General features: G+C 61.8%; 93 protein-coding genes and 1 pseudogene (2 of these 94 only partly in view). 54 read left to right on the top strand and 40 right to left on the bottom strand.

The window, feature by feature from the left end:
- From J3P85_RS02955 to J3P85_RS02900, 12 genes are all read left to right on the top strand, one after another.
- Positions 1-285, top strand: partial view of a GGDEF domain-containing response regulator gene (locus J3P85_RS02955; RefSeq protein WP_434704843.1) — the final stretch only. 1,386 nt of this gene lie to the left of the window's left edge; the window shows 285 of its 1,671 coding nt (coding positions 1,387-1,671); the start codon falls outside the window, past its left edge; the stop codon is at positions 283-285.
- A gap of 52 nt (positions 286-337) precedes the next feature.
- Positions 338-2,284, top strand: a complete 1,947-nt coding sequence (locus J3P85_RS02950) for a methyl-accepting chemotaxis protein (RefSeq protein WP_434704842.1) — start codon at positions 338-340, stop codon at positions 2,282-2,284.
- Positions 2,285-2,743: 459 nt separating this feature from the next.
- Complete coding sequence (aroQ, locus tag J3P85_RS02945; protein WP_434704841.1) at positions 2,744-3,196, top strand: type II 3-dehydroquinate dehydratase; 453 nt, start codon at positions 2,744-2,746, stop codon at positions 3,194-3,196.
- Positions 3,197-3,244: 48 nt separating this feature from the next.
- On the top strand, positions 3,245-3,706 hold the full coding sequence (gene accB, locus J3P85_RS02940) for an acetyl-CoA carboxylase biotin carboxyl carrier protein (RefSeq protein WP_434704840.1): 462 nt from the start codon (positions 3,245-3,247) through the stop codon (positions 3,704-3,706).
- 17 nt (positions 3,707-3,723) lie between these two features.
- Positions 3,724-5,082 (top strand): acetyl-CoA carboxylase biotin carboxylase subunit, encoded by a 1,359-nt coding sequence (gene accC / locus J3P85_RS02935; protein ID WP_434704839.1) that lies wholly within the window; start codon positions 3,724-3,726, stop codon positions 5,080-5,082.
- Positions 5,083-5,314: 232 nt separating this feature from the next.
- The gene (prmA, locus tag J3P85_RS02930) at positions 5,315-6,193 is read left to right on the top strand and encodes a 50S ribosomal protein L11 methyltransferase (RefSeq protein WP_123415133.1); all 879 of its coding nucleotides are present in this window, start codon (positions 5,315-5,317) and stop codon (positions 6,191-6,193) included.
- Between the two features lie 30 nt (positions 6,194-6,223).
- On the top strand, positions 6,224-7,450 hold the full coding sequence (locus J3P85_RS02925) for a DUF3426 domain-containing protein (RefSeq protein ID WP_186707885.1): 1,227 nt from the start codon (positions 6,224-6,226) through the stop codon (positions 7,448-7,450).
- 185 nt (positions 7,451-7,635) lie between these two features.
- Positions 7,636-8,643 (top strand): tRNA dihydrouridine synthase DusB, encoded by a 1,008-nt coding sequence (gene dusB / locus J3P85_RS02920; protein ID WP_434704837.1) that lies wholly within the window; start codon positions 7,636-7,638, stop codon positions 8,641-8,643.
- Positions 8,640-8,960 (top strand): DNA-binding transcriptional regulator Fis, encoded by a 321-nt coding sequence (gene fis, locus J3P85_RS02915; protein ID WP_003186237.1) that lies wholly within the window; start codon positions 8,640-8,642, stop codon positions 8,958-8,960. The genes dusB and fis overlap by 4 nt, the downstream gene beginning before the upstream one ends.
- A gap of 83 nt (positions 8,961-9,043) precedes the next feature.
- A complete protein-coding gene (purH, locus tag J3P85_RS02910) occupies positions 9,044-10,651 on the top strand; it encodes a bifunctional phosphoribosylaminoimidazolecarboxamide formyltransferase/IMP cyclohydrolase (RefSeq protein ID WP_434704836.1) in 1,608 nt (535 codons plus the stop codon).
- A 156-nt stretch (positions 10,652-10,807) separates the two neighbouring features.
- Complete coding sequence (purD, locus tag J3P85_RS02905) at positions 10,808-12,103, top strand: phosphoribosylamine--glycine ligase (RefSeq protein ID WP_186707878.1); 1,296 nt, start codon at positions 10,808-10,810, stop codon at positions 12,101-12,103.
- 99 nt (positions 12,104-12,202) lie between these two features.
- Positions 12,203-14,980 carry a response regulator gene (locus tag J3P85_RS02900; protein ID WP_434704835.1) on the top strand — a complete coding sequence of 926 codons (2,778 nt, stop codon included), beginning with the start codon at positions 12,203-12,205 and terminating at the stop codon, positions 14,978-14,980.
- A gap of 37 nt (positions 14,981-15,017) precedes the next feature.
- Here the strand turns inward: J3P85_RS02900 and J3P85_RS02895 are convergent, their stop codons facing one another.
- From J3P85_RS02895 to J3P85_RS02885, 3 genes are all read right to left on the bottom strand, one after another.
- Positions 15,018-15,698: a hypothetical protein gene (locus J3P85_RS02895; protein ID WP_434704834.1), complete on the bottom strand. Its 681-nt coding sequence runs from the start codon at positions 15,696-15,698 to the stop codon at positions 15,018-15,020.
- A complete protein-coding gene (locus tag J3P85_RS02890; protein WP_434704833.1) occupies positions 15,691-16,422 on the bottom strand; it encodes a hypothetical protein in 732 nt (243 codons plus the stop codon). The genes J3P85_RS02895 and J3P85_RS02890 overlap by 8 nt, the downstream gene beginning before the upstream one ends.
- 61 nt (positions 16,423-16,483) lie before the next feature.
- A complete protein-coding gene (locus tag J3P85_RS02885) occupies positions 16,484-17,293 on the bottom strand; it encodes a hypothetical protein (protein ID WP_434704832.1) in 810 nt (269 codons plus the stop codon).
- A 268-nt stretch (positions 17,294-17,561) separates the two neighbouring features.
- Here J3P85_RS02885 and J3P85_RS02880 point away from each other — a divergent pair, with 268 nt between their 5' ends.
- Positions 17,562-18,158 carry a MarC family protein gene (locus J3P85_RS02880; protein WP_014336378.1) on the top strand — a complete coding sequence of 199 codons (597 nt, stop codon included), beginning with the start codon at positions 17,562-17,564 and terminating at the stop codon, positions 18,156-18,158.
- A gap of 11 nt (positions 18,159-18,169) precedes the next feature.
- Here the strand turns inward: J3P85_RS02880 and J3P85_RS02875 are convergent, their stop codons facing one another.
- From J3P85_RS02875 to cobG, 5 genes are all read right to left on the bottom strand, one after another.
- On the bottom strand, positions 18,170-25,222 hold the full coding sequence (locus tag J3P85_RS02875) for a TcdA/TcdB pore-forming domain-containing protein (RefSeq protein ID WP_434704831.1): 7,053 nt from the start codon (positions 25,220-25,222) through the stop codon (positions 18,170-18,172).
- Between the two features lie 374 nt (positions 25,223-25,596).
- Positions 25,597-27,294, bottom strand: coding sequence for a precorrin-3B C(17)-methyltransferase (gene cobJ, locus J3P85_RS02870; protein WP_434704830.1), 1,698 nt, complete (start codon positions 27,292-27,294; stop codon positions 25,597-25,599).
- Entirely contained in the window at positions 27,294-28,025 is a 732-nt protein-coding gene (locus J3P85_RS02865) for a precorrin-2 C(20)-methyltransferase (RefSeq protein ID WP_411387459.1), read from the bottom strand. The genes cobJ and J3P85_RS02865 overlap by 1 nt, the downstream gene beginning before the upstream one ends.
- Positions 28,025-28,651 carry a precorrin-8X methylmutase gene (locus tag J3P85_RS02860; protein ID WP_186731096.1) on the bottom strand — a complete coding sequence of 209 codons (627 nt, stop codon included), beginning with the start codon at positions 28,649-28,651 and terminating at the stop codon, positions 28,025-28,027. The genes J3P85_RS02865 and J3P85_RS02860 overlap by 1 nt, the downstream gene beginning before the upstream one ends.
- Positions 28,644-29,963, bottom strand: coding sequence for a precorrin-3B synthase (gene cobG, locus J3P85_RS02855; protein ID WP_434704829.1), 1,320 nt, complete (start codon positions 29,961-29,963; stop codon positions 28,644-28,646). The genes J3P85_RS02860 and cobG overlap by 8 nt, the downstream gene beginning before the upstream one ends.
- Positions 29,964-30,608: 645 nt before the next feature.
- Here cobG and cbiE point away from each other — a divergent pair.
- The 13 genes and pseudogenes from cbiE (at position 30,609) to J3P85_RS02790 (ending at position 43,010) form a co-directional block, all read left to right on the top strand.
- Positions 30,609-31,820 (top strand): precorrin-6y C5,15-methyltransferase (decarboxylating) subunit CbiE, encoded by a 1,212-nt coding sequence (gene cbiE, locus J3P85_RS02850; protein WP_434704828.1) that lies wholly within the window; start codon positions 30,609-30,611, stop codon positions 31,818-31,820.
- Entirely contained in the window at positions 31,813-32,910 is a 1,098-nt protein-coding gene (locus J3P85_RS02845; RefSeq protein ID WP_434704827.1) for a cobalt-precorrin-5B (C(1))-methyltransferase, read from the top strand. The genes cbiE and J3P85_RS02845 overlap by 8 nt, the downstream gene beginning before the upstream one ends.
- A complete protein-coding gene (locus J3P85_RS02840) occupies positions 32,907-33,629 on the top strand; it encodes a cobalt-precorrin-6A reductase (RefSeq protein WP_434704826.1) in 723 nt (240 codons plus the stop codon). The genes J3P85_RS02845 and J3P85_RS02840 overlap by 4 nt, the downstream gene beginning before the upstream one ends.
- A 498-nt stretch (positions 33,630-34,127) precedes the next feature.
- Positions 34,128-34,256: pseudogene (locus J3P85_RS02835) on the top strand (DUF6124 family protein); the annotation flags it as partial.
- Positions 34,257-34,344: 88 nt separating this feature from the next.
- The gene (locus J3P85_RS02830) at positions 34,345-34,620 is read left to right on the top strand and encodes a DNA-binding protein (protein ID WP_434704825.1); all 276 of its coding nucleotides are present in this window, start codon (positions 34,345-34,347) and stop codon (positions 34,618-34,620) included.
- Between the two features lie 294 nt (positions 34,621-34,914).
- A complete protein-coding gene (locus tag J3P85_RS02825) occupies positions 34,915-35,313 on the top strand; it encodes a DUF2946 domain-containing protein (protein ID WP_434704824.1) in 399 nt (132 codons plus the stop codon).
- A 46-nt stretch (positions 35,314-35,359) separates the two neighbouring features.
- Complete coding sequence (locus J3P85_RS02820; RefSeq protein WP_434704823.1) at positions 35,360-35,839, top strand: copper chaperone PCu(A)C; 480 nt, start codon at positions 35,360-35,362, stop codon at positions 35,837-35,839.
- Positions 35,840-35,897: 58 nt separating this feature from the next.
- The gene (locus J3P85_RS02815) at positions 35,898-36,287 is read left to right on the top strand and encodes a DUF2946 domain-containing protein (protein ID WP_434706316.1); all 390 of its coding nucleotides are present in this window, start codon (positions 35,898-35,900) and stop codon (positions 36,285-36,287) included.
- Between the two features lie 83 nt (positions 36,288-36,370).
- The gene (locus J3P85_RS02810) at positions 36,371-38,497 is read left to right on the top strand and encodes a TonB-dependent copper receptor (protein WP_434704822.1); all 2,127 of its coding nucleotides are present in this window, start codon (positions 36,371-36,373) and stop codon (positions 38,495-38,497) included.
- A 191-nt stretch (positions 38,498-38,688) separates the two neighbouring features.
- Entirely contained in the window at positions 38,689-40,068 is a 1,380-nt protein-coding gene (locus J3P85_RS02805) for a PepSY-associated TM helix domain-containing protein (protein ID WP_434704821.1), read from the top strand.
- A gap of 202 nt (positions 40,069-40,270) precedes the next feature.
- Positions 40,271-41,059 (top strand): ABC transporter ATP-binding protein, encoded by a 789-nt coding sequence (locus J3P85_RS02800; RefSeq protein ID WP_434704819.1) that lies wholly within the window; start codon positions 40,271-40,273, stop codon positions 41,057-41,059.
- A complete protein-coding gene (locus J3P85_RS02795) occupies positions 41,056-42,003 on the top strand; it encodes an ABC transporter substrate-binding protein (protein ID WP_434704818.1) in 948 nt (315 codons plus the stop codon). Before J3P85_RS02800 ends, J3P85_RS02795 begins: the two co-directional genes overlap by 4 nt.
- Positions 42,000-43,010 (top strand): FecCD family ABC transporter permease, encoded by a 1,011-nt coding sequence (locus tag J3P85_RS02790; protein WP_434704817.1) that lies wholly within the window; start codon positions 42,000-42,002, stop codon positions 43,008-43,010. The genes J3P85_RS02795 and J3P85_RS02790 overlap by 4 nt, the downstream gene beginning before the upstream one ends.
- Here J3P85_RS02790 and J3P85_RS02785 read toward each other — a convergent pair.
- On the bottom strand, positions 42,985-44,520 hold the full coding sequence (locus J3P85_RS02785; protein WP_434704816.1) for a class I SAM-dependent methyltransferase: 1,536 nt from the start codon (positions 44,518-44,520) through the stop codon (positions 42,985-42,987). The two genes, J3P85_RS02790 and J3P85_RS02785, sit on opposite strands and share 26 nt — an antisense overlap.
- A 273-nt stretch (positions 44,521-44,793) precedes the next feature.
- Here J3P85_RS02785 and urtA point away from each other — a divergent pair, with 273 nt between their 5' ends.
- The 11 genes from urtA to ureC all read left to right on the top strand — a co-directional run bounded on the left by urtA (position 44,794) and on the right by ureC (position 55,062).
- Complete coding sequence (gene urtA / locus J3P85_RS02780) at positions 44,794-46,059, top strand: urea ABC transporter substrate-binding protein (RefSeq protein ID WP_186730036.1); 1,266 nt, start codon at positions 44,794-44,796, stop codon at positions 46,057-46,059.
- 158 nt (positions 46,060-46,217) lie between these two features.
- On the top strand, positions 46,218-47,720 hold the full coding sequence (urtB, locus tag J3P85_RS02775; RefSeq protein WP_434704815.1) for an urea ABC transporter permease subunit UrtB: 1,503 nt from the start codon (positions 46,218-46,220) through the stop codon (positions 47,718-47,720).
- Positions 47,720-48,796: an urea ABC transporter permease subunit UrtC gene (gene urtC / locus J3P85_RS02770; RefSeq protein WP_434704813.1), complete on the top strand. Its 1,077-nt coding sequence runs from the start codon at positions 47,720-47,722 to the stop codon at positions 48,794-48,796. Before urtB ends, urtC begins: the two co-directional genes overlap by 1 nt.
- Entirely contained in the window at positions 48,796-49,656 is an 861-nt protein-coding gene (gene urtD / locus J3P85_RS02765; protein WP_434706315.1) for an urea ABC transporter ATP-binding protein UrtD, read from the top strand. The genes urtC and urtD overlap by 1 nt, the downstream gene beginning before the upstream one ends.
- Positions 49,657-49,791: 135 nt before the next feature.
- Positions 49,792-50,490, top strand: coding sequence for an urea ABC transporter ATP-binding subunit UrtE (gene urtE, locus J3P85_RS02760; protein ID WP_063323142.1), 699 nt, complete (start codon positions 49,792-49,794; stop codon positions 50,488-50,490).
- Between the two features lie 30 nt (positions 50,491-50,520).
- Positions 50,521-51,363 (top strand): urease accessory protein UreD, encoded by an 843-nt coding sequence (locus J3P85_RS02755; protein ID WP_434704812.1) that lies wholly within the window; start codon positions 50,521-50,523, stop codon positions 51,361-51,363.
- A 166-nt stretch (positions 51,364-51,529) separates the two neighbouring features.
- The gene (gene ureA / locus J3P85_RS02750) at positions 51,530-51,832 is read left to right on the top strand and encodes an urease subunit gamma (protein ID WP_003186301.1); all 303 of its coding nucleotides are present in this window, start codon (positions 51,530-51,532) and stop codon (positions 51,830-51,832) included.
- A 9-nt stretch (positions 51,833-51,841) separates the two neighbouring features.
- Complete coding sequence (locus tag J3P85_RS02745) at positions 51,842-52,384, top strand: GNAT family N-acetyltransferase (protein ID WP_434704811.1); 543 nt, start codon at positions 51,842-51,844, stop codon at positions 52,382-52,384.
- Positions 52,381-52,914, top strand: coding sequence for a GNAT family N-acetyltransferase (locus tag J3P85_RS02740; RefSeq protein WP_434704810.1), 534 nt, complete (start codon positions 52,381-52,383; stop codon positions 52,912-52,914). Before J3P85_RS02745 ends, J3P85_RS02740 begins: the two co-directional genes overlap by 4 nt.
- Positions 52,911-53,219, top strand: a complete 309-nt coding sequence (locus J3P85_RS02735) for an urease subunit beta (protein ID WP_434704808.1) — start codon at positions 52,911-52,913, stop codon at positions 53,217-53,219. Before J3P85_RS02740 ends, J3P85_RS02735 begins: the two co-directional genes overlap by 4 nt.
- 142 nt (positions 53,220-53,361) lie before the next feature.
- On the top strand, positions 53,362-55,062 hold the full coding sequence (ureC, locus tag J3P85_RS02730) for an urease subunit alpha (protein ID WP_434704807.1): 1,701 nt from the start codon (positions 53,362-53,364) through the stop codon (positions 55,060-55,062).
- 46 nt (positions 55,063-55,108) lie between these two features.
- On the opposite strand, the gene J3P85_RS02725 is transcribed toward ureC, so the two are convergent.
- From J3P85_RS02725 to J3P85_RS02710, 4 genes are all read right to left on the bottom strand, one after another.
- Complete coding sequence (locus J3P85_RS02725) at positions 55,109-60,055, bottom strand: NEL-type E3 ubiquitin ligase domain-containing protein (protein WP_434704806.1); 4,947 nt, start codon at positions 60,053-60,055, stop codon at positions 55,109-55,111.
- A gap of 256 nt (positions 60,056-60,311) precedes the next feature.
- A complete protein-coding gene (locus J3P85_RS02720) occupies positions 60,312-65,363 on the bottom strand; it encodes an NEL-type E3 ubiquitin ligase domain-containing protein (protein ID WP_434704805.1) in 5,052 nt (1,683 codons plus the stop codon).
- A 111-nt stretch (positions 65,364-65,474) separates the two neighbouring features.
- Positions 65,475-65,774, bottom strand: coding sequence for a chaperone modulator CbpM (locus J3P85_RS02715; RefSeq protein WP_250965635.1), 300 nt, complete (start codon positions 65,772-65,774; stop codon positions 65,475-65,477).
- Positions 65,775-65,998: 224 nt separating this feature from the next.
- Positions 65,999-66,937: a DnaJ C-terminal domain-containing protein gene (locus J3P85_RS02710; RefSeq protein WP_434704804.1), complete on the bottom strand. Its 939-nt coding sequence runs from the start codon at positions 66,935-66,937 to the stop codon at positions 65,999-66,001.
- A gap of 293 nt (positions 66,938-67,230) precedes the next feature.
- On the opposite strand from J3P85_RS02710, the gene J3P85_RS02705 reads away from it, so the two are divergent.
- Entirely contained in the window at positions 67,231-68,505 is a 1,275-nt protein-coding gene (locus J3P85_RS02705; RefSeq protein ID WP_434704803.1) for an Hsp70 family protein, read from the top strand.
- A gap of 121 nt (positions 68,506-68,626) precedes the next feature.
- Here J3P85_RS02705 and J3P85_RS02700 read toward each other — a convergent pair whose 3' ends face one another.
- The 4 genes from J3P85_RS02700 to J3P85_RS02685 form a co-directional block, all read right to left on the bottom strand.
- Positions 68,627-69,640, bottom strand: coding sequence for an AI-2E family transporter (locus J3P85_RS02700; protein WP_186707795.1), 1,014 nt, complete (start codon positions 69,638-69,640; stop codon positions 68,627-68,629).
- 215 nt (positions 69,641-69,855) lie between these two features.
- Positions 69,856-70,128 carry a PsiF family protein gene (locus tag J3P85_RS02695; protein ID WP_434704802.1) on the bottom strand — a complete coding sequence of 91 codons (273 nt, stop codon included), beginning with the start codon at positions 70,126-70,128 and terminating at the stop codon, positions 69,856-69,858.
- Positions 70,129-70,338: 210 nt separating this feature from the next.
- Complete coding sequence (locus tag J3P85_RS02690; RefSeq protein WP_434704801.1) at positions 70,339-71,229, bottom strand: alpha/beta fold hydrolase; 891 nt, start codon at positions 71,227-71,229, stop codon at positions 70,339-70,341.
- A 117-nt stretch (positions 71,230-71,346) separates the two neighbouring features.
- Positions 71,347-71,985 (bottom strand): FMN-dependent NADH-azoreductase, encoded by a 639-nt coding sequence (locus J3P85_RS02685; RefSeq protein WP_434704800.1) that lies wholly within the window; start codon positions 71,983-71,985, stop codon positions 71,347-71,349.
- A gap of 138 nt (positions 71,986-72,123) precedes the next feature.
- Here J3P85_RS02685 and J3P85_RS02680 point away from each other — a divergent pair, with 138 nt between their 5' ends.
- Both J3P85_RS02680 and J3P85_RS02675 read left to right on the top strand, forming a co-directional pair.
- Complete coding sequence (locus J3P85_RS02680; RefSeq protein WP_434704799.1) at positions 72,124-73,065, top strand: LysR substrate-binding domain-containing protein; 942 nt, start codon at positions 72,124-72,126, stop codon at positions 73,063-73,065.
- A gap of 57 nt (positions 73,066-73,122) precedes the next feature.
- Positions 73,123-73,653 carry a ferritin-like domain-containing protein gene (locus tag J3P85_RS02675; RefSeq protein WP_186707806.1) on the top strand — a complete coding sequence of 177 codons (531 nt, stop codon included), beginning with the start codon at positions 73,123-73,125 and terminating at the stop codon, positions 73,651-73,653.
- Between the two features lie 130 nt (positions 73,654-73,783).
- Here J3P85_RS02675 and J3P85_RS02670 read toward each other — a convergent pair whose 3' ends face one another.
- Positions 73,784-75,859: an AsmA family protein gene (locus J3P85_RS02670; RefSeq protein WP_434704798.1), complete on the bottom strand. Its 2,076-nt coding sequence runs from the start codon at positions 75,857-75,859 to the stop codon at positions 73,784-73,786.
- 377 nt (positions 75,860-76,236) lie between these two features.
- On the opposite strand from J3P85_RS02670, the gene J3P85_RS02665 reads away from it, so the two are divergent.
- The 9 genes from J3P85_RS02665 to J3P85_RS02625 all read left to right on the top strand — a co-directional run bounded on the left by J3P85_RS02665 (position 76,237) and on the right by J3P85_RS02625 (position 83,844).
- The gene (locus J3P85_RS02665; RefSeq protein ID WP_434704797.1) at positions 76,237-76,770 is read left to right on the top strand and encodes a hypothetical protein; all 534 of its coding nucleotides are present in this window, start codon (positions 76,237-76,239) and stop codon (positions 76,768-76,770) included.
- 157 nt (positions 76,771-76,927) lie between these two features.
- Positions 76,928-77,560, top strand: a complete 633-nt coding sequence (locus J3P85_RS02660) for a TetR family transcriptional regulator (RefSeq protein ID WP_434704796.1) — start codon at positions 76,928-76,930, stop codon at positions 77,558-77,560.
- A 437-nt stretch (positions 77,561-77,997) separates the two neighbouring features.
- Entirely contained in the window at positions 77,998-78,381 is a 384-nt protein-coding gene (locus J3P85_RS02655; protein WP_411386360.1) for a DUF6124 family protein, read from the top strand.
- A 629-nt stretch (positions 78,382-79,010) separates the two neighbouring features.
- The gene (locus tag J3P85_RS02650; RefSeq protein ID WP_411386359.1) at positions 79,011-79,394 is read left to right on the top strand and encodes a DUF6124 family protein; all 384 of its coding nucleotides are present in this window, start codon (positions 79,011-79,013) and stop codon (positions 79,392-79,394) included.
- A gap of 359 nt (positions 79,395-79,753) precedes the next feature.
- Positions 79,754-80,254, top strand: a complete 501-nt coding sequence (gene ureE / locus J3P85_RS02645) for an urease accessory protein UreE (RefSeq protein ID WP_057448286.1) — start codon at positions 79,754-79,756, stop codon at positions 80,252-80,254.
- A complete protein-coding gene (locus J3P85_RS02640) occupies positions 80,251-80,940 on the top strand; it encodes an urease accessory protein UreF (RefSeq protein ID WP_411386358.1) in 690 nt (229 codons plus the stop codon). Before ureE ends, J3P85_RS02640 begins: the two co-directional genes overlap by 4 nt.
- 9 nt (positions 80,941-80,949) lie before the next feature.
- A complete protein-coding gene (gene ureG / locus J3P85_RS02635) occupies positions 80,950-81,564 on the top strand; it encodes an urease accessory protein UreG (RefSeq protein ID WP_060739393.1) in 615 nt (204 codons plus the stop codon).
- A gap of 30 nt (positions 81,565-81,594) precedes the next feature.
- Positions 81,595-82,167 (top strand): HupE/UreJ family protein, encoded by a 573-nt coding sequence (locus tag J3P85_RS02630; protein ID WP_434704795.1) that lies wholly within the window; start codon positions 81,595-81,597, stop codon positions 82,165-82,167.
- A 543-nt stretch (positions 82,168-82,710) separates the two neighbouring features.
- Positions 82,711-83,844, top strand: coding sequence for an AGE family epimerase/isomerase (locus J3P85_RS02625; protein ID WP_434704794.1), 1,134 nt, complete (start codon positions 82,711-82,713; stop codon positions 83,842-83,844).
- A 136-nt stretch (positions 83,845-83,980) separates the two neighbouring features.
- Here the strand turns inward: J3P85_RS02625 and J3P85_RS02620 are convergent, their stop codons facing one another.
- The 8 genes from J3P85_RS02620 to amaB all read right to left on the bottom strand — a co-directional run bounded on the left by J3P85_RS02620 (position 83,981) and on the right by amaB (position 94,077).
- A complete protein-coding gene (locus tag J3P85_RS02620) occupies positions 83,981-84,745 on the bottom strand; it encodes an SDR family oxidoreductase (protein ID WP_186730053.1) in 765 nt (254 codons plus the stop codon).
- Positions 84,746-85,597: 852 nt separating this feature from the next.
- Positions 85,598-86,314, bottom strand: coding sequence for an ABC transporter ATP-binding protein (locus tag J3P85_RS02615; protein WP_018606262.1), 717 nt, complete (start codon positions 86,312-86,314; stop codon positions 85,598-85,600).
- Positions 86,311-87,183 (bottom strand): ABC transporter ATP-binding protein, encoded by an 873-nt coding sequence (locus J3P85_RS02610; protein ID WP_057448281.1) that lies wholly within the window; start codon positions 87,181-87,183, stop codon positions 86,311-86,313. The genes J3P85_RS02615 and J3P85_RS02610 overlap by 4 nt, the downstream gene beginning before the upstream one ends.
- Complete coding sequence (gene livM, locus J3P85_RS02605; RefSeq protein WP_186707824.1) at positions 87,180-88,460, bottom strand: high-affinity branched-chain amino acid ABC transporter permease LivM; 1,281 nt, start codon at positions 88,458-88,460, stop codon at positions 87,180-87,182. The genes J3P85_RS02610 and livM overlap by 4 nt, the downstream gene beginning before the upstream one ends.
- A 2-nt stretch (positions 88,461-88,462) precedes the next feature.
- Complete coding sequence (locus J3P85_RS02600; protein ID WP_053117953.1) at positions 88,463-89,377, bottom strand: ABC transporter permease subunit; 915 nt, start codon at positions 89,375-89,377, stop codon at positions 88,463-88,465.
- Positions 89,378-89,630: 253 nt separating this feature from the next.
- A complete protein-coding gene (locus J3P85_RS02595) occupies positions 89,631-90,767 on the bottom strand; it encodes a branched-chain amino acid ABC transporter substrate-binding protein (protein WP_434704792.1) in 1,137 nt (378 codons plus the stop codon).
- Between the two features lie 370 nt (positions 90,768-91,137).
- Positions 91,138-92,421 carry an L-pipecolate oxidase gene (amaA, locus tag J3P85_RS02590; protein WP_434704791.1) on the bottom strand — a complete coding sequence of 428 codons (1,284 nt, stop codon included), beginning with the start codon at positions 92,419-92,421 and terminating at the stop codon, positions 91,138-91,140.
- Between the two features lie 165 nt (positions 92,422-92,586).
- Positions 92,587-94,077, bottom strand: coding sequence for an L-piperidine-6-carboxylate dehydrogenase (gene amaB, locus J3P85_RS02585; protein WP_186707830.1), 1,491 nt, complete (start codon positions 94,075-94,077; stop codon positions 92,587-92,589).
- 180 nt (positions 94,078-94,257) lie between these two features.
- Here amaB and J3P85_RS02580 point away from each other — a divergent pair, with 180 nt between their 5' ends.
- The 3 genes from J3P85_RS02580 (at position 94,258) to nadE (ending at position 97,475) form a co-directional block, all read left to right on the top strand.
- Complete coding sequence (locus J3P85_RS02580) at positions 94,258-95,166, top strand: LysR family transcriptional regulator (protein ID WP_434704790.1); 909 nt, start codon at positions 94,258-94,260, stop codon at positions 95,164-95,166.
- Between the two features lie 250 nt (positions 95,167-95,416).
- Positions 95,417-96,643 carry a nicotinate phosphoribosyltransferase gene (pncB, locus tag J3P85_RS02575; RefSeq protein WP_186707835.1) on the top strand — a complete coding sequence of 409 codons (1,227 nt, stop codon included), beginning with the start codon at positions 95,417-95,419 and terminating at the stop codon, positions 96,641-96,643.
- Between the two features lie 4 nt (positions 96,644-96,647).
- Positions 96,648-97,475, top strand: coding sequence for an ammonia-dependent NAD(+) synthetase (gene nadE, locus J3P85_RS02570; RefSeq protein WP_434704789.1), 828 nt, complete (start codon positions 96,648-96,650; stop codon positions 97,473-97,475).
- A 126-nt stretch (positions 97,476-97,601) separates the two neighbouring features.
- Here nadE and azu read toward each other — a convergent pair whose 3' ends face one another.
- Entirely contained in the window at positions 97,602-98,048 is a 447-nt protein-coding gene (azu, locus tag J3P85_RS02565) for an azurin (RefSeq protein ID WP_434704788.1), read from the bottom strand.
- A 341-nt stretch (positions 98,049-98,389) separates the two neighbouring features.
- On the opposite strand from azu, the gene J3P85_RS02560 reads away from it, so the two are divergent.
- Together J3P85_RS02560 and J3P85_RS02555 are read left to right on the top strand one after the other, a co-directional pair.
- The gene (locus J3P85_RS02560; RefSeq protein WP_434704787.1) at positions 98,390-98,977 is read left to right on the top strand and encodes a TIGR00730 family Rossman fold protein; all 588 of its coding nucleotides are present in this window, start codon (positions 98,390-98,392) and stop codon (positions 98,975-98,977) included.
- 68 nt (positions 98,978-99,045) lie between these two features.
- The gene (locus J3P85_RS02555) at positions 99,046-99,231 is read left to right on the top strand and encodes a hypothetical protein (RefSeq protein WP_186707843.1); all 186 of its coding nucleotides are present in this window, start codon (positions 99,046-99,048) and stop codon (positions 99,229-99,231) included.
- Between the two features lie 73 nt (positions 99,232-99,304).
- On the opposite strand, the gene J3P85_RS02550 is transcribed toward J3P85_RS02555, so the two are convergent.
- From J3P85_RS02550 to rlmB, 13 genes are all read right to left on the bottom strand, one after another.
- Positions 99,305-99,682, bottom strand: a complete 378-nt coding sequence (locus tag J3P85_RS02550; RefSeq protein ID WP_434704786.1) for an NUDIX hydrolase — start codon at positions 99,680-99,682, stop codon at positions 99,305-99,307.
- Between the two features lie 165 nt (positions 99,683-99,847).
- Complete coding sequence (locus tag J3P85_RS02545; RefSeq protein WP_434704785.1) at positions 99,848-100,741, bottom strand: transglutaminase family protein; 894 nt, start codon at positions 100,739-100,741, stop codon at positions 99,848-99,850.
- Complete coding sequence (locus J3P85_RS02540) at positions 100,741-103,227, bottom strand: circularly permuted type 2 ATP-grasp protein (RefSeq protein WP_434704784.1); 2,487 nt, start codon at positions 103,225-103,227, stop codon at positions 100,741-100,743. Before J3P85_RS02540 ends, J3P85_RS02545 begins: the two co-directional genes overlap by 1 nt.
- Positions 103,228-103,434: 207 nt before the next feature.
- A complete protein-coding gene (locus J3P85_RS02535; protein WP_434704783.1) occupies positions 103,435-106,728 on the bottom strand; it encodes a DUF2126 domain-containing protein in 3,294 nt (1,097 codons plus the stop codon).
- Between the two features lie 174 nt (positions 106,729-106,902).
- Positions 106,903-107,364, bottom strand: a complete 462-nt coding sequence (locus tag J3P85_RS02530; protein WP_434572732.1) for a hypothetical protein — start codon at positions 107,362-107,364, stop codon at positions 106,903-106,905.
- Positions 107,361-108,281: an NAD synthetase gene (locus J3P85_RS02525; protein ID WP_434704782.1), complete on the bottom strand. Its 921-nt coding sequence runs from the start codon at positions 108,279-108,281 to the stop codon at positions 107,361-107,363. Before J3P85_RS02525 ends, J3P85_RS02530 begins: the two co-directional genes overlap by 4 nt.
- Positions 108,282-108,563: 282 nt before the next feature.
- On the bottom strand, positions 108,564-110,864 hold the full coding sequence (locus J3P85_RS02520) for a YgiQ family radical SAM protein (RefSeq protein WP_186707857.1): 2,301 nt from the start codon (positions 110,862-110,864) through the stop codon (positions 108,564-108,566).
- 202 nt (positions 110,865-111,066) lie between these two features.
- Positions 111,067-112,464: a replicative DNA helicase gene (gene dnaB, locus J3P85_RS02515; RefSeq protein WP_027911801.1), complete on the bottom strand. Its 1,398-nt coding sequence runs from the start codon at positions 112,462-112,464 to the stop codon at positions 111,067-111,069.
- A gap of 117 nt (positions 112,465-112,581) precedes the next feature.
- Positions 112,582-113,028: a 50S ribosomal protein L9 gene (gene rplI, locus J3P85_RS02510; protein ID WP_003186385.1), complete on the bottom strand. Its 447-nt coding sequence runs from the start codon at positions 113,026-113,028 to the stop codon at positions 112,582-112,584.
- A gap of 18 nt (positions 113,029-113,046) precedes the next feature.
- Positions 113,047-113,940: a hypothetical protein gene (locus J3P85_RS02505; RefSeq protein ID WP_024618455.1), complete on the bottom strand. Its 894-nt coding sequence runs from the start codon at positions 113,938-113,940 to the stop codon at positions 113,047-113,049.
- A 36-nt stretch (positions 113,941-113,976) separates the two neighbouring features.
- Positions 113,977-114,207 (bottom strand): 30S ribosomal protein S18, encoded by a 231-nt coding sequence (gene rpsR / locus J3P85_RS02500; RefSeq protein ID WP_002551829.1) that lies wholly within the window; start codon positions 114,205-114,207, stop codon positions 113,977-113,979.
- A gap of 28 nt (positions 114,208-114,235) precedes the next feature.
- Complete coding sequence (gene rpsF, locus J3P85_RS02495; RefSeq protein ID WP_003186395.1) at positions 114,236-114,664, bottom strand: 30S ribosomal protein S6; 429 nt, start codon at positions 114,662-114,664, stop codon at positions 114,236-114,238.
- A 310-nt stretch (positions 114,665-114,974) separates the two neighbouring features.
- Positions 114,975-115,343, bottom strand: the final stretch of a protein-coding gene (rlmB, locus tag J3P85_RS02490; RefSeq protein ID WP_060739416.1) for a 23S rRNA (guanosine(2251)-2'-O)-methyltransferase RlmB. Its footprint extends 390 nt past the window's final position; the window shows 369 of its 759 coding nt (coding positions 391-759); its start codon lies beyond the right edge, outside the window; it ends in the stop codon at positions 114,975-114,977.

Genomic DNA, 115,343 nt, shown 5'->3' with positions numbered 1-115,343 from the left:
ATGCCCGACACCGACATCGACGCTGCCTGCAAGGTGTTGGATGAGATTCGCCAGCGCTTTGCCGAAATCCATTACCCGGCCCAGCCCCATGATTTGTGGTGCACCTTCAGCGCCGGCGTGGTGGAAATGAGCGATGATTCCGACAGCCTGATGATGGCCAGCCAGGCGGACGAAGCGCTGTATCGCGCCAAGCACGCCGGACGCAACCGGGTACAGAGCGCCCGCCAATCAAAGCAAAGTGCCACTTTTTCATCGGAATCGACCGATTCGGTCATAAACCTGTAACTCAAGCGCAATAAATTCAGGCACTTACGATTCTGCCCCCGGTAGACCCTTGATGCGCCTGAAGCTGCTGACCAATCTCAACACCCTTCTTTTAGTTGCCGTGTGCCTGGGCCTCGGGGCCACCCTATGGTGGTCGCAGATCGCCCTGGAACGGCCCTACTTGCTGATGGAGCGTTATCTGGGCCTGTCGCGGCAGTTCCAGGGCGAAGTGGCGCGCAACATCGAGGACTACCTGGCCAGCGGCGATGCCTTGCGCCTGAGCGCGGCCACCCAGGCCTTGGAAACGCTGCAAAAAGACCTCGACCAGTTTTCCCTGGAGCTGGCCAAGACCTTGCGTCCGAGCCTGTCGAACCTCGACAGCTTCAGCAAGACCGATCTGCTGGCCGCCGGCAAACTGGCCGGCGATCCGCAGGCGTTGCTGCTGCAGGCCGAGCGTGAACTGAGCGCCAGCCTCGATCAACTGGCCCAATACGCCAACGGCGCCCCGGCCTACTTGCCTCCCTTGTTCGCCGCGTCGCAGCACCTGGGCCGGTTGTCCCTCACGCGGGACAAACTGGTCAGCAGCGGCCGCAGCGAACTGGCCGCCGATGTCGAACGGGAACTGGCGAGCATCCGTGTCGAGGCCGAACGCCTCGATAGCCTGCCGCTGCTGGGTGTCACCGCCAGCAGCGATTCGGGCAGCGATGATTTCGCCGCGCTGATGGGCCTGGAGACCCAGGAAAAAGCCGCCGCCGAAGACGCTGGCATCGCCCTCAAGCGCGAACTCAACAGCCTGCTCGGCCGTTATCCGGCGGAATTGACCCGCACCCGTGAATTGATCCAGAAACGCACCGAGCTAAGCAGCGCCACGCACCTGAAAATCGCCGATGTGCAAATGGCGATCGATACCCTGGAGCCGGCCGTGCGGGCCCAGCATGGGCAGATCCAGGGGGAGGTACGCTTGATTCAGGGGGTGATGATCGGCCTGATCCTGCTGATCGCACTGTTGATCGACACCTTGCAGCGACGCCTGGCCCGCACCTTGACGCACCTGGCTCCGGCCCTGTCGACCTGGGCCGAAGGGGACTTCAGCCGGGGCATCCAGGTGGGCGCCAGCAACCGCGAAATGCAAGACATCGAGGCTTCGCTCAATCGCCTGCGCGCTTATCTGGTGGACCTGGTGGGCACCATTCGGATGAATGCTGAACAGGTCGCGGGCAGCAGCCGGGCCCTGGCCGAGCTGAGCGGCGAATTGCACAGCGGGGCCGAGCATCAGGCCGGCGACACGGCGCTGATCCGTGATTCCCTCAGCGAACTGGAAGCGACGATCCAGCAAGTCGCCGGCGATGCCAGCCAGGCCGCAGACGCCAGCCGTAGCGCCGGGCAAGCGGTGGAGCAAGGGCAGAAAGTCATCGGCCTGAGCCTCACGGGCCTGCATGCACTGGTGGGGGAAGTGCAAGGCAACGCGCAAATGATTGAACAACTGGCCGAGGAATCGGCCACCATCGGCGGCGTGCTGACGGTGATTCGCTCGATTGCCGACCAGACCAACCTGCTGGCCCTCAACGCCGCCATCGAAGCAGCCCGTGCCGGGGAAATGGGCCGGGGCTTTGCGGTGGTGGCCGAGGAAGTCCGCTCCCTGGCCCAACGCACGGCCGGCGCCACCGCCGAAATCCAGACCTTGATCGCCCGCCTGCAACTGGCCGCGCGCCAATCGGTGGACGGCATGCGCGCCCAGGTCGAACACGCCGAAGCCACCGCCAGCCAGGCGCAAGCGGCCGACGGTGCACTGGATGAAATCGTCGGCGCCATCCAGACCATCGCCGACACGGCGGTCCGTATCGCCGACGTCACCGCCCAACAAAGCGGCGCCGTCAGCGAAATCCGCGACCACAGCGAGCGGATCCACCAACTGGGCGGGGACAACCTGCTGCGCATCGGCCAGGGCCGGGAACAGGGCGATCATCTACTCGTGCTGGGCGGGCGGTTGCACACTGCGGTGCAGGCGTTTCGGGTTTAGCTCCTAGAAACGGTATGACTCATTGTGGCGAGGGAGCTTGCTCCCGCTCGGCTGCGCAGCAGTCGTAGAACCTGCCTACTGGTTTTTTCCGACACACCGTGTTGAATGGTCTTGGGGCTGCTGCGCAGCCCAGCGGGAGCAAGCTCCCTCGCCACAGGGTCGATTCCGAAAGAAAGTGAACACTCACCGTCAACCGCCATCGCCTGTGGGAGCGAGCTTGCTCGCGAAAGCGGTGGGTCAGCTTGAATCGATGTTGGATATGCCGCCGTCATCGCGAGCAAGCTCGCTCCCACAGAGGGGCGGTTTCCAACCGTATGACCGGATCAGGGGCCTGGGTCATAAATTTCGCGCAAACATCGGTCATCGTGCTGGCTATTGCCGAGAACTGGACAGTCATTAAGGCTTTGCGGCATAGTCGCCGGGTTCTGATACCTGCTCACAGATAACAAGGAACAGCAGATGGCGACCCTATTGGTCCTGCACGGACCCAACCTGAACCTGCTGGGCACCCGTGAACCGGGCGTCTACGGCGCCGCGACCCTGGCCCAGATCAACCAGGACCTGGAACAGCGAGCCCGCAACGCCGGCCATCATTTGCTCTACCTGCAAAGCAACGCCGAATATGAATTGATCGACCGTATCCATGCCGCGCGTGGCGAAGGCGTGGACTTCATTTTGATCAATCCAGCAGCTTTTACACACACAAGTGTCGCATTACGTGACGCGCTGCTGGCGGTGAGCATCCCATTCATCGAAGTGCATTTGTCCAACGTGCACAAACGCGAACCTTTCCGTCATCACTCCTACTTCTCCGATGTAGCAGTGGGAGTGATCTGCGGCCTTGGCGCCAGCGGTTACCGACTGGCCCTGGAGGCCGCCCTAGAGCAGCTTGAAAGACAGGCGACAGCTTGAACAACAAGCGTTAAACGCCCCTGACCGACCCTTGGGAGTTGATGATTCATGGATATCCGTAAAGTTAAGAAATTGATCGAATTGCTGGAAGAGTCCGGCATCGACGAGCTTGAGATCAAGGAAGGCGAAGAGTCCGTACGCATCAGCCGTCACAGCAAGACCCCGGCCCAGCAGTTCTATGCACCGGCCCCGATGCAGGCTCCGGCCGCCGCACCTGCTCCAGCAGCCCCGGTTGCCGCCGCAGCCCCCGCCGCACCGGCGGCACCAACGCTGAACGGCGCTGTTGCCCGTTCACCAATGGTGGGCACGTTCTATCGCAAGTCTTCGCCATCCTCGCCGTCCTTCGTTGAAGTCGGCCAGACCGTGAAGAAAGGCGACACCCTGTGCATCGTCGAAGCCATGAAGATGATGAACCACATCGAAGCTGAAACCAGCGGTGTGATCGAGTCCATCCTCGTCGAAGACGGCCAGCCGGTTGAGTACGACCAACCGCTGTTCACCATCGTTTGAACCGCGGGGAGCCTTTGATGACTGCGAAGTTGGAAAAAGTTCTGATCGCTAACCGCGGTGAGATCGCCCTGCGGATTCTGCGTGCCTGCAAAGAGATGGGCATCAAGACCGTCGCCGTTTACTCCAAGGCCGACAAAGAACTGATGCACCTGGGCCTGGCGGACGAATCCGTCTGCATCGGTCCGGCGTCGGCTGCGCACTCCTACCTGCACATCCCGGCGATCATCGCCGCTGCCGAAGTGACCGGCGCCACCGCCATTCACCCGGGCTACGGTTTCCTGGCGGAAAACGCCGACTTCGCCGAACAGGTGGAAAACTCCGGTTTTGCCTTCATCGGTCCGAAAGCCGACACCATCCGCCTGATGGGCGACAAGGTGTCGGCCAAGCACGCCATGATTGCCGCCGGCGTGCCGACCGTTCCGGGCTCCGACGGCCCGCTGCCTGAAGACGAAGAAACCGCTTTGCGCATCGGTCGCGAAGTGGGTTATCCGGTGATCATCAAGGCCGCTGGCGGCGGCGGTGGTCGCGGCATGCGCGTGGTACACAAGGAAGAAGACCTGATTTCCTCGGCGAAACTGACCCGCTCCGAAGCTGGCGCGGCGTTCGGCAACCCGATGGTCTACCTGGAAAAATTCCTGACCAACCCACGTCACGTCGAAGTCCAGGTACTGTCCGACGGCCAGGGCCAGGCCATCCACCTGGGCGACCGCGATTGCTCGCTGCAGCGTCGTCACCAGAAGGTCCTCGAAGAAGCGCCGGCACCGGGCATCGACGAGCAGGCTCGCCAGGAAGTCCTGGCTCGCTGCGTCAAGGCCTGTATCGACATCGGCTACCGTGGCGCCGGTACCTTCGAGTTCCTCTACGAAAACGGTCGTTTCTACTTCATCGAAATGAACACCCGTGTTCAGGTGGAGCACCCGGTTTCGGAAATGGTCACCGGTATCGACATCGTCAAGGAGATGCTCAGCATCGCCGCCGGCAACAAGCTGTCGTTCACCCAGGATGACGTGGTCATCCGCGGTCACGCGCTGGAATGCCGGATCAACGCCGAAGACCCGAAGACCTTCATGCCAAGCCCTGGCACGGTCAAGCATTTCCATGCCCCGGGCGGCAATGGCGTTCGCGTCGATTCGCACCTGTACAGCGGTTATGCCGTTCCGCCGAACTACGATTCGCTGATCGGCAAGCTGATCACTTACGGGGCGACCCGTGACGAAGCCATGGCGCGCATGCGCAATGCGCTGGACGAAATCGTGGTGGACGGGATCAAGACCAACATCCCGCTGCACCGTGATCTGGTTCGTGACGAAGGCTTCTGCAAAGGGGGCGTGAACATTCACTACCTCGAGCACAAGCTGGCAGGCGAAAAGCAGTAAGCTTCAGCCCGCACCAGACAAAGCCGCCTTTGGGCGGCTTTGTCGTACCTGCAGGTTTCGCAAACCTGTGGGAGCGAGCTTGCTCGCGAAAGCGATGTATCCGCTGACATCAATGTGACTGACAGACCGCTTTCGCGAGCAAGCTCGCTCCCACAAAAGCTTTGCGCTCGCGTAAACTTGCGCGCTTCGCTGGCCGCTAGGCTGCAATCATCATTTTTCAAAGGTGCCCGCCATGCCTTGGCTGCAAGTACGCCTGGCCATCAGCCCGGAACAAGCCGAAACCTATGAAGACGCGTTTCTTGAAGTAGGCGCGGTATCGGTAACCTTCATGGACGCCGAAGACCAGCCGATCTTCGAGCCGGAGCTCAACACCACGCCGCTGTGGTCCCACACCCACCTGCTGGCCCTGTTCGAAGGCGGCACCGAGGCGGCCAGTGTCCTTGCCCATCTGGAACTGCTGACCGGCGGCCCGCTGCCCGAGCATCACAGCGAAGTGATCGAGGACCAGGACTGGGAACGTAGCTGGATGGACAACTTCCAGCCGATGCGTTTCGGCCAGCGCCTGTGGATCGTCCCGAGCTGGCATGCCGCGCCGGAGCCGGACGCGGTCAATCTGTTGCTGGACCCGGGCCTGGCGTTCGGCACCGGCACCCACCCGACCACCGCGCTGTGCCTGGAATGGCTCGACGGCCAGGATCTGAAGGGTTGCAACGTACTCGACTTCGGCTGTGGCTCAGGGATCCTGGCGATTGCCGCGCTCCTGCTGGGCGCCAAGGAAGCGGTCGGCACCGACATCGACGTCCAGGCCCTGGAAGCCTCCCGCGACAACGCCGGTCGCAACAACATCGCCGAAGCCTTGTTCCCGCTGTACTTGCCGCAGGACTTGCCACAGGTCCAGGCCGACGTGCTGGTGGCCAATATCCTCGCCGGCCCGCTGGTGTCCCTGGCGCCGCAACTGTCGAGCCTGGTCAAGCCGGGTGGACGCCTGGCGCTGTCGGGCATCCTCGCCGAACAGGGCGAAGAAGTCGCCGCCGCTTATGCCGCGGACTTTGACCTGGACCCGATCGCCAATCGCGATGGCTGGGTGCGCATCACCGGACGTCGGCGCTAGAATGAGCGCCTGTATCCACCGGATTGCCGCATGACTGACAGCTTCGTCACCCAGTGCCCGCATTGCCACACCCGTTTTCGCGTCAGCCATGCTCAATTGAGCGTGGCCCGCGGGGTGGTTCGTTGCGGCTCATGCCTGCAAGTGTTCAATGCCGCACGACAGCTGCTGGAACAACGCACGGGCAAGCCAGTCGCGCCCGCCGTCGCGCCGCCCGCCAAGCCTGCCGCCGAAGCCCCACCCCGGGCCATCAGCCAGAAACAATGGAGCGCCGCCGAACTGGACCTGGATGACCTGGACAAGGAACTGGCGCGTCTGGAGCGACGTGACAATCGCGCCCCAGGCAGTGCCGGTCGGCGTCGGGAAGACAACCTGAGCGCGCAACGCGATTCGCTTTCCGGCGAACAACAAGCCTGGCCCGACAGCCTGTACAGCGAAACCTCGGACGAACCCGTCGAAACCGTCCTCGATACGCCCTTCGAACCGTTCGAACCCCACGAACCGGCGCGGCCGCCGCGTACCGAACCGTCCCTGTCCCTGGCCCTCGAACCACTGGAACCGGACGACGAACCCGTCGCCCCACTCCACCTCGCACCGGACGACGAACCCGAAGAACACCTCGAGCGCCTGTCCGCTACCGACGACCACGACGACGAACCCGAGCCACCGCTGCCACTGCGCAAGTCACGGGAGCGCCAGGAGCCGGGCATACGCGCCGAAGCCCTCCACGACCTGGACGACGACCCGCTGCAACTGGACTGGCGCAAACGTCGTTCGCCCTGGGGCCGACGCCTGTTGTGGATTCTACTGATCCTGCTCGCCGCCGCAGCCCTGGGTGGCCAGTACATCGCCTACCATTTCGAAGAACTGGCCCGCCAGGACCAGTACCGGCCGTGGTTCCTGCAAATCTGCCCGACCATCGGCTGCGACGTACCGTCCAAGGTCGACATCGCCAAGATCAAGAGCAGCAACCTGGTGGTACGCAGCCATCCGGAATTCAGCGGCGCCCTGATAGTGGACGCGATCATCTACAACCGTGCGCCCTTCTCCCAACCTTTTCCGTTGCTGGAACTGCGCTTTGCCGACCTCAACGGGCACCTGATCGCCAGCCGTCGCTTCAAGCCCGGGGAGTACCTGGGCGGCGACCTCGAGGGCCGCGGCGAAATGCCGCCGCAGACGCCCATCCACATCGCACTGGATATCCTGGATCCGGGTCCCAAGGCGGTGAACTACAGTCTGAGCTTCCATTCCCCCGAATGAAGCCGGCCAGGGTCGGCCAATTGACGGCAGCTTTCTGACTGACCCCGCCCAGACCAAACCGCTGGCGATAACAAATTAGCTGTTCAGATTTTATCCAATTCGATCTTTAACCAGTCATCGAGAGCGGGTATCATGCCAACCCTTTTTCGAAGTCTCATGATCCGGCCCCACTTCAGGGAAGTCCTATGTCGGCGGTACGCATCGGCCCATATACATTGCAGAACGGCCTGGTTCTCGCCCCCATGGCGGGCGTCACCGACCAGCCCTTTCGTCAGTTGTGCAAACGATTGGGCGCAGGCCTGGTGGTTTCGGAAATGGTCACCAGCGACATGAGTTTGTGGAACACCCGCAAATCACGTCTGCGCATGATCCACGAAGGCGATCCCGAGCCCCGCTCGGTACAGATCGCCGGTGGCGAGGCACAGATGCTGGCGGAGGCGGCCCGGGCGAACGTCGAGCTGGGGGCGCAGATCATCGACATCAACATGGGCTGCCCGGCGAAGAAGGTCTGCAACAAGGCCGCCGGCTCGGCGCTGTTGAAGGATGAAGCGCTGGTCACCGAGATCCTGCAGGCAGTCGTCGCCGCGGTCGATGTGCCGGTGACCCTGAAGATCCGCACCGGGTGGGACCGGGAGAACAAGAATGGCCTGGTGGTGGCGAAGATCGCCGAACAGGCGGGTATCACGGCGCTGGCGGTGCATGGCCGCACCCGTGCCGACCTGTACACCGGCGAGGCCGAGTACGACACCATCGCCGCGATCAAGCAGGCGGTGTCGATTCCGGTGTTTGCCAACGGCGACATCGATTCGCCGGAGAAGGCCCGGTACGTGCTGGACGCGACCGGTGCCGATGGGCTGTTGATCGGCCGGGCCGCCCAGGGGCGGCCATGGATTTTTCGTGAGATCGAACATTACCTGCGCACCGGCGAAAAGCTCGCTGCGCCGCAGTTGTCCGAAGTGGAACGTATTCTGCTAGAGCATCTGGCCGCGCTACATGCCTTCTACGGAGAAGTCATGGGCGTACGCATCGCTCGCAAGCATGTGGGCTGGTATCTCGCAACCCTGCCGGGCGCCAGGGAGTTTCGCGCCCGTTTCAATCGTTTGGATGGTACGCAAGCACAATGCGCCGACGTTCAGGCGTTCTTCGCTGAGCGTTACAAGAGCCTGACAGGGGACGAAGGGGTGGCCGCATGACGATGATGACCGAGACTTTAGTGAGTGGAACAACACCCGTGAGCGACAACGTGAATTTGAAACAGCACCTCAATACGCCCAGCGAAGAAGGCCAGACCCTTCGCGGGAGTGTCGAGAAGGCGCTGCACAATTATTTCGCCCACCTTGAAGGCGCTGCCGTCACGGATGTGTACAACCTGGTGCTTTCCGAAGTCGAGGCGCCTCTGCTCGAAAGCGTGATGAACTACGTCAAGGGCAACCAGACCAAAGCCAGTGAGCTGCTGGGCCTGAACCGCGGCACCCTGCGAAAGAAACTCAAGCAGTACGACCTGCTGTAAGCATTCAATCGAACCAGAAAGGCGCCCGCATCAAAAACGGTCGCCTTTTTTGCTGACTTCCCTTGCTTTTGATGGAAATTGAAATGACCGACCAGACCACCCGCCTGCCGATCCGCCGCGCCTTGATCAGCGTTTCCGACAAGACCGGGATCCTCGAATTCGCCCGCGAGCTGCAACAGCTGGGCGTCGAGATTCTCTCCACCGGCGGAACCTTCAAGCTGCTGCAGGACAACGGGATCGCCGCAGTGGAAGTCGCGGACTACACCGGTTTTGCGGAAATGATGGACGGTCGGGTCAAGACCCTGCATCCCAAAATCCACGGTGGGATCCTCGGCCGTCGCGGCATCGACGACGCCATCATGAACGAACACGGCATCAAGCCAATCGACCTGGTAGCCGTCAACCTCTACCCGTTCGAAGCCACCATCAACAAGCCTGGCTGCGACCTGCCGACCGCCATCGAGAACATCGATATCGGCGGCCCGACCATGGTCCGCTCGGCGGCCAAGAACCATAAGGACGTCGCCATCGTAGTCAACGCCAGCGACTATGCCAGCGTGCTGGAAAACCTCAAGGCCGGTGGCCTGACCTACGCCCAGCGTTTCGACCTGATGCTCAAGGCTTTCGAACACACCGCTGCCTACGACGGCATGATCGCCAACTACATGGGCACCGTGAACCAGGCTGCCGAAACCCTGGGCACGGAAGGCCGCAGCGAATTCCCGCGCACCTTCAACACCCAGTTCGTCAAGGCCCAGGAAATGCGCTACGGCGAGAACCCGCACCAGAGCGCGGCGTTCTACGTGGAAGCCAAGCCCGCCGAAGTCGGCATTGCCACCGCCACCCAGCTGCAAGGCAAGGAATTGTCGTTCAACAACGTGGCCGATACCGACGCCGCGCTGGAATGCGTGAAGAGCTTCGTCAAGCCGGCCTGCGTGATCGTCAAGCACGCCAACCCGTGCGGCGTGGCCGTGAGCCCAGACGCCGAGGGCGGTATCCGCCAGGCCTACGAACTGGCCTACGCCACCGACACCGAGTCGGCCTTCGGCGGCATCATCGCCTTCAACCGCGAACTGGACGCCGAGACTGCCAAGGCCATCGTCGAGCGCCAGTTCGTCGAAGTAATCATCGCCCCTTCCGTCAGCGAAGAAGCTCGCGCCATTGTCGCCACCAAGGCCAACGTGCGGCTGCTGGCCTGCGGCCAATGGTCGGCCGACCGTGCGCCGGCCTGGGACTACAAGCGCGTCAACGGCGGCCTGCTGGTCCAGAGCCGCGACATCGGCATGATCGGCAGCGAAGACCTCAAGGTCGTGACCCAGCGTGCCCCGAGCGAACAGGAAATCAACGACCTGATCTTCGCCTGGAAAGTCGCCAAGTACGTCAAGTCCAACGCCATCGTCTACGCCAAGAACCGCCAGACCATCGGCGTCGGCGCCGGCCAGATGAGCCGCGTGAACTCGGCCCGCATCGCCGCCATCAAGGCTGAGCACGCCGGCTTGCAAGTACAGGGCGCGGTCATGGCCTCCGATGCATTCTTCCCGTTCCGCGACGGCATCGACAACGCGGCCAAGGTCGGCATCACCGCAGTGATCCAGCCGGGTGGTTCGATGCGTGACGCTGAGGTGATCGCTGCAGCCGATGAAGCCGGCATCGCCATGGTATTCACCGGCATGCGCCACTTCCGTCACTGACACACCGACCCACTGTGGGAGCGAGCTTGCTCGCGATAGCGGCGGCTCAGTCAGCATTGAAATCTGCTGACACACCGCCATCGCGAGCAAGCTCGCTCCCACAGAAAGGCAGCTTTAGCGCTGCATCCAGAACTAGCGTCATCCGAGGTTTTTGAAATGAATGTTTTGATCATTGGCAGCGGTGGCCGCGAACACGCCCTGGCCTGGAAAGTGGCCCAGGATCCCCGTGTACAGAAGGTTTTCGTCGCACCGGGCAATGCCGGCACCGCCATCGAAGCCAAGTGCGAAAACGTCGCCATCGACGTGCTGGCCTTGGAACAACTGGCCGATTTCGCCGAGAAGAACGTCTCGCTGACCATCGTCGGTCCGGAAGTGCCGCTGGTCGCCGGCGTGGTCGACCTGTTCCGCTCCCGTGGCCTGGACTGCTTCGGCCCGACCGCCGGTGCCGCGCAGCTGGAAGGCTCGAAAGCGTTCACCAAGGATTTCCTGGCGCGTCACAAGATCCCGACCGCCGACTACCAGAATTTCACTGAAATCGAACCGGCCCTGGCGTATCTGCGTGAGAAAGGCGCGCCGATCGTGATCAAGGCCGACGGCCTGGCCGCCGGTAAGGGCGTAATCGTTGCCATGACCCTGGCCGAGGCCGAGGACGCCGTGCGTGACATGCTCGCGGGCAATGCCTTCGGTGACGCCGGCTCCCGCGTGGTCATCGAAGAGTTCCTCGACGGCGAGGAAGCCAGCTTCATCGTCATGGTCGATGGCAAGAACGTCCTGCCGATGGCCACCAGCCAAGACCACAAGCGTGTCGGCGATGGCGACAGCGGCCCGAACACCGGCGGCATGGGCGCCTACTCCCCGGCCCCGGTGGTGACCGCACAGGTGCACCAACGCGTCATGGATCTGGTGATCTGGCCTACCGTGCGCGGCATGGCCGAAGAAGGCAATGTCTACACCGGTTTCCTCTACGCTGGCCTGATGATCGACAAGGCTGGTAACCCAAAAGTCATCGAATTCAACTGCCGTTTCGGCGATCCTGAGACCCAGCCGGTGATGCTGCGCCTGCAATCGAGCCTGGTCCTGCTGGTCGAGGCCGCACTGGCCCAGGCCCTGGACAAGGTCGAAGCCCAATGGGATCCGCGCCCAAGCGTCGGCGTCGTATTGGCCGCCGGTGGTTACCCGGGCGACTACGCCAAGGGTAGCGCGATCCAGGGCCTGGACGCTGCGGCACGGCTGGAAGGCAAGGTGTTCCATGCAGGCACGGCATTGAAGGATGGGCAAGTGGTCACGGCCGGCGGTCGTGTGCTTTGCGCCACCGCCTTGGGCGCTAGTGTCGACGCAGCTCAGCAGCAGGCCTACAAGCTTGCCGCCGAGATTGACTGGGAAGGTTGTTTCTACCGCAAGGACATTGGCTACCGTGCCATTGCCCGTGAGCGTGGCGAAAATCTGGAATAACCCAGCCATTCAGCCAGGCAAGGGTCTGCAGCCCTTGCCTGACTGTTCCGGCGCCGCGCATAGTTATAATCTGGCATCAACCTACGAAGGGATTTCGCCGTGCGCTGGCTCAGGATTGCCATAGGCTTTACCGTCACCCTGCTGACGCTGCTCTGCATGCTCCCGGCCCAGGCCGCGCCAGGCAGTGGCTGGGCGGTATTGCTCGACGAACAGGGCGACCTGACGCTGAGCGACATCCGCTCTGCCCGCTACACCAATCAATTCAGCCCCATCGATCTGGACCGTCTCAAGGCCGCCGAGCCCGGTGGTGCGTTATGGCTGCGTTTCCGCCTGGCCCCGGACAGGCACGAACAGATCCTGCGCATCTTCGCACCCGACCTGTCACGCCTGAACCTCTACGTGCTGGACGGCGACACCCTGGTTGATCAACAAGTCAGTGGCAATGCCACGCCGCATACCGAACCGACGGTGCCCAGCAGCGACTTCATGCTGCCCCTGCCGCGCATCGATAAATCCCTGGATGTCTACCTGCGACTGGCCTCGCGCCACGAATTGCGCCCCTATGTCACGTTGCAATCGGCTGTCGCGGCCGCGGCCGATCAGAACCAGACGCTGATTTATGGGCTGCTGTTCGGCTGCATCGCCATGCTGATCCTGCACAACCTCACCCGCTACGCCTATACCCGTTCACGCAGTTGCCTGTGGCTGGCGGCCTGTGAAGGGCTGCTGATGCTCAGCCTGGTGCTGTTGCTGAACCTGGCCGGCCCCTGGCTGCCCGACTGGCCGGCGGTGCAGACGCCCGGGGCCTACCTGGCGCTACTGCTGACGGCGCCCTGCGGCCTGATGTTCGCCTACCGCTTCTTCGCGCCCTTGGGCCCGCACCCGTTGAACCGGCTGCTGCTGGGGGACATTGTGTTCGTCATGCTGTGCAGCCTGCTGCTGTTGTTCGTCAACACGCTGCCACTCAATATCATGACCTATGCCCTGGTGGCCCTGGCCGGCCTGAGCATGCTGTTCGTCAGCGCCTGGCACTGGCAAAAGGGCTACCGCCCGGCCCGGCTGTTCGTCGCGGCCATGGTGGTCTTCAACCTGGGCACGCTGATCATCCTTCCGGCACTGCAAGGGCTTACGGAAGTCCCTCCCCAGGGCTTGATCATCACCCTGCTGGTCTTCATCTGCATCAGTGGCCTGTTGATGAGTGTCGCCCTGGGCGAGCGCCAGCGCTCGATCAACGAAAGCCGTTTCAGCCTCAGCCGCGACCTGGCGGCGAGCAATGCCGAAATCAATGCCAAGGCCGAATTCCTGGCGAAGATCAGCCACGAGATCCGCACCCCGATGAACGGTGTGCTGGGCATGACCGAGTTGCTGCTGGGCACGCCGCTGTCGGTCAAGCAGCGCGACTACGTGCAGACGATCCATAGCGCCGGCAATGAACTGCTGACCCTGATCAACGAGATCCTCGACATTTCCCGGCTCGAATCCGGGCAGATCGAACTGGACGATGTGCAGTTCGACCTCAATGCCCTGATCGAGGATTGCCTGAGCATCTTCCGCGCCAAGGCTGAACAGCAGAACGTCGAGCTGATCAGTTTCATCCAGCCCCAGGTACCACGCGTGATCAGCGGCGACCCTACACGGCTGCGCCAGGCGTTGCTGAGCCTGCTGGAAAATGCCCTGAAGAAGACCGACGAAGGCGAAGTGCTGATCGTCGTCGCCCTCGACGAACGCAGCCATCAGCCCCGCCTGCGCATCGCCGTGCAGGACAGCGGGACGCCAATGGACGCAGAGGAGCGCGACACGCTGATGCACGCCGAGCTGCACAGCAAGAACTTTCTCTCGGCCACACGCCTGGGCGGCCATCTGGGCCTGGTCATCGCCCGCCAGCTGATCATCCTGATGCACGGGGAATTCGGCATCAAAAGCGGCAGCAACCAGGGCAGTACCCTGTGGCTGACCTTGCCGCTGGACCCGGATCGCCTCGAACACCCGACTTCCGATCTCGATGGTCCGCTGCAAGGGGCACGGGTGTTGATCGTCGACGACAACGACACCTGCCGCAAAGTGCTGGTGCAGCAATGCAGCGCCTGGGGCCTGAACGTCAGCGCGGTGCCCTCGGGCAAGGAAGCCCTGGCACTGCTGCGCACCAAGGCGCACCTGCGGGATTATTTTGACGTGGTGCTGCTGGACCAGAACATGCCGGGCATGACCGGCATGCAACTGGCGGCCAAGATCAAGGAAGATCCGAGCCTGAACCACGACATCCTGTTGATCATGCTCACCGGCATCAGCAACGCTCCGAGCAAGATCGTAGCGCGCAACAGCGGGGTCAAGCGCATCCTCGCCAAGCCGGTGGCCGGCTATACCCTCAAGACCACCCTGGCGGACGAGCTGAACCAGCGCAACCGGGGCCAGGCGACGAGCATGCAAGTGAATGCAGGCCCGCCCATCCCGGTGAAAGTGCCGAGTGACTTCCGCATCCTGGTGGCCGAGGACAACAGCATCTCCACCAAGGTCATCCGCGGCATGCTCGGCAAGCTCAACCTGCAACCCGACACCGCCAGCAACGGTGAGGAAGCCCTCAGGGCCATGAAGGAGCAACGCTACGACCTGGTCCTGATGGACTGCGAAATGCCGATCCTCGACGGTTTCTCCGCTACCCAACAATTGCGTGCCTGGGAAATGGGTAACCAGCGCACCCGCACGCCAGTGGTAGCGCTCACGGCGCACATCCTGGCCGAGCACAAGGAGCGCGCCCGCCAGGCCGGGATGGACGGGCACATGGCCAAGCCTGTGGAGCTGTCACAACTGCGCGAGCTGATCGAACACTGGGTGGCCCAGCGCGACCAGCAGAACAAGACTGCCGAGCACACCTCCTGAGGCACCGCACGGCAATCGCTTGTACTTGCAGTTCTATTCACAATTCCAACGCATGGATATTACGCGTTGTTTCGGCCATAACCGCAGCCGCGACTTTTTTCCTGAACGTGGCGTAATGCAGCGTACTGAATGTGACGATTGCCATCTGCTCGATACTGGTGGTCACGACGTCTTCCATAGGCCAGAACAAAAACTTCGAAACCACCCTGCGCGTACTGAATTGTTTGTGATAGAGCGCTATTTCTACTTTTCCGGGAGCCTTCGACACACAAGGAATCACCTGGAAAAAACCTCGGTCACGCTGCAGGCTGGCGCCTTCGAATACTTCAATCGCATCCGGCTTGTTCCTCAACGCCGCTAACACCTGGCTCGCCTGCTGAGAAAAATCCCCCCCCAATGACTCGGATATCTGCCGTGAAACGCTGTCGGCCATCAATCCCCGCCCGGCCCTTGCGAGGCTGACCTGCCGGGCGGTGTCCCACCCCAGGTATTTGAGCTTGTTCTTGTAATAGTCGAACCAATTGCCCACCAAACCGTCCCGGTACGCCGAGCGCGTGGACAACTGCGCGTATAGGTTGCTCAAGTAGATATCTTCTCGATCTTGCGCAGACATGCCTTCATTGCATGAGACGAGGCTCCCCCCTATGACCGCAGCCCTTGAAGTGGCGCTGCCAAGAAATGTTTGCTCGCCGACCTGTTGAAAATAGGTATCAATCATACAGATTTTCCCCGGCCAGCTCGTGCTGATGGGCATCCGAAACGTCAAAAATGTTCTTCACTGTCTTATCGCCCAATTTTCTAATGATCACTTCGCGCAGCGGCCCATAAAGCGCATCTGACAGATTGACCTGGAAGTACTTCAGTTGAATATTGCCCAGGATACTGTCAGTGGCGAAAGATTGACCCAGTGGGTTGGAAACCACTTGTTCCCTTGTGTCGAACTCCACATAGAAGCTATTCAGCACAGGGCCGTGTTGGACGAGAATGACTTGCAGGCTGACCTTGCAAGCCGCTTCGACGGGAGCATCGGCTGATGGTCCGTCCTTGAACTTTCGAACGTGCTCGCGCAGTACATCAATGGCCGGCGAGGTAACGGGTAATTGGGCAACGCGATTCAATACGCGACAGACTTCATCGCGCGTCGCCGAATCAAGATGATCGGCCAATGGGGGCCCCAGCCAATCCGTCAACTTGACTGTCGAGGCGTCACCCACTGCCAAACTTTCCCATGCGACCTCTCTCTGCAACCAAGCAGTACTCAATACCTCCCGGTACGTTTCATACCAGGCTTGCACTTGGGAAAAATTGGGATTTCTTTTGTCGGCTACCAACTGCGCAAATAACACCGAGTTCAATACATCGAGTCGTTCCTGCTCCAGCATATCCCGCGGCATTAAAATAACGGCACCCGCATTCACAAACACCGAATAATGTTCGCCCATTACAACCCCCTGGCTTTTATAGATGGCGACCGCAACGCGGTCGCCAAGCGATCATATGAGATCAAATTTCATATTCTTCGATTTTGGTTACCGCACGGACCCCCAGTTTCCCCAGGATAGTCGCTCGGGTTAGGTTAATCAGCGTCGGCACCATGGCCATGTGGCTTTCACCACGATAGAGATCGACCGAACCACTGTCCCAATTGACAAACAAGACTTGGGTCTGATTCGTCCGTTGAATGAAGCGCACCGCACCCATCGCCATAAGAACTTCACCCTGCGGCGTCTCATGGCATGCCGACACACTAAAACCTCCGGAGCCGGACTCCTTGATGTTCTGCTCGAACAGCCGAAGTGGTCTATCGCGGGCTTCCAACTTACTAATAGCATTCCTTGCAACCTCGAGCATCAGCAATGAAGTTGGGCCGGGAATGGCAGCAGCGGTTGCCGCCGAGCCCAGGATACTCAGCACCAACTGATCCATCTTGAAGCTCTTGCCAGAGGCCGCGACAGAGTCGTAATACTTCCTGACAATAACCCAACCGCAAGTTTGCATAACCTCTAGAAACTTGCCATACCACTCTTTGCCCTGATCATCCCGTGGGAATTGCTTGCTCGCCACTAAGGAGGCAAATAAATATGAGTGTTGAACATCGGCTTGGTTTTGCTCGGACATTCCCGAAACAAAAGCCAGAACACCGTCACCCACCACCGATGCACGATCCGGCTTTTCAATGTCAGAATTCAACACCGTGTAATTATCTAGAAGGACACGCGGAGCAATCCTAACTGCATCCGTCGATATATCATATGCCTGCAAGCGTTCAACGCGATCAGACAGGGTTACCACTGCATCTGCTTTAATAGTCATCATCTTTTCCTTATTGATTAAAGTCCTCCATGGACTTGAGACCAACTTATCCAACCCATCCCCCAACAACAAGCCAACAACTGTAACCATGCATATTAAAATCGAAGTTAACCCATCAAAGTGCCCCGACAACTCACCCAGCGTAAGCACCCGCCAGCTTAAATCGACATGTTCCAATACTCTGGTTTTCAGCCCCCGACGCCAGCCGACAAACGCCCCCGACGCCTGATAGACTCCACGTCAAACTCATTCGTCGCGAGCCTCAACCATGCTTCATGTGCTGTTCAGCGTTTATCTGAAGATGCTGGTGCTCTACAGCCCCTTCTTCGTGCTGTCATGTTTTATCGGGCTGACTCGCGGCTATTCGCGCAAGGAACAACGCCGCCTGGCCTGGAAGGTCGCGACCGCGACGCTGGTCTCCAGTGTGTTGCTGTATTTGTTTGGGCGGGTGATTTTCAGCGTGTTCGGCATCACCGTGGACGCATTCCGGATCGGCGCCGGCAGTGTGCTGTTCATTTCGGCACTGGGCATGGCCCAGGGCAAGTCGGCCGTGCAGACCGACAATGTGCAGCAGGACGTGACCATCGTCCCGCTGACCATTCCGTTGACCGTCGGCCCCGGCACCATCGGCGCCCTGCTGGTGATGGGCGTGAGCCAGCCGCACTGGGACGACAAACTCATGGCCATCATCAGCATCGCCCTGGCCAGCTTTACCGTGGGCGTGGTGCTGTACCTGTCCAGCCGCATCGAACGGATCCTCGGCGACCAGGGCTTGCAGATCGTCAGCCGCCTGATGGGGCTGTTTGTCTGCGCCTTGGCGGCGCAGATCATTTTTACCGGCGTGCGAGGTTACCTGGTGCCGTGACGGGAGACGGCTTACCCTGCGACCGGCGCTGGCGCCAGCAGCTCCTCCAGCGTTGCACTGCCGGTCGCACCCAACGCCTTTAATCGCGTCACAAACATCGACACCGGGCTCGCTTGTGCAGCGTTGAAACCCAGGCACAGTTCGCCACGCAATACCGGATCGGCGGAACACACATCGCGCAGAATCAAGCAGCGTTCACTGTCCGGGTCAACGATGACCAGGTGCGCCTGGACGATCTCGAACACGAGTTTTTCAGGCTCATCGAATGCGCAGATCAAGGTGCTTAGCATGGCGGGCGTTTCACCCAGGGCATGACGACAGTCGACAATGACCGACTCCAGTTTCAGCCACACCGGCTTCGTCAACTGGCACGTCACCGAGCCTTGGCCCAGGCGCAGAACCAACCGGGTGACCTCGTCGAGAATCAGCGGCGAAAGATCGCGGCCGACACTCTCTCCTTCAACCACCAGCACCTGGGCGTTGCGCTGGATATAATCGAACGGCCCGATGCTTCGCTTGTCTGGATAAATGAGCACCCGCCCGTCCTGATGCTCGTGCAATAACACGTTCACCTGCGCTTGAGTGCCCAGCAGGGTGAAGTCTGTGGGTAGACTCTTGCCGGTTACCCGCAGCAACCGGGCGCTTTGCACGTCATACCAGCGCAGGCTCCCAGGCTCGGACTCCACCGACACGAACTCGTCGTGCCGGGCCGTTTCCAGCAATCGTTGGAGGCCTTCGACCAAGTGCTCGCCCTGAGCAGTCACCCAGGCGTAATTGACCCCGGTGATGGTCGCCGTTTCCTGATGACGCAGCGCCAACTCCACACCGTCCACGCTTATGCCGCGCAATCCGGAGCCTTCGAGCGTGACGTCAGCGAGCCGCCAGCCCGCCCATTCCCGTTGATAAGCCGGCAGGTTGGCACCTGGCAACAGTTGCGAGCCGGTGCCAAAAGCCTGGTCAAGCTGCTGCGGGTCGAAGAACGGCTGGCTCATGACTTCACCGTCAGACCGATTGAACAGCCAGACCGACTCGTTGTCCGGTATCACGCCGAGCAAGCGCACTTCCTTGTCCAGCCCCGCATCGCATAACAACAACCGGTGCGTCACGTACCAGGCACAGAGATTGCCGTCACCGACGGTGTTGCGCACGCCGGCAATGGCGAAGTCCTTGGCCGGATAGCGCTTGGCCAGCGGCTCAAGCGCCTGCCACCACTGGGCACGGTCTTTGAGCCATCGCTCACTCACACCGGCGAACTGCAGCGCGCCTTGCGCAACCAAGTTGAAAAACAGCCCGTTTTCATCGAGTGCCACATAGCCCCCTTCGACCGACAGGACCTGTCTGAGCCCTTCTGGCTGCATCCATTGGTGCGTCCACTGCGCCTTACCGTCCGTCACGCTGCGTTGCAGTCGGCAGAGCGTCTGGTTGGGGCTGACTCGCTGGTAAACGAAGAACACATCGCTGTCGCCGGCCATGGGTAAGAGCATCAGACCGTCCAGATTCTTGATCGAGTCGTCCCAACCTCGGGCATGGTGCTGGGCCGGTGGTGCAGGGATCAGGCAACGATCGCTACGGCGTATCCACACCATGTCTCGGACGCTGGGCGCAATCGTCCAACAGATCGAAACATATGACGCCGGTTGCCAATAGACAGCCGTAGACCCAGTGTTCGAGGAGTTGGCGCCCAGTCGAGCGAAATTGCCCAGCACGGACGACCACTCGGCCAGCGTATCGCCAGTCAACAGCAGCGCTTGCAGCTGCGGTGCCCTGTCGTAGGTGACGGAACTCAGCGATAATTGCCCGTCATGAATCAGGTATCGGTATTGCCGGACGGCTTGATGGTCATCAACGTGCTCCTGCAAAACATGAATCACTCCCTGGGCATCAGCCTCGATGTTGCGAATGGTGCTCTTGCCCTCCTGGACGAGTAGCACATAACGGCATTCGAGCAGGCCCGTCGCACAATCCGCCTGCCAGATCTGGTACCCGTCGGGATCGTAAAAATACGCCGAATCATCCACGACCAGTGACAATCGTGGCTCGCCGAGTACTTCAATGTCGTCGCGGATGTAAAGGAAACGGTCTTCGGCCGCGTCATACCAGGCCGTGGTATAGCGAGGTTCTTGAGGATCCTCGAATGGAACCAGGTAGCGGTCGATCGTTGTATAAGGCAACGCCAATCGATGCTCGCGCGCCAGGCCCTGGTAGTGGTCAAGCAACGCCTGTTCATCGAGCCCCTCGGGCGCCGTCTGCTCGACAATATTCAGTTGGCTCTTATTCCCGGTGACATCGAACAATTGGTCGGCTGTGCGAACCAGTACGCGGTTCCGGCCGACACAAGTGACATGGATAGAGCCGATGTACAAATCACCGGACGGCTCGACCCGGATATCACTGTCCTTGGCCCAGGTTGCCTGCAACACCCAGCGACAATACGTCAGGTTCGGAGCGACAAGCCTTAGGTTGACCCCGGGATTGAGCGCCACGGTACAGCTTGCGCCGGCGCCCCTGAGCCAATAGGACAGTTTTCCTTGCCAGGCTTGCGGCAGGATAGGAACCACGAGCGTGCGCTCCACCGCATCCAGGTACACCCGGACGACCGTTTCGCCGTACACCGGGTTCAGACGATTGAGAATGTAATCGGAAGGAAACGAATAGAACGAGAACCTGAACAGCCACGTATCGTCCGCTTGCTTCTTTTCCAGCCGGCGAGCCGTGTCGAAGCCGCGATCATGGCGCCAGCGAGCAAAGGGTAGCGCCTTGTATTCATAACCGTACGTGGTTTGCGGCGTGCAGGGCAGCACGATGGGTCGTCCGCTGGGCGGGGCGAATCCGATCTGTCTGGGCAGCCCCAACTCTCGACGGATGTCGATCGTCCGCGCGTCATCGGGATCGAAACCCGGCACACCGAAATGATCATGCAGGGGATACAGCTTGGGACTGTCGAGCTGCACCGTTGCGTCGTTCAGGTCAATGCTTTTGATCAGCAGTGGCGAACGTGGCACCCACGCATCCAACTTGTGATCATGGTAGTAGCCATCGCCACGATAAGCCTGCTCCAGATCGGCAAAAAAATCTCCGACTTGTTGCGCTTCGCGAGCAATGCTGGCAAACCCCTGGGCCAGTGCAGCGACCCCGACGGCCAAGCCACCCAATATCACCCCCGCGCCGCCGAGTACCCCCGCCGCAGTCGACGCGCCGGCCAACCCTGCCCCGATGCCGCCCGCCATCAGGGCCAGGCTGGCAGAGTCGAACGCCAGCTGGGTCCCGAATTGCGCCGTCTCGATGCCGTTGCGTGCCGTCTTCAGTTGATAGATATCAAAGCCGACATTGGCCAGCCCCAACACCGCGCCGACGCCTTCGTTGGCCGCATGCCCCAGCGCCTGGCCGACGATCGGCGCGCACGTGCGAGCGATGAGCCGTTCTTCCGTCAACGCGGTACGGACCAACTGCACCAGGCCCGCCACATCCACAACGTTGCCATGCACCAGCTGCGCATAGTTGACGTAGGCGTGCAGGCGAACGGCAGTGGTCAGCGTTCGGTCAGCGCCTTCCCGGCTGCGCAAGGCGTTCATCAATGCCTGGATGGTGAAACCCGCATTGAGGGTATGAACACTCCCGGCCTCGGTCGGGTCCAGGACGCTGCCCGCCTGCACGGGTTTGCGCGCCAGGGTCGAAAACTGTTCCGACAACCAGTTCTTGATCCGCAGCAGGCGATGATCGTCGCTGAGCACGCGGACCGGCTGTTGTGGGTGCGCGGGGTCGATCAGGCTCACCCGGTATTTGCCTTCCGGCGTGATTTCCAGCGTTTCGAACAAGGGCACCAGCGGGGTCGTCGAGCCATGCAGCTCTTGCAAGCCGACCGTTACCTGGGCGATCTGCTGGCCCCACCAGTGGCTATCCAGCTTCAATAAACTGCTACCCAAGTGCGCGTTTTCCGCCAAGGATCTGCCATGGGCACTGTTCAAGCGCTGGCGAATTGCAAGCGTCGGTTTTCCTGGCAAGGGGTCGGGCCTGAGCAGGTGTTCCACGGTAAAGCCATCAGCCAGTTCCATGGCAGCGATCTTTTCGCTGTGCAAGTCGATCAGATCGAATTCCGGTCGAGCGGCAGGACCATAGGCCGCGTAATAGTGGGCCATGCCCTCTGTCTGGAAAAATCGTTCCAGCGCAGTTTGCAGCCCATCCGCATGCTCAAACTTGCACAGGCCGAAGTTGGGGTCGAAGAAATGATAGGTGGCACGTTCGCCGCTAACAGTCTTGGCCACCAACATCGAGTGGTTATCAGAATTGAGCATCACCATACGGGGGCCGCTGCGCGTCTCGAGCAGGTTTTTGACCTGATCCAGATTCGCCTGTCCCAAACGTGTTCCGACCTCATGCATCGGTACATCCCGCAACGCTTCCAGCGACCGCAGAAAGGCTTGGGCATCGGCCTCACTGGGTTCGAGCACCGCCAGGTAGAAGCGTCCGCGCAAGTGCCCGGAAGACACTTCACCCTGGGCCAGCGCTGCGCTCATCACCAACGCCAGGGGATAGCAGCGCCCGCCAATCGCCTCGCCATCGCTATCGAGCAGCAAATCCTGGGGGACCATTTGCACGCCGTTGTGGCCGAATCCGTCCAGCACCTGCGCGGAGCGTTCAACGACCTTGAGGCGATGCTCAAGGGTCGCCACTTTCTGGATTCGTGCGACTTGACGCCCCCATTGGAACAACGTCCGCGCCTGTTTCAAGGCCGTTTTCTTCAGCTCCAGCGCGCTGTCGGACGGCAGCGGCGCATCCGCCGAGTCGCTCACCAGGCCATTCATGAAGCTGGCCGTCTTACGCTTGAACAATTGCCGCTCGATAACCGCGTAACGGCCGGCAATACCCTGTTCGGCAACGCTGTTGGCCAGGTTTTCCAACTCACTGGTGAAAGCATTGAAACGCGAGTTGTCCAGGGTGTCCAAGCCCAGCAACACGCCCAGCGACAGCCGCTGTATCGGGCTGGCCTCGATGAAGCGCCGGGTACCGCTGGCGATATCGACCAGCACGTCGTCGATCCCCAGGTCCTGCATCTTTGCATCGCTCAGGAATGCCGGAGCCAGCGTATCGGTTGTCTGGCGCCGGATACGCTGGCGATCATCGAAACTCAACGGCAGCGGCTTCTCGAAGCGGATCTCACCGTCGTGTCCCTGGCTCATCGCCTCGATGAAGGGTTCGCCAAGCCCCTCGACCAATCGCTCCAATACATCCGTCAACAGTACCGCTCGCCCTTCGATCAGCGGCCAGCCCTGTTGGAAGTTGATCGTCGAATGCTGGAGCAGTTGCGCGATGTCGCCTTTATAACTTGGATAATTGCTCGCTTTCCAAAGCGCCAACTCATCGCTGACCCACTTTTCGGGATCGGTTCCATTGACCTTCCATGAATGATCCAGCTCTTCTTCGGTGGCGCCGTTAACGGTTGAATAGGGGGCAATGGCTGCCTCGTTAAGCAGTTTTTCTGCAACGGATGGGACCAAGTGCGCTTTTGCATAGTCGGCCATGCCATCGTTCATGGCGCCGGGACCTGTGAGGTAGATAGTCCCTTCGCTTTCAAGATGAATGCCATCGCGAAAATAGGTCGCTATGGCTTCGGCCAGAAATGCGGCAAACATCGCGTCTTTCGAAGGCAGTTCTTCCAAAGGCCCATACGTCGTCTCCAACACTTCGCGCACCAATTCACTCATCTCACCAGCGTTGCTCAATGCAACACCACGTTGAGCAGCCAGTCGGGTGGAAGCCTCCAACACCTCATAGTTGAAGCGGAAACGCTCGATGACACTTTTCAGGATGCTCGAACCCGGGTGAGCCATCAGGAATGCATTCGCCAATGATTCACGTATTGCCGCAGCGCGCAGCGCGAAGGGCCTGACGAGGCGATCCGCCGGCGCCTTGAAAACCTCGCCCAGGCTTGGCCGCCCCTGCGCGAAAGCCTGCAGTGCCGACAGCTGCTCAGCGGGAATTCTGGCGTAATACTTGGAGGACTCGGTACGACCGGGCATCCATTGCGGGTTGTTGTTCAACAGCAACTGCAGGATTCCCACACGGGCATCAAAGCCCAAGGCACTGATATCGACACCCCCCAAGATATCCACCAATGGGGGAAGATGATCGATATCGCTGTAACTTCCACCTTGGTCGAACAGGACTTCAGCGCGTACCAGATCGGACGCCGCCGCCATATTGCCGCGCAAACGCATCTCCTGCTCATAAATACCCTGCAATTGCAGGGGTGCCTCGCTGGCGGCAAGATCACGCAATTGAAGGGGACCCTCAGCCATGGTCTCGACGCTCTGCCTGTTACGTTGCCTTAATGCCTGCAACTGCTGGGCATCCTGGCCGTAGGCGCGAACCAATAAATCCATGCGGGCTTCATCGGCCGATCCACCCTTGGCCACCGCCGCATTGATGTGCGCATACATTTGTTGCTTCAGTACAATGGCGCGTTCCTCGTAAAGCGTCGCCAGTTTTTCTGCACTCACCGTGCCACTTACGTGTGAAAGAGCATTTGCCTTGGCAGCTTCGACAATAATTTTATTGGTTTGCCAGGCAACTAGTGCATCGCTGTCATACCAAAGATTCAGCGTGTAACCCTGCCCGGCCAACACCTGCCGCCATACATTGAGGTAATCGCGCTGAATGTCGCCAAGCCCGCCACCGAGCCAGACGAAGTGCACGGTCTTGGGCACTTTAATAGGCGGCTTCTTCATTTGTTCGAGGCTGAACCGAAGGCGCGCCTCCTCGTGGTCGATCTCGTTATACAGTTGTGGCGCGTCCTTTGTAGCCCCGGACCGGCTGACGATGGATGCAGCCTCGCTGCGCTTGACTCTTCGGTGGCCCAACAGCTCGGCGAGCGCCTGCTTCAACAGCCCCAATGGCTCGAGCAGCCTGTGGGAGTCCGGCATGCCGACACAGGCAGAGTAATAACGAATGACCCTGTCGTATTGCTCGTTGTTTTTGTAGGGCAACAGGGCCCGTTCGAGGTCGGCCAGTTTGAAAAGTTTGCCGAATTCACCCCCACCACTACTATCGTTATTCGCGTCCTGCATAAAAAACACTCCTTGACCTGTTCCAGCGCAAAAGAACAGGCCTATAAATACTGTCACCAGAGCGAGTCCCGGCGACCTCTCATTCCATTGATATTTGTAACTTGGCGAGAACTTACACATAGACCAAGCCGTGACAAGTGCACGCTAGCAACTTATCAGGCAGGCAAACTAACGCTTAAAAACCAACAACTCAACCGAGAAGCCTTTCAATGCATTTCAAAGAAGAGGCAAGACCACAACGTGCGCTTTTATTTATACGGACGACAACTAAAGCAAAAGAATCGGAACACACTCGCACGCCCATTTTTATCCTGTGGCGAGGGAGCTTGCTCCCTCGCCACAGTAGCTCCCCCACCCCAGAACAGTGTCGCGGTTCAGGCCGGTTTGGCCCCATACCAGCGCGGTGTGTACACCCAGCTTCCACCGGATGCTCGCGGAAATACACAGGTGGTGGAAGAGCCGATCAGGACCATCGTGCGCATATCCACCTGCTCGGCGGTGAGCTGCCCCAGCGTGGTCACACGCAGGGTCTGGCCCGGGCGACCAATGTCGCGCCCCAACACCACCGGCGTCTGCGGTGTGCGGTGCTGGCCGACGATCTCCAGCGCACGCCCCAGTTGCCAGGGTCGCGCACGGGAAATCGGGTTGTAGAAGGCCAGCGCCAGATCGGCCTCGGCAGCCAGGTCGAGGCGTTTTTCAATGATCGACCAAGGCTTGAGATTGTCCGACAGCGACATCACGCAGAAGTCATGCCCCAACGGCGCACCGGCCTGGGCCGCGGTGGCGAGGGACGCGGACACGCCCGGCAGGATCTCCAGCTCAACCTGGTGCCAGGCCGGATCGCTGGAGTCGTGCAACGCTTCGAGCACCGCGGCCGCCATGGCGAATACACCCGGGTCACCGGACGACACGACGATCACCGAACGGCCTTGCGCAGCCAACTCAAAGGCGTGTCGGGCGCGCTGCATTTCTTCGCGGTTGTCAGTGCAGTGCAGCACTTGATCATCGCGAAACGGGCCGGCCATACGCACATAGGTTTCGTAGCCGAGCACATCGGTGGCCCGCGCCAACTCGGCTTTCACCGCCGGCACCATCAACTCGGCAGCGCCCGGCCCCAGGCCGATCACCGCCAGGCGTCCGCGCGGACGACCGATTTGGGCCACATCCAAGGGTTGAGCGGCAACGGCGATGGCCAGGTTGTCCGTCGCCGAAAGGATGTCCGCCGCCGGCACCGAACTGCGCGCCAAGGTGGCGGCATCGCCCGTCGTCGCCACAAAGCGCAGCGCTACCCCGAGTTCAAGCGCCGCTTCACGCAAGGCCGCACTGGCCATCAGCGTATCCGCCGCCACCAGGCACGCCAGGCTCTGAAGCGCCACGTTCGCTTGCTGCAAAGCGGCACGAACGGCGCCCGGCAGGTCAGCCAACTCGGCGCTCACCACCACCGCGACACTGCGCGGATAAATCAGCAGTTCGTGAGTGCTCGCCTCACGCTCGGCATGGCCGACGTGGATCGTGCGCCGCGCCTGCGGGTCTTGCGGCAACTGCGCTTGATCGAGCCACGGCGCCGCGCCTGCGATACGCACCGGCTCACCGGCCAGCAAGTCGGAGACGAAGCGCTTGCCCTGCTCCAGGTCGCCGAGGCTGTAGCCGCTTGGCGGATTGAGCAGGCAAGTGCCGAAACGCAATTCGCCGCTGGTGGTGATGGCCGGCGCGACCCGCAGGGTTGTCGCGATGTCCCGGGCCATGTCATTCACCCCGCCCAGGCCGCCCAACAGCGGCACCACGGCGCTGCCGTCCTCGGCCACCGCCAGTACCGGCGGCTCGGCGCCTTTTTCCAGCAACAGCGGCGCCAGGGTACGGATGACAATGCCCGCGGCGCACAGGGCGATGATCGGTGTGTCCTGTTGGTAGAGTTCGCGCAACGTCGCGCCAAATTCCAGGTACTGCCGATCGCCCTCGACCCGCCCGGCCAGGCCGTGGATCAGGGCGTCGGGGTAGCGCTGCTGGATCCGTCGGGCCGTCGCCAGGCTGCCGGGGCCGAGGATGACGATGGCCGGCGTCTTGGCGGCCATCAACCCTGCCACCGTTCGCCCGGCACGATGATCAGCGAAAAGTACGGCGAGGACATCGGCTCGACGTCATCCAACGGCACGATTTTCTGGTTGGCCATGGTCGCGCGCTCGACGTAAAGCGCCCGCCCGTCCATGCCCAGTTCCTGGAGCACTTGGCGAACCTTGGGAAAATTACGTCCCAGTTTCATGATCACCGCCGCGTCCGCGTCGGCGAGGCGACGCTTGAGATCGTCGTGAGGCAGGACGCCCGAGAGCACCGACAGGCTCTGGTTGCGATAGACCAGCGGCGCACCGAGCACCGAGGCTCCGCCGAGCATCGAGCACACGCCGGGGATGACTTGGGCCTCATAACGCTCGGCCAGGCGATCGTGCAGGTACATGTAGGAGCCGTAGAAGAACGGGTCGCCCTCACAGATCACCGCCACGTCGCGACCGGCGTCCAGGTGCACGGCCAACTGCTCGGCGGCGGTGTCGTAGAAATCGGCGATCACCTGTTCATAGGACAGCGGCGCCGGCAGCACCTCGGTGGTGACCGGGTAGACCAGCGGCAGCAATGTCTGCGCGTCCTGCAAATGCGCCTCGATGATGCCGAAGGCGTTGCCTTTCTTGCCCTTGGCGACGAAGTACGCCACCACGGGCGATTCGCGCAGCAGGCGCAGGGCCTTGACCGTAATCAGTTCCGGGTCACCGGGGCCCACGCCGAGGCCGATCAGACGTCCAGGCTGCTGCATTATTCAACCTCCGTAGCGAGGGCGTTGACGGCGGCGGCGGCCATGGCGCTGCCGCCCAGGCGGCCTTGCATGATCACGAAGGGCACGCCACGGCTGTTGGCCGCGAGCATCGCCTTGGACTCGGCGGCGCCAACGAAACCCACCGGAAAACCGAGGATCAAAGCCGGTTTCGGCGCGCCGGCGTCGAGCATTTCCAACAGGTAGAACAGCGCGGTCGGCGCGTTGCCAATGACCACGACACTGCCCTCCAGATGCGGACGCCACAACTCCAGCGCTGCCGCCGAACGGGTGTTGCCCAGTTCCAGGGCCAAGGCCGGCACGCTCTCGTCGCGCAAGGTGCAGATCACCGGATTGTTGGCCGGCAGGCGAGCCCGGGTCACGCCTTCGGAGACCATCCGCGCATCGCACAGGATCGGCGCACCGGCGGCCAGCGCCTGACGCCCGGCCGTGCCCGCGCCCTCGGAAAACTGCAAGCCATCAATGGCCTCGACCATGCCGCAGGCGTGGATCACCCGCACCGCGAGTTTCTCCAGATCGGCCGGAATGCGCGCCAGGTTGGCTTCGGCGCGGATAATCGCGAAGGAGTTGCGATAGATCTCCTGACCGTCGCGGATGTAATCAAGCATCAAGGGGGCTCCGGGGATGAGCGTCGAGCCATGGGCCGAGCGCTTCAATAGTCAGATTGTGGGCTTGCAACGCGCCGAAACCCGGCAGCGCGGCATCACGAAAATACAGGTCGTAACGACCGGGGGCGACCGCCAGCAAGGTGGCGGGTGCGATATGGGCTGCCGCGCAGGAACGTGGGCAGCCCGACAGATGGACTTTCAGGGTTTGGCCCTGGCGTTGCAGCAGCTCGGCCAATTGACGAGCATCGGCCTTGGTGTCGGCCAGGGCTTTGCCGCAGCCACTGGAACCGGTGCAGGCGATGAGCTGCGCCAGGGGTTGGTCGACCGACACCAACAGGCCCAGCGTTTGGAGCCGCGCCAGCACTTCTTCGGCATCCTCGACACACACGTTGGGTAGCAACAGGCTTTGCCAGGGCGTGACACGAAGGCTGCCGTCGCCCTTCTCCCGCGCCAGTTGCGCCGCCCCCCGCAGCATTCCGGCATCGAGCCGGCCAAGAGGTGCCGCCGCGCCGACGTAGACACGGTCGTCGTGCTGGGAATGGACGCCAAGGTGCAACCCATCGATGGACGCTTCCCGCTGCCAATCCGGGCAAGGTTGCAGCGGCAAGCGGTGTGCCAATCGGTTGACGAATTCATCCGCAGGGATTTCAGCCAACAAGTGACGCATGCGGATCTGGTCCGGGCGGGCCAGGTCGAGGAACAGCTCCAGCACCGCCACCACCAAGGCATGCCCCTGGGCCAGGGGCACCCTGCCCGCCGGTTTATCCAATGGGGAACCGGCCAAGCCGAAGGCCAGCCAGGGCTCGCCATCCCGGACCAGGGCCGACAACCACAGGTCGTGGTGATGTTCGAGCATTGCCAGCGCCTCTCCACCGTCCAGTTGCACGGCGAACTTGGCCGACAGTTCGGGGAAGCGTTCGTGGGTTTGCAGGGTGATGAGGATCCGCTCGGCCAACGAGCGGGTGTCGAACAGCATCTGCCGGTCGATCCCAGCCGCGGGGCTGAGCATCAGGTTGCGCACGTCATCGCCAGACGGTTTGCGAGGACCAAGCCCGGCGGCCAGCAATGGCTGGATCAGCGCGTCGTGCCCGGGGCCGATCCCGCGGATCTGCAGGTTGGCCCGGTTGGTCGCCTCGATCACGCCCCCGGCGAACCGCTCGGCCACCGAGGCCACGACGTCAGCCTGATCCGCCTGGATGGAACCGCCATCGAGCTTGATCCGACAGATCCCCCCGTCCAACGCCTGGACGACACGCAGCAACCCCGGGCAACCGGAGGGGCGGATGACGTTGGAGGATGGACGTTCGTTCAAGGGCAGACCGGCAGCTGAGAAACGCCACATTGGCGAAGGTGCGCCATTATGCCTGCTTTGCCGGTGGTCATGAAAAGCTTGCCTGTCGGATTGAGGCGAGATTGCTCAAGAACACGGGTTGCCTGATCCAATGATGTTGTCTGTATCGCCGCCATCGCGAGCAAGCTCGCTCCCACAGTTTTGGATCGGGGTGTTCACAAATTCTGCCTTCAACCCCAAATCCCCTGTGGGAGCGAGCTTGCTCGCGATAGCGGTCTGTCTGAAAAAGTGATGTTGGATGGACCGCAGCCATCGCGAGCAGGCTCGCTCCCACAGTTTTGGATCGGGGTGTTCACAAATTCTGCCTTCAACCCCAAATCCCCTGTGGGAGCGAGCTTGCTCGCGATAGCGGTCTGTCTGAAAAAGTGATGTTGGATGGACCGCAGCCATCGCGAGCAGGCTCGCTCCCACAGTTTTGGATCGGGTGTTCACAAATTCTGCCTTCAACCCCAAATCCCTGTGGGAGCGAGCTTGCTCGCGATAGCGGTCTGGAGGTGACATTGATGTTGCGCCAGGCGCCTGATCCGCCGGGGCGCGGTATGATGGCGGCCCGGTTCGCGGCGGCAACACGCCTGTCGATCAACCCCATCTATTCGAGGAACAGAGATGACCCCCTGGCTGACCGTAGTGGGCATCGGTGAAGACGGCTTCAAGGGTCTGGGCCGGACGGCTCGCCATGCCTTGCTGCGAGCATCGCGGATCCTGGGCAGCACTCGCCAGTTGGAACTGTTGCCCCTGTGTATCCGCGGCGAGCGGGAGCTGTGGCCCAGCCCGTTTTCCCTGGAACCGCTGCTCGCTCGGCAGGGCGAACCGGTGTGCGTGCTGGCCAGCGGCGATCCGATGTTCTATGGCGTGGGCGCCAGCCTGGCGAAACAGGTGCCGAGCGACCAGATGCTGGTCATCCCCGCGCCCTCCTCCTGTTCACTGGCCGCGGCGCGCATGGGCTGGCCGTTGCAGGAAGTGGTCACGCTGTCGCTGGTGGCGCGCCCCCTGGCGGCGCTCATTGGGCATTTATCCACAGGCGTCAGGCTGCTGCTGCTGAGCAACGATCGCCACAGCCCCGCCGCCGTGGCGAGCTTGCTGTGCGAGCGGGGCTTCGGCCCAAGCGCCATGACGGTGCTGGAACACTTGGGCGGCACGGCAGAACGACGAATCGAAAGCACTGCGACACAATGGTCCGACACCAGCGTTGCCGACCTGAACCTGATCGCCATCGAATGCCGGGCCGAACCCTCGACACCGCGCCTGTCACGCCTGGCCGGCTTGCCGGACACCGCGTTCGAGCATGACGGCCAGTTGACCAAACGCGACGTTCGCGCCATCACCCTCGCCCGTCTCGCCCCCACACCCGGCGAGCTGCTCTGGGATGTCGGCGCCGGCAGCGGCTCCATCGGCATCGAATGGATGCGCACCCACCCCAGCTGCCGCGCCTTGGCCATCGAGGCCGACGAAGGCCGCCAAGGCTTGATCGAACGCAACCGCGACACCCTCGGCGTGCCGGGCCTGCAACTGATTCGCGGCAGTGCCCCGCAAGCGCTGGAAAATCTGGAACGTCCGGACGCGGTGTTCATCGGCGGTGGTGTCACCCGCGAAGGCGTGCTCGACGCCTGCTGGGCCCGACTCAAGCCCGGCGGTCGGCTGGTCGCCAATGCCGTGACCCTGCAAAGCGAAATGACCTTGATGCACTGGCGCGAACGTCACGGCGGTGAACTGACCCGCATCCACATCGCCCAGGCCCAGCCCTTGGGCGAGTTCGACACCTGGCGCCAGGCCTTGCCGATCACCTTGCTCGACCTGGTCAAACCTCTCGATGCGTGACGAAACCGCCGAACAACCCGCCCCCCTGCGCAGCGGCCTGACCACCGGCAGTTGCGCCACGGCCACCAGCCTGGCGGCGGCCCGTTTACTGCTGCGCGGCACCGAAGCCGACGCGGTGGAGATCGTGCTGCCCAAGGGCAAGCAGGTGCAGATGCGCCTGGAGTTCTGCCGGTTGACCGACCAAGGTGCCGAGGCCGGGACGATCAAGGACGCCGGCGACGACCCGGACGTGACCCACGGCGCCCTGCTGTTTTCCCAGGTGCGCTTGATCGCCGAACCCGGCGTGCGCTTCATCGCCGGGCGCGGCGTGGGCACGGTGACGCGCCCCGGGTTGGTGCTGGGCGTGGGAGAGCCGGCGATCAACCCGGTGCCACGCAAAATGATCAACGATCACCTGGGTAGCTTGGCCGAAGAATGCGGTTATGCCGGCGGCTTCGAAGTCACGGTCAATGTCGAGGGCGGCGAAGCCCTGGCGTTGAAAACCATGAATCCACGATTGGGCATCCTCGGCGGCCTATCGATCCTCGGCACCAGTGGCATCGTCCGGCCGTTCTCTTGCGCGGCCTACATTGCCTCGATCCACCAAGGTATCGACGTGGCGAAAACCAACGGCTACCTGCACATCGCCGCCTGCACTGGCAACGCCAGCGAAGACACCATGCGCCGGGTCTACAACCTGCCGGAAATCGCCTTGATCGAAATGGGCGACTTCGTCGGCGCCGTGCTCAAGCATGTGCGCAAGGTGCCGGTGGATAAACTCAGCCTCTGCGGCGGCTTTGGCAAGATCAGCAAACTGGCCGCCGGCCACATGGACCTGCACAGCCGCCATTCGAGCATCGACCTGCCACAACTGGCCGAATGGGCGGCTGCCATCGGTGCCGATGAGGCGTTGCAGCAAGGCATTCGAGAAGCCAACACCAGCCAGCAGGCCCTGGCGATGGCCAGCGCCACCGGCATCGCCCTCGGTGACGCGGTGTGCGACCACGCGCTGGCCTTCGCCCGTAGCGTGGTACCGGCCCAGGTCCAGGTCGAAGTCTTCGCCATCGACCGCCAGGGCGGGATTGTCGGCCAGGCTGGAGTTTTGGAATGAAACGTATCCTGCTGCTCGGTGGCGTCACCGAGGCCCTGGCCATCGCCCGCACCCTGGGGCCCCAGCACATCTACAGCTTGGCCGGCATCGGCCGCGTCCCCACCGACCTGACCTGCCAGGTCCGCGTCGGCGGCTACGGCGGCGCCGAAGGGCTGGCGCATTTCATCCGCGCCGAGGGCATCGACCTGCTGCTGGACGCCACCCACCCCTACGCCGCCCAGATCAGCCACAACGCCGCCCACGCCGCCCGCGCCTGCGCCATCCCCTGCTGGGCCCTGCGCCGCCCGGCCTGGCAACCCCAGGCCGGCGATGACTGGCGCGAAGTGGCCGACTGGTGCGAACTGATCCAGGCCCTGCAACCCTTCCAGCGCCCCTTGTTCACTCTCGGGCGTGAGCCGCTGCAACACTTGGACGAAATTCCGCCAGGGCAATTCTGGACCTTACGAGCCTTGGACGTTTATCCCGGCAATGAGCACTGCGAAGTGATTGGCGCCCGTGGTCCTTTTCATATCGAGGGCGAGCGTGAGCTGTTCGAACGGCGGCGGATTGATGTGTTGGTGAGCAAGAACAGCGGCAGCACGGCCACCGAGCCGAAACTGGAGGTGGCGCGGGAACGGGGGGTGCCGGTGTTGGTGTTGAAGCGGCCAGTGCTGACGGGGGTGGATCGGGAGTTTGGGACGGTGGATGAGGTGTTGCAGGGGCTGCGGCAGTTGGTCTGACAGAAATCTGCACCGTCCTACAAGCCTGTCCTGTCAGAACTACGTCAGCAGGCTACATCACCTTGCGTCGCTGCCTACAACTACGCCAGAATCCGCCGGCTTGTGCGCCTTGGAGGCCCTCGGTAACTTGATTCCCGTCACTGCCCTTCAGTGATCGGGTTTAGTCGCCCGAGGTTTTCAGCGGGTTCACAAGCTTCGTCAGTCAGGTATTTCATCCCTGCACGTGATGGTGGTTGTGCGCAGGGCGCCTTCGGGCGCGCCGGTAATGCTGGACTCCCCGGTCGACTAACCTGCGCACAGCCGCCCTGTGGCGAGGGAGCTTGCTCCCGCTGGGCTGCGCAGCAGCCCCAAAAAAGCGGACGCGATATTCCTGACACACCGCAATGTCCGGTTCTAGGGCCGCTCCGCTGGAGCGCCAGCCCGGCCCAGCGGGAGCAAGCTCCCTCGCCACAAAGATCTCACTCGTCTTCAGACGGGGGCAACTTTCCCGAAGGGAAAGCCATGGTCAGTGACCTCGCATTCGATCTGGAGGGCTCGCGACGACATATCGCGCAAGGGGTCCAGCAGATGATTGAGTTGAGCCAGTTGTTGGCAAATCGGGCGCTGGATGTGGTCGATCCGAGATAAGCGACAGGACCTTGGGTTTGATCAAAGCGATTGATCAAACCCCTCGCCACAAAAACCACGCATGTTCTCTGGTCCCACAGGTGAATAAATGGCTCTTACACGAAACTACAAACATACGATTGCGGAACGCGCCAAAAGCGATCCAGCGTTCGCCCAAATTCTGCGGGATGAAGCCTTCACACGTTTCGATGCTGCCAGCTATCTCCAAACGGCAGAGGAAAAGTTGGCTTATCTTGATGCTTGCGTGGAAGAAGATAAGGGTGACGGCGTCTTGATCCGAGCGGCCCTCAACGATATCGCCCGGGCAAACGATATAGCACAGGCTTATACCGGCGCAGATCGGGAACGACTGGATATCAAATGATCAATTATGCCGTGGCGAGGGAGCTTGCTCCCGCTGGGCTGCGCAGCGGCCCCAAGGAAATGAACGCTATGTTCCTGAAACACTGCAATGTCCGGTTTTAGGGCCGCTTCGCGCTGGAGCGCCAGCCCGGCCCAGCGGGAGCAAGCTTCCTCGCCACAAAAGCACTCACTCGAAGATCTGTTGCTACTGTTAACCCCAGGCCTGCGACCCTACACCGCACATGGCCTTTTTACTTCTGCCCCCCGATCAGGCTAAATACCGCCACCTGATCGCCCAACCGAGCGGATTGCCCCAATGTCCCGACAACGGCTTGCATTTGCCTGGATCGCCTGCTTCGCAGTGCTGTTCAACATGCTTGCCATGCCGCTTTCCAACAGCGGGGGGGCGACCGCCAATTCGCCAGCCGAGCAAGTGCTGTGGGGCAGTTTCTGTTCTTCCAGCGGCACGAAAATGGTGGCGATTTCCCTGGGCACGTTCGAACAGGGCACGCCGCAACAGGACAATCATTCGACGATGCAGCATTGCTGGTGCTGCTCAGGTCCGGCGCCATTGGTGGCGCTTGCCGGGCATGTCCCGCAGTTGTATCTGGACGCTCAAAAGGCCCATCGTGCCGCCATTCATTCCACGCTCGACAGCCCTACCCCGCGCCAGCAATGGCCCAACCTAAACCCCCGCGCCTCGCCTCTGGCCTGATTCTTCCCGCATAAAACTGCGCCCTGAATCGTTCCGGAGATTTGCCATGTTGAACAAACTTATCCTGCTGGCCGCCCTGCTGCTTCCCGTCGGCATCGCCCAAGCTCACCAATACAAGGCGGGCGAGCTTGAGATCGCTCATCCATGGTCCCAGGAGTTGCCACCCAACGCGCCTACCGTGGCCGCGTATTTCGTCATCCACAACAGCGGCCCGACCGCGGACAAATTGCTCAGCGTCGACTCGCCCGTCGCCGGCAAGGCCGAGCTCCATGAGCATGTGATGCAAAACGACCTGATGAAAATGCAACCGGTGCCCGTCGTGAATATCGCCCCCGGTGCGACCGTCACCTTCGCGCCGATGGCGTATCACGTAATGCTGCTGGACCTGAAAGACCGCAGCCTGCTCAGCGACGGCAAACGCTTCCCCATGACCCTGCATTTCGAAAAAGCCGGGGATGTCACGGTTGATGTCGCGGTGCAGAAAAAAGCACCCGACGGCACCAAGTCGCATAAGCACGGCCAGTAAGACGTAGCCGCCCATGCAACCTCGTCGCGCCAGCCTGCCAACGCGCCGCCGTCAGCCCATGAGCCTGACCCGCGGCAGCTGGATCAGCCTGTTCGCCATGCTGATGATCTTTATCGGTCCGCTGGTTTCCCAGTCGATGCCGATGGATCAGCGCATGTCTTCGTCCATGCCTGTGTCCATGAGTATGGACATGGAGATGGACATGACGGCGCATGAAGCGCCGGCAGCCGAACATTGCCCGCCCCAGAGCGAGCACCATGCGCTGTGGGAAAAGTGCGGCTATTGCAGCCTGCTGTTCAACTGTCCCGCGTTAACCGGCGGCCATACCTTCGCCGCCTTCGACACACCGCCCACCCAAATCTATACCAGTCCCTCTCCACGCCTGGGCCATGCCCGGTCGGCATTCTTCCCGGGTGCCCGCACCCGCGCACCGCCCTTCGCAGCGTAGCTCCCGACACTTACTCAACCGGTCGCAAAAGACAGTCCCAGGCTGCCCGACCGTGTCGTCTACGTCTGTTCGATGGAATCATCATGTCCAGGTTTTCTGCTGGCACCGCGTTGGGCTCTGCCCAGGTTCGCTGCCCCCTGAACGAACCACGGGTTCGTTCGCGCCACACCATCGCCGCCCTGTGCGGCCTGCTGCTCGCTCCACTCGCGCTGGCCGATGAGCACGAGCATCACGACCATCCGGCCGAAGAACTGAGCCCGACGGTCATCACCGCCATCGCCCCCAGCTCGCCCCTGACCATCGTCACCAACCCCAAGGATCCGCGCCAACCGGTGCCGGCCAGCGACGGAGGCGACTACCTCAAGACCATTCCCGGCTTCGCCCTGGTGCGCAACGGCGGCACCAATGGCGACCCGGTGTTGCGTGGCATGTTCGGTTCGCGGCTGAACATCCTCACCAACGGCAGCATGCTGCTGGGTGCTTGCCCGGGCCGGATGGACGCGCCGACGTCCTACATCTCGCCGGAAACCTACGACAAGCTCACCGTCATCAAAGGCCCGCAAACCGTGCTCTGGGGCCCCGGCGCATCGGCCGGGACCGTGCTGTTCGAGCGCGAGCCGGAGCAGTTCGGCGAGCTGGGCACCCGGGTCAATGCCAGTGTGTTGGCCGGCTCCAACGGCCGTTTCGACAAGGTGGTGGATGCCGCCGCCGGTGGGCCGCTGGGTTATGTACGGGTGATCGGCAACACCGCCCATTCGGACGATTACCGCGACGGCAACAACGACACCGTGCCGTCGCGCTATGACAAATGGAATGGCGACGTCGCCCTCGGCTGGACGCCGGACGCCGATACCCTGCTGGAGCTGACGGCCGGCAAGGGGGACGGTGAAGCGCGCTACGCCGGGCGCGGCATGGACGGTTCGCAGTTCAAGCGCGAAAGCCTCGGGCTGCGTTTCGAGCGTTCGAACATCGGTGACGTGTTGGATAAAGTCGAAGCCCAGGTCTACTACAACTACGCCGACCACGTGATGGACAACTACACCCTGCGCACCCCGTCCGGCACCGGGATGATGGCCGGCCCCATGGCCTCCAATGTCGACCGTCGCACCCTCGGTGCCCGCATCAAGGCCACCTGGCGCTCGGCCGATGTGCAATTGATCAGCGGCCTGGACGCCCAGACCAACGAGCATCGCCAACGCAGCAGCATGGGCGTGGACACCTACAAGGACCTGCCGTACACCAAGGACGCCGACTTCCATAATTACGGGGTGTTCGGCGAATTGACCTGGTACGCCGCCGACCGCGACCGAGTGATCACCGGCGCCCGGCTCGACCGCGCCTCGGCCAAGGATTACCGCCAGAGCATCGGTTCCGGCATGTCGGCCCGTCCCAATCCTACTGCCGATGACACCCGCGCCGACACGCTGCCCAGCGGTTTCGTCCGCTACGAGCACGACCTGGACGACAGCCCCGCCACCCTCTACGCCGGCATCGGTCACGCGCAACGGTTCCCGGATTACTGGGAGTTGTTCTCGCCGAACGCCGGCCCGAGCGGTTCGCTGAATGCTTTCGACGCGATCAAGCCGGAGAAAACTACTCAGCTCGACTTCGGCCTGCAGTACAAGACCGACACCCTCGAAGCCTGGGCATCGGGTTATGTCGGGCAAGTCCGCGACTACATCCTGTTCGACTACACGCCGGGGATGATGGGCACCACTTCCCGGGCCGAGAACATCGACGCACGGATCATGGGCGGTGAACTGGGCGCGGCCTACAAGCTCACCGAACGCTGGAAAGCCGACGCCACCCTGGCCTACGCCTGGGGCAAGAACAGCAGCGACGGCAGCGCCCTGGCGCAGATGCCACCGCTGGACGCGCGCCTGGGCCTGACCTACAGCGAAGACCGCTGGAGCGCCGGAGCCTTGTGGCGGGTGGTGGCCGCGCAGCACCGGGTCGATGAAAACAAGGGCAACGTGGTGGGCAAGGACTACGGCAAAAGCTCGGGGTTCGGGGTCTTCTCCCTCAACGGCGCCTACCGCATCAACCAGCACTGGAAGGTCAGCAGCGGTGTCGACAACCTGTTCGGCAAAGCCTACGCCGAGCACTTGAACCTGGCCGGCAACGCCGGGTTCGGCTACCCGGCAAGCGATCCGCAGGCCATCAACGAACCGGGGCGCACGCTTTGGACGAAGGTGGATATGAGTTTCTGACCAGTACCGGAGATTTGTCAGCGAGGACACCCACTGTGGGAGCGAGCTTGCTCGCGATAGCGTTGTGTCAGTCGACATCAATGCCACTGAAGCGCCGCTATCGCGAGCAAGCTCGCTCCCACAGTGGTTCGTTTCCACCTTGACTGACCGCACAACATAACAACCCAATTTGCCCTGCGGAGCGCTTTGCAATGAGCCAACCGAAACCGAATTTCTACAACCTGGCCTGGCGCTGGCATTTCTATGCCGGGCTGTTCGTGGCGCCGTTCATGGTGATGCTGGCCCTGACCGGGATCATTTACCTGTTCAAGCCGCAACTCGATCCCCTGATGTACGGCAGTCTGCTGAACGTGCCGGCCGGGCACCACACCCTGGCGGCGGACGACCTGCTCAAGCAGGTCCGCCAGGCCTACCCCGAAGGCCAGGTCAAGCAGTACCTGCCACCGGTCAACGCCGAGCGCAGCGCGCAGTTCGTGGTGATCGACAAGGGCCGGGAGTTGAATGTGTTCATCGACCCGTACCACGGCGACGTCCTCGGCGAGCAGGATGCGAAGAGCAATCTGCAAGCCATGGCCCGGGCGATCCACGGCGAGTTATTGATCGGCACGGTGGGTGACCGATTGGTGGAAATGGCCGCCGGCTGGGGCGTGGTGCTGGTGGTCTCCGGCCTGTACCTGTGGTGGCCGCGCGGGCAATCATCGGCGGGTGTGCTGTGGCCGCGCTGGAGCGCGCGGGGGCGGGTGTTCTGGCGTGACGTGCACGTTGTCGTCGGCTTCTGGGGCGCGGCGTTCCTGCTGGTGATGCTGCTCAGCGGCATGACCTGGACCGGCTTCTGGGGCAAGCAGTACGCCGACCTCTGGAACCGCTTCCCGGCGGCGATGTGGAATGACGTGCCCAAGTCCGACGTCGAGGCCGGCAGCCTCAACAACGCCCATCGCCAGACCGTGCCGTGGGCCATGGAAAACACGCCGATGCCGATGTCCGGCGACCATGCCGAGCACATGGCCCACGGCGGCATGCATGAAGGCCCCGCCGCCCCGACCGTCAGCCTGCAAGCGGTGCAGGATATCGCCACCGAGCGCAAGGTCGAACCCGGCTACAGCATCACATTCCCAACGACCGCCTCGGGCGTGTTCACCATCGCCGTGTTCGCCGATGACCCGCGCAACGACGCGACCCTGCACGTGGACCAATACACCGGCAAGGTCCTGGCCGATGTGCGCTGGGAGCATTACGGCATCGTGGCCCGCGCCACCGAGACCGGCGTAATGCTGCACGAAGGCAAGATGTTCGGCCCGCTGAACCAGATCCTCGTGCTGCTGGTTTGCCTGATGATCCTGCTCAGCGCCGTGAGTGGCCTGGTGATCTGGTGGAAGCGCCGGCCCCAGGGCAAATTCGGCGTGCCGCCACTGCGCCACGACCTGCCGACCTGGAAAACCGGGGTGTTCATCATGCTGGCCCTGGCGCTGGTGTTCCCGTTGGTGGGCGCTTCGCTGGTGGTGGTGTGGGCGCTGGATCGCCTCGTCACGCGGTTGAATCGCCAGCCTGAGATTGCCTCATCTTCAAACTGAAGACAGTGCGTTAACGGAAGGTGGCGCGAAACCTCTACAATCGTGCCCGCTTTCCAAACGGTGAACACCATCCCTTGTGGGAGCGAGCTTGCTCGCGATTGCAGTCGGTCAGTCACATCTCTATCGACTGACACACCGCTATCGCGAGCAAGCTCGCTCCCACAATGGACTGGGGTCCCGACCCAATCACTTGAGTAACCGCATGACCTCCCTAACCCTCTCCCACCTCGCCTGGACACCCCTGGGCCATGGCCACTGCCATCACCAGTTCCAGCTGCGTGATGCCACCCTGCAGGTGGCGGCCGGGGAGTTTGTCGGGTTGATCGGGCCCAACGGCAGCGGCAAGACCAGCCTGTTGCGCTGCGCCTATCGCTTCAACCGGCCAGAACATGGCGAGGTCAGGCTCGAACATCACAACCTCTGGAAACAGTCCTCGCGCTGGTGCGCCCAACGCATCGCGGTGGTGCTGCAAGAATTTCCCGACGCCTTCGGCCTGACGGTGGAGGAAGTCGTCGCCATGGGTCGCACGCCCCACAAAGGGCTGTTCGACAGCGACAATCACGAAGACCGCCGGCGGGTGCTCCAGGCATTGGCATCGGCAGGGCTCGAAGGCTTTGGCGATCATGCTTTCGCCACGCTGTCGGGAGGGGAAAAACAGCGGGTGATCCTCGCCCGTGCCTTGGCCCAGCAGCCGCAGTTGCTGATCCTCGACGAGCCGACCAACCACCTCGACCCGCGCTATCAATTGCAACTGCTGCAACTGATCAAGGGCCTGGGCATCGGCACCCTTGCCAGCCTACACGATTTGAACCTGGCCGCCGCCTTTTGTGATCGCCTGTACGTCATCGAACACGGGCGCATCGTCGCCAGCGGCACGCCCAAGGACGTCCTCACGGCCGAGCTGTTGTGCGAGGTGTTCGGCGTTAAAGCCCTGGTGGACGAACATCCGCTGTCCGGCTACCCACGAATCACTTGGATAACCCAACCATGACCTTGCGTTTCCTGCTGTTGCTGCCCCTCCTGCTGGGCAGCACGAATGCCCTGGCCGAAGCCACCCGCTACCCGTTGACGGTCCAGAGCTGCAACCGCCAGGTGGTGTTCAACGAGGCACCTCGCCACGCGGTCAGCCATGACATCAACATGACGCAGATGATGCTCGCCCTGGGGCTCAAGCCGCGTATGGTCGGCTACAGCGGTATCAGCGGCTGGAAATCGGTGACGCCCGAGATGGCGAAGATCCTCGACGGCCTGCCGGAACTGGCCGCCAAATATCCCTCGGTGGAAACCCTGCTCGATGCCAACGTCGACTTTTTCTTCGCGGGCTGGGACTACGGCATGCGCGTGGGCGGCGACCTGACGCCGCAGACCTTGCAACCGCTGGGCATCAACGTCTACGAGCTGACCGAATCCTGCGCCTTCGTGATGAAGCGACCGGCGGCCTCCCTGGAAGATACCTACAACGACCTGCGCAACCTCGGCAAGATCTTCGATGTGCAGGATCGCGCCAATGCGTTGATCGCGACGATGCAGGCCCAGGTGGCCGAAACGCGCAAGCACCTGCCGACCCGACAACCGCGCGTGTTCCTGTATGACAGCGGCGAAGACCGTGCCATGACCTCCGGCCGTCTCGGCATGCCCCAGGCGTTGATTGACGCAGCCGGCGGACGCAACATTCTCGAGGACGTGGAAACCAGTTGGACCCGGGTGAACTGGGAGAACGTGGTGGAGCGCAACCCGCAGGTGATCGTGATCGTCGACTACGGCGAAGTCAGCGCCGAGCAGAAGCAACAATTCCTCCTGGATAACCCGGCCCTGCAATCGGTGGATGCGATCAAGCAGCGGCGCTTCATTGTGATCCCTTACGTGCAGGCCACGCCGGGCATCGATAACGTGCTGGCGGTGCAAACCCTGGCACGGGGTTTCCACGACCAATGAATAATCGTCGCTACGGCACCCTGCTGATGGTCCTTGGCGCGCTGCTGCTGGTGTCGTGCGTGGCGTCCCTGGGCTTTGGGCCGGCGCGGGTGCCGGTGGCTGTGGTCTGGGATCTGCTGCTGCACAAGGCCTTCGGTGTGGGCGAGGTCTACTGGACGCCCGGCCAGGAACATATCGTCTGGCTGATCCGCGTCCCGCGCCTGCTGCTCGGAGCCCTGGTCGGTGCCGGGCTGGCGCTGATCGGCGCGGTGCTGCAAGCGGTGACGCGCAACCCGCTGGCCGATCCGCATCTACTGGGCGTCACGTCCGGCGCGACCCTCGGGGCGGTGATCGTGGTGTTGCATGTCGGTGAAATCATCGGTTTGCTGACCTTGCCTCTCGCGGCCTTCATCGGCGCGCTGCTGAGCATGTTGCTGGTGTTGGCCATCGCTGCCCGCCAAGGCCGGCTGGAGAGTGATCGCCTGTTGCTGTGTGGTGTGGCAGTGTCCTTCGTGATGATGGCGGCGGCCAACCTGTTGTTGTTCCTCGGTGATCATCGTGCCAGTTCGGCGGTGATGTTCTGGATGCTCGGCGGCCTGGGCCTGGCCCGCTGGGAACTGCTGGCCGTGCCGGCCGCCAGTGTGCTGCTGGGACTGGTGTTGCTGCTGGGCATGGCCCGGCCGTTGAACGCGCTGATGGCCGGCGAACAGACCGCCGTGACCCTCGGCCTGAACGCGGCGAAGGTGCGGTTGTGGATCTTTTTGATCGCGTCACTGATGACCGGCGTACTGGTGTCCATCAGCGGCTCGATTGGTTTTGTCGGGCTGATGGTGCCGCACATTGCCCGGCGCCTGGTAGGCGCCGAGCATCGGCGGCTGCTGCCGGCTTGCGTGCTGCTCGGCAGCCTGTTCCTGGTGTGGGTGGACGTGGCGGCCCGCACGTTGATCGCCCCCGAGGACTTGCCGATTGGGGTCGCCACAGCCGCTATCGGCGGACTGTTCTTTATCGGTCTGATGCGCCGTCGCTGAAAAGATGCTTCTTTTTGTAGACGCCGAAGAGTTCGGTCCCAAGGCCTCCATTTCGAAAATGCTCGAGCTCCGCTCGCACCAGTTCAATCACTAAGGCCCGGTCTTCAGCTTGTTCAAGATTGAAATTCCCGCTGTAGGCAAGATTCACCATCCGCCAGAGGAAGCAGTTGGTGCGGTAAACGTCTACCGGCTTCAGCCAACGTTCAAGGAGCGCGGTAATTTCCTCGCTTCGAATCCCCTCGAAACACCCAATCGAATGGTCCTTGTCCGGAATGACAGCATCGACAACCTGAGTGTCGGCATTTAGTCGGTAGCGCGCCGGCAAGGAAGAGAATGCGGCGTCAGCGGCAATTATCGCGTCGGGCCACAAGCGATTGCCATTACGTCCCACGGCCTCCCCCACACTCCAGAACTCCCCATCATTTTTCAAACTACGGGAGATAAAGCGCATGACCTTTTCCAGTTCTACCAAATGATGCAATGCCGAAACACAGATAATGACATCCCACTGTTCACCGGTAGGTACCAGGTTATTCGCATCCGCCACGATCAAATCGAGGTGGATCCCTGGCGGAAATTGCTTTGCCGCGATTTGAAGCAGATCTTCATTGATATCCAGCAACGACCATTCCACGCCTTCGGGAACAGCCGCTGACAAACCGGCCTCTATCCGCGCGGCGCCACTGCAGATTGACAAGACCTTTATCGCCCCGTGGTCCGTGACTTTCCGGCGTAGCCTCGCTTGAAAATCAGGCGGCATTTGCGGGACGTTCGCCCTCAGCAGACGCGTCGCATAAGAGTAGGCGGCCTCTCCTTCAAACGGCTCCAAAATGACCATGTCAGCCGGCGCACCAGGCCCTTTCGTATGAGCCGGCCCATTGAGTTGGCGAACGGTGCGCGCAACGCCCATCGCAGCTTCACTTTGTCGCTCCTGGACGCTTGCATAGAACTCATTCCGGTAGACGCTACTGAAGTGTGCGATCTCGTTTTTCATGCGCATGGGTTGATGGGTTTTCGCCAGAAGCGCTTTCATCTCGCCCTCTCTGGCTACGCACAGGTCAGCTATCGCCAGCCAATCTGCCGTCGGATCGTTCTTCGCCCCAGGCCCACACGCTACCAAGAGACGGCCACGCTTGCCCGCCAACCAAGCCAGATCCAAATCCACCGTTCGCCATTCCGACGAGGTATAGCCTCCGCCAACATGAAACGTTCCAAGTTGAAATTCGGCTTGAGCTTGATCATCGAAAAAAACAACTGAGCAGGTGAGCCCATCCGAACTGATGCTGGGGAGAGCCGCCGAAAAACGAACGTGCAAGGTTGAATCAGCAAACACCTGCAGCTCACTGCTTCGAAGGTGCTCTCCAGCGGTGAGAATCAGCGAATACCTGCCTTCTCTCAAATGCGTCACATGCATCCATTTCGGGTGCTCGGCCGGTTTAACGCCAGGCAATACGTCAAAAACCGCCGTCTCGTCGAGAAGAAAACTGCTCGCAGCGCCAGAATCAATCAAACGGATTTCCCCTGTTCAGAATGGCAGAAGTGTCAGCATAGTCGGGCGGTCGAAAATCTCACCTTGAATTGGCCCACATCCACGCCCCAACGCAGGGCGCCGTATTGCACCAGCGCCCGCGATGTGGTCGTTGATGGTGCATGACCTTTTTCTTCTCCCCCCGCCAGCCCCCATTTCAAAGCCTTTGCCCGACCGGGCACACCCCTTGCAAAAGCGCCTTCAGCGTTTGCATCTGCCGCCCAAAAAAACTCATAAGTCCATGGAGATCGCACAATGAAGCGTCGTAGCTTGATCAAGGCTTTTACACTCTCGGCAAGTATTGCCGCGATGGGCATGGCCTGGACCGTCCAGGCCGCCGAAACCATCAAGGTCGGCATCCTGCATTCGCTGTCCGGCACCATGGCGATCTCCGAGACGTCCCTCAAGGACATGGCGTTGATGACCATCGACGAGATCAACGCCAAGGGTGGTGTGAACGGCAAGAAGCTCGAAGCGGTGGTCGTGGACCCGGCGTCGAACTGGCCGCTGTTCGCCGAAAAGGGCCGGCAGTTGCTGACCCAGGACAAGGTCGCCGTGGTGTTCGGCTGCTGGACCTCGGTGTCGCGTAAATCCGTGTTGCCGGTGTTCGAAGAACTCAATGGCCTGCTGTTCTACCCGGTGCAATACGAAGGCGAAGAGATGTCGCCCAACGTGTTCTACACCGGCGCGGCGCCAAACCAGCAGGCGATTCCGGCGGTGGAATACCTGATGAGCGAAGAAGGCGGCAGCGCCAAGCGTTATTTCCTGCTGGGCACCGACTACGTCTACCCGCGCACCACCAACAAGATCCTGCGTTCGTTCCTGCACGCCAAAGGCGTGGCGGACAAGGACATCGAAGAAGTCTATACCCCGTTCGGCCACAGCGATTACCAGACCATCGTGGCCAACATCAAGAAGTTCTCGGCCGGTGGCAAGACTGCGGTCATCTCCACCGTGAACGGCGACTCCAACGTGCCGTTCTACAAAGAACTGGCGAACCAGGGCCTGAAGGCTACCGACGTGCCGGTCGTAGCGTTCTCGGTGGGCGAAGAGGAACTGCGTGGCATCGATACCAAGCCACTGGTGGGCAACCTGGCGGCATGGAATTACTTCGAGTCCGTGGATAACCCGGCGAACAAGAAATTCGTCGATTCCTGGAAAGCCTACGCCAAGGCCAAGAACCTGCCGGGCGCCGACAAAGCGGTGACCAACGACCCGATGGAGGCCACCTACGTCGGCATCCACATGTGGGCGCAAGCGGTGGAAAAAGCCAAGTCCACCGATGTCGACAAGGTCCGCGAAGCCCTGGCCGGCCAGACCTTCGCCGCACCGTCGGGCTACACCCTGACCATGGACAAGACCAACCACCACTTGCACAAGCCGGTGATGATCGGCGAGATCCAGGCCGACGGTCAGTTCAACGTGGTCTGGCAGACCGAAGGGCCGATCCGCGCGCAACCGTGGAGCCCTTTCATCGCTGGCAACGACAAGAAGCCGGACTATGCGGTGAAGAGCAACTGAGCCCATGGGTGTCGGCCCGGATCCCCGGGCCGACACACAACCCCTGTGGGAGCGAGCTTGCTCGCGATGGCGGTGGATCAGCCAGAAGAACAGTGACTGACACACCGCCATCGCGAGCAAGCTCGCTCCCACAAAAAGCATTGCGCAAGGCCTAGCATATGCCCACTGCCCTCCACCGCTTGATCCTCGCCATCGCACTGTTACTGCCGATGGCCTCATACGCCGGCGACGCCGAAGACTTCGTCGCCGCCAACCCGACCCAGCAGGCCAAGCTTTTGGAAACCTGGGCCGCGCAGCCGGAGCCTGAGCGCGTCGAACTGATCAACGCCCTGCAACAAGGCCAGTTGACCGTCGACGGCCAACCCAAGACCCTGCGCCTGAACAACCGCTTGCGCGGGCTGATCGAAACCGCCCTGGCCAGTCATCAACTGCTCGCTGTGGATGCCCGCGTACGCCTGGCCGCCGCGCAGCAACTGCAAAAAAGCGCCCGCCCGGCGCAGCTGGCGTTTCTCGATCGGCAACTGGCCGGCGAGCAGGACGAAGACGTACACGCCGCCCTGAGCCTGGCCCTGGCGAACCTGCAATTGGTGGACACCCACCCCAACGTGCGCCTGGCCGCCGTCCGCCTGCTGGGGGAAACCGGCGACCCGTTGGCCCGCACCCGCCTGGAAGGACTGCTCGAACCCGGCGTCGAAACCGATGCCGCCGTGCGCACCGCCGCTGAGACCAGCCTCAGCCAGGTCAAGCGCAAGCTCCTGGTGGGCGAGTTGCTGGGCCAGGCGTTCAGCGGCATGTCCCTGGGCTCGATTTTGCTGCTCGCAGCCCTCGGCCTGGCGATCACCTTCGGCTTGCTGGGGGTGATCAACATGGCCCACGGCGAGATGCTCATGTTGGGCGCCTACTCTACGTACGTGGTGCAAATGCTGTTCCAGCGCTTCGCCCCGAACGCCATCGAGTTCTATCCGCTGATCGCCCTGCCGGTGGCATTTTTTATCACCGCCGCCATCGGCATGGCCCTGGAGCGCACGGTGATCCGCCATCTCTATGGACGGCCGCTGGAAACCCTGCTCGCCACCTGGGGCATCAGCCTGATGCTGATACAACTGGTGCGCCTGGTGTTCGGTGCGCAGAACGTCGAAGTCGCCAACCCGGCGTGGCTGTCGGGCGGGATCCAGGTGTTGCCGAACCTGGTGCTGCCGTACAACCGCATCGTGATCATCGCCTTCGCGCTGTTCGTGGTGGTGCTGACTTGGCTGCTGCTGAACAAGACGCGCCTGGGCCTGAACGTCCGCGCGGTGACCCAGAACCGCAACATGGCCGCTTGCTGCGGCGTGCCCACCGGTCGCGTGGACATGCTCGCCTTCGGCCTCGGCTCGGGCATTGCCGGGCTGGGTGGCGTGGCCCTGAGCCAGATCGGCAACGTCGGCCCGGACCTGGGCCAGAGCTACATCATCGACTCGTTCCTGGTGGTAGTGCTCGGCGGTGTTGGCCAGTTGGCCGGTAGCGTGTTCGCCGCGTTCGGCCTGGGCATCGCCAACAAGATCCTCGAACCGCAGATCGGCGCCGTGCTCGGCAAGATCCTGATCCTCGCGCTGATCATTCTGTTCATCCAGAAGCGTCCGCAAGGCCTCTTCGCGCTCAAAGGACGGGTAATCGACTGATGAACCAGCCCCTGATGCTCACGGCCACGCAAAAGGCCGGCCCCAAAGTCACCCTCGCCGTCGGCGCGCTGATCCTCGCCGTGCTGCTGAGCCTGCCGCTGCTGTCGCTGCTGGCGGCGGACCATCCGCTGCACGTCTCGGCCTACACCCTGACCCTGGTGGGCAAGATTCTCTGCTACGCCATCGTCGCCCTGGCGCTGGACCTGGTCTGGGGCTACGCCGGCTTGCTCTCCCTGGGCCACGGTTTGTTCTTCGCCCTGGGCGGCTATGCCATGGGCATGTACCTGATGCGCCAGGCCGCCGGGGATGGCTTGCCGGCGTTCATGACCTTCCTGTCGTGGACCGAGTTGCCCTGGTACTGGGCCGGCACCGACAGTTTCCTCTGGGCGATGTGCCTGGTGGTGCTGGCGCCGGGTTTGCTGGCCTTGGTGTTTGGTTTCTTCGCCTTCCGCTCGCGGATCAAGGGCGTGTATTTCTCGATCATGACCCAGGCCCTGACCTTCGCCGGAATGCTGCTGTTCTTCCGCAACGAAACCGGGTTTGGCGGCAATAACGGCTTCACCAACTTCCGTTCGATCCTGGGTTTTGGCATCACCGAGCCAGGCACCCGGGCGGTGTTGTTTTTCGCCACGGTGTTGCTGCTGGTGACGAGCCTGTTCATCGGCTGGCGCCTGGCCCGCAGCAAGTTCGGCCGGGTGCTGACCGCCCTGCGCGATGCGGAAAACCGCCTGATGTTCTGCGGCTACGATCCCCGGGGGTTCAAGCTGTTCGTCTGGGTGTTGAGCGCGGTGTTGTGCGGTTTGGCCGGGGCGTTGTATGTGCCGCAGGTGGGCATCATCAACCCCAGCGAAATGTCGCCGACCAACTCCATCGAGGCCGCGGTGTGGGTCGCCCTCGGCGGGCGCGGCACGCTGATCGGGCCGTTGCTGGGCGCCGGGGTGGTGAACGGCATGAAGAGCTGGTTCACCGTGGCGTTTCCTGAGTACTGGCTGTTTTTCCTCGGGGCCCTGTTCATCGTCGTTACGCTGTATCTGCCTAAAGGCGTGATCGGTTTGCTGAAGAAAAGGGGCGAATGATGCGCATCACTCCAACGGCGGATTTCATGCTCGAACCCATTCTGGAGCCCAACAAAGACCAGGGCAGCAGCCGCGACGCCATCGGCCTCGGCCAAGCCGCTGGCGTAGGCCTGAACACCCGCCACGGCACCATCCTGACCCTGGAAGACATCAGCGTCAGCTTCGACGGTTTCAAGGCGCTGAACGATCTGAACCTGTACATCGGCGTCGGTGAATTGCGCTGCATCATCGGCCCCAACGGTGCGGGCAAGACCACGCTGATGGATGTCATCACCGGCAAGACCCGCCCCAGCCACGGCAAGGCCTGGTTCGGCGAGACCCTCGACCTGACGACCATGAGCGAAGTACAGATCGCCCAGGCCGGGATCGGGCGCAAGTTCCAGAAACCGACGGTCTTCGAAGCCCTGAGCGTGTTCGAGAACCTGGAGCTGGCCCTCAAGACCGACAAATCGGTGTGGGCGAGCCTGCGGGCAAGACTGACCGGCGAACAGCACGACCGCATCAGCGAAGTGCTCGAGACCATCCGTCTCACCCCCTCGGTCAACCGCGCCGCCGGGCTGTTGTCCCACGGACAGAAGCAGTTCCTGGAGATCGGCATGCTGTTGGTGCAGGACCCGCAATTACTGCTGCTCGACGAACCGGTGGCGGGCATGACCGACGCGGAAACCGAGTTCACCGCCGAGCTGTTCAAGTCCCTGGCGGGCAAGCATTCGCTGATGGTGGTGGAGCACGACATGGGCTTCGTCGGCGCGATCGCCGACCACGTCACCGTACTGCACCAGGGCAGCGTGCTGGCCGAAGGGTCGCTGGAACAGGTGCAGGACAATGAGCGGGTGATCGAGGTGTATCTCGGTCGCTGAGGCGATAGAAGTTGGCTTTTATGTGGGAGCGAGCTTGCTCGCGATAGCGGTGGATCAGCTGGAATGCAATGTAACTGACCCGCCGCTATCGCGAGCAAGCTCGCTCCCACAAGGGACTTGAGGGGAATTCAAGACATGCTGCAAGTCGACAAGCTGCATCAATACTACGGCGGCAGCCACATCCTGCGCGGCCTGTCGTTCGACGTGAAGGTTGGCGAGGTGACGTGCCTGCTGGGGCGCAACGGCGTGGGCAAGACCACCCTGCTCAAATGCCTGATGGGCCTGCTGCCCGCCAAGGAAGGCGCGGTGAATTGGGAAGGCAAGGCCATCACCACGTTCAAGCCGCACCAACGGGTGCACGCCGGCATTGCCTACGTGCCCCAGGGCCGGGAGATTTTCGGGCGGCTGACGGTGGAAGAAAACCTGCTGATGGGCCTGTCGCGCTTCCCGGGTTCCGAAGCCAAGGAAGTACCGGCCTTTATCTATGAATTGTTCCCAGTGCTGCTGCAGATGAAACAACGCCGGGGCGGTGACCTGTCCGGCGGCCAGCAACAGCAGCTCGCCATCGGCCGGGCCCTGGCCAGTCGGCCGCGCCTGCTGATCCTCGACGAGCCCACCGAAGGCATCCAGCCGTCGGTGATCAAGGAGATCGGAGCGGTGATCAAGAAACTGGCGGCCCGGGGCGACATGGCGATTTTGCTGGTGGAGCAGTTCTACGATTTCGCCGCCGAGCTGGCCGATCAGTACCTGGTGATGTCCCGGGGCGAGATCGTGCAGCAGGGCCGCGGAGAAAATATGGAAGCCGAGGGTGTGCGCGGGCTGGTAACGATCTAGGCTTAGCGTCCCGACGACAATCAGAAAATCATGAATCTACCTGTATCGCCATCAGCCCTGTTCACCCCCAGCTGGCATGCCGAGCTGGACTTGGGCTATGCCCGCTTCGGCGATTGCACGCGCCCGGTACAGCGCCGCCACAAAGGCCCGCTGCGGGTGCAAAAGCACTTGTACGCCGAGGGCCCCGAGGTGTGCCAGCACATCATCGTCCACCCGCCCGGCGGGATTGCCGGCGGTGATCGACTGGACATCTCGGCCCACGTCGGCCCGGGCGCCTGGGCGCAGTTGACCAGCCCTGGCGCGGCCAAGTGGTACCGCGCCGCCGGCCCGGCGTACCAGCAACTGACCCTGAGCGTGGCCCCCGGCGCGACCCTGGAATGGCTGCCCCAGGAAACCATCGTCTTCAGCGCGGCCCAGGCCGAGCTCAGCACGGGCATCGACCTGCAAGGCGATGCCCGGTTGTTCTACTGGGACATGGTTGCCCTCGGCCGTCCGGCCAGCGGCGAGCGGTTCGACCTTGGGCACTTTCAATCGCGACTGGACATCCGTCGCGACGGCCAGTTGCTGTGGCATGAGCGCCAGCGCATCGCCGGTGGCGATGGGTTGCTGGACTCGCCCATCGGCCTGGGCGGTGATCCGGTGTTCGCCACGTTGCTGGTGACCGGCGAGATCGACAGCGAACTGCTTGAGCGCTGCCGATCCCTCGGCCATGCCGTGCGCGGCGACCTGACCCAACTGCCCGGTTTGCTCGTGGCCCGTTGCCTGGCGAGCGAGGCGTTGCTGGCGCGGGGGTGGTTGATTGAGTTGTGGCGCTTGCTCAGGCCCGCGTTGCTCGGACGAGAAGCCGTGCCACCGAGAATCTGGAGTACCTGAATTTGCTTTTACCTGTGGGAGCGAGCTTGCTCGCGATAGCGGTGTATCAGCCAACGGTTATGTTGAATGTTCGATTGCTATCGCGAGCAAGCTCGCTCCCACAGAGGATCCCCACAAGGGGACCTGTGTTTAACGCAAAAATTTTATCTGCCCTTATGGACTGCACATGGACCTGACCCCACGCGAAAAAGACAAGATGCTGATCTTCACCGCCGGCCTCGTCGCCGAACGGCGGTTGGCCCGAGGCTTGAAGCTCAACTACCCGGAGGCCATGGCCTATATCTCCGCCGCGCTGCTCGAAGGCGCCCGCGACGGCCAGACCGTGGCCGAGCTGATGCATTACGGCACCACGCTGCTGAGCCGCGAGCAAGTGATGGAAGGCATCCCGGAGATGATTCCGGAAATCCAGGTGGAGGCGACGTTTCCCGACGGCACCAAACTGGTCACCGTCCACCAACCCATCGCCTGAGGCCGCGGCATGACTTTTCAGATTCGTGACGCCCAGCCCGCCGACCTGCCGGCGATCCGCGACATCTACAACGACGCCGTGCTCAACACCACGGCGATCTGGAACGAACAAGCCGTGGACCTGGGCAATCGCCAGGCCTGGTTCAGCGCCCGGCAAACCCAGGGTTACCCGGTGTTGGTGGCCGTCGACGCCGAGGACAACGTGCTCGGCTACGCTTCCTTCGGCGACTGGCGGCCGTTCGACGGTTTCCGCCGTACGGTGGAGCATTCGGTGTACGTCTGCCGCGACCAGCGTGGCAATGGCCTTGGCCCGCTGCTGATGAGCGCGCTGATCGAACGCGCCAGGGCCTGCGACAAGCACGTCATGGTGGCCGCCATCGAAAGCGGCAACACGGCCTCGATTCGCCTGCATGAGCGGATCGGTTTCGTCACCACCGGGCAGATGCCCCAGGTGGGCACCAAGTTCGGCCGTTGGCTGGACCTGACGTTCATGCAGTTGGTCCTCAACCCCGGGGCACCACCGCCCGCCATCGACAAGGAGTGTTACCGATGAACGCCGCCCAGTTGCGTCGAGTCCATGCTGAAAGCTTTGCCCATTACCGCCAGGGCCTGATCGATCTGTTGCTCGACGCCGTCGGCTACGGCGCCAGCGTGGGGTTCATGGCCGATCTCGACGCCGTCCAGGCGCGGGCCTATTTCGACGAGGTCCAGACCAGCCTCAACCAAGGTCACCTGCTGCTGTGGGTGGTGGTCAAGGATGAACAGGTGCAGGCCAGCGTCCAGCTAGCCCTGTGCCAGAAGCCCAACGGCCGCAACCGTGCCGAAGTGCAAAAGCTGTTGGTGCGCGGCGAGGCGCGCCGTCGGGGGCTGGGCCAGCAATTGATGAGCGCCCTGGAACTCGGCGCCCGCCAGCACAAGCGCGGCCTGTTGTACCTCGACACCGAGGCCGGTTCCGAGGCCGAGGCGTTCTACCGCGCCATGGGCTACGCCCGCGTCGGCGAACTGCCCGACTACTGCCAGAGCCCGGACGGGACCTACACCCCGACCGCCATCTACTACAAGATTTTGGGGCAACCGCAATGATTCCAGGGCAATACCAGATCCAGCCCGGCGACATCGAACTCAACGTCGGCCGCCGCACGCTCACGCTGAACGTCGCCAACAGCGGCGACCGGCCGATCCAGGTCGGCTCGCACTATCACTTTTTCGAGACCAACGACGCCCTGGCCTTCGACCGCGCCGCCAGCCGAGGCATGCGCCTGAACATCCCGGCCGGCACCGCGGTGCGCTTCGAACCGGGCCAGAGCCGGGAGGTGGAGCTTGTCGAACTGGCCGGGCATCGCCGGGTGTTCGGGTTTGCCGGGCGGGTCATGGGCGACCTGGACTGAAGCGCGCCTTTGTGGCGAGGGAGCTTGCTCCCGCTGGGCTGCGCAGCAGCCCCAAAAACCTAGGGCCGCTACGCGACCCAGCGGGAGCAAGCTCCCTCGCCACAATGGACTGCACACGACTTAAGAACCTCAAGGCGAGCACATGAAGATTTCGAGACAAGCCTACGCCGACATGTTCGGCCCCACCGTCGGCGACAAGGTTCGCCTGGCCGACACCGAGTTGTGGATCGAAGTGGAAAAGGACTTCACCACCTACGGCGAAGAAGTGAAGTTCGGCGGCGGCAAGGTGATTCGCGACGGCATGGGCCAGAGCCAATTGTTGGCCGCCGAGGTCGTCGACACGCTGATCACCAACGCGCTGATCATTGACCACTGGGGCGTCGTCAAGGCCGATGTCGGCCTCAAGGACGGGCGCATCGCAGCGATTGGCAAGGCCGGCAACCCGGACATCCAGCCCGACGTGACCATCGCCATCGGCGCCAGCACCGAAGTGATCGCCGGTGAAGGCATGATCCTCACCGCTGGCGGCATCGACACCCACATCCACTTCATCTGCCCGCAGCAGATCGAAGAAGCGCTGATGAGCGGCGTCACCACCATGATCGGCGGCGGCACGGGCCCGGCCACCGGGACCAACGCCACCACCTGCACCTCCGGGCCGTGGCACCTCGCGCGGATGCTCCAGGCCGCCGATGCCTTCCCGATGAACATGGGCTTCACCGGCAAGGGCAATGCCAGTCTTCCAGAGCCGCTGATCGAGCAAGTCAAGGCCGGCGCCATCGGCCTGAAGCTGCACGAAGATTGGGGCACCACCCCGGCGGCCATCGACAACTGCCTCAGCGTGGCCGACCAGTACGACGTGCAGGTGGCGATCCACACCGACACCCTCAACGAGTCCGGTTTCGTCGAGACCACCCTGGCCGCGTTCAAGGGCCGCACCATCCACACCTACCACACCGAAGGCGCCGGTGGCGGCCATGCGCCGGACATCATCAAGGCCTGCGGTTTCCCCAACGTGCTGCCCAGCTCCACCAACCCGACCCGACCGTTCACCCGCAACACCATCGACGAGCACCTGGACATGTTGATGGTCTGCCATCACCTGGACCCGAGCATCGCCGAGGACGTGGCCTTCGCCGAAAGCCGCATCCGCCGCGAGACCATCGCCGCCGAAGACATCCTCCACGACCTCGGCGCCTTCTCGATGATCAGCTCCGACAGCCAAGCCATGGGCCGTGTCGGCGAAGTCATCACGCGCACCTGGCAGACCGCCGACAAGATGAAGAAGCAACGTGGCGCCCTCCCCGGCGACGGCGAAGGCAACGACAACTTCCGCATCAAGCGCTACATCGCCAAGTACACCATCAACCCGGCGATCACCCACGGCATCAGCCATGAAGTGGGCTCTATCGAAGTGGGCAAGTGGGCCGACCTGGTGCTGTGGCGCCCGGCGTTTTTCGGCGTAAAACCGACGCTGATCCTCAAGGGCGGGGCGATTGCCGCCAGCCTGATGGGCGACGCCAACGCCTCGATCCCGACGCCACAACCGGTGCATTACCGGCCGATGTTCGCCAGCTACGGCGGCTCACGACACGCCACCAGCCTGACCTTCATCAGCCAGGCCGCCGCCGAGGCCGGATTGCCGGAGCAGCTTGGGTTGAAGAAAAGAATCGCCGTGGTCAAAGGCTGCCGCGAGGTGCAGAAAACCGACCTGATCCACAACGACTACCTGCCAAGCATCGACGTCGACCCGCAAACCTACCAGGTCAAGGCCGACGGCGTGCTGTTGTGGTGTGAACCGGCTGATGTGTTGCCGATGGCGCAGCGCTATTTCCTGTTTTGAGTCGAGCCCCCTGGCGAGGGGCCTTGCCCCTCACCGCAGGCTCGCCCTACATATCAGTGCTTTCTACCTGCGAATCCAGTTCCTCTTCGGTCAACAATTGGATCAGTTCCGCTTCCTTGGCCCTATGCTGCAAGCCCAGCGCCTCGGACTGGCTGACATAGTCAGACTCTCCGACGGTTCCGGCCGCTTTAGCCTCATCCAGTTCCAACTGTTCGTTAATCAGGGTATCGGCCAAGGCCTGGAAATCGGCCGCGTGTCGGTGCCGCAAATAATCGGCCCAAAAATCTCGTCCCACGATTGACTGAAGCTGCTGGGGTGAACCGTCCAAGGCCTCGACCGCCTCGCCTGCGGCGTCGAGCATGGCTTTCGAAACATGGGCCAGTCCAAGAAACTGTCCACCCTTCGGTTGCCCCGGCAGCTCTAGCCGATCCCTCAGCCCCGTACGATAGGCCAAGCGGACCTCGACTTCTTCGATCAGCCTGATCAGCTCGGCCTTTTGCGCGGCTGTGAGCCCTTCACGGCCGTTGATCGCATCACGACGCCCCTGGATGTCCCGCAGGGCTATCCGCTCCACTTCATCCAGCCGGAACAATCCCTTGGCCAGGCGAATCAGCCTGGTCGCCTCATCCCCTTCCACCGACAGGGTCCTGGCGTTGTGGATCATCATCTTTATTTCCAGGTTGCTGAAAGACAACGAAGCACGGTCTTCACAGGCCGGTTCGCCGGCCAGTTCGAACAGTTCACGACGCAATTCAGTGGAATCCCTGGCAGCCTCCAGCATCTGCCAGATGCGGGCCTGCAGGTCCGAATAATCAGCCACGTCCTGATAGGACCCGATCAACCGACTCAACAGTTGGAAAAACTCCCCGGATAACGGATCTGCCTCCAGGCTTCGCCACAGGGCTTTTTTAGCTTCCCGTTGTTCGGGCGGCAGATCACGCAGCCATGGCCGCACGTCTGGCCGCATGCTCACCACAGCGTTGGCCGCCAGTTGGAGTGTTCCTGCCCTGCGCGGGGCGGCCCATTCAGGATGGGCCTGCTGAAGATTCGCCCAATATTCACGCAAGCGCTGCCCGGTCGCCTCGTTCATGGGATTGCCCTGGATAAACGTCACGCCATTGAGCCGGGCCATGGCACGGGCCCGCTCGGCGGGCGGATCGATCACGTGCGCCGGCACCTCGGTCAGTAGGTTGCTGCGCAAGTCCAGTTCCTCCAGTGGCTGGTCAAGCAGGCCCGTGGGCCAGGTTTCGATCCGGGTGTTCCTCAGCAACAGCTCCGTCAGGGCGGGCAGGGTACTGAAGTCTGGCAAGCGACCCAGTGGATTGTCGTGGAGGGTCAGGGATTCCATGGCGGACAAACCGCCGAGGATTTCAACGCCACGTGGCGTCAGGGCGATCTGGTTCGATGCCATCGTCAGGTTGGTCAGATGAGGCATTCCTCCCAACGCCTCCGGCAGTTCAGTCAGGTTGTTATGGGCCATGTCCAGCCAACGAAGGGCAGGGAAACGCGCGAGAAAACCGTTACAGGTTTGTTGCGACAACCCCGCCCCGTAGAGTCTCAAGAAGGTTACGTGATTGAAATCAGCCGACAGCTGCGGCAACGACCGCACATGCATCCAGCCCAGATCCAGCTCATACCCGACACGCCGACCGTCCACCACACTGACAGCCCGGGACTGGCGTCTCCAACACTGACGAATTCGATCGGCGGTAATTCGCTTGAGTCTTTGTCGCGCCGCCGATGCGTTGCTGTCCGCTTCGTCCGTCTCTGTGGAAGCCACCCAACGGTCCAGCTCGTCGCGCAACGTACGGTATTCGGTTTCAAGGCGCCCGATTTCCGCAGCCGCTCCATCGCCCAATTCCCGCACAAAGGCCTGGACTTCCTGGCGCGAATAATCGGGGAACAAATTTCGCACCCGTCTTTCAGGCGACCTGCCCAGGCGCAGCCATTCCAAAGGCCCGCCCAGTGGATAGCCGTATCTGCCCGAGGCCAGGCGCATGGGCGAGACGAGCGACGGCTTGACTGCCGGCATCTTCAAGACCTTCGCCAATGAAGCTCGGCTCACCGGCGCCGCACCGATCGCGTCCTTCAACAGCGCGCCATGGTGGGTCGAAGGACGGCCCATGGCCTGGCGCTCCGCATCCGGAAGCGCATGCTGCAAGGCTGTGTAGAGGCTGCCCTCACTGCTCAAATCGTTGCCGCTGTCGTCATGGGCTTGATAAAGATCGTCACGCTTGACGACGATTTTGACCTGCGTCGAGTCCGCCGGCCCGACGCTGTCGATCAAGTCCCCTGAGGTGAAATCTTTCCTCAGCTCGATGCGTACCGTATCGCTCCAGCCTGCCAATGTCTTGAGGGTCGCCAGCGCCAGGCGGGGGGTATCCGCCGTGGCCAGGCTCTCCTGATATAAGCCCTCGTAGGCCCGGTTCAAACGGATCGCCCGCTGAAAGTGACGCAACTCTTCGGCGATGCGCAGCGGGATGGGTTTGGTCTGGGTGGCATCGGTGTAATCCCATCCGGCCATCTGCCGGGTTTCGGCGGGACTGGCGTGGACCATGATCTGCTCGATGGCCGCCGCCGGAACCGAAGGAAAACGGGATTTGATCAACTGGACCCGAGGATCTTGCGACACATCGCCTTTGGCGTAGTGGTCATCGATCAGTTGTTTTTTCTCACGCACCGCCACCTTAAGCAGATTCTTGCGAAATTGCTGGATTCGGGCGTTCATGTCTGTTTTCGCAAGCGCCGGGCGTGTGCCAGCCAGCAAGTCATTGCCCGTCGCATCCACGGCCTCGATCAGGTTCCTGGGAAATGAAGATGAATAAACTTCCGTATCGCTGACGACGACTTCACGGAGCGTAGATGCTCCATCCGATGGGTGGGCGTATTCCCAAAGGGACTTGCCCAAGCTGTCGATCACCTTCAGCTTCAAGTTTTTTGGCCACGGGCCGTAGCCTGTGAGCAGGTGCAGCTGGGTCATCGAATCGGCCTTTTCATAGACCTGCGGATATTCGCTTTGCATGTGCAGCAGGAAAGCGTCGACTTTGCGGGCGATGTCGAAGCGCTTGATCGTGTCGTCCAGCAATACAGGCGCCGGTTCTCCCTCGGCATGCATGCGCCGCAGCGCGTCCTCGCTGGTGCCACTGGCGGTACGAATGTGCTCGAGCTCAGTGTCGCTGAAGTGGCTGACACGATGACCGAGCCTGCGCATCAGGGTCGCACCGTCCCAGCTTCGCGGCTGTTCCAGTTCATGGTTCCAGGCACCGCTGCCGTTGTGCGTCAGCTCGGGCTGATAGGCATCCGGCCGGGACGGATGGCGGATGCGAAAGCGTTGGGTGGCCGGGTCCTGCTGGACTTCGTAGCGGCTGTCGTTCAACGGCAGGACATCGCGACCGCTGACACGGTACAGCCCCAGGTCATCGGGCTGCGAATTCGCGGGCAGCTCCAGATCGCTCTGGTAAGGCGTCAGGTCGGGGCGCCAGAGCCGGGTTTCGCCAACTGGGGACGTTACGGGCTCCAATTGATCCACGGTCGCCGATGGCATGATGCGCGGGAGCACCTTGGCGCCGGCTGCCATGAACGCGGCGTTGAGCGCCAGGCTGGAAAAATGCCCCCACATTTCCTTGGTTTCCCCTTGCTCGAACGTCTCGATGCCCTCGAACGCCTCGTACAGCATCTGCAACGCCCACACCGCCATCATTACCTGGCCGAGCCCGGGAACGACGAATGCCGCCATGTTGAGCACATCAATGACCGTACTTTCCCAACTTTCCAGGCGCGCCTGACGCGCCTTCTTGTCTTCATCGCCCGTAGGAACTGCCGCGACCCGTGCGTCCTGGTAAATCTTGCGGACCTGATTGACCCGTAGCGTCTCCCACACGAAACCCTTGAGCTCGGACGCGCTCATCGGCAGCCTGGGCAGGTTCGACTTGAGTGGGAAGTCGCCTTTGGCATCGGTTTGCGAAGAGGGTTTGAACAGACGGTTGAAACGCTCGAAGAAATGCCCTTGCTCATGCAGCGGCACAAAGCGACTGAAAAAACGACGGTAGTCGAGGTTATGCAGGCGGCGCCGCAGTTCGACCATGAACGCGTCGCTTGAGGCATATTCCTTCACCGGATGCTCAGGATCGTCCGGAATGTAGGCCACGACCCGTTCCAACCGGTTACTTTTCTCGCGTTCCGGACCGATCAGCAAGGGGCCGACAAGTTCGACCTCAAGGACCTTCAACGTGGCGAAGGTCACCGGGCGACCGTCCAGCTCGGCCGAGGGTTGCCCGCCCACCACCCGCTGCAACATTCGGTAGGTGTCCTGGCGAATATCCGCCTTGGCCTGGGCAATCTCGGTGCTGATCGTCAGGAGTTGCTTGTGATGCTCGCGCAGCTGTTCATCCAACCGTTCGCGGGCCTGACGGTCGTTCGGTTCCAGGACCGTCACAAGATGTTCCCGGTACTTGCGCCCCAGGTCGAGCTTGCGGCATAGCTTGATAAAGGCTTCGGGGGCAATGGGCAGTGTGCCGGCGCGCACGGACTCGAGGGTGTGGCTCAAGGTGCCATCAGCCGACACCGGCGTGGTGGTAATGAGGTGGCAATCGTCGCAGTCGAGCTTGCGCTCTTCATCGGGCTCGAAATTCGCCAGCGCGACGTCCAGCAGCGAACCACCTCGGTATTGGTAAGTGTCGTAGGCTTCACCGGTCAAGCGATGAAGCAGATTGAAGCCCAAGTCGGTACGCGTCTTGACCGCGAACTTGCGGGCAAAATAAACCTCCCGGACGTTAAGCGTACGCTTGAAGGTGGCCTGGATGGCCTGGCTGAGCAAGGGTTCGGCAAAGGCACGTACGTCCTGGACCTTGCCCAGCGCGTAATCGACCTGGTTGAAAATCTGGCAGTACTGCTCATGACTGCGCTTGAGACTGGCCCTGGTCTGGTGGGTCGTTTTCACGTACCAATCCGGAAGCTCCAGGTCATGATCGCGCAGCGCTTGCTGGCGCTGCACGGAGGCGTTCATGAAGCAGGGGGAAATACGACTTCTGAGCAAATCGTCGTGCTCACCCTTTTTTGAAGCAGGTGGGGACGTGGTGGTTTTCGCAGCGGTAGGCTCTGGCATCTCGGGTCATCCTTGAGGTTGGAAAACCCGAGCCTAATCATTGCTTGCGCCATGGATGCGGTAACTATTTATCGCTTTCCTCACAAGACGTGACGGGCGAACCCATTTGTCGTCTCGTCACCCGCCCCGGACGCAACGATCTGCCTTATAGGTCAGTGCTCTCCTGCGCGTCCAGCTCTTGTTCGGTCAGCGACTGGATCAGTTCCGCTTCCTTGATCCGCTGTTGCAAGCCCAGCGCCTCGGACTGGCTCACATAGTCAGCCTCCTCCAAGGTTCCGGCCGCTTTCGCCTCATCGAGCTCAAGCTGCTGGGTAACCAGCGTGTCAGCCAAGGCCTCGAAGGCTGGTTGATGCTGTTGTTTCAAGAAGTCGATCCAGAACTCCCGCCCTACGATCGACTGCAGGAGGCGGGGCGAATCATCCAGCGCCAGGACCTGCTTAGCCGCGTCATCCAGCATCTGCGATGTCACGTTACCCATGTGGATAAATCGCCCGCCCTCGGGCTGGCCCGGTAGCGCCAGCCGTTCCTTGAGCCCTACGCGGTAGGCCAGGCGCACCTCGACTTCTTCGATGTCGCGCAGTTGCCGGGCTCTCTGGGCGGGCGTCAGGTCCGACCGGGCAGTGATGGCGTCACGTCGTTTCTGGACATCCTGCAGCGCGATGCGCTCCACTTCGTCGAGACGAAACAAACCCTTGGCCAGCCTGATCAACGTTGCCGCCTCTTCCTCTCCGCTCGCTGCGGCCTTGGCGTTGTGGATCATCAATCTGATTTCCAGGTAGCTGAACGACAACGCCGCGCGATCTTCACACGCCGGGGCTCCCGCCAGCTCGAACAGTTCCCGGCGCAACTCAGTGGAGCCGCTGGCGGCTTCCAGCATTCGCCAGACCCGCAACTGGAGGTCAGCGTAGTTTTCTTCGCCCTGATAGGACGTGGCCAGGCGGTTCAACAGTTCAAACAATTCGCCGGACTGCGGCTCACTCGCCAGGTTTTGCCACAACGCACGCTTTTCTGATAATTGCCCGTCGGGCAGGTTTTGCAGCCATTGCTGCACATTGGCCGCCGTCCCCGTGGCCGCGTGACCAAACGCCCCGTGTTGACGCAACGTTATCCAATCGGGATGTACACGCCACAGGTCCGCCCAATAATCATGCAGGCGCTGCTGGGTCGCTGCGCTCAACGGATTGCCTTGGAGAAACGTCACACCGTTGACGCGGGCCGTGGCAAGGGCGTCGGCCGCCGTTGGGTTGACCAGCGCGTCCGGAACGTCGGTCAACTGGTTGTCGCGCAGATCAACGAACTCCAGCGGCAAGCCACGCAGGCCGGCTGGCCAAGTGTCGATTCCAGTCCCCTTGAGACCCAGGCCACGCAGATCGGACATGCGACTGAAATCTGGAAGTTGCCCCAAGGGATTGTTTTCGAAGCTGAGGACTTTCAGTCGGGTAAGACCTTGCAACGCCTCAATGCAACGAGGGGTCAGACTGAGGGTATTGTTGGCCAGCAGCAGCTTGGTCAAGCCATTCATGGGCCCCACGGCAGCGGGGACTTCCGTCAACCGGTTGTCAGACATGTCCAGCCAGCGAAGCGAGGAAAAACCCGAGAGGAAGCTTTCGCAGGCCTGTTGCGGCAGGTCCATCCCAGCCATCTTCAGCGAAGCCACGTGGCTGAAATCCGCCGACAGGTCCGGCAGATGCCCGACGGTCAGGCGGCCCAGGTCGAGCTGATAGCCTGCCGGGCGACCATCCGCAGCCGTGACCAGAGGGGTCTGGCGCCTCCAGCAACGCTTGATCTGCTCGGCCACCCCGCGCTTGCGCACGGGCGGCACCTGCTCCATGCGGTCGCCGGAATAGATCCAGGTGGCCGTATTGGCCCAACGGTCGAGGTCCCGATCCAGCATGTCCAACTCGACCTTGCGCCGCTTGAGCTCCGCCACGGCCCCGTCGCCCAGTGAGGCCAGCAAAACCCGGACTTGCTCGTTCGTATAGTTCGGGTACAGCTCCAGCACCCGGCTTTCCGCCGAGCGACCCAGCCCCAACAAGGCTCGCAGCCCGCTCAAGGGGTAAACGAATCCGCCCGACGCCAGGCGCATCGGCGAGCGGAACGAGGGTTTGATGGTGGGCAAACCCAAGGTTCGCGCCAGCGCGTTGCGTTCCAGCGGCGTTTGACCGAGCGCCTTTTCCAGCAGGGCACCCTGGTGAATCGAAGGGCGTCCCATCGCCTCGCGCTCGGCATCCGGCAAGGCATGTTGCAGCGCGTCAAAGAGGCTGCCCCAGTGGCTCAGCTCATTGCCGTGGTCATCAAGCGCCTGATAACGAACCCCGTCCCTGACCACGATCTTGGTCTGCACCGCCTCAAGCGGCCCGATGCTGTCGACCAATGCGCCGGTCGCGTGATCGTCACGCAGTTCGATACGCACCGTGTCGCTCCAGCCGGGCAAGGTCTTGAGCGTTGCCAGCACCAGGCGGGGCGTGTCCGCCGTCGCCAGCGCGGGTTGGTACAAGCCTTCATAGGCCCGGTTCAAACGCACCGCTCGCTGGCAATGGCGCAATTCCTCGGCGATGCGCAGCGGAATGGGCTTGGTCTGGGTGCGATCCGCGTTATTCCAGGCGGCCATCTGCTGAAGCTCCCCAGGATTGGCATGGGCGATCATCTGCTCGATGGCGCCGGTCGGCACCGACGGGAAGCGAGACTTGATCAACGCGACCCGAGGGTCGGTTGGCTCTTGGCCCCTGGCGTAGTAATCGTTGAGCAGTTGGACTTTTTCCCGCTGCGCCACCTCGGCGAGGTTGATCCTGAGCTGGCGAATCCGAGCGTCCATGTTCGTTTTCGCTATCGCCGGACGGGTGCTGGCCAACAAATCCTTCCCGGTCGCGTCCACCGCCTCGATCAGGTTTTTCAACACCGAAGGGGTACGTACTTTCTCCTCGGGAATGATCACATCGCGAACCGGAACGGCGCCTTCCGATGGTCGAACATACTGCCAGAGTGTCTTGCCCGCCCCATCCATCACCTGCAATCTCAGGCCGCTTGGCCAGGGACCATAACCGGCGAGCAAGTGCAGCTGGGTCACTGGATCGGCTTCGTCCTGTCGCTGGGAATCCTCGCTTTGCAGTTGCCCGATAAACGTGTCGACTTGTCGCGCCAAGTCAAAACGCTTGACCGTATCGGCCAGCAGCGCGGGCATCGGCTCGCCTTCTACATGCAGGCGTCGCAACACGCCCTCGCTGATGCCACTGGCGATACGGATCTGCTCCAATACGCGGTCGCTGAAATCCTTGACCCGATGACCGAGCCGGCGCATCAGCGTTGCCCCTTGCCAGCCTTGCGGTCTTTCGAGTTCATGATTCCAGGCACCGCTGCCATTGTGTGTCAGCTTGGGCTGGTAGGCATCCGGCCGGGAAGGATGGCGGATGCGATAGCGGTGGGTCACCGGATCCTGTTGCACCTCGTAGTAGTGTTCCTCCAGCGGCAGGACCTCGCGGCCACTGACTTCGTACAGTCCCAGACTGTCCGGGACGGCGCCAGCGAGCGGTCGCAAAGGACTGCGGTACGGCGTGAGGTCAGGCTTCCACAGTCGCGATTCCCCGTTGGCCCGTTCCACCGCTTCCAACTGATCCACACTGGCCGATGCGTGGATCTTCGGCAACACCTTGGCGCCTGCGGCGATGAACACGGTGTTGAGCGCGACGCTGGAAAAGTGCGCCCACATCTCCTTGGTCTCCCCCTGCTCGAACGCCTCGATCCCTTCGAACGCTTCTTCGAACATCTGCACGGCCGCCACCGTCAGCATCAGCGGCCCCAATGCGGGCACCACGAACGCCAGTTGGTTGAGCACGTCGATCACCGTGTTCGTCCAACTCTCCAGGCGCGCCAGACGGGCAACCTTGTCTTCATCGGCGGTGGGCACCGCCACCGCTCGCGCGTCCATCTCGATCTTCTGGAGTTGTTCGCGGCGCAAGGCTTCCCACAGGGGACCGGTGATGGGCGACGCGGCCATGCGCAAGTTGTTCAACGAGGGCTTGAGCGGATAATCGGACTGGGCATCGGCCTGGGGAGAAGGTTGGTAGAGCTGGTCGAACTGCTTGAAAAAAGTCCCTTGCTGGCTCAGCGGTATAAAGCGACTGAAGAACCGCCGATAGGCGAAGCCATGGAGGCGTCGGCGCAGTTCGATCATGAATTCGGTACTGGACGCGTATTCCTTGAGCGGGTGCTCGGGATCGCCCGGGAGATACGCCACCATTCGCTCCAGGCGCCGGGTCTTTTCCCGGTCGGGGCCGATCAGCAGCGGGCCGACCAGTTCGACGTCGAAGATTTTCAGCGAAGTGAATGTCACCGGCCGCCCGTCGAGCACGACGCTGTCGTGATCGCCGATCACTTGCCGCAACATCCGGTACGTGTCCTGGCTGATGTCCGCCTTGGCCCAGGCGACTTCGGCACTCAGCGCCAACGCTTGCTTGTGGTGATCACGCATTTGCTGGTCGAGCCGCTTGCGAGCGTCGTCGTCAGCGGGTCGGGCAATGGCGCGAATGTGTTGCTGGTAGCGCCGTCCGAGGTCCAGTTTGCGGCACAGCCTGGCAAAGGCGTGCGGGGCGATTGGCAACGCCCCCGCCCGGACGGCGTCCAGCGTGGGCCTAGGCGTACCACTGGCGGACAGTGACGTGGTGGTGATGACATGGCAGCCGTCGCAATCGAGCTTAAGCTCTTCGTCGGGTTCGAAGTTCGCCAACGCGGTTTCCAACAACGAAGCGCCTCGATACTCGTAGGTATCCCAAGCCTCTCCCGTCAGACGGTGAAGCAGCGTGCTGCCCAGGTCCTTGCGTGTCTTGAGACCGTACTGGCGCGCGTAATAAACCGCCTCCACGTCCACTGTTCGCTTGAATTCCTTCTGGATGGCCTGGGTCAGCAGCGGTTTGGCAAAGGCGCGGATGTCCTCGATGCTGCCCAAGGTGCTGTCGATCAGGTTCAAGCTGTCGCGGTAGCGCGAATGCTGTTCCTTGAGACGGGTTCGGGTTGCGTGGGAAGCCTTCGCGTACCAGGCCGGGAGTTCCAGGTCGTGGTCGCTCAACGCTTGCTGGCGCCGCAGGGCGGCCCCGATGTACCAATCGGGAACTCGCTGCTTGAGCAGGTCGAAGTGGACGCCGCGACTTTCAGGCTGCGGCGTCATGCCGGGGTCGGCAATAACGGGAATAGGCATTGGCATTCGGATCATCCTTGAGAGTGGAAAACCCGAGCCTACCCAGTGCATCACCGGCCAGTGCGGTAACTATCTATCGTTTTTTTCTCCAAGACCCGGCGAGCACGCCTGCCGTTCTTACTCCACCCAACGGCCCAACTGCTGACGCAGCCGACGATTCTCGGACCGCAATTGCTGGACCTCCTCCAACAAATCCAGGGCCAGGGCGACACCGTCCCATTCCAGTTCCAATTCGTGGCGCAGCTTGGCGGCCCGGCGTGCCAGGACCAGTTCATAATCGGTGAAACGCCAATCCGTGGGTGCCGCGCCGTGAGGCTCGAGGATGCCGTGCTCGACGATTTCAATCACGTGGACATCCGCCAACGCAGCGGCTTCACAGAATTCCATCAGGTTCAGTTCAATGATCGGGTCGTTCATGGTCTGCTTCTCCCAATGCTTCAACTGTCGAGTCTAGCCAGGATTGTGGAAAACCCGGTTTTGTGGCGAGGGAGCTTGCTCCCGCTCGGCTGCGCAGCAGTCGTAAAACCTGCCTACCGGTTTTTCCTGGCGCACCGTGTCGAATGGTTTTGGGGCTGCTTCGCAGCCCAGCGGGAGCAAGCTCCCTCGCCACGGGGTTGTGTTGCCAGGCCTTTGATTACCGGTCAGAAGTTCTCCCGAGGATCGAACGCGGCTTTCTTCGCCAGCTCGGCCCACAACGCCTTGACCGATTCGTCGCTGGCCTTGGGCATCACGGCCTTGAGCTGCACGAACAAATAGCCGCGCTCGCCGGCCTTGTTGCGCAGGCCGTGGCCCTTGGCGCGCATGCGCTGGCCGTTCTGGCTGCCGGCCGGCACCTTGAGGTTGATCTTGCCGGTGAGGGTCGGCACCGCGACCTCGGTGCCCAGCGCCAATTCCCATGGCGCCAGGGGCAAGGTGATGATCAAGTCCTGGCCTTCGACGTCGAACTTGGGGTGCGGCGCGAAACGAATGGTCAGGTACAAGTCCCCATTGGCGCCACCACCGATTCCCGGCGCGCCCTGGCCCTTGAGGCGGATACGCTCGCCATCGGTCACGCCCAGCGGGATCTTCACGTTCAGGCTCTTGCTGGTGTTGCTCACGTGCTGGCCCGCCGCGTTGTATTGCGGCACCTGGAAGGTGACCTTCTTCGATTCGCTCGACAGGGTTTCTTCCAGGAAAATCGGTAATTCCATTTCCACGTCTTGCCCTCGTCGGCCGGCGTTGCGACCTGACTGTCCGCCGCCGAAACCCGGCCCGCGATTACCGAAAATCGAACTGAAGAAGTCCGAGAAATCCCCTGTGTCCTGGCCGCCAAAACCGCCACGGCTCTGCCAGCCCGGTGGTCCCTGGAACGGCTGGCCGTGCTGGCCGTAGCGGCGCAGGTCGTCGTACTCGGCGCGCTTGTCGGCGCTTTTCAACGCTTCATAGGCTTCGGAGACGTCCTTGAACTTGGTCTCGGCGTCTTTCTCTTTGCTCACGTCCGGGTGGTATTTGCGCGCCAGCTTGCGGTAGGCAGCCTTGATCGTGCTGTCGTCCGCCGTGGGCTCGACACCCAGGATCTTGTAATAGTCTTTGAAGTCCATCTAAGCATCACCATCCGTTATCGATGTCGCACCGCCACGCACAGCCTGCCCGGATAACCGGACAGCGGGTTGACCGACCTCAAGATTGGGACCGGGCGGCACGTCAGAAGTTTATCGGCAGCGGGTGGCGGTTCTTGTGCCCGCCCTGTGCTACCGGCTCATGCCAGCAAGTTTGGGGGTATAAGAGAGTCTTTCAAGGCCCGCGTTCGAGAATTAGCAGATAACCGGCCTTCGAATCCGCGCCGCACTGACATACACTGCGCGGCCGTTTTTTCAACTGGAACCCGAAAGACATGAAAAACGCATCCCCGGCCCGTGCCTGCGGTATCGACTTTGGCACGTCCAACTCCACCGTCGGCTGGCTGCGCCCCGGCATGGAAACGTTGATCGCGCTGGAGGACGACAAGATCACCCTGCCCTCGGTGGTCTTTTTCAATCTCGAGGAACGCCGCCCGGTGTATGGCCGCCTGGCCCTGCACGAATACCTGGAAGGCTACGAAGGCCGGTTGATGCGCTCGCTCAAGAGCCTGCTGGGCTCCAAGCTGATCAAGCACGACACCAGCGTGCTCGGCACGGCCATGCCGTTCAAGGATCTGTTGGGGTTGTTCATCGGCCAGTTGAAACAACGGGCCGAAGCCGCCGCCGGTCGGGAATTCGAAGAAGTGGTGCTGGGGCGCCCAGTGTTTTTCGTCGATGACGATGAGCTGGCCGACCAGGAAGCGGAAAACACCCTGGTGGAGGTTGCCCGCGCCATTGGCTTCAAAGAAGTCTCCTTCCAGTACGAGCCCATCGCAGCGGCCTTCGATTATGAATCGACCATCGAAAAAGAAGAGCTGGTGCTGATCGTCGACATCGGCGGCGGGACCTCAGACTTCTCCCTGGTGCGCCTGTCGCCCGAGCGGCGAATGCATGACAACCGTCACGCTGACATCCTCGCCACCGGTGGCGTGCACATCGGCGGGACCGATTTCGACAAGCAACTCTCCCTGGCCGGCCTGATGCCGCTGTTCGGTTATGGCAGCCGCATGAAAAGCGGTGCCTACATGCCCACCAGCCACCACATGAACCTGGCGACCTGGCACACCATCAACGCGGTGTACTCGCAAAAGTCCACCCTGGCCCTGGGCAGCATGCGCTACGACATCGAAGACACCGGCGGCATCGACCGGCTGTTCAAGCTGATCGAACAGCGCGCCGGGCACTGGCTGGCGATGGAAGTGGAAGAAACCAAGATCGAGTTGACCCACACCGAGCAGCGTCACGTGCCGTTGGACCGGATCGAGCCAGGCCTGAGCGTGGACCTGAGCCGGGCCTTGTTCGAATCGGCCATCGACGGTTTGCTGGAACGGGTGCGCGGCAGCGTCACGCAACTGCTCAGCGATGCCAACGTGCGGGTCGATCAGGTCGACACGGTGTTCTTCACCGGCGGTTCCAGCGGCATCCCGGCGCTGCGCAACAGCGTCTCGGCAATGCTGCCCCAGGCGCGGCACGTGGAAGGCAATATCTTCGGCAGTATCGGCAGCGGGTTGGCGATCGAGGCGATGAAGCGGTATGGGAGCCAAGTCTGAGCCCGGACCGAGGCGCCTGAATCGCGAGCAAGCTCGCTCCCACAGGGAATTTGCAGTGCTCGGTCCATTGTGGGAGCGAGCTTGCTCGCGATGGGGCAGACCAGACACCCCATCTATCGGATCAAACCATCCCCACCTGCTTCAACTCACTCTTGAGATACGCATAATAAATCGGCCCCGCCACCACCCCCGGCAGGCCGAATGCGGCTTCGAACACCAGCATTGCCATGAGCAATTCCCAGGACTTGGCGCTGATCTGCCCGCCAACGATACGGGCGTTGAGGAAGTATTCGAGCTTGTGGATCACGATCAGGTAACCCAGCGCCGCCACCGCCACCCAGATCGACAACGACAGGGCGACGATAGTGATCAGGGTGTTGGACATCAGGTTGCCAATCACCGGCAGCAGCCCCAGCAGGAACGTCATCACGATCAGGGTCTTGGTCAAAGGCAGCTGGATGCCGAACAGCGGCAGCACCACCGCCAGGAAAATCCCGGTGAAGAAGGTGTTGAGCAGGGAAATCTTGATCTGGGCGAAGACGATGTTGCGAAACGCCTTGACCAGCAGGTTCAGGCGATCGAACAGCGCCGCGGCCAGGGGCTTGCGCTTGGTCAGGTCGGGAATGCGCTGCAGGGCAACGATGGCCCCCAGCACCATGCCGATCAGCAAGGTCACGAACATGTGGGCAGCGTCCTTGCCCACCAGTTGCAGGTCGCTCAGGTGCTTGCTTACCCAGTCGCCGATTGCCACTCGGAACTCGGCAGCGCTGGCCGGTAGGTAGGCGTCGATGAACGGCGGCAATTGTCCACGGGCGCGGTCGACCACCGTCATGAACTTGTCCAGGGACGCGCCTGGGTTTTCTGCCTCATGGAGCAGGAAACTGAAGGCCCCGGCGAAAATCAACGAAAGCACACTGACCACCAGCGTGCCGAGCAACGCCACTGCCAGCCAGCGGGCACGGCGGCCTTCGATCAGGCGCTGCAACTGCGGGGTGAGCATGTTGACCAGTTCGAACACCAGCAGCCCGGCCAGCAGGCTCGGCAAAAGGCGCAGCGGCAGCACCAGCAACAACCCACCAAAGATGATCACCCAACTGATCACCAACAACACATGACGCTGAGAAAACGTTGGCATACAGCCTCAGGACAAAACGGCGTGAAAGGATCGGCAGTCTGCCAGCGATCCGCTGGCAGCACTAGGGATTGTGTCGGCCGACCTTCGTCGCAGTTCAGGGGATATTTGTAACTATGCGCTGGCCCCATCGCGAGCAAGCTCGCTCCCACAGTAGATCGGCGTTGCCCGGTCCATTGTGGGAGCGAGCTCGCGATGGGGCCTTAGAGGTCAAACATCTACTTTTTCTTCAGGCACTCACTCATGAACGCCTTGCGGGCACCGCCCTTCAGCGCCTGCTCGGTGGCGGTGGCGTTGCAGCTCTTCATGCGCTCCTGCGGGGTCGCCTTGAGGCAATTGCTCATGAACGCCTTGCGCTCGTCGCCCTTGAGCGCCTTGGCGGTGGCGTCGGCATTGCAGGTGGTCATCTTGCTCTGCTGCGCCGTCTCGGCGAAGCCCTGGGAACACAGCAGCAAACCGATCATCAACAAAGGCACACGAAGCATCTTCATGGTGTTTCTCCTGGCTGCCACACGAGGGGGTGGCGATGGGGTGGAGTGTAGACAACGCCTGTTACACCTTCACCCTAGGGACTCTCTGTGCCTGGGCTACCGCTTTCGCGAGCAGGCTCGCTCCCACAGTTGATCGCATTCCTTCCGAAAGCACTCGGTCGAATGTGGGAGCGAGCTTGCTCGCGATGAACGATAACGCGGTCCAACGTGCTACACCCCAGCAGCCTTCAACCGCTCGGCATGCTCGACAAACAACCGAATCGGCTCGGCCCCCTTGCCCACCAGCCCCAGCGACTGGTTGACGATGTCGAAGTGGTCCAGCGGATAGTCGTCGCCGATGACCGTGCCCAGGTGGGAGCTGTAGCGTCCGACCAAGCCGTCGCATTGCCCCGCTTCCCGGACAAAGGTGCGGGCAAATAAACGGCACGTGCGGTTGGTGCCGTCGAACAGGTTGCGCCCTTTATCGGTGATGCCCGGCTGCAAGGTGCCGGACCACGAGTAATAGCGCACGCCATTGACCTCTTCCGGCCCCTGCCCGCCCCAAGTGACCGGCAAGCCCTGTGGATAACGTTGGTTGAACAGCGCAACGCCAGCAGTGGTCAGGGAGACGTGGGATGCGTGGAGGTCCACCGGCAGCTTCGGCCCGCGATAGCCGGTGTCCAGCAGGCTCATCAGGGCGTTGATCAGGCGTAGCACGGCACTGAGCACGCGCCCCTTGGCGCTGTCGGCCGGGTAGTGGCGTTGCAGGTAGTCCGCCAGTTCGGAGCCGTGGTTGGGGCCGGCCACCGACGTGACCGAGGCCACCAGGTCCGGGCGCTTGGCGGCGGCATAACGGGCGGTGAGGCTGCCCTGGCTGTGGCCGATCAGGTTGACCTTCTGCGCACCGGTTTGCCGCAGGATGTCGTCGATCACCGCCAGCAACTGCTCGCCGCGCACCTCGGACGAATGCAGCGGCGATACCTTCACCGCCACCACCACGGCCCCACCGCGACGCAACGCCGAGACGATGCCATACCAGTACGGATACAGCACCAGACGGATGAACCCGAGCATGCCCGGGACCAGCACCAGCGGGTAGCGAGTGGCGCAGCGTTGCGACATGGAGACATCCTTGTGATCAAGAGGTGATCAGCATCAGTACCGATGATGACCAGTCTATGACACCCGGATGAATCCGTGGCGAGGGCGCTTGCTCCCGTCAGGCCACAGCAGTCCCTTTTAGAAGGACCGCGCCAACGCCAGCAAACGCTCCTCGGCCTCGGCACAGGACAACGCAAAACTGCGCTCGGCCGACTCTTCACCTTCGGCGGCCACCACCGTCACATCGGTGATGCCGATGAACCCCAGCACCGTGCGCAACAGCGTGTCGGCGTGATTCATGCTCTCCAGTTGGCCGCCGGGGCCAAAACCGAAATCACCGCGGCTGGTCACGATCAGCGCCTTCTTGCCCAGCACCAGCGGCTCGTAGTGCGACACGCCGTTATCCAGGCTGTGATTGAACGTCAGCCCGATGCGCACGATCTGGTCGATCCAGGCCTTCACGCCGCTGGGCACGCTGAAATTGTGCATGGGCGCGGCGATCACCAGGCGGTCATGGGCTTGCAGTTCTTCGACCAAGGCATCGCTCAGGGCCAGGTCCGCCTGCATGATCAACGGTCGATTCTGGGGCTCGGGGTAGAACGCCGCCGCGATAAAGGCTTCGTTGACCGGCGGTATTACCGTCCGTCCGACCTCGCGGCGGGTCAATTGGGATGGCGGGTTCGCGGCCTGCCACGCCGAAACAAACGCCTCGGCCAGGCGCCGGGAATGAGAACGCTCGCCACGGGGGCTGCCATGCACCACAAGAATCTTGCTCATCTGAATCTCCTTTTATGCGGCTACAATCAACACTGCTTGTGCGGCGTAGATTGAAGCCCGATGCTGCCAGCAGACAAATGAGCGTTAGTTCATCTGGATGAGTTAATTTCATCCGTAGCGTTTTTCAGGAGAATCCGGATGTTCGCCAACCTGCCGCTCAACGCCCTGCGCGCCTTCGAATCCGCCGCGCGGTTGCTCAGTTTCAAGGCGGCCGCGGCGGAGTTGTCGGTGACGCCTACGGCGATCTCCCACCAGATTCGAGCGCTGGAGAGTTGGCTGGGGCTGGTCCTGTTCGAACGCCTGCCCCGCCAGGTCCGCCTCACCGACAGCGGGCAACGCTTGTTCCACAGCTTGCACGGGGCCTTGCTGGAGGTAGCGCAAAGCGTCGATACCTTGCGCCCGCAACGCAGCACCACCCACCTGACCCTGTCCACCACCGCCGCGTTTGCCGCCCTGTGGCTGGTGCCGCGCCTGGGGCGCTTTTATGCGCGCCACCCGAACATCAACGTGCGCCTGGACACCCATTGCGAGGTGATCGACCTGCACCAGGACGCCAGCGTCGACCTGGTGGTGCGCTACAGCCTCGACGCCTACCCGAACCTGTACGGCATGTGCCTGTTCGATGAAAGCTTCGGGGTCTATGGCTCGCCTGAACAGGTGGCCCTGGCGGCCCGGCAGCCGCCGACGCTGATCAGCGTGCGCTGGCACAACTCCAAGCTGTACGCCCATGGTTGGGATGCCTGGTGCGCCCAGGCCGGGGAAACCTGGCTCACCCGTCAGCCGTGCATCCGCGAGTACGACGAGGAGCATTACGCCTTGCAAGCCGCGATTGCCGGGCAGGGCCTGGTGCTGGCGAGCAATATCCTCGCTTCGCAAAGCATCGCCAGCGGCTTGCTGGTGGGCTATCGCCCGGACGTCCAGGTCAGCGGCGCCGGCTATAGCGCCCTGTGCGTCCCGGGCCGCGAACGCCATCCGCCGGTGCGGGCGTTCTTCCAGTGGTTGGGGGAGGAGGCGCGACTGTCCGGTTATGCGCTGAAAAATTCAGTAAAACTTTTTCAAGACCGCGTCACTCACATTTAGAGTGATCGCGCCAGCAGAGCGTGACGCCTCAACCGGATCAGCCTCCAGGAGAACGAGATGAGCGACATGCACTTATCCGATGTAACCACCCTGCGCGAACGGGCACGGCAGAACGTGCAGAACGGCGCCGTGACCGAAGGCTACGGCGCCGATCGCCAGGAGGTCATCCGCCTGCTCAACGAAGCGCTGGCCACCGAACTGGTTTGCGTGTTGCGCTACAAGCGCCACTACTTCATGGCCACCGGTCTCAAGGCCAGCGTGGCGGCCAGTGAGTTCCTTGAGCACGCGAACCAGGAAGCCGAACACGCCGACACACTCGCCGAGCGCATCGTGCAGTTGGGCGGCGAGCCGGAGTTCAACCCCGACCTGCTGACTCGCAATTCCCACGCCCAATACATAGCGGGCAACACCCTCAAGGAAATGGTGTACGAGGACCTGGTGGCCGAACGGATCGCCATCGACAGCTACCGGGAAATCATCCAATACATTGGCGAAAAAGACCCGACCACCCGGCGCATCTTCGAAGACATCCTGGCCCAGGAAGAAGAGCATGCCGATGACATGGCCGATATCCTGGCTGATCTGTAAGGGTCTTAAGGGGCCCCATCGCGAGCAAGCTCGCTCCCACATTTTGACCGCATTCCTTCAGACAGAATGCGGTCCCCTATGGAAGCGAGCTTGCTCGCGATGGGGCCAGTCGCCTCACCGCAACATTGAGCTACCGGGTAGGCTTGACCGTCACCGGCGCCTTGCCCGCCTTCATCTGTTCCAACAGAGGCGCGCACTGGTTCGGCTCTCCGCCGCTGGGCGCCACCAGCGCCAACAACCCGGCCGCTGGCGCGGCGATCACGCCCAACGCCACCATCCCGGCACCGCGCAGCATCAGGGGTACGGCCTTGACCCCGGCGGCGGGCTTGGCGAACGTGCCCCGCACATACAAGGGCGAACGCAGGGAAATCAGGCGCCAGCCCTTGGACTCTGGGGTGATGGTCAGGTCCAACTGTTCACTCGCCATGTTCGCCGTGCCGTCGATGTAGATGATCGCGTTCTCGGTGTCGAACACGAACAGGCGCGTGGTCGCCAGGCCCGTCTTGATGTCGAAGTCCGCCGCCGCGCAGTTGATCTTCACTTCCTTGTCGCCAAAGATTTTCCCTACCACGTAATTACCGACGTTCAGCCCCGCCAGCTCCATCAATTCCCGACTGATGGCGCCATCGTTGATGAGCATTTTCAGCGTACCGTTGGAGGTGCCCAGCAACGCCGCCACCGAATTGCCGCGCCCGGTGATGTCGGCATCGCCATTCAATTCGCCGAAGCTGGTTTTCATCGGTTCGAAACCCGGGAACAGTTGCTTGAGCTTGAACCCCCGCGCCGTCAGTTTCGCCTGGCCTTCCAGCGGCCGGGTGCGCCCGTTGAGGCGGATCTGCGCATCGAGGCGGCCACCGGCCACACCGAAACGCAGGGGCTCAAGACTCAACTGCCCGTCGTTGAGCACCAGATGGGTGTACAGGTCGGTGAACGGTAGCTGCTCGCTATGGACAATGCGTTTGCCGGTGAACTCCACATCGGCGTCCATCACGCGCCAACGCTCGGTGCGAAATTCTTCTACGGGCAAGACCTTGCCGGTCGGCTGTTTGCTGGCGCCGCCGCGGGCCTTTTGCTCGGTGTTGGAGTCAGCACCGATCAACGGCGCCAAGTCGCTGAACAGCAGTTGATTGGAGACCAGCGCGCCACTGAGTTTTGGCCGCGGCTGGCTGGCGACGTAAGCCAGGTCCCCATGGATATCGCTGTCGCCGATCTTGCCGTTGAACCCCTCATAGCGAAACAGCGCCCCACCCGGCTCATGCAGCTTGGCGATCAAGCGGCCATCGGTGGCGTAAGGCGGTGAGTCCGGCAGGGTCACGCCGGTCAGTGGGTAGAGATTGGCGAGGCTGTTGCCGGCCAGTTTCAGGCGCAAGTCCAGCGCCCCGAGGTTCAGCGGGTCGATGAGGGTGCCGGCCAGTTCGACACGTGTGTCACCGACCTTCGCCTGGGCCTGGAGTGGAAAAGGTTGTGACGCATCCTTCAGTGCCAGCAAACCACCGACCTTGCCGGAGCCGGTCAGGTTTTGCCCGTGATACTGCCCGTTGACCTTGAAGGCGAACGCGTAGTCCTGTGGCGTCGCGCCTTGGTCCTGGGCTTTTTTCGCGGCTTTGTCACCGACGATATCGCTGAACGGAATGGGTTTGCCCAACGGGTCGATCAACAGGTCGAGGCGGGTCTTGAGTGTCTGGTCGTCAAGGGTGACGTGCCCCTTGTCGAAACCAATGGCACCAATGTCCACCACCCAACTGGACGGCTCGGCGTCCGGGTCTTTCGGATCGAATTGGAAGGTCCAGTTGGCGCGACCGTCCGCCAGGCGTTGCAGATTGGCGTTGGGCGCCGTCAGGTCGATGCGTGGAATCGCCACTCGCCGGGCCAGCAAGGCCAGGGGCGAAACGCGTAGCTCGACACGCTTGAGCGTGACCATTTGCGGCGTTTTCGACCAATCCGGGTTACCCAGGCTCAAGTCTTCGGCCACCACATGGGGCCACGGCAACCAGGCGCGCCAGCCACCTTCTTCCGGCTCACGCTGCCAGATCACCGCCAGGTTGCCGTTGATGGCGAAGGGGCGATGCAATTCCTCGGAAACCTTGGCGTTGAGCGAGGGCTTGATGCGGTTCCAGTCGAAGAAAGCGATGACCAGGACCAGCACCGCCAGCAGGACAACAAGGCTGGCAAAGCTCCAGGCGAGGATTTTCGAGGTGCGCGTCATGCACAAGGCTCCTGATGACAAGTCAGCGTTCGCAACCGCGGCGCCGTTTTAAATACGAACCAGCAGCCGGTTCGTCATGAAGGGTTGGACTGGCGAAACGGCCAACAGGTGCCGATGAACGGCACAAAAAGATGCCAGGATTCTGACTGATCGGCCAACAAACTGTTACCGCCCCCGCACATTTGCGAGGCAGCGATGGGTACAAAATACCCACCACGGTGCAAAACAGCACCTTGGAAACGCCCGTTCTAGAGCCTTCGCCGTGAACAATCAATTCCGTTGATTATTACCATTGCGTTTATGAACTTTTATATCGACTTATCGAGAGTAGCATTGCCCTCGTACCCACTTTATCGCCCTCCCAAGGAGCAACGATCATGAAACGCCAATTACTGATGAGCCTGTCCCTTTCACTGCTGGCCTCTACTGCCTTCGCACTGCCAGCCTCCGAACAAGCCACGCCACAGGTCAAGGACAGCCACTCTGTCTACAGCCAGACGGTTGCCGAAGGTGGACGTGATCGCCTGGAAGAAAAAGGCCTGGCCGAAGACGGTTATGACCGTACCAAGCAGAGTGATACCGTGGCAGCTGACGGTTCCGACCGCACCCCAGGCCAAACCTTGGCAGCCGATGGTTCCGACCGCACTCCAGGCCAAACCCTGGCAGCCGATGGTTCCGACCGCACTCCAGGCCAAACCCTGGCAGCCGATGGTTCCGACCGCACTCCGGGCCAAACCCTGGCAGCCGATGGTTCCGACCGCACTCCAGGCCAAACCCTGGCAGCCGATGGTTCCGACCGTACTCCAGGCCAAACCCTCGCCGAAGACGGTTCTTCCCGCACTAAAATGGGCGATACCGTGGCCGAAGGCGGTGGGGATCGTGTGATCGAACGCAACAGCACCGTGAGCTGAGCCCATGGTGGCCCAGAAAAAAGCCCGATTCCTGCAATCGGGCTTTTGACTTTTCAAGCCCTTCGTTTTCCCCGCCCGATCCCCCTCTACCGTTCGACGTCGGCAAAGCCGATTTGCTAGAGTGCACCGCTCCCGTGAATCAGAAGTCAGCCTTGCGATGCTGCCCCGCGCCGAACAGAAACAACAGACACGCATTGCCCTGATGGACGCAGCCCGTCATTTGATGGAGTGCGGCCGGGGATTCGGTAGCCTGAGCCTGCGGGAAGTCGCCAGGACGGCGGGCATCGTGCCCACCGGGTTCTACCGGCACTTCGAGGACATGGACCAACTGGGCCTGGCACTGGTCAGCGAAGTCGGCCAGACCTTCCGCGAAACTCTCCGCCTGGTCCGCCACAACGAATTTGTCATGGGTGGCATCATCGATGCGTCGGTACGGATCTTTCTCGATGTGGTTCAAGTCAACCGATCCCAATTCCTGTTCCTGGCCCGCGAGCAATACGGCGGCTCCCTGCCGGTGCGCCAGGCCATTGCTCAATTGCGCGAAGACATCCGCTCGGACTTGGCCGCCGACCTGGCCTTGATGCCCAAGCTGCAGCATCTGGACCTGGCCGCCCTGGGCGTGATGGCCGATCTTATCGTCAAGAGCGTGTTCGCCACCCTGCCGGACATCATCGACCCACCCGCCCAAGCCCTCCCCGAACACCTCACGCCCCAGGCGAAGATGACCCAGCAACTGCGATTCATCTTCATTGGCCTCAAGCATTGGCAAGGGCTGGGCAGCACCGAATAACCCCCGAAAGTCCCCCCTGTGGGGAGCGAGCTTGCTCGCGATGGCGGCGTCTGAGCCCAGCTTACGGCAGCCGCTAGGCAATTTCTGTAGGAGCTGCCGACCGCTGTGATCCTTCAGTACTTTTCCCCCGCCAAACCCTCGGACATTTCCTTCAACACGCCGGGCTGCTCATGAACTAGGCACCCTGGTTTTGTGCCGCTAACCTTGGTTCGTCATCGCAAAAAAAACGGTGACACGGACGTGCAAGTCCGGATTGGTACGCAATTGGTCATGGCTATTGACCGAGCATTTTTTTATGCTCGCGTCCGTCATGGCGATTGTGCGTGGGAGACCTTCGGGTCTGCCGGGGGTACCAGCCGGTCTTGCACACCTACGCACAGTTGCCACCTCTTCGAATGCAAGCGAAAGGATGTCGACCCCAACTCTGGTACATAGATATGTTCAAGGTCACTCCAAATCCGCCAAAAAGCGGCCACAAATCCCGCGTCCAAGCGCAGGAAGAAAAAAAGCTCGATGACGCCGCCACCCGCGCCCTCGACTACTACCTCAAGCCCAAGCCCGCCTCACCGCCCGAACCCGATAAAAACCAGCTCTTCATCGTGTCCCCACACATCGACACCGAAACCCTGCTCGCCAACGCCTCCGAAGACCTGCTCTCCATCAGCACCATCGCCGCCGACCTGGCCGACGATGTGGACGACTCACGCCGCTGCGTCGCCCTAGCGATCAGCCGGATGGCCGATGGCGTGCAGTTGTTGGTCGAGCGGGCGTTGGATCATTTGGAAACCAAGGAGATGGCGGCGCCTGGGGCCAAGGGATAGCGCGTTGTTTTGATGCAAGCTGAGCCGACGCCTTCGCGAGCAGGCTCGCTCCCACAGGGTTTTGTGTCGAACCGAATCTCAGGGTTCAAAGCCCCTCCACTGTGGGAGCGAGCTTGCTCGCGATAGCGGAGTCTCAACTCCCTGATTGCTCACCTGACACACCACTTCCCGAAGAACCACCCAATAGATGCTCTGTGATGTAAGAAAGGTGCATCTCTCCATCAAACATTCAAATCAAAAAATCGCAGCTTTCGGCAGCCGCTAGGCAATTTCTGTAGGAGCTGCGGACGGCTGCGATCTTTTTGGTGCTTTTCCCCGCCAAACCCTCGGACATTTCCTTCAACACGCCGGGCTGTTCATGAACTAGGCAGCACTTTCGAGCGCCGCTAACCTCTGTTCGTCATCGCAAAAAACGGTGACACGGACGTGCAAGTCCGATCTAGGAACGCATTCGTTATGGCTATTCGTCGAGCATTTTTCTATGCTCGCCGACTGTTATGGCGGCTGCGCGTGGGAGACCTTCGGGTCTGCCGGGTTCCTGGACCGGTCTTGCACACCTACGTACAGCTGCCACCCATTTTTCGACGTGCAATCGGAGGGTGCCGGCTCCACTTCCAGGAATTTTCACAATGTTCAAAGCAACTCCGAATCCCCCGCAAAGCGGCCACAAATCCCGCGTCCAAGCGCAGGAAGAAAAAAAGCTCGATGACGCCGCCACCCGCGCCCTCGACTACTACCTCAAGCCCAAGCCCGCCTCACCGCCCGAACCCGATAAAAACCAGCTCTTCATCGTGTCCCCACACATCGACACCGAAACCCTGCTCGCCAACGCCTCCGAAGACCTGCTCTCCATCAGCACCATCGCCGCCGACCTGGCCGACGATGTGGACGACTCACGCCGCTGCGTCGCCCTGGCGATCAGCCGGATGGCCGATGGCGTGCAGTTGTTGGTCGAGCGGGCGTTGGATCATTTGGAAACCAAGGAGATGGCGGCGCCTGGGGCCAAGGGATAGCGCGTTGTTTTGATGCAAGCTGAGCCGACGCCTTCGCGAGCAGGCTCGCTCCCACAGGGTTTTGTGTCGAACCGAATCTCAAGCTCAACACCAATCCATTGTGGGAGCGAGCTTGCTCGCGATGGCGGTGGGTCAGTCGACAAAGATGCCAACCGAACCGGCGCCTTCGCGAGCAAGCTCGCTCCCACAGGATCTTTTTCGTGCAAGCCGCAAAATGGTGCGCGATAGCCCATCGCGCACCAACATGTCACGCAATCCGCCCCATCCTGAAACGCCATCCCCAGATATTTCCTACACCCCCTTCGATTGGCAAGCCCCTTGCTCTAAACACAGCACCGTTCATTGCTGGAAGCACTCCGATGCTGGTGATTCACCGCAGAATCGACACTCAACCGCGCTGGGACGCCGAGCTGCACCTGACCTTCGACGCCCGCAGCAAAAGCCGTCTGCGCTGTTTCAGTGCCGAGGGTGAAGACGTGGGGTTGTTCCTGGAGCGAGGCCAGCCACCGCTGTACGACGGCGAGTGCCTGCAGGCCGAAGATGGGCGCATCGTGCGCGTCTGCGCCCGCGCCGAACAATTGCTGCATGTCACCTGCGCCAATGCCTTCGAACTGACCCGGGCCGCCTACCACCTGGGCAATCGCCACGTGGCCCTGCAAGTGGGCGATGGCTGGTTGCGCCTGCTGGACGATTACGTGCTCAAGGCGATGCTCGAACAACTGGGCGCCCGTGCCGAAGCCATCGAAGCCCCGTTCCAGCCGGAACACGGCGCCTATGGCGGCGGCCATCATCACTCCCGTCACGGCGACGAAGACTTCAACTACGCGCCGCGCCTGCATCAGTTTGGCGTGCGCACATGAACCCGGCCTGGGCGCTGCTGCGTCTGGCCAGCCCGCAGTTGCCGATTGGCGGCTACAGCTACTCCCAGGGTCTGGAAATGGCGGTGGACAACGGCCAGGTGAAAAATCCCGACGACGCACGGCGCTGGATCGGCGATCAATTGCTGCTGAACCTGGCACGCTTCGAAGCGCCCCTGCTGCTGGCGCACTGCACCGCAGCCGCCGCGGACGATTGGGACACGCTGCGGCAACGCTGTGAAGAGCACCGCGCCAGCCGGGAAACCCGCGAGCTGTACCAGGAAAGCCGGCAGATGGGCTACTCGTTGCAGCAATTGCTCGCCGGCCTGCCGGAACTCGACCGTGCCGCCCGGGACTTCCTTGAACAGCTCAGCCTTGGTCAGCGCAGCGAGCCGCACCTGGCGCTGGGCTGGGCCCTGGCCGCCCGCGCCTGGCAGATCGCCCCCCAGGATGCCCTCGCCGCCTGGCTGTGGAGCTGGCTGGAAAACCAACTGGCGGTGCTGATGAAAACCCTGCCCCTGGGCCAGCAAGCGGCCCAGCGCCTGACCAGCGAACTGCTGCCGCTGTTGCAACAGGCCCAGCACGACGCCTCGAACATCGACCCCGACCACTACGGCAGCGCCGCGTTTGGCCTGTCCCTGGCGTGCATGGCCCATGAGCGCCAGTACAGCCGTCTGTTCCGTTCCTAGGAGACACACATGAACACACAACCTCTGCGCGTCGGTATCGGCGGCCCGGTGGGCTCCGGCAAGACCGCCCTGACCCTGGCCCTGTGCCTGGCTCTACGTGAACGCTACAACCTGGCGGTGGTCACCAACGACATCTACACCCGCGAAGACGCCGACTTTCTGGTGCGCAACGAAGCCCTGGCGCCGGAGCGGATCATCGGCGTGGAAACCGGCGGCTGCCCGCACACGGCGATTCGCGAAGATGCCTCGATCAACCTCGAGGCGGTGGACCAGTTGAACCGACGCTTTCCGGGCCTGGACCTGATTCTGGTGGAGTCGGGCGGCGACAACCTGTCGGCGACCTTCAGCCCGGAGCTGTCGGACCTGACGATCTATGTGATCGACGTTTCCGCCGGGGACAAGCTGCCGCGCAAGGGCGGGCCGGGCATTTGCAAATCCGACCTGCTGGTGATCAACAAAATCGACTTGGCACCGCTGGTGGGCGCGTCCCTGGAAATGATGGACAGCGACACCCGACGGATGCGCAACGGCAAGCCCTTCGTGTTCAGCAACCAGAAGACCGGCCAGGGCCTGGACGACATCATCGCCTTCATCGAGCGCCAGGGCCTGCTGAGCGCCGCCTGATTTTCCGACTGACAACAAGGAAGCTTATCCATGACCTTCAAACGCCTCTTCGGTGCCCTTGCCCTGCTGCTCACCCCGGCCGTGGCCTTCGCTCACCCCGGCCATGGCGACAATGGCCTGATCGCCGGCCTCGGCCACCCCATCGGCGGGCTCGACCATTTGCTGGCGATGCTGGCGGTCGGCTTGTGGGCCGCGCAACAACAAGGCGCCGCGCGCTGGGCGCTGCCCTGCACCTTCGTGGGTACGATGCTGCTGGGCGGCCTGCTGGGCTTTGAAGGCCTGAACCTGCCGGCGCTGGAAAGCGGGATCGCCGCCTCGGTGCTGGCCCTGGGCCTGGCGGTGGCACTGGCGGTGCGCCCACCGTTGAGCCTGGCGGTTGGCGCGACGGCCTTGTTTGCACTGTTCCACGGCGTGGCCCATGGCTTGGAACTGCCGGACATGTCGAGCCCGTGGGCCTATGCGCTGGGCTTCGTCGCAGCCACGGCGGCGCTGCATGGCGCCGGGTTTGCACTGGTGCGAGTGCTGCCACGCGCGGCGGCGCCATTGGTTCGGTTGGCTGGAGCAGCTTCGGCGGGGGCTGGGGTGTGGTTGTTGGCCGGTTGATTCTTTAGCGCCTGCCAGGCCGTCATCGCGAGCAAGCTCGCTCCCACAATTTGATTGGGTACACCAGCCCTTGTGGGGGCCAGTCTGCTCCCAACACCGACCGAAAGGCAGATGAGCTTTTGTGGCGAGGGAGCTTGCTCCCGCTGGGTTGCGAAGCAGCCCTAAAACTGCTGACGCGGTGTATCAGATGGATTGAGTTGCTGCTATTGGGGCTGCTGCGCAGCCCAGCGGGAGCAAGCTCCCTCGCCACAAAAGCGCCCTCGCCACAGGGGTTGTGTGGGGATTCAGAGTGCGAAGAGATTGCAACCGCCAGCACCACCGCCCAACTCAACACCAACCGCCGCCACAACCGCGTTTTGGTGAGTCATTGAACGGTGCACCGCCCCCTTGTGGGAGCTTGCTCCCACAATTTGATCGGTATACACCGTACCCTGTGGGAGCGAGCTTGCTCGCGATGACGGACTTACAGGCGCCATCTCTCTGGAGTCGGCCACTCTGCTACCATGTCGCGCAATCGCCCCCCAGCCGTGACGACGTCCGCCCATGCCTGATGCTTCCCGCCCCGCTCCCCCGCCTGAATTGACCGCCCTGTTCGCAACAGTGCGGCAGCATTTTCACGACGTGATCGTGCCGATGTGGCAAGGCCCGGGCTGGAATGCCGAACTGGCGCTGCCCTATGAATCCCTGGATGCCGGACATGCACCTTTGCCACCCCAGCGCTACCGGGCCATGGCCTGTGCGCGACAACTGTATGTGTTTGCGAGCCTGATTGGCGAAGTGCCCCAGGCCGAGGAACGGGCCAGCGCACTGTTCCGCTCGCTCCAGCGCCATTTCCACGATGCCGAACATGGCGGCTGGTTCTACAGCATCGACCCGCAAGGCGCGCCGCTGGACACCGGCAAGGACCTCTATACCCACGCGTTTATCCTGTTCGCCTGCGCCCATTACTGGGGCAAGGTCCGCGAACCGCTGGTGGAATCGGTGCTCAACGCGAGCCTGGAAGTCATCGCCCGGCGCTTTGCCAGCGTCGACGGTCTCTACGAAGCCAGCCTCAAGCGCGATTGGTCGACGACGGGTTCCGGCCCTTTGCAAAACCCGTTGATGCACCTGGCCGAAGCGTTCCTCGCCACCCTCTCGGTCCGCGAAGATGCCAACGTCCGCCAAGCGTTGCTGGGCTTGTGCGACGGGATGGCCAAGCACTTCATCGATCCGCAGCAGCGGGTCATGATGGAAAAACCGCTCAAGGCTGTGGATAACTGGTTCGAGCCGGGCCACCAGTTCGAATGGTATTACTTGCTGGCCTCTTCCCCGCTGTTGCACAACGGCAAGTTGCACACCGCCCTGGAGCGCAGCTTCGGCCATACCGAACAACGCGGCGTCGATCCGGATTCCGGCGCGGTGTGCGCGATGCTGGCATTGGACACGCAAGCAGGCCCACGGGATGCTACCCAACGCATCTGGGCCCAGGCGGAATACTTGCGGGCGCTGACCTTGCGCCCGGACAATCAGGGGGCATTGCTACATCAACTACAGGCGTTGCGGCAGCATTTTCTTCATCCCCAAGGCTGGAATGAATGCCTCGACGCCGACGGCCTTGTCAGCCGCCGGGACATGCCGTCCACCACGCCGTATCACCTGCTGACCTGCTATCGCGGGCTGGCCGATTATCTGGCTTGACCCCACTGTGGCGAGGGAGCTTGCTCCCGCTGGGCCGCGCAGCGGCCCCAAAAAGCTTACGACTGCTTCGCAGCCGAGCGGGAGCAAGCTCCCTCGCCACAAGGGCTCAACATTTCCAGCTCAAGTACGTCAGCGGTCAGGCCTTGTTACGCTCAATCGCAAACCCAGCCCAGGTCTGGCTCACCGGCATCAGCTCCAGGCTGTTGATGTTGATGTGCGCCGGCGTGTTGAGCACCCAGAAAATCGTGTCGGCGATGTCTTGTGGCTGGATCGGCTCGGCGCCGGCATAGGTCGCGTTGTAGCGTTCCTGGTCGCCACCGAAGCGCACCAGGGAGAATTCGCTTTCGCACAGGCCCGGCTCGATGTTGCTCACCCGCACGCCCGTGCCTTGCAGGTCGCAACGCAGGTTCAGGGAGAACTGTTTGACGAACGCCTTGCTCGCGCCATACACATGGCTGCCCGGATACGGGTAATTGCCGGCAATGGAACCCAGGTTGACGATCCCGGCGCCACGGCCATGGGCGATCAGGCGCGGCAACAGCAGGCGGGTGCTGTAGATCAGCCCTTTGACATTGGTGTCGACCATGGTGTCCCAGTCATCGAGGTCGCACTTGGGCGCCGGGTCGACGCCCAGGGCCAGGCCGGCGTTGTTTATCAGCCCGCGCAACGTGGCGAAGGACGGCGGCAGGTTGGCGATGGCCTCTTCCATGGCCTTGCGATCGCGCACGTCCAGGACCAGGCCATGGACTTCGGTCTGCTTCGATAGCTCGGCACAAAGGGCATTGAGGCGTTCTTCACGACGACCGGTCAGCACCAGCTTCCAACCGGCCTCGGCAAAACGTCGGGCACAGGCTTCACCAAAACCGGATGTCGCGCCGGTGATAAACAGGGTGTCAGACATCGTGTTCTCCTTGTTGGAACTTCAAAAGCCGTTGAATGGAATCGGCCCACAGCATGCCCGGCCTGATACGTCGGGGGCAAGGTTTGCGACACGTGCTTTTGGTCCATAGCTGCTCATAAAACAACCAACCCACGCCAGGCCTTGCCCAGCAAGGCCCGCAGCCGGTTGCCCGCACGTTATCCACAGGCACGTCCACAGTAATCGGGGGCAAGTGCAAACCCCACAGGCCGCTGTGCATAAGGCTTTGCGGGGTATTTGGAAAATTTTTTCGCTTGACCCTGCAACTCAGGTTGTGCAACGCAAGTTATCTGCTATAAGTCAGCGCACCAGAGGCGATGGCTCCAAGCCAGTAACCACGGCCCTCAGCGCGGTCTTTCCAGAGTTTAATCACAGACTTATCCACAGGATCGCCCATAGACTTCGGGGCCCATTCCAGTGCTCAGAAAACTGTTGACAACAGCCGCTCCCGCTTGACCGAAACCGCCTGATCAAAAAATGATCACAGCTCTGCAAGCCACGTAATCAAAGGCTTTCAGCCAGCTACTCCCACGTTACCCACAGCCAGTTCCACAGCAAACGGGGACAAGTCAAAACCGTGACAAAACAACTGTTTGCGGCGACTTTATGTCGCGGTTTCACAGGGGCTCAGGATTGTTGTCCACAATTCTGAAAACGGCATAAATTCCCCTGTGGGAGCGAGCTTGCTCGCGATGGCGTCGGTTCAGTCAAAATCAACGTCGACTGATAGATCGCCATCGCGAGCAAGCTCGCTCCCACAGGGGCTTATGGTGTTCTGGAGGGATAAAAAAACCGGCGATTCACTCGCCGGTTTTTTTCATTGCTTCAACCGCCTCAATGCCCGCCCAGGTATGCGTTGCGCACCTCTTCGTTGGCGAGCAGTTCCTTGCCGGTGCCGGTCAGGCGGATTTCACCATTGACCATCACGTAGGCCCGGTCCGACAGCCTGAGGGCGTGGTTGGCGTTCTGTTCCACCAGGAAAATAGTCATCCCGGTGGAGGCCAGTTCACGCAGGGTGGCGAAGATCTGTTTCACCACGATCGGCGCCAACCCCAGGCTCGGCTCATCGAGCAGCAACAACTTCGGCCGGCTCATCAATGCCCGGGCGATGGCGAGCATTTGCTGCTCGCCGCCGGACATGGTCATGGCCCGCTGGTTGCGGCGCTCCTTGAGCCGCGGGAACAACTCGAACATGCGTTGCATGTCTTCGCTGGCGTATTTGTCACCGATGGGAATGGTGCCCATCAGCAGGTTTTCCTCGACCGTCATGTCGGGGAAAACACGCCGCCCTTCTGGCGACTGCGCGATGCCGTTGGAGGCGATGTAGTGGGAGGACTTGTGGGTGATGTCCACGCCCTGGTAGATGATCTGCCCGCCCGCCGCGCGGGGCTGGCCAAAGATCGACATCAACAGCGTGGACTTGCCGGCACCGTTGGAGCCGATCAGGCTCACGGTCTCGCCTTCGCCAATGTGCATCGAGACTTTCTTCAGGGCCTGGATCGGCCCGTAGAACACATCCAATTCCTTGAGTTCGAGGATAGGTCCACTCATACCAGTTCCTCTTCATCGGCACCCAGGTAGGCCGCGATCACCTTCGGATCGTTGCGAATCGCCTCGGGACCACCCTCGGCGATCACGTTGCCGTGGTCCAGCACCACGATGTGGTCGGAAATACTCATTACCATGCCCATGTCGTGTTCGATCAGCACCACGGTCAGATCATGCTCGTCGCGCAGCAGCCGGATCATCGCGCTCAGCGCTTCGGTTTCCTGAGGGTTGAGGCCGGCGGCCGGTTCATCGAGGCAGATGATCTGCGGACGCGTGCACATCGCCCGGGCGATTTCCAGGCGCCGTTGCTGACCGTAGGAAAGCTCTCCGGCCAGGCGGTTGGCGCAATCCACCAGGTCCACCACCTCCAGCCAATAGAACGCATGGTCCAGGGCGTCGCTTTCAGCCTTGCGGTAGCCCTTGGTGTTGAGGATGCCCGCCACCAGGCTGCGGTTGACCCACATGTGCTGGGCCACCAGCAGGTTTTCCAGCACCGACATTTCCTTGAACAGGCGAATGTTCTGGAAGGTCCGCGCCAGGCCGGCGCGGTTCACCAGGTGGGTGCCGCCGAACATCTTGTAGTACAGCCGGCTGGCGAAGGATTTCGGCGAGACGAAGTCGGTCGGGCGAAACGCTTCGCCCAACAACTTGATGACGTTGGTCTGCTCACCGCGCACGTTAAGCTCGATCTTGCCGCCTGAAGCCTTGTAGAAACCGGTCAGGCAGTTGAACACCGTGGTCTTGCCCGCACCGTTGGGGCCGATCAGGGCGAAGATCGAGTTGCGCTTGACCTGCAGGCTGACATCGCTGAGGGCCTTGATGCCACCGAACTGCATCATCAGGTTTTCAACTTTGAGTACGACTTCGCTCATGGCGCTACCCCCTTGCGCGGCGTCACACCGGTACGGCTGATACGGATCAAGCCGCGCGGGCGCCAGATCATCATCAGCACCATCAGTACGCCGAACAGCAGCACCCGGTATTCAGAGAAACTGCGCAAAAGCTCCGGCGCCACGGTGAGCACGAAGGCGGCAATCACCACGCCGACCGTCGACCCCATGCCGCCCAGCACCACGATCGCCAGGATCAACGCCGACTCGAAGAAGGTGAACGACGACGGGTTGACGAAGCCCTGGTAACTGGCGAAGAAAACCCCGGCCAGGCCAGCCGTGGACGCGCCGATGGTGAAGGCCGAGAGCTTGACCAGCACATGGTTCAGGCCCATGGAGCGGCAGGCGATCTCATCCTCGCGCAGGGCTTCCCAGGCACGTCCGACCGGCATGCGGGTCAGGCGATGCTTGATGTAGAGCACCAGCAATACCGTGATGAACAGCACGATGTAGATGAACAGGAATTTGATGTTGGGGTTGTAGTCGAGGCCGAAGAACTCATGGAACGGCACCCCGCCATCTTTCGCTCGCCGGCCGAACTCCAGGCCGAAAAAGGTTGGCGACGGCACGGGCATGCCATTCGGCCCGCCAGTGAACGACAGCCAATTGTTCAGCACCAACCGGATGATCTCACCGAACCCCAGGGTCACGATGGCCAGGTAGTCACCGTGCATTCGTAACACCGGGAATCCCAATATGCACCCCGCCATTGCCGCCGCGATGGCCGCCAGCGGCAATACGGTCCAGAAACCCAGCCCCAGGTATTGGTAGCCCAGCGCCAGGCCATAGGCACCGATGGCATAGAACGCCACGTAACCCAGGTCGAGCAGCCCCGCCAAGCCGACCACGATGTTCAGGCCCAGGCCCAGCAACACGTAGATCAGGCCGAGAATGACCACGGTGAGCACGTATTTGTTGGCGAAGAACGGAAACACGATGGCAATCACGATCAGCGCCGGGATGATCCAACGCAGGCGCGACTTGTAGTCCGGCGGCAGCACATGCACGCCGGAGCCGGTGCTTTCGAAGCCCTGGAGAATCTTCAGTCCCTTGGGAGTTTGCAGGAACAGGCTCAAGGCAAAACGGCCGATCATCACGATCGCCACCAACCAGCCGACCCGGGCCGGTTGCAGGTTGAAGCTGTAGCCGTCGAGCACCACGCCGACAATCGGCCCGAACACGATCAACGAGATCAGGCCGGCCAGGATCGCGTCGATGACGCTCTGTTTGATATCAAGCGGTTTATTGGCAGCAGACATACTTATACCTTCGCCACGAGTGGGCGACCCAGCAGGCCTTGGGGACGGAAGATCAGGATCAGCACCAGCAGCGAGAAACTGAACACGTCTTTGTAGTCAGAGTTGATCAGACCGGAGAACAGCGACTCGGAGATCCCGAGGATGATCCCGCCAAGCATCGCCCCAGGCAGGGAGCCAATGCCGCCGAGTACCGCTGCGGTGAACGCCTTGATGCCGATGATGAAGCCGGCATAGAAGTCGAACGTGCCGTAGTTCATGGTGATCAGCACGCCGGCCAGGGCCGCCATGGCTGCACCGATGATGAACACGTAGGAAATCACCCGATCGGTGTTGATCCCCAGGATCGAGGCCATCTTGCGGTCTTGCTGGGTGGCGCGGCACATGCGCCCGAGCTTGGTGTATTTGATGATGTAGGTCAGCGCGGCCATCCCGGCGAACGCAGCGACCAGGATGAAAATCTTGGTGTAGGTGAGCTGGACGAAACCGCTGCCGATGTCGACGCGCATGGCGCCTTCGAGCAGCGTCGGGATCCCTTGTTGACGGGCGCCCTGGCTGATTTGTGCATAGTTCTGCAAGATCAGCGAGATGCCGATGGCACTGATCAGCGGTGCCAGCCGGGTGGAGTTGCGCAGGGGTTTGTAGGCGACGCGTTCGATGACCCAGCCGTATACGCCGGTGACCACGACCGTGAACACGAGGGTGCCAAGGATCATTAGCGGAAAGGATTCAATACCGAAGTAAGCCAGCAGAGCCAGACTGATTGCCGCGAGGTAAGCGGAAATCATGTAAACCTCGCCATGGGCGAAGTTGATCATGCCGATGATGCCGTAGACCATTGTGTAGCCGATGGCGATCAGACCATAGACCGACCCGAGGGTCAGGCCATTGATCAGTTGCTGCAGGAAAATACCATCCATAACGCAATCTCACGCAGTGAGACAGCACATCCCGGGGACGCGACGACGGGTTCGAAGCCCAGCGCCAAAGGATGTGCGGCTCGTAGAAAAAAACAGACGGGCCTTTGGCTAATGCCAATCAGGACAGGGTGAACACAGTCTCCGTGGCGAGGGAGCTTGCTCCCGCTGGACTGCGCAGCAGTCCCCTTTTTGGGGCCGCTACGCGCCCCAGCGGGAGCAAGCTCCCTCGCCACAGGCTAGTCATCCCTTCAAATTACTTCTGTTTTTCCAACTGGTGGTATTTGCCGTCCTTGTCCCACTGGTAGACCACGTAGTCGGAGACTTTCAAGTCGCCTTTGGTGTCCCACTCCTTCTTGCCCATCACGGTCTGGACAGGGTTGGCCTTGAGCCACTTGGCCGCATCCTCGCCTTTGTTGGACTTGGCGCCGTTGAAGCCGGCGGCCAGGGCCTGGACCGAAGCGTAGGCGTACAGGGTGTAGCCTTCAGGCTCGGTGCCATTCTTGCGGAACTCTTCAACCACGACCTTGCTGTCTGGCAGCAAGCGCGGGTCGGCGCCGAAGGTCATGTACACGCCATCGACGTATTGCGCGCCGCCGGCGGTGGTGACCAGTTCGTCGGTAACGATGCCATCGTCGGACATGAACTTCACGTCCTTGAGGCCTTGCTCACGCAACTGGCGAACCAGCGGGCCGGCTTCCGGGTGCAGGCCACCGAAGTAGACCACGTCGGCGCCAGCCCCACGGATCTTGGTGACCACGGCGCTGAAGTCTTTCTCGCCACGGGTCAGGCCTTCGTACAGCACCGGGGTCACGCCACGCTTGATCAGTTGTGCCTTGGTGGCATCCGCCAGGCCCTGGCCATAGGTGTCCTTGTCATGCAGGACAACGACTTTCTTGCCCTTGAGCACGTCGACGATGTAGTCGCCGGCCACGATGCCTTGCTGGTCGTCACGACCGCACATGCGGAACATCGCGCTGAGGCCGCGCTCGGTCACGGCCGGGTTGGTCGAGCCGGGGGTGATGGCGATGATGCCGGCTTCGTCGTAGACCTCGGAGGCCGGGATGGTGTTGGACGAGCAGAAGTGCCCGACCACACCGATCACCTTGTCCTGGTCAACCAGGCGGTTGGCAACGGCCACGGCCTGCTTGGGCTCGCAAGCATCGTCACCGGCAACCAGTACGATCTTCTCGCCGTTGACGCCACCCGCTTTGTTAATGACATCGGCCGCTGCCTGCGCACCCTTCATGTACTGCTCGCCAAATGCGGCGTTGGCGCCGGTCATCGGCCCCGCCACACCAAATTTCACATCAGCTTGAGCAAACGCAGGAACACCCAATGCAGCTGCCACTGCGAGGGCCAGGAAACCTTTCTTGTAAAACGTCTGGGACATGAGGTGGTGCTCCAAGGTTTTTTTTAGTTGGCACTGCGACTTCATTTCACTGAAAAGCTCAGAGCAAGGGCCGTGCCATCGGTTTTTTATTCTGGAAAAAGTCGCTGCTTTATTGTTATTTCGACTGTTTCGAGCCCTTTTTCATAGGGCGTGCAACCGTCTAAACCGCACGAGGTGCAACCTTTTATTTAAATGGGTGAAACCCTCCGTGAGCCATCATTGCAACCATCACACGAAACGGCGTGCAACCACTGTGTAACAACCCACGTCACCGAACTGCACACTGTCGGTGCGCGACTGCTACAAGCCGCACCATAACAGGCTAGACGCTACGCTAGAAAACGCGGCTTCCAGCAACAATTTTCAACACTCAAATGACGATCCGCAGGCACTGGCCCGCGTGATACAGCGAAAAGCCCGCCTCATACAGGCAACTGCGCAACCCCACCCCAGCCAGCGGCTGCATGGGCGCGAACGGGATCGGCAGGGCCTGGGCGTTACCGTGGCAGAGGTAATCGGCGAACGCCTTGCCGACCACCGTACCGGTGGTCACGCCCCGGCCGTTGTAACCGGTCACAGCCACCAGTCCGGGCGCCGGCTCGAACAGACGCATCAGGTGATCGGGGGTGAAGGCGATGCAACCGGTCCAGGTGCACTCCCACTCCACCGGTTTGAGGTAAGGAAAATAGTGTTGCTGCACCCGGTCGGCCCAGGCCTTGAGGAACCAGGTCGGCTTGCGGTTGCCGTTGCCCAGGCTGCCCAGCAGCAAGCGGCCGTCCTTGTCCCGGCGGATGCTGCTCAGCACCTGGCGGGTATCCCACGAACCCTGGCCGCCCGGCAGGATGCGGTGGGCGGCCTCGTCGGTCAGAGGGACCGAGGCGACCTGATAGTAATAGCCGGGGAAAAAATTGCGCCGCAGTTCGGTCCAGTCGCCCTCGGTGTAGGCGTTGGAGGCAATCACCACCTGCTCGGCCAGTACCGAACCCTGGGCGGTTTGCACCGACCAGCGCTGGCCTTGGCGTTCCAGGCGGGTCACCGGGGAATGGTCGAACAACTGGCCGCCCAGGTCCGTGGCGGCCTTGGCCAACCCGCTGGTGTAGGCCATCGGGTTGAGCGTGCCGGCGCGGCGGTCAAGCAATGCCGCGGCGATTTTCGAAGTGCCGGTCGCCTCCGCGCAGGCCTGGCCGGTGAGCAATTCCACCGGGGCGCCACGGCGTTTCCATTGTGCTTCGCGACTGCGCAGGTCGGCCTCGCCCCGGGCGTTATGGGCCATGTGCAGGGTGCCTTCGCGACGCAACTGGCAATCAATGTTGTATTTATCGATGAGACTGAACACCAAGGCTGGCGCAGCCCCCAGCATGCGGTTGAGCTGGCTGCCCACCGCCTCGCCGAACCCGGCCTCGATGTCATCCGGCGGGATCCACAGCCCGGCGTTCACCAGGCCGACGTTGCGTCCCGACCCGCCCTGCCCGGCCCGATGGGCTTCCAGCACAGCCACGCGCTTGCCTTGTTCGAGCAAGTGCACCGCCGCCGACAGCCCGGTGAAGCCTGCGCCGATCACACAGACATCCACCGTGATTTCACCGGTGAGCGCCGTGTTTTCGGGCCTTTGCGGCGTCAGTTTTTCCCACAGACATTCTTCGCGTAACGGCATTGCCAGACTCCGAAAATGAAACCTAACCATCACACTATTCAGTGTGGGAGCGAGCTTGCTCGCGATGGCGGCGACACATTCAATGGCTATGTGACTGACAGACCGCTATCGCGAGCAAGCTCGCTCCCACAGGGGGTTCCCACAGGAATTTTTGTCGACTCGATATCAGTCGAAGGTAATCCCCTGCGCCAACGGCAACTCCAGCGAGTAATTCACGGTGTTGGTCTGGCGGCGCATGTAGCCGCGCCAGGCGTCGGAACCGGATTCGCGACCGCCGCCGGTTTCTTTTTCGCCGCCGAACGCGCCGCCGATTTCCGCGCCGCTCGGACCGATGTTGACGTTGGCGATGCCACAGTCGCTGCCCACGGCCGACATGAACTGCTCGGCTTCACGCACGTCGGTGGTGAAGATGCAGGACGACAGGCCCTGGGGCACGGCATTGTTCAAATGCAGGGCCTCGGCAAAGTCCTTGTAGCCGACCACGTACAGGATCGGCGCGAAAGTTTCATGGCGCACCACATCACTCTGCTCGGGCATCTCGACGATGGCCGGCGAGACGTAATAGGCATTCGGGAATTGGTCTTCAAGCTGGCGCTTGCCACCAAACACGCGACCGCCTTCGCTCAAGGCCTGCTCCAGCGCGTCCTGCATGCCCTCGAAGCTGTGCTTGTCGATCAGCGGTCCGACCAGGTTGCCTTCCAGCGGATGGCCAATGCGCACTTTCGAATAGGCGGCCTTGAGGCGGGTGACGATCTCTTCCTTCACCGACTCATGGGCAATCAGGCGACGCAGGGTAGTGCAACGCTGGCCGGCGGTGCCGACGGCGCTGAACAGGATGGCGCGCACGGCCATGTCCAGGTCGGCGCTCGGCGCCAGGATCATGGCGTTGTTGCCGCCCAACTCCAGGATGCTGCGGGCGAAACGCGCGGCGACTTTCGGCGCCACTTCACGGCCCATGCGGGTGCTGCCGGTGGCGCTGATCAAGGCCACGCGCGGGTCATCCACCAGCGCTTCACCGGCATCGCGGCCACCGATGATCACCTGGCTCAGGTACGGTGGCGCGTCGCTGAAGTTCTTCAGCACGCGCTCGAACAGCGCCTGGCACGCCAGGGCGGTGAGCGGAGTCTTTTCCGAGGGTTTCCAGATCACCGAGTTGCCGCAGACCAGGGCCAGCGTGGTGTTCCAGGCCCAGACCGCGACGGGGAAGTTGAAGGCACTGATCACCCCGACCACGCCCAGCGGATGCCAGGATTCACGCATGTGATGGCCCGGGCGTTCGGAGGCGATGGTCAAACCGTACAACTGGCGGGACAGGCCGACGGCGAAGTCGCAGATGTCGATCATCTCTTGCACTTCACCCAGGCCTTCCTGGGTGATCTTGCCGGCTTCCCAAGACACCAGTTCGCCGAGATCGGCCTTGTATTCACGCAACAGATCGCCGAATTGACGCACCAGCTCGCCGCGACGCGGGGCCGGCACCTTGCGCCACAGGTCGAAGGCATGCTCGGCACGGCTGACCTGCTGCTCGACTTCAGCGGCGCCTTCCCAGTTCACGGCACCGATACGACTGCCATCGATAGGCGAATGCACCGGCTGTGCGCCGCCCTGGTACAAGGCCGGATTGACGCCCAGACGATCAAGCAATGCAGCAACCATGGGATAACTCCTCTAAACGAGCGATAAAAGATTGGCAGACGGACAATCACCCTCTGCGCAGGCCTCTAGTTTTAGCTGGCTCGAGTCTTGCCAACAAACGACCATTAAGCGAGATATCATTCCGTTTATTCATGCTGCCCCTGACTCGATTTATAGAGCAACAAGAAAAAGGCCCTCGTCATGCTCAATAAGCGCTATTTACCGTCGATCACCGCCCTCCAGTGCTTCGAAGCCGTGACCCGCCACCTGAGCTTTACCCGTGCCGCCGAAGAGCTTCACCTGACCCAGAGTGCCGTCAGCAAACAGGTCGCCCAGCTTGAGGAATTGTTGCAGCACCTGCTGTTCCGGCGTGTGCGCCGTCGCTTGCAGCTGACACCGGCCGGGGATTTGTATCTGGGGGAAGTACGAAAAATCCTCACCCAGGTGGAGATGTCTACCCATTACCTGCGGTCCTACGGTGGCGACACCGAAGTCCTGCGTGTTTCCACGCCCCCGACCTTTGGGGCTCGCTGGCTGGTCCCGCGCCTGAAAGGCTGGCGCCTGCGTCATCCGAAAATTCATCTGGACCTGTGCAGCGAGCAGGAAGCCGACGACTTGCAGCAGGGGCGCAGCGACCTGGCGTTCTACTTCGGCCAGGGTTCACGTCCCGGCACCGAGTCCCTGAGACTGTTCGACGAGGAGCTGGTGCCAGTCTGCGCGCCCGGCAGCCTTCCCGGCCAGCCCTTCACCGACCCGACCCAATTGGCCGGGTTGGTGCTGCTGCAAAACGCCTCGCGACCCCAGGCCTGGCACGACTGGTTCGACAGCCAGGGCTACCACACCGAACACAGCTACCACGGCCCGCGTTTCGAAACCTTCTACATGTGCATTCGCGCCGCCCAGGTCGGCTGTGGCGTCGCCCTGCTGCCACGGTTCCTGGTGGAAGAAGAACTGGCCGACGGCAAGCTGGTCATCCCCTGGCCCCACGCGATGCCCAGCACCAGCGCCTATTACCTGGCCTATCCGGAGCATTCGGCGGAAGTACCCAAGGTGCGGCTTTTCGTGGAGTGGATGCTGGAGCAGATCGACAGCCCGCAGGTACCGCAATAACGGCACCCCACACAAAACCCGTGGCGAGGGAGCTTGCTCCCGCTCGGGTGCGAAGCACCCGCAAAAAAAGGGGAGCGCTTCGCACTCCAGCGGGAGCAAGCTCCCTCGCCACAGTAAGCGCGCTCCCGCAAAGGCCTGTGGACTGTTAAAAAATCGCTGGCAAAACCCACCAGGGTTATGCGCCACTAGCCCCTTCACTACAAACTGCCGAACTTCGCTGCCCACGGCTGCGGCCTGTCTGGAGAACCCTATGAGCGAGAGCGTATTTGCCGATCGTATCGTGCAGAACCTGCTCGACACCGACTTCTACAAACTGACGATGATGCAGGCGGTGCTGCACAACTACCCCAACGTCGAAGTCGAGTGGGAGTTCCGTTGCCGCAACAGCGAAGACCTGCGTCCGTACCTGGCGGAGATCCGCTTCCAGATCGAGCGCCTGGCGGAGTTGAACCTGAGCGCCGACCAGCTGGGTTTCCTGGAGCGCATCAGCTTCCTCAAGCCAGATTTCCTGCGGTTCCTGGGGCTGTTTCGCTTCAACCTGCGCTACGTGCACACCGGCATCGACAACGGCGAGCTGTTCATCCGCCTGCGCGGACCGTGGCTGCATGTGATCTTGTTCGAAGTGCCGCTGTTGGCCATCGTCAGCGAAGTGCGCAATCGCTATCGCTACCGTGAAGTCGTCCTGGAACAGACCCGCGAGCAGCTGTACCGCAAGTTCGACTGGCTGAGCGCCAACGCCAGCGCCGATGAGCTGTCCGAGCTGCAAGTCGCGGACTTCGGCACCCGTCGTCGGTTTTCCTTCCGCGTTCAGGAAGAAGTGGTCAACGTCCTCAAGCACGATTTCCCCGGGCGTTTCGTCGGCACCAGTAACGTCCACCTGTCCCGGGAGCTGGACATGAAACCCCTCGGCACCATGGCCCACGAGTGGATCATGGCCCATCAGCAACTGGGCCCGCGGTTGATCGACAGCCAGATCGCCGCCCTCGATTGCTGGGTGCGTGAATACCGAGGCCTGCTGGGTATCGCACTCACCGATTGCATCACCATGGACGCCTTCCTCAAGGATTTCGATCTGTTCTTCGCCAAGCTGTTCGACGGCTTGCGCCATGACTCGGGCGACCCGGTGATCTGGGCTGAAAAAGCCATTGCCCACTACCACAAGCTCGGCATCGACCCGATGAGCAAGACCCTGGTGTTCTCCGACAGCCTGACATTACCCAAATGCCTGGAGATTTTTCGGGCGTTGCGTGGTCGCATTAATGTCAGCTTCGGTATCGGCACCCACCTGACCTGCGACATCCCGGGTGTCGAGCCCATGAGCATCGTGCTTAAAATGATCAGCTGTGCCGGGCAACCCGTGGCCAAGATTTCCGATGAGCCCGGCAAGACCCACTGCAAGGACCCGAATTTCGTCGCCTACATGCGACACGTTTTCCAAGTACCTGCCGCCCTTTCAGACGCATCAAGCAAGGAGTGAATTCATGCAAGCCGTACAGCGTGAGATTGCTGAACAGCTCAAGGTCCAGCCACCGTTCGCCAATGACGCCGCCCTCAAGGCCGAAATCGCCCGGCGAGTGAGCTTTATCCAGGATTGCCTGGTCAATTCCGGGCTCAAGTCCCTCGTGCTGGGCATCAGCGGGGGCGTCGACTCGCTGACCGCCGGGCTGCTGGCCCAACGCGCCATGCGCGAACTGCGGGAGAAAACCGGCAACGCCGCCTACAAGTTCATCGCCGTGCGCCTGCCGTACGAAACCCAGTTCGACGAACATGAAGCACAGGCCTGCGTGGACTTCATCGACCCGGACGAGCGCCATACCGTCAACATCGGCCCGGCGGTCAAGGCCTTGGCCGAGCAAGTCGCGGCGTTCGAGGGCAAGGCGGCGGTGTCGCGGGATTTCGTGCTGGGCAATACCAAGGCGCGGATGCGCATGGTGGCGCAATACACCATCGCCGGCGCTGAGCAGGGCCTGGTGATCGGCACTGACCATGCGGCTGAAGCGGTCATGGGTTTCTTCACCAAGTTCGGTGACGGTGCCTGCGACCTGGCACCGTTGAGCGGCCTGGTGAAAAACCAGGTCCGGGCCATCGCCAGGGATTTCGGCGCGCCGGAATCGCTGGTGGAAAAAGTCCCCACCGCCGACCTTGAAGACCTGTCGCCCGGCAAGCCGGATGAAGCCTCCCACGGCGTGACCTACGCCGAGATCGATGCGTTCCTGCACGGCCAACCGGTTCGCGAAGAGGCGGTCAAAATCATTTGTGACACCTATCGCAAGACCGAGCACAAGCGCGTGATGCCGTACGCCCCGTAAACACAGGGGGAAGAGCTCCCCTTGTGGGAGCGAGCTTGCTCGCGATAGCGGTGGGTCAGCTTGCATGGATGTTGAATGCGCTGACGCCATCGCGAGCAAGCTCGGCTCCCACAGGATAGGCGGTGGTTACTTCAGGGTAACGGTGCCTTTCATCATCGAGATGTGGCCTGGGAACGAGCAGAAGAAGCCGTACTTCTCCGAAGCGCTGAGTTTCGACACGTCGAAGGTCACCGAGTCGGTTTCCTTGGCACCAATGAGTTTGGTGTGGGCGATGACACGAGCATCACCTTCCTTGAGATAGTTCTTGTCGATACCGGCGCTCAGACCATCGGTGGCAATCGGCTGCATGTCAGCCTCCTTGCTCAGCACCCAGTTATGGCCCATGACGTTTTTCGGCAGGCTGCCCGAGTGCGTCAGCTCAACAGTGAACGTCTTGCAGCTCTTGTCGATCTCGATGGCCTTGGTGCTGAAGGACATCTGGTCGGTCGAGTCGATGGTGGTCTTGCACTCCGCTGCCATCAGTTGGCTGCTGGCCAGTGTCAACAGGGATACTGCTACAAGTTTGGCAAACATCGTGAATCTCCAAGGCATGGTTAACAAAATTCCGTCAAAGGAAAAGACTGCCTGATTTTCCGGCAAGTTCCTATGACCTGAGTCAAAGATTGTATACAACTTAAGCCTATCAGCCTGATGGACAGAATCAACCAGCCAGAAGTATGAGGCGGCCCTATGATCAGGCCCATCATCTTCTGGAGCGATCATCATGAACTTCAATAGCCTGCTGTGCAGCTTGCTCGCCGCCTACGCCTGCGGCGCCAGCGGTACCTATGAAAAGCCCCGGCGCGAGGTTTAAGTCCTTTGCGCAACACAGGCCAGGCTTTACTCTGGCGCGGTGACTGACCACGGAGTAAAGCATGTCCATCGCGTCTGTTTGTGTATTTTGCGGCGCCAGCACTGGCACCCATCCCGCGTATCGTGAAGCGGCGCAGGCCCTCGGCCGCGCCTTGGCGGAACGAAAACTGACCCTGGTCTACGGCGGCGGGGCCGTCGGCCTGATGGGGATTGTCGCGGATGCGGCCCTGGCGGCCGGCGGCGAAGTCATCGGCATCATCCCGCAAAGCCTGAAGGACAAGGAGATCGGCCACAGCGGCCTGACCCGCCTGGAAGTGGTGGACGGCATGCACGCCCGCAAGGCGCGCATGGCTGAAACCAGCGATGCCTTCATCGCCCTGCCCGGCGGCCTCGGCACGCTGGAGGAGTTGTTCGAAGTCTGGACGTGGGGCCAGCTCGGCTACCACGGCAAACCGCTGGGGCTGCTGGAAGTGAACGGTTTCTACAGCAAGCTCACCGCTTTTCTCGATCATATCGTCGGCGAAGGCTTCGTCCGCGCGCCCCATCGTGACATGCTGCAAGTGAGCGAATCCCCGCAGAACTTGCTCGATGCCTTGGACGAATGGCAACCGTCCGTGCAGCCAAAGTGGGCCGAACAAAAACCCAGCTAACGGCTCGGCCCCGATACAGGGCAGAATATGCGACGCTCAACCTCACCTTCGACCCCAGAGGATCGCCCATGGCCAAACCCAATTATTCCTTCGCCAAACGTCAGAGAGACTTGGCCAAGGAGCAGAAGAAAGAGGAAAAGCTCCAGCGCAAGAAAGCAACCGCCGATGAAGCAGCACTGAACCCCGATGCCGAGGGTGAAGTGGCGGCAGACGATGATGTCGATGCACCGAAAGATCAGGCCCCCGACGCCTGACTCCCCCAGGGCCCGATGATCCGATCCGGCCCCCCGGTTTTGTGACCAGGACCGGCAGCCTCGCTGCCGGCCCTCACAACCTCAGCGCCTTGATAATCGACCGGCGATAACCCGCAGGCAGGTTCACCGGCAATTGGTCCGGCGCGAACAGCCCGATCTCCTTGTGCTCATGACTGATGGTCGGCACGAAACCGCCCAGCAACTGGCAGCGGTACGTGGAGATGAAGACGTGCTTGCCGGCAATGACCTCGAACAGGTACGAATCCAGCGGCTCCCCCACGCTCACCTCGACCGCCAGCTCCTCGGCGATCTCCCGTGCCAGGCATTGCGGCGCCGTTTCGCCCAGCTCGATCCGCCCGCCGGGCAGCTCCCACTCATCTCGCTCATTGAGCATCAGCACAACCAGGCCTTCGGGGGATTGCAGCACGCCTTTGATGGACACCGGGAACATGGGAAACCTCATCATTCAAATGACACGCAACCTGTGGGAGCGAGCTTGCTCGCGATGAACGATGACACGGTTTTGCAGTTGAACCGTGTCGCCCTTATCGCGAGCAAGCTCGGCTCCCACAGGGTTGGCTCCCACAGGCTCGCTCCCACATTTACCACACAGCATTCACGATTCCAGCGGCATCACCGTCACCCGCACTTCGGGATCATGCGTACCGCCCCCCAAGATCACCCCGCGCAACGGCGATACATCGGAAAAATCCCGGCCCCAGGCCAAGGTGATGTGTTCCAGCGCCGGCTGTACGTTGTTGGTCGGGTCGAAATCCACCCAACCCAATACCGGGCAATACACCGAGACCCAGGCATGGGACGCATCGGCGCCAATCAGCCGGGGCTGGCCGGGCGGTGGCTGGGTCAGCAGGTAGCCGCTGACGTAACGTGCCGCCAAGCCGCGAGAGCGCACGCAGGCCAGCATCAAGTGGGCGAAGTCCTGGCAAACGCCCCGTCGCCGCTCCAGCACCTCCACCAGCGGCGTCGCCACCTGGGTTGCCTCGGCATCGAAGGTGAATTCCTCGAAGATCTTCTCCATTAGCGCTCGAACGCCCATCATCAACGGTCGCCCTGGCGCAAAGCAGCTTTCGGAAAATTCGACGAAGCTGCGCTTGAGGTGCACGTAGGGTGACTCGAAACGGTAACGGCACGCCTCCAGTACTGGCGCCGCCAGTGGCCGGCCCGTGTAGGTCAGCGCGTTACAAGTCGACTCCCAGGCCGGGGACAGGTTGAAATCCAGCTCGGGACGGGCCAGCACCTCGACGCTCAGGCGCGCATTGACCAACAGCTCGTCATGGGGCCGCTCGAAGGCCAGGCGGGTCAGCGGGTTGCCGAACACATCCTGTTCATCGCGCCGGGCGGTCGGTTCCGGACTGATGTGCAGCTGTTGCTCAGTACAACGCTGCCAATCACAGGCCCGTGGCCACAGATGGGCAAGCTGCTGGGCCAGGGACACCGGGCTGTCGTAGTGGTAATGGGTGTCGTGGAGAATCTGGTAACGGGCGTTCATCAGACGGACACCGTGCGTTGGCTGACATCATCGACATGGGCGAAATGACGCAAGGCCAGGCGATCGGACACTTGGCCGCTGACATCGGCCACTTCCTGCAACAGGTCGGCCAGCCCATCGAGTGCGGCGCGCAGGCTGGCTTCACCGAACAACGGGTTCTCCAGGCAACGCAGGTCAAAGCGCGACAGGCGTGCGACCAGTTCCGGCAAGGCGGTTTCCCGGGGCGCGGCAAAATCATCGTTCAAACGCTTGAGGGTGCGGGCCACCAGTTTCAACTGGAAAAGCACCGCGTGGGGGTTCTGTTCGTCCAGCAACAGCAAGTCCAGCACCGGAATCAACTGGGCCACCGCCAAATAGCGCGAGCGGTAGGTGATGCTGCTGTTACCCAGTTCCAGCAACCACTCCAGCCCGGCCTGGTCGAAGACCGCATCGCTGCGCAGGAACGCCGCCAGGCTGCTGCTGAGGAACTGCAGGCGCTCCAGGCGCCGGCCGATCATCAGGAAGCGCCAGCCTTCGTCGCGGGTCATGTCGTCCAGGGCGAAGCCGGACAGCGCCGCCAGGGACATCACCAACCGATTGAGGAAATCCAGCAACTCGCCGAAATCCGCTTCCTCGGTTTCCAGCTCCATGGCTTCGCGCTGCAACTCCACCAGCGCCTGCCAGTTCTCCCGGGACAGCTTGCCGCGCACCTGCGAGGCGGCCCACTGCAAACGCTGGAGATTGGAACGCAGGCTGAACGACCAGTCATCCCCCAGCAGCGCTGCCAGCAAACGCTCGGGCAGCTCACCCTCTTCGGGCAGCAGCATCAGACTTTCGCCCAAGGCCACCGCCGATTCCAAGGCCTGTGGATCATCGCCGTCGACATAACGCGCCAGCATGATCCGCAGCAACCGCGCGCTGCCATCGCAACGCTCGCAGTAGCGGCCGAACCAGAACAGGTTTTCCACCACCCGCGAAGGCAGGTACGGATCACGTCGAACCAGGTCATGAACCCCTACGGTTCGCTGGGCCTTCCATTGTTCACCGCCGGGAGACTGCTCACTCAGCACCCAGGTGTCCTTGCTCGCACCACCGCGCTGCATCGACACCACTTCGGCGTCGGCCTCGGCGGCCACCCGGGTCAGGCCGCCCGGCAGGACCCGATAATCGTCTTTCCCGGACACGGCATACATGCGCATGCCGATTGCCCTCGGCTGGATCTGGCCATCGTCGGCCTGCCACACCGGCGCCTGGGACAGCTGCGCCAGTTCCTGGGCGACATAGGCATAGGGCCGTGCCTGCATGCGCGCCGCCAGTTGGGCGCGCTGCGTCTCGCTCAGGTCGCGACCGAACACCGGGCTGAAACTCTGGGAGGGAAACGCCGGCTTGATCAACAAGTGCGGCAATTTTTCCAGGGCCTGGGCCAGCACCGGCGGCTCGCCGCACCACCAGGTGGCGATGGACGGCAGCAGCAGTTCTTCGCCGAACAGGTACTGGTTGATCTTCGGCAGGAACCCCAGCAGGCCCGGCGATTCCAGCACGCCACTGCCCAGGGCATTGGCCACCAGCACCCGGCCCTGGCGCACCGCTTCGAGCAAGCCCGGCACGCCGAGGGCCGAATCGGTGCGCAGCTCCAAGGGGTCGCAGAAATCGTCGTCGAGCCGGCGCATGATGGCGTGGACCCGGCGCAGGCCGCTGAGGGTCTTGAGATAGACCGTGGCGTCGCGGACGGTCAGGTCGCCGCCTTCCACCAGCGGATAGCCCAGTTGGCGCGCCAGGTAAAGATGCTCGAAATAGCTTTCGTTGAACCGCCCCGGTGTCAACAGCACCACCAGCGGCGACTCGCCGTCGCTGGGCGCCTGTCGCGCCAGGGTTTCCTGCAAGGTGCGGAAAAAACCGGACAGGTGCCGCACCTTGAGGTCGCGGTACAAGTCGGGGAAGGCACGGGAAACGATCGTGCGATTTTCCAGCGCGTACCCGGCCCCCGAAGGCGCCTGGGTCCGGTCCGCCGTGACCCACCAGCGACCATCGGGCGTGCGTGCCAGATCCACCGCATACAAGTGCAGGAAGCTGCCGTCCGGCGGCGCGATGCCCTGGCAAGGCCAGAGGAAATTGTTGTGCCCGAAGACCAACTCCGCCGGCAACAGCCCTTCACTGATCAGCCGCTGCGTCCCGTACAGGTCAGCCAGCACCGCATTGAGCAGTCGCGCACGCTGGGCGATCCCAGCTTGCAGATGCTTCCATTCCTGCGGGTCGATCACGTGGGGCAGCAGGTCCAGTTCCCACGGCCGGTCGGCGCCTTTCGGATCGGCGTAGACGTTATAGGTCACGCCGTTTTCCTGGATCTGCCGGGCCAGCAGGGCCTGACGCTGCAGCAGTTGGGCCGGCGTGCTGCGCTGCAACTGGTCGAACAGCCGCCGCCAGTGCGCGCGCACCGCACCGCTGTCGTCCAGCAATTCGTGATAGGTGCCCGTCGTCAGCGGGTAACGGTCAAGCAGGTCAGGCATGGAAAGCTCGGCAGACAGCAATGAAAGGTGAGACTAGCGCAAGCGCATGACGCCCGGATAGGTGTGTTTGTGTTGGATCCGACCTGGGCTTTGAGACTGCAATCATTGTGGCGAGGGAGCTTGCTCCCGCTGGGTTGCGCAGCAACCCCAAGATTTTACGGTCGCTGCGCAACCGAGCGGGAGCAAGCTCCCTCGCCACAGGTCCACCTAACGCTTTGGCGCCCCTGGAAAACGCCGCAGATCGAGCGTGAGCGGAAACTCGTCATCCACCGCCAGGCTCGGTATCGGCAGTTTCCCCGGTGTATGTCCGAGCCGGAAGAAACGCGCCATGCGCCGGCTCTCGGCCTCGTTGGCGTTCACCGGCAGGCTGTCATAGTTGCGCCCGCCCGGATGGGCCACGTGATACTGGCAGCCGCCCACGGAACGTTGCATCCAGGTGTCGAGCACGTCGAAAACCAACGGCGCATGCACCGGGATGGTCGGTTGCAGGCAGTTGGCCGGTTGCCAGGCACGGAACCGCACCCCGGCGACGAACTCGCCGACCCGACCGGTCGGTTGCAACGGCACCGCAACGCCGTTGCAGGTCAGCAGATAACGTTGCGGCGCCAGACCGCTGAGCTTGACCTGCAAACGCTCCAGGGACGAATCCACATAACGCACGGTGCCGCCCACCGCGCCCTCTTCTCCCAGCACATGCCAAGGTTCCAGGGCTTGGCGTAATTGCAGCTCGATACCGTTGACCGCGTAATCGCCCACCTTGGGAAAACGGAATTCCAGGTGCGCGGCGAACCACTCGGCCCGCAGCGGGTAGCCGACGGCGTTCAGTTCGTGGATGACGTCGGCAAAATCCTGCTCGATAAAGTGCGGCAACAGGAAGCGGTCATGCAGCTCGGTGCCCCAACGCGCCAGTTTCGCCGGCGCATACGGCTCGCGCCAGAACCGCGCCACCAGTGCCCGCAGCAGTAACTGCTGGGCCAGGCTCATGCGGGCGTGGGGCGGCATCTCGAACGCACGCAACTCCAACAGGCCGAGACGCCCGGTGGCGCCGTCCGGTGAATAGAGCTTGTCGACGCAGAATTCGGCACGGTGGGTGTTGCCGGTCACGTCAATCAACAGGTTGCGCAGCAAGCGGTCCACCAACCACGGCGGGCATTCCTCGCCGGGCTGGGGCATTTGCGCGAAGGCGATTTCCAGCTCGTACAACGCGTCGTTGCGCGCCTCGTCCACGCGGGGCGCCTGGGACGTCGGGCCGATGAACAATCCGGAAAACAAGTAGGACAACGACGGGTGGTTATGCCAGTAGCTGATCAGGCTGCGCAGCAGGTCGGGACGCCGCAGGAACGGTGAATCCGCCGGTGTCGCGCCACCGAGTACGAAATGGTTACCGCCACCGGTGCCGGTGTGCCGGCCATCGATCATGAATTTCTCGGTGGTCAGCCGGGTCTGTCGCGCTTCTTCGTACAAAAACTCAGTGCGTTCGACCAGCTCATCCCAGCTCGCCGAGGGCTGCACGTTGACCTCGATCACACCAGGGTCGGGGGTGATGCGGAAATTGCTCAGGCGCGGGTCGCTTGGCGGCTCGTAGCCTTCCAACAGCACCGGACAGTGCAGCTCCTCAGCCGTCGCCTCGATGGCACTGACCAGCGCCAGGTAATCCTCGACCCGCTCCAGCGGCGGCATGAACAAGTACAGCCGGCCTTCGCGGGCCTCGGCACAGAAGGCGGTGCGGGTCAGCCAGTCGGCGGATTTGTCGATCTCCGGGACACGCTCCCGCTCGGCCGCCGACTCGCCGTGACGCGCCAACTGCTCGGTGCCGGGCAGTTCGGGCAAGGCCTGGTTCGGGTCGGTGGGGTGGATGAACGGGTACTCGGCCGCCGTCACCCAAGGCTGGGACGCCAGCGGCAAGCGATAGCCCAGGGGCGAATCCCCCGGCACCAGGCGACAGTGGTTGTCCCGCAGGTACCAGCGACCGCTTTGCCATTGATCGCCCTTGGCGGTGCGGGCCAACGGCAGGACCTGGCCGATGACCTTGTCCAGGCCCTGGCTGAAGACCTTGCGCAACCGCGCACGCTCCAGGGCATCCTCCAGGCGCGGGTCCTCGGCCGTGACGTTCGACGGCAACGCACCTTCGCGCCAGAGGTAATAGAAATTATCTTCGTAGGCCGGGAACACGAACCGCGCAGGAATTTTCAAACGCTCGGCAACGCTTGCCAGGAAGCGTCCAGCGAGTTCGCCATCGGCGCCGTAATCTTGCTGCTCGTCGGCAATCAAGGCGCTGTTGTGCCAGATCGGCACCCCGTCGCGCCGCCAGTAACAGTTCAGCGACCAGCGCGGCAATTGCTCGCCGGGGTACCACTTGCCCTGGCCGAAATGCACCAGCCCCTTGGGCGCGTAGTGGTTGCGCATGCGCTGGAACAGCTCGGCGGAGAGCCGGCGCTTGTCCGGCCCAAGTGCCGCGGTGTTCCACTCGGCGCCGTCCGGGTCATCAATGGAGACAAAGGTCGGTTCGCCCCCCATGGTCAGGCGCACGTCGCCCTCCAGCAGGTCGGCATCGATCTGCCGCCCCAGGGTCTGGATCGCCAGCCATTGCGCATCGGTGTAAGGCTTGGTCACCCGCGGCGCTTCCCAGACCCGCTCGACGGACATTTCGTGGCTGAACTCGCACTCGCACGGCTCCACCAGGCCGCTGATCGGTGCCGCCGAGGACGGATCGGGACTACAGGCCAACGGGATGTGGCCTTCACCGGCGAACAACCCAGAGGTCGCATCCAGGCCGATCCAGCCGGCACCGGGCAGGTAGACCTCGCACCAGGCATGCAGGTCGGTGAAATCCACGTCGGTGCCGGACGGGCCATCGAGGCTCTTCACGTCGGCGGTCAATTGGATCAGGTAACCGGAGACAAACCGCGCGGCCAAGCCTAGGTTTCGCAGCAACTGGACCAACAGCCAGGCCGAGTCGCGGCACGAGCCGGACGCGTGCTCAAGGGTGTGCTCCGGAGTCTGGACACCGGGCTCCATGCGGATCAGGTAGTTGATGTCTTCGCTCAGGCGCTGGTTGAGCGCCACCAGGAAATCCACCGCCGGCAATGGCGTGCGGTCGATGCCCTCCAGATAGGCCTGGAATCTCGGCGTCAATGGCAGGGTTTCCAGGTAAGGCGCCAGCTCCTTGCGTTCGTCAGCCGCGTAGGCGAACGGAATCTTCTCGGCGTAGGGCTCGAGGAAGAAGTCGAACGGATTGAACACCGCCATTTCCGCCAGCAGGTCGACTTCGATCCGCATCTCCCGGGTTTTCTCGGGAAACACCAACCGCGCCAGGTAATTGCCCTGGGGGTCCTGCTGCCAGTTGATGAAATGCTGCTCGGGCGAAACCTTCAGCGCATAGGAAAGGATCCGCGTGCGGCTGTGGGCCGCCGGGCGCAGGCGAACGATCTGCGGGCCGAGTTCGACCGCGCGGTCGTAGCGGTAATGCGTGACGTGATGCAATGCGACATGGATCGACACGACGTGCCTCCTGCGAGCCTGAGCGGTAACGAAAGCGGCGCAAGACTTATGCCATGCAGGCAGGCCGGACACTTTCTTTGTCTACTCAAGGCAGTAGAGCACTAAAAACGCGCGATGCCCGAATTCATCTGCAACGCAATGCACATAAATGCGGCGCTGGCCGTGCGAATTGACTCAACGGCGCGGGCGTGGGGCCTTGGCGGCCTGGATGATGAGTTCGCGCTGACGGCGGACTTCTACCAGTTTGCCGCGCATCTCCCGGTGGCGTCTGCTGTTGAGCAGCAGCAACGCAAGCAACGGGAACAGCAGGCTCAAACTGTAAATCAACCTATCAGGCCGATAAGCGATCGTGGGCAGGACGCCAAAAAAACACAGCCCCAAGACCCCAACCATCGGCCACATCCAAACGGGGCGCCCACGAGCAATCATGAAGTTGCAATGCACGATGACAAGCGTAAGCGCGACGCCCCCAAAAAAAGACCACTTCACGTTATCCGCCAATGAAAGATCTTGAAAATAACTTTCAAAAAAAAGGGGAACAGCAAAAACCAGAGCGAAGACCGAGGCAAATATCGCGCCCATGAAGACCGGAAAATATTGGATGAGAAAAACCCGAACACTGGGCTGTCCATTCATTCTTCGATCTCCTCGTACAACCCCACTGCAATGGTCCGGACATTCCCGGAAATCGCGCTTCCAGTGAAGCCGATGGCAGCTCCCAAGGCATCCCGAATCTGTGTGACGGTGGCATGCCTGACTTGAGTGGGCGTAAAGCGCTTGGGTAGCTCGCCAGACAACTGCTTGAGTTTGAGCAGTTTGGAGGTCAGGCGAGGGTCATTGATACTCAGCAATTCTTTGGTCAGTTTTGCTCGCTCCTGTCGGTTCAGGCCCCGGAGCACCTCCCTCACACTTTTGCCCGTGGCAGCTTTATTCAATCTGACCAGTTTGAGAGTCGTCAGCGACGATGCCCCGACCCCAACCAACGCCGCGGCATCCAGCACAATCATGGTGTTCTGGTACCACGCCTCACTGTCGAGCTGATCGTTTAGTGCCGGGTTACTGATTTCATTGCGCATGCGATAACCGCTCGCAAAACATTGCGCAGTGCTGGCCGCGGCGGCGGTATAACCCAACACAGCAATCGCGGTGCTGGCCCCTGCTGAAAATGGGATAGCTACAGAACCGCTGAGTACCACGACCCAACCGATAACGGCCCCCGCGCACGACAAGGACGTATTGATCGCTTCGCCGACCAATCGCGATTCCCGTGGATTGTCCTGGACCTGCTGAGCGAACTGAGCCGGCGCGATGTATTTCTGCGCCTCGCGCAGAATGATCCGCTTGGGCTTGATGCTGCAGATCGGCTTGAACTCACGCAGGGTCACTACATTGAACTCGGCGTCGATATACACCACGCCTGCACCGACAATACTCGGATCGGCATCAATGGAGGCAAACAGGCGTGGCAGGTTGATTTGGCTTTCAATGCGGCGGCGGGCCATCATTTGAGAGATGCTGCTGTCCATGCCGATGCCGGGTAACGGAGTGCTCATATGAATCGTCCTTGAGAATCGGAAAAAGTAAGTCTTTATCCACACACAATACTGTGGCGAGGGAGCTTGCTCCCGCTCGGCTGCGAAGCCGTCGTAAACCGGGCGGCACGGTCTATCTGGAAACCTTGTATGGGATTGTTTGGGGCCGCTTCGCAGCCCAGCGGGAGCAAGCTCCCTCGCCACAAAGGCTATGCGGGCGCCACGATAACAAACGGCCAGCACCGCCGCCAGAAAGCAAAACGCCAGCACTCAAGGCTGGCGTTTTGCGAGGCGGCAGGGCGATCAGCGCGGCACGACGGGCTTGCGCGCTGGTTTCGGTCCCTTGCCCTTGGCGGCATCCTTGCGTTCCTTGGCGGCTTGCTGGTTGCGGGCGAATGCCGCGGCCTTGGCCTGCTCGCGCTTGTCCCATGGGTTGCCACCGTCGCTGGCTCGCGGCGGCAGGCCGGTGTGCTGGGTCAGGATCTTGGTGGTTTCCTTGCCCACCTTGTGGCTGCCGGCTGGCGTCGAGTTCTTGCGACGGGCGCTCTGGTAGCTGTCGGTGGCCGGCTGGTGCAACGGAATCAACTGGTTCTTGCCCGGCCCAATCAGGTCGGCGCGGCCCATGCGGGTCAACGCTTCGCGCAGCATCGGCCAGCCTTTCGGGTCGTGATACCGCAGGAAAGCCTTGTGCAAGCGGCGCTGCTCCTCGCTCTTGACGATGGTCACCCCGTCGCTCTTGTAGGTGACCTTGCGCAGCGGATTCTTGCCCGAGTGATACATGGCGGTGGCGGTGGCCATCGGCGACGGATAGAACGCCTGCACCTGGTCGGCCCGGAAGCCGTTGCCCTTGAGCCACAGCGCCAGGTTCATCATGTCTTCGTCGGTGGTGCCCGGGTGGGCGGCGATGAAGTACGGAATCAGGTACTGCTCTTTCCCGGCTTCCTTGGTGTACTTCTCGAACATCCGCTTGAACTTGTCATAGCTGCCGATGCCCGGCTTCATCATCTGGTTGAGCGGACCTTCCTCGGTGTGTTCCGGGGCGATCTTCAGGTAACCGCCGACGTGGTGGGTCACCAGCTCCTTGACGTATTCCGGCGACTCGACCGCCAGGTCGTAGCGCAGGCCAGAAGCGATCAGAATCTTCTTCACCCCAGGCAAGGCCCGGGCGCTGCGGTACAGCTGGATCAGCGAAGAATGGTCGGTGTTCAGGTTCGGGCAAATGCCAGGGAACACACAGGACGGCTTGCGGCACGCGGATTCGATTTCCGGGCTCTTGCAGGCAATGCGGTACATGTTCGCGGTCGGGCCGCCGAGGTCGGAAATGACTCCGGTGAAGCCCGGAACCTTGTCGCGGATCTCTTCGATCTCGCGAATGATCGACTCTTCGGAACGGTTCTGGATGATCCGGCCTTCGTGCTCGGTGATCGAGCAGAAGGTGCAGCCACCAAAGCAGCCGCGCATGATGTTCACCGAGAAACGGATCATCTCGTAGGCCGGGATCTTCTCCTTGCCGTACGCCGGATGGGGAACACGTGCGTAAGGCATGCCAAACACGTAGTCCATTTCTTCGGTGGTCATCGGAATGGGCGGCGGGTTGAACCAGACGTCGACTTCGCCGTGCTTCTGCACCAGCGCACGGGCGTTGCCCGGGTTGGTTTCCAGGTGCAGCACGCGGTTGGCGTGGGCGTAGAGCACCGCGTCGCCACGGACCTTTTCCACCGATGGCAGGCGGATCACGGTCTTGTCGCGGGTCATCTTCGGGCTCGCCAGGATCTGTACGACCTTGGCTTCGCTCGGGTCTTCAACCGGACCCTTCTCTTGCTCGATGGCGCAGGCTGCGGTGTCCTGGGTATTCACGTACGGGTTGATGATCTTGTCGATCTTGCCCGGACGGTCAATGCGCGTGGAATCGACTTCGTACCAGCCTTGCGGCGTGTCACGACGGATAAACGCGGTGCCGCGCACATCGGTGATGTCTTCGATCTTGTGGCCGTAAGACAGGCGCTGGGCGACTTCGACAATCGCCCGCTCGGCGTTGCCGTAGAGCAGGATGTCGGCGCAGGCATCGATCAGGATCGAGTTGCGCACCCGGTCCTGCCAGTAATCGTAGTGAGCGATGCGGCGCAGGGACGCTTCGATGCCGCCGAGCACGATCGGTACATGCTTGTAGGCTTCCTTGCAGCGCTGGCTATAGACCAGGCTCGCACGGTCCGGCCGTTTGCCCGCCAAACCACCCGGGGTGTAGGCGTCGTCGGAGCGGATTTTCTTGTCGGCGGTGTAGCGGTTGATCATCGAGTCCATGTTGCCGGCCGCGACACCGAAAAACAGGTTGGGCTCGCCAAGCTTCATGAAGTCGTCTTTGGACTGCCAGTTCGGCTGGGCAATGATCCCGACACGGAAGCCCTGGGCCTCCAGCAAACGGCCAATGATCGCCATGCCGAACGACGGGTGATCGACGTAGGCATCACCGGTCACGATGATGATGTCGCACGAATCCCAGCCGAGCTGATCCATCTCCTCCCTGCTCATGGGCAGGAACGGCGCCGGGCCGAAACATTCGGCCCAGTACTTGGGATAGTCAAATAACGGCTTGGCTGCTTGCATGTCGATGACCGGTATAAAGGATGAAAAATCGCGGGCGCGGAATATAGCACAAAATTTGATCAATTGTGGCGAGGGAGCTTGCTCCCGTCCGGCTGCGCAGCAGCCGGATATCCCACACACCTCGATTACAGTGCAACTGGGTCTGCTTCGCAGCCCAGCGGGAGCAAGCTCCCTCGCCACAAAGGCGGATCAAAAGAACAGGTTATTCGTCGTCATCAAAATTGTAGCTACCCGGCGCCAGGTTTTCGAAACGCGTGTATTTGCCGATGAACGCCAGGCGGATAAAGCCGATCGGGCCGTTCCGCTGCTTGCCGATGATGATTTCGGCAATGCCCTTGTGTTCGGTCTCGGGGTGATACACCTCGTCCCGGTAGACGAACATGATCACGTCGGCGTCCTGCTCGATCGCTCCGGATTCCCGCAAGTCGGAGTTCACCGGACGCTTGTTGGGGCGCTGCTCCAGGGAACGGTTCAACTGGGACAGGGCCACCACCGGGCAGTTGAATTCCTTGGCCAGGGCCTTGAGGGACCGGGAGATCTCGGAAATCTCGTTGGTCCGGTTGTCGCCGCTGGAACCGGGGATCTGCATCAATTGCAGGTAGTCGATCATGATCAGCGCAATGTCGCCGTGCTCACGCACCAGGCGCCGGGTCCGGGCGCGCATTTCCGAGGGGCTGATGCCCGCCGTATCATCGATGAACAGCTTGCGGTCGTTGAGCAGGTTGACCGCCGAGGTGAGGCGCGGCCAGTCGTCATCTTCCAGTTGGCCGGAACGGACCTTGGTCTGGTCGATACGCCCCAGGGACGAGAGCATACGCATGATCAGCGATTCGCCTGGCATCTCGAGGGAGTACACCAGCACCGCCTTGTCGCTGCGCAGCACGGCGTTTTCCACCAGGTTCATTGCAAAGGTGGTCTTACCCATGGACGGACGGCCGGCGACGATGATCAGGTCGGACGGTTGCAGGCCGCTGGTCTTCTCGTCGAGGTCGGTGTAGCCGGTGGACAGGCCGGTGATGGCGTTGTCGGTGTTGAACAAGGTGTCGATGCGGTCGATGGCCTTGGTCAGCAGGTCGTTGACGCTCACCGGGCCGCCGGTTTTTGGCCGGGCCTCGGCGATCTGGAAGATCTGCCGCTCGGCTTCGTCAAGGATCTCGGCGGCGGTGCGGCCTTCCGGGTTGAAGGCGCTGTCGGCGATCTCGGTGCTGATGCCGATCAACTGGCGCAAGGTCGCCCGCTCGCGCACGATCTGGGCATAGGCCTTGATGTTGGCGACCGACGGCGTGTTTTTCGCCAGTTCACCCAGGTAACCCAGGCCGCCGACCTGCGACGTCTGCCCTTCCTTGTCCAATTGCTCAGCCAGGGTCACGACGTCGATCGGCATGTTCTGATCGGCCAGACGGGCGATCGCACGGAAAATCAGGCGGTGGTCATGCCGGTAGAAATCGCCATCGGAGACTTGATCGAGCACACGTTCCCAGGCGTTGTTATCCAACATCAGGCCGCCCAGCACGGCCTGTTCGGCCTCGATGGAATGCGGAGGCACCTTCAGGGCAGCGGTTTGCAGATCGTATTGCTCGGGGGCGGTGATTTCGTTCATGGCCACGTCTGGTTATGAAAATCAGGAATTGCAGAAAGACAAAGGGCACGACCTGTAAACAGGATCGTGCCCGATGTTACCGGCAAGCACCCGAGGGTGCCAGCCGACAGGTGTTGCTTAGGCTGCTACCACGACAACGCGTACGGTGGCTTCAACTTCGGCGTGCAGGTGCACGGCTACGTCGAATTCGCCTACGTTGCGGATGGTGCCGTTCGGCAGACGAACTTCGCTTTTCGCAACTTCAACGCCGGAGGCGGTCAGTGCGTCAGCGATGTCGTGAGTACCGATCGAACCGAACAGCTTGCCTTCGTCGCCAGCGGTGGCAGTGATGGTCACTTCCAGCTCGGCCAGTTGGGCAGCACGGCTTTCAGCCGATGCTTTACGGTCTGCGGCGGCTTTTTCCAGCTCAGCGCGACGCTCTTCGAACGCAGCCAGGTTGGCAGCGGTCGCAGCGGTGGCTTTGCCGAAAGGCAGCAGGTAGTTACGACCGTAGCCGGCCTTAACGTTTACTTTATCGCCCAGGTTGCCCAGGTTGGCGATTTTTTCCAGAAGGATCAGTTGCATGTGAAAATCCTCTAACTTTTAACCTTCACCGTTCGCGTTGTCGGCGTCTTTCGGCGCCATACGACCGCGAAAATCAATCAGGCTGTCGACGATGGCCAAGACCACCAGCAACGGATAGATCAGTTGCATGAACAGCAACAACGTGACGTACAGCCCCACCAGCCAGAACCTGGCCAGTCGCTTTTGCGCCACCAGCCCGTGAATCAGGGCCAGGGCGGCAAAGACCAGCGGTACACTGCACAACGGCGTGAGCATCGCCATCTGCGGACCGAAGTTCGGCCCCAGAAGCATGCCCGCCAGCAGCAACATCGCCAGCCCAAGCGGGAAACGGATGGCGCGAAACTCGCGACCAAAACCACCCGGGTTGTACAACAACGCCTGCCAGTAGCGCCCGATAACCAGGCTCAGCACACTGACGATTTGCAACAAGGCCGCAATCAGTCCGGTCAGGACGGGGGCGATCAGGGACGCGAAACGCGCCTGCTCTTCTACCGACATCTGCTGGTAGAGATCACCGAGCGCCTCGGGCAGGATTTTTATCAAAGCCTGCGACAGCATCTCGATCTGGGGTGCGAAAGCCACCCCGAGCACCACTGAAAACACCACGCCTATCGCTATGCTGACCAGCAGCACGCGGTTCCAGGATTCGCTAGCGCGCAACACCAACGCCAGCGCCGAAGTCCCCAGCAGCACCATGACTGCACGCGGGTCCGCGGAATACAGCCACCAGAGCAAGGCCGGCAGCAGTCCCAGAGCAAGAACGCCCAAGGCGTCCCTCAATCCGCGCCGCAGGAGTACGAGACTCCCGGCGGCAGCACCCAACCAATACAACAACGGCAATGCCGCGCATCCAGCCACTACCAGAGTGGCCTGCATACGACCGCGCATGATGAACTCAGCTAAGGCGCGCATGCATTCAATCCCTTACTACTCGTCGACTGCCCGGTCTCAGCGGCCGTGGCTGTCGGTGTAGGCCAGCAGGGCCAGGAAGCGGGCGCGCTTGATAGCGGTGGCCAGCTGACGCTGATAACGAGCTTTGGTACCGGTGATACGGCTTGGAACGATTTTGCCGGTCTCGGATACGTAGGCTTTCAGAGTGTTGAGATCTTTGTAATCGATCTCTTTCACGTCTTCAGCGGTGAAGCGGCAGAATTTACGACGACGGAAGAAACGTGCCATGTGATTGGCTCCTTAAAAGGTCCGTGGATTACTCGTCAGCGTTATCGCTGTTGTCGCTGTCGCTATCGCTGTCATCGCCATCGGCGCTGTCAGAGTGCTCAGGACGGTCGCGACGCTCACGGCGCTCACTGCGGTTTTCTTCAGCCTTGAGCATCTCGGATTGGCCAGTGACGGCTTCTTCGCGACGGATGACCAGGTTACGGATCACTGCATCGTTGTAGCGGAAGTTGTCTTCCAGCTCGGCCAGGGCCTTGCCAGTGCACTCAACGTTCAGCATCACGTAGTGAGCCTTGTGAACATTGTTGATTGCGTAGGCCAGTTGACGACGGCCCCAATCTTCCAGACGGTGGATTTTGCCGCCGTCTTCTTCGATCAGCTTGGTGTAACGCTCAACCATGCCGCCGACTTGCTCGCTTTGATCCGGGTGGACCAAAAAGATGATTTCGTAATGACGCATGAATGCTCCTTACGGGTTGTAGCCTGCCGCTCAAAAACGGTCAGACAAGGAGTGAATGACACTTATGGACTTGAGGACGCTAGACACATAAGTGCCTGCCATCACAGCAAGGGGCGCAATTGTAGAGAAGGGGCGAAGGCGGCGCAAGGCAATTGGCGATTATTTGAACAACCCTCGCGCGCGCCCTACACACAAAAAACAATGTGGGAGCGAGCTTGCTCGCGATAGCGGCGTGCCAGTCGACATTTGCGTCCACTGATACACCGCTATCGCGAGCAAGCTCGCTCCCACATTAGGGGCTACCGCAAGATCAGGGCTTTTTGGCGACAGCCTTGACGCTACGCTGGCGCAGCGCCTCGAACAGGCACACGCCGGTGGCCACCGAGACGTTGAGGCTGCTGACGCTGCCGGCCATCGGCAGCTTGACCAGATAGTCGCAATGCTCGCGGGTCAGGCGGCGCATGCCCTTGCCTTCGGCGCCCATGATCAGGATCGTCGGGCCCGTCAGGTCCTGGTCATAGATGCTGACCTCGGCCTCGCCCGCCGTACCGACGACCCACAGGCCGCGCTGCTGGAGTTTTTCCAGGGTGCGCGCCAGGTTGGTCACCGCCACCAACGGAATCACTTCCGCCGCGCCGCAAGCGACTTTACGCACCACCGGCGTCAACGTCGCCGACTT

It is taken from the genome of Pseudomonas sp. Z1-12 (assembly GCF_051132015.1).
GTDB classification, from domain to species: Bacteria; Pseudomonadota; Gammaproteobacteria; order Pseudomonadales; family Pseudomonadaceae; genus Aquipseudomonas; species Aquipseudomonas zanjanensis.
This window is presented reverse-complemented; position numbering and strand designations above follow the sequence as displayed.

Excerpts from the sequence above, each read along its gene's own strand:
- J3P85_RS02625 (WP_434704794.1), top strand. The coding sequence starts at position 82,711 with ATGCCTGATGCTTCCCGCCCCGCTCCCCCGCCTGAATTGACCGCCCTG.
- ureG (WP_060739393.1), top strand. The coding sequence starts at position 80,950 with ATGAACACACAACCTCTGCGCGTCGGTATCGGCGGCCCGGTGGGCTCC.
- J3P85_RS02545 (WP_434704785.1), bottom strand. The coding sequence starts at position 100,741 with ATGAACGCCCGTTACCAGATTCTCCACGACACCCATTACCACTACGAC.
- J3P85_RS02640 (WP_411386358.1), top strand. The coding sequence starts at position 80,251 with ATGAACCCGGCCTGGGCGCTGCTGCGTCTGGCCAGCCCGCAGTTGCCG.
- J3P85_RS02795 (WP_434704818.1), top strand. The coding sequence starts at position 41,056 with ATGACCTTGCGTTTCCTGCTGTTGCTGCCCCTCCTGCTGGGCAGCACG.
- J3P85_RS02865 (WP_411387459.1), bottom strand. The coding sequence starts at position 28,025 with ATGCAGCAGCCTGGACGTCTGATCGGCCTCGGCGTGGGCCCCGGTGAC.
- J3P85_RS02710 (WP_434704804.1), bottom strand. The coding sequence starts at position 66,937 with ATGGACTTCAAAGACTATTACAAGATCCTGGGTGTCGAGCCCACGGCG.
- J3P85_RS02825 (WP_434704824.1), top strand. The coding sequence starts at position 34,915 with ATGTCCCGACAACGGCTTGCATTTGCCTGGATCGCCTGCTTCGCAGTG.
- azu (WP_434704788.1), bottom strand. The coding sequence starts at position 98,048 with ATGTTTGCCAAACTTGTAGCAGTATCCCTGTTGACACTGGCCAGCAGC.
- ureA (WP_003186301.1), top strand. The coding sequence starts at position 51,530 with ATGGACCTGACCCCACGCGAAAAAGACAAGATGCTGATCTTCACCGCC.
- J3P85_RS02720 (WP_434704805.1), bottom strand. The coding sequence starts at position 65,363 with ATGCCAATGCCTATTCCCGTTATTGCCGACCCCGGCATGACGCCGCAG.
- J3P85_RS02615 (WP_018606262.1), bottom strand. The coding sequence starts at position 86,314 with ATGAGTGGACCTATCCTCGAACTCAAGGAATTGGATGTGTTCTACGGG.
- J3P85_RS02695 (WP_434704802.1), bottom strand. The coding sequence starts at position 70,128 with ATGAAGATGCTTCGTGTGCCTTTGTTGATGATCGGTTTGCTGCTGTGT.
- J3P85_RS02925 (WP_186707885.1), top strand. The coding sequence starts at position 6,224 with ATGACTGACAGCTTCGTCACCCAGTGCCCGCATTGCCACACCCGTTTT.
- J3P85_RS02550 (WP_434704786.1), bottom strand. The coding sequence starts at position 99,682 with ATGTTCCCGGTGTCCATCAAAGGCGTGCTGCAATCCCCCGAAGGCCTG.
- cobJ (WP_434704830.1), bottom strand. The coding sequence starts at position 27,294 with ATGGCCGCCAAGACGCCGGCCATCGTCATCCTCGGCCCCGGCAGCCTG.
- J3P85_RS02630 (WP_434704795.1), top strand. The coding sequence starts at position 81,595 with ATGACCTTCAAACGCCTCTTCGGTGCCCTTGCCCTGCTGCTCACCCCG.
- urtD (WP_434706315.1), top strand. The coding sequence starts at position 48,796 with ATGCGCATCACTCCAACGGCGGATTTCATGCTCGAACCCATTCTGGAG.
- J3P85_RS02665 (WP_434704797.1), top strand. The coding sequence starts at position 76,237 with ATGAAACGCCAATTACTGATGAGCCTGTCCCTTTCACTGCTGGCCTCT.
- J3P85_RS02830 (WP_434704825.1), top strand. The coding sequence starts at position 34,345 with ATGGCTCTTACACGAAACTACAAACATACGATTGCGGAACGCGCCAAA.
- J3P85_RS02650 (WP_411386359.1), top strand. The coding sequence starts at position 79,011 with ATGTTCAAAGCAACTCCGAATCCCCCGCAAAGCGGCCACAAATCCCGC.
- urtB (WP_434704815.1), top strand. The coding sequence starts at position 46,218 with ATGCCCACTGCCCTCCACCGCTTGATCCTCGCCATCGCACTGTTACTG.
- J3P85_RS02555 (WP_186707843.1), top strand. The coding sequence starts at position 99,046 with ATGGCCAAACCCAATTATTCCTTCGCCAAACGTCAGAGAGACTTGGCC.
- J3P85_RS02525 (WP_434704782.1), bottom strand. The coding sequence starts at position 108,281 with ATGAGCACTCCGTTACCCGGCATCGGCATGGACAGCAGCATCTCTCAA.
- J3P85_RS02580 (WP_434704790.1), top strand. The coding sequence starts at position 94,258 with ATGCTCAATAAGCGCTATTTACCGTCGATCACCGCCCTCCAGTGCTTC.
- J3P85_RS02700 (WP_186707795.1), bottom strand. The coding sequence starts at position 69,640 with ATGCCAACGTTTTCTCAGCGTCATGTGTTGTTGGTGATCAGTTGGGTG.
- J3P85_RS02810 (WP_434704822.1), top strand. The coding sequence starts at position 36,371 with ATGTCCAGGTTTTCTGCTGGCACCGCGTTGGGCTCTGCCCAGGTTCGC.
- J3P85_RS02600 (WP_053117953.1), bottom strand. The coding sequence starts at position 89,377 with ATGGATGGTATTTTCCTGCAGCAACTGATCAATGGCCTGACCCTCGGG.
- J3P85_RS02805 (WP_434704821.1), top strand. The coding sequence starts at position 38,689 with ATGAGCCAACCGAAACCGAATTTCTACAACCTGGCCTGGCGCTGGCAT.
- ureE (WP_057448286.1), top strand. The coding sequence starts at position 79,754 with ATGCTGGTGATTCACCGCAGAATCGACACTCAACCGCGCTGGGACGCC.
- J3P85_RS02530 (WP_434572732.1), bottom strand. The coding sequence starts at position 107,364 with ATGAATGGACAGCCCAGTGTTCGGGTTTTTCTCATCCAATATTTTCCG.
- J3P85_RS02735 (WP_434704808.1), top strand. The coding sequence starts at position 52,911 with ATGATTCCAGGGCAATACCAGATCCAGCCCGGCGACATCGAACTCAAC.
- purH (WP_434704836.1), top strand. The coding sequence starts at position 9,044 with ATGACCGACCAGACCACCCGCCTGCCGATCCGCCGCGCCTTGATCAGC.
- J3P85_RS02790 (WP_434704817.1), top strand. The coding sequence starts at position 42,000 with ATGAATAATCGTCGCTACGGCACCCTGCTGATGGTCCTTGGCGCGCTG.
- fis (WP_003186237.1), top strand. The coding sequence starts at position 8,640 with ATGACGATGATGACCGAGACTTTAGTGAGTGGAACAACACCCGTGAGC.
- urtC (WP_434704813.1), top strand. The coding sequence starts at position 47,720 with ATGAACCAGCCCCTGATGCTCACGGCCACGCAAAAGGCCGGCCCCAAA.
- J3P85_RS02660 (WP_434704796.1), top strand. The coding sequence starts at position 76,928 with ATGCTGCCCCGCGCCGAACAGAAACAACAGACACGCATTGCCCTGATG.
- J3P85_RS02885 (WP_434704832.1), bottom strand. The coding sequence starts at position 17,293 with ATGACTATTAAAGCAGATGCAGTGGTAACCCTGTCTGATCGCGTTGAA.
- purD (WP_186707878.1), top strand. The coding sequence starts at position 10,808 with ATGAATGTTTTGATCATTGGCAGCGGTGGCCGCGAACACGCCCTGGCC.
- J3P85_RS02675 (WP_186707806.1), top strand. The coding sequence starts at position 73,123 with ATGAGCGACATGCACTTATCCGATGTAACCACCCTGCGCGAACGGGCA.
- amaA (WP_434704791.1), bottom strand. The coding sequence starts at position 92,421 with ATGCCGTTACGCGAAGAATGTCTGTGGGAAAAACTGACGCCGCAAAGG.
- urtE (WP_063323142.1), top strand. The coding sequence starts at position 49,792 with ATGCTGCAAGTCGACAAGCTGCATCAATACTACGGCGGCAGCCACATC.
- cbiE (WP_434704828.1), top strand. The coding sequence starts at position 30,609 with ATGACCCCCTGGCTGACCGTAGTGGGCATCGGTGAAGACGGCTTCAAG.
- J3P85_RS02895 (WP_434704834.1), bottom strand. The coding sequence starts at position 15,698 with ATGATTGATACCTATTTTCAACAGGTCGGCGAGCAAACATTTCTTGGC.
- J3P85_RS02740 (WP_434704810.1), top strand. The coding sequence starts at position 52,381 with ATGAACGCCGCCCAGTTGCGTCGAGTCCATGCTGAAAGCTTTGCCCAT.
- rplI (WP_003186385.1), bottom strand. The coding sequence starts at position 113,028 with ATGCAACTGATCCTTCTGGAAAAAATCGCCAACCTGGGCAACCTGGGC.
- J3P85_RS02520 (WP_186707857.1), bottom strand. The coding sequence starts at position 110,864 with ATGCAAGCAGCCAAGCCGTTATTTGACTATCCCAAGTACTGGGCCGAA.
- dnaB (WP_027911801.1), bottom strand. The coding sequence starts at position 112,464 with ATGAACGAAATCACCGCCCCCGAGCAATACGATCTGCAAACCGCTGCC.
- prmA (WP_123415133.1), top strand. The coding sequence starts at position 5,315 with ATGCCTTGGCTGCAAGTACGCCTGGCCATCAGCCCGGAACAAGCCGAA.
- J3P85_RS02620 (WP_186730053.1), bottom strand. The coding sequence starts at position 84,745 with ATGTCTGACACCCTGTTTATCACCGGCGCGACATCCGGTTTTGGTGAA.
- J3P85_RS02840 (WP_434704826.1), top strand. The coding sequence starts at position 32,907 with ATGAAACGTATCCTGCTGCTCGGTGGCGTCACCGAGGCCCTGGCCATC.
- J3P85_RS02890 (WP_434704833.1), bottom strand. The coding sequence starts at position 16,422 with ATGGGCGAACATTATTCGGTGTTTGTGAATGCGGGTGCCGTTATTTTA.
- J3P85_RS02745 (WP_434704811.1), top strand. The coding sequence starts at position 51,842 with ATGACTTTTCAGATTCGTGACGCCCAGCCCGCCGACCTGCCGGCGATC.
- J3P85_RS02680 (WP_434704799.1), top strand. The coding sequence starts at position 72,124 with ATGTTCGCCAACCTGCCGCTCAACGCCCTGCGCGCCTTCGAATCCGCC.
- J3P85_RS02705 (WP_434704803.1), top strand. The coding sequence starts at position 67,231 with ATGAAAAACGCATCCCCGGCCCGTGCCTGCGGTATCGACTTTGGCACG.
- pncB (WP_186707835.1), top strand. The coding sequence starts at position 95,417 with ATGAGCGAGAGCGTATTTGCCGATCGTATCGTGCAGAACCTGCTCGAC.
- J3P85_RS02540 (WP_434704784.1), bottom strand. The coding sequence starts at position 103,227 with ATGCCTGACCTGCTTGACCGTTACCCGCTGACGACGGGCACCTATCAC.
- J3P85_RS02560 (WP_434704787.1), top strand. The coding sequence starts at position 98,390 with ATGTCCATCGCGTCTGTTTGTGTATTTTGCGGCGCCAGCACTGGCACC.
- nadE (WP_434704789.1), top strand. The coding sequence starts at position 96,648 with ATGCAAGCCGTACAGCGTGAGATTGCTGAACAGCTCAAGGTCCAGCCA.
- J3P85_RS02950 (WP_434704842.1), top strand. The coding sequence starts at position 338 with ATGCGCCTGAAGCTGCTGACCAATCTCAACACCCTTCTTTTAGTTGCC.
- J3P85_RS02655 (WP_411386360.1), top strand. The coding sequence starts at position 77,998 with ATGTTCAAGGTCACTCCAAATCCGCCAAAAAGCGGCCACAAATCCCGC.
- urtA (WP_186730036.1), top strand. The coding sequence starts at position 44,794 with ATGAAGCGTCGTAGCTTGATCAAGGCTTTTACACTCTCGGCAAGTATT.
- J3P85_RS02875 (WP_434704831.1), bottom strand. The coding sequence starts at position 25,222 with ATGCAGGACGCGAATAACGATAGTAGTGGTGGGGGTGAATTCGGCAAA.
- ureC (WP_434704807.1), top strand. The coding sequence starts at position 53,362 with ATGAAGATTTCGAGACAAGCCTACGCCGACATGTTCGGCCCCACCGTC.
- aroQ (WP_434704841.1), top strand. The coding sequence starts at position 2,744 with ATGGCGACCCTATTGGTCCTGCACGGACCCAACCTGAACCTGCTGGGC.
- accC (WP_434704839.1), top strand. The coding sequence starts at position 3,724 with ATGACTGCGAAGTTGGAAAAAGTTCTGATCGCTAACCGCGGTGAGATC.
- J3P85_RS02715 (WP_250965635.1), bottom strand. The coding sequence starts at position 65,774 with ATGAACGACCCGATCATTGAACTGAACCTGATGGAATTCTGTGAAGCC.
- J3P85_RS02595 (WP_434704792.1), bottom strand. The coding sequence starts at position 90,767 with ATGTCCCAGACGTTTTACAAGAAAGGTTTCCTGGCCCTCGCAGTGGCA.
- J3P85_RS02845 (WP_434704827.1), top strand. The coding sequence starts at position 31,813 with ATGCGTGACGAAACCGCCGAACAACCCGCCCCCCTGCGCAGCGGCCTG.
- J3P85_RS02860 (WP_186731096.1), bottom strand. The coding sequence starts at position 28,651 with ATGCTTGATTACATCCGCGACGGTCAGGAGATCTATCGCAACTCCTTC.
- J3P85_RS02690 (WP_434704801.1), bottom strand. The coding sequence starts at position 71,229 with ATGTCGCAACGCTGCGCCACTCGCTACCCGCTGGTGCTGGTCCCGGGC.
- dusB (WP_434704837.1), top strand. The coding sequence starts at position 7,636 with ATGTCGGCGGTACGCATCGGCCCATATACATTGCAGAACGGCCTGGTT.
- J3P85_RS02755 (WP_434704812.1), top strand. The coding sequence starts at position 50,521 with ATGAATCTACCTGTATCGCCATCAGCCCTGTTCACCCCCAGCTGGCAT.
- rpsF (WP_003186395.1), bottom strand. The coding sequence starts at position 114,664 with ATGCGTCATTACGAAATCATCTTTTTGGTCCACCCGGATCAAAGCGAG.
- J3P85_RS02610 (WP_057448281.1), bottom strand. The coding sequence starts at position 87,183 with ATGAGCGAAGTCGTACTCAAAGTTGAAAACCTGATGATGCAGTTCGGT.
- amaB (WP_186707830.1), bottom strand. The coding sequence starts at position 94,077 with ATGGTTGCTGCATTGCTTGATCGTCTGGGCGTCAATCCGGCCTTGTAC.
- J3P85_RS02670 (WP_434704798.1), bottom strand. The coding sequence starts at position 75,859 with ATGACGCGCACCTCGAAAATCCTCGCCTGGAGCTTTGCCAGCCTTGTT.
- J3P85_RS02820 (WP_434704823.1), top strand. The coding sequence starts at position 35,360 with ATGTTGAACAAACTTATCCTGCTGGCCGCCCTGCTGCTTCCCGTCGGC.
- J3P85_RS02880 (WP_014336378.1), top strand. The coding sequence starts at position 17,562 with ATGCTTCATGTGCTGTTCAGCGTTTATCTGAAGATGCTGGTGCTCTAC.
- rpsR (WP_002551829.1), bottom strand. The coding sequence starts at position 114,207 with ATGGCACGTTTCTTCCGTCGTCGTAAATTCTGCCGCTTCACCGCTGAA.
- J3P85_RS02800 (WP_434704819.1), top strand. The coding sequence starts at position 40,271 with ATGACCTCCCTAACCCTCTCCCACCTCGCCTGGACACCCCTGGGCCAT.
- accB (WP_434704840.1), top strand. The coding sequence starts at position 3,245 with ATGGATATCCGTAAAGTTAAGAAATTGATCGAATTGCTGGAAGAGTCC.
- livM (WP_186707824.1), bottom strand. The coding sequence starts at position 88,460 with ATGTCTGCTGCCAATAAACCGCTTGATATCAAACAGAGCGTCATCGAC.
- J3P85_RS02505 (WP_024618455.1), bottom strand. The coding sequence starts at position 113,940 with ATGCGCGCCTTAGCTGAGTTCATCATGCGCGGTCGTATGCAGGCCACT.
- J3P85_RS02685 (WP_434704800.1), bottom strand. The coding sequence starts at position 71,985 with ATGAGCAAGATTCTTGTGGTGCATGGCAGCCCCCGTGGCGAGCGTTCT.
- J3P85_RS02815 (WP_434706316.1), top strand. The coding sequence starts at position 35,898 with ATGAGCCTGACCCGCGGCAGCTGGATCAGCCTGTTCGCCATGCTGATG.